This is a genomic window from Variovorax sp. GW822-FHT04E09 (assembly GCF_058800845.1).
This window is the reverse complement of the sequence record NZ_JBXAMR010000003.1, coordinates 1-107645: the sequence shown is the minus strand read 5'-3', so window position 1 is coordinate 107645 and position 107645 is coordinate 1. Positions and strand designations below refer to the sequence as shown.

Below are 107645 nucleotides of genomic sequence, written 5' to 3'. Positions count from 1 at the left end.
TGGAAAGGGCGGGTTCGATGTGCATCGGCGCGCAGCTTACCGGCACCGGTGTCAGGCGTGCCGGATCACGTGGAACCCTTCCTCGGCCGTGGGCGGCACGAAGTGGCGGGTGATCAGGTCGAACTGCGCGTCGGAGGTTTCGAAGGGGTGCTCGCCCGCCGCGTTGCGCGCCCGCAGCCGCGCCTTGCAGACCTCGTCCGGCACATCGAGAAAGTGCAGCTGGTGCGCCGCACCGGCCTGCTCGAAGAGGCCGCGCGCCCAAGCGCGGTGGCTCACCGTGTTGGCCGGAAAGTCGAGCACCACCGACACGCCGGCGCCCAGCAGCGCGCAGACGTGCTCGCCCATCGCCTGCTTGAGCCGGCCCGCGGCGCGCACGTAGTCGGGCAGTGCGTGGATTTCACCGGGGTAGAGCGCGGCGAGCCAGGTGTCCTCGCTGATGCACACGGTGGCGGGCGCCTGCGCCAGGCGCCGGGTCAGCGTGGACTTTCCGGCGCCGATCTTGCCGCAGACCATGTGCAGCACGGGCGGGGGAGATGTGGGGGGTGTCGATGTCATTCGGTCTCCTGCGGGTGGGGGGAACAGACCTCGGGAGACGGACAAGAAAAACCCGCCTCCTGGGGCGGGTTGCATGGCGTGGTTTCGAACCGTGCGCTAGCTCACCCGCTCTCGCGAGAGCGGGCGAATGATCGATGCGGTGCGAAGGCGGGCCATGGAGGGCGAGGTTAACCCGGCCCGGGGCGCGCGGGAAAGCGCCGGCGATCACGCGTTGCCGATGGCGCGCCGTTGACCGGGCCGCGAGGGGCGAACCAGGAACCACGGTTCGAAATGCGCAAGAAATACCTGTGGGGCGATTTGGGCTCATTTGTTAATCGGATTCGATATTTTTGTTATCTGTGTAATTATTTGTGTTTATTCCATTTTTTATATTCTTAGTCGATGTAATCAGTTCGAACTAATTTGAATTTCTTATTGCGGTCTGGCAAAAAATACGTGCTAAAGAAGCGAACCGGTTTTTTTCGAAGCCGACAGGCCACGGAAATCGCAGGGCCGCGAGGCTCCGGGCCCTCACTTCTGGAGCAGCTCATGGACGAATTCCTGATCGCCGTCGACGCCGAAGACCGGCCGCTGCACGCGGTCGAGAAGATGAGTGCCCACCGCGAGGGCATCCTGCACCGGGCGTTCTCGATCTTCCTGTTCGACACGCAAGGCCGGGTGCTGCTGCAGCAGCGCGCGCTGGGCAAGTACCACTCGCCCGGCCTGTGGAGCAACAGCTGCTGCGGGCATCCGCGCCCCGGCGAGGACACCGGCGCGGCCGCCGTGCGGCGGCTGCACGAAGAGCTGGGCCTGCGGTGCGCGCTGCAGCCGGTGACGGCCTTTCTCTACCGGGAGTCGGTGTCCGCGGAGCTGGTCGAGCACGAGTACGACCACGTGTTCGTCGGCATCGCGCACGACCTGCCGCAACCCGACCCCGGCGAGGTGCGCGAGTGGCGATGGCTGGCCTTGCCCGACCTGCACCGCGAACTGGCGCGGGCCCCGGCGCACTTCACCATCTGGCTGCACCGCATCGCCGAGCGCTTCGGGCCGGAAGGCCTGGGGGCCTGGCGGGAGCGCGCATTGGCGACGCATTGACGGCGCATTGGCGCGCGGCCCCGGCCAAGCCCGCAAGGCCCACCGATTTCCGTGGCTTTCGGTCGAATTGCACCTAACGCCAAAGTTCTATATCAAAAAATTTCTCTTTAACAGGAACTGCAATTGCACTAAATTCTCAATTCACTCCCGGCGATGCCTTACAAGCCTGGGAGTCGGTTAATTCAAGGATTTGATGAGAAGGAATCACCTCTGTTGAATTGGATTGGATCCGTGGTTTGCGTCCGTGGTCATGGGAATTCACGCAATTAGAATTCCCCGTTGCGTGGCCTTCTCGCCATTCGATGCGATTGAATTGCTTTGAAAGAAGGCAGACATGAAGCAGAAGAGCGAACAGGCCGCGGTGTACCCCTGCACGTCCACGACAGCCCCCGGCTGAAAGGGGCTGCGGTGTTGCGCATCACCTTCCGGCAACTGGAGGCCTTTCACTGGGCCGCGACATTGGGCTCCGTCAACGCGGCGGCCCGCCACCTCTTTGTCAGCCAACCGGCCATCACGGCCCGCGTGAGGGAGCTCGAAGGCATCCTTGGGCACGCGCTGTTCGCGCGCAGCCAGCAGGGCGTGCAGCTGACCGCGGCCGGCGACGAACTCTTCCAGCAGGTGCAGCAGCTGCTGAAGGCGGGCGAAGAGGTCGAGCGGCGCGGCGGGCGGCTGGTACCGCCGCTGGCCGCGGGGCTGCGGCTGGGCATCGACGAATCGCAGCACCTGTAGCGGCGGCCGCTGCCGCTGCTGCCGCCGCGCGCGGTCAGTCGTGCAGCGACGACAGGAACTGCTTCAGCTCCGGCGTTTGCGGCGCGCCGAACAGCTCCGCCGGCGGGCCCATCTCGTGCACGCGGCCCTGGTGCATGAAGATCACGCGGTCGCTGACCTTGCGCGCAAAGCTCATCTCGTGCGTGACCATCAAAAGCGTCATGCCTTCGTCGGCCAGCGACTCCACCACGCGCAGCACCTCGCCCACCAGCTCGGGGTCGAGCGCCGAGGTGATCTCGTCGCACAGCAGCACCGCCGGTTCCATCGCGAGCGCGCGCGCAATGGCCACGCGCTGCTGCTGGCCGCCCGACAGCTGCTCGGGCATCGCATCGAACTTCTCGGCCAGGCCCACGCGTTCGAGCAGCTTGCGCGCCTGTGAAGCGGCTTCCATCGACGATCGCTTCTTCACCAGCGTGGGCGCGAGCATCACGTTCTTGCCGACCGTGAGATGCGGGAACAGGTTGAAGCCCTGGAAGATCATGCCCACGCGCTGGCGCAGCGTGCGCATGGCCATCGCGCTCTCATGCAGGAGCGGCTTGCCGTCGACCGTGAGCGCACCTTCCTGGAACACCTCGAGCCCGTTGATGCAGCGCAGGAGCGTGCTCTTGCCCGAGCCGCTCTTGCCGATGATGGCGATCACCTCGCCGCGCTTCACGTCCAGGTCGATGCCCTTGAGCACCTCGTTCGTGCCGTAGGACTTGCGCAGCGCCGTGATGCGCACGATGGGCGCCGCGAACGGTGCGGCTTCGGGTTGTGTTTGGGGTTCAAGCGCGGCGGCCATGGGTCTTCCTCTCGAGGGTCTTGGCGTACAGGCTCACGGGGAAGCACAGCACGAAGTAAAGCAGGGCCACGCAGCTGAACACCACGAAGGGCTGGAAGGTGGCGTTCGAAATCATGCTGCCGGCCTTGGTGAGTTCGACAAAGCCGATCACAGACGCCAGCGCCGTGCCCTTGATCACCTGCACCAGGAAACCGACCGTCGGCGCGATGGCGATCTTCACGGCCTGCGGCAGGATCACATGGCGCATCTGCTCGCCGAAGCTCAGCGCCAGGCTGCCCGAGGCCTCCCACTGGCCCTTGGGGATCGAGGCCACGCAGCCGCGCCAGATCTCGGTGAGAAAGGCGCTGGTGTACAGCGTGAGCGCCACGCTCGCGGCGGTCCACGCCGACACGTCGATGCCGAACAGCGCGATGCCGAAGTAGGCGAGAAACAGCTGCATCAGCAGCGGCGTGCCCTGGAACAGCTGCACGTACAGGCCCACGGCCCGCTGTGCCGCCTTGCCGCCGCGCAGCCGCGCGAACAGCAGCAGCCCGCCCACGAACCCGCCGCCGACGAAGGCGATGAGCGAGAGCACGACGGTCCAGCGCAGCGCCATCAGCAGGTTGCGCAGGATGTCCCACAGAGAAAAATCGACCATGGTGAAAGGGCCTCGCGTTCAGCGGCCGAAGAAGAAGCGCGGCCCCGCCCACTGGAGCAGGCGGCGCAGCGCCACGGCCAGCGCCAGGTAGATGAGCGTGGCGACGATGAAGGATTCGAAGGCGCGGAAGTTGCGGCTCTGGATCAGGTTGGCCGCATAGCTCAGCTCCTCGGTCGAGATCTGCCCGCACACCGCCGAGCCCAGCATCACGATGACGATCTGGCTCACCATCGCGGGCCACACCTTCTTGAGCGCCGGCGGCAGCACCACGCGCAGGAACACCTGCGCCTTGCTGAGCGCCAGGCTCACGGCGGCCTCGATCTGCCCCTTGGGCGTGGCCTCGATGCCGGCGCGGATGATCTCGGTGGAGTACGCGCCCAGGTTCATCACCATCGCGATCACCGAGGCCACCTCCGGCGAGAGCTTCACGCCCGCGGCCGGCAGCCCGAAGAAGATGAAGAACAGCTGCACGATGAAGGGCGTGTTGCGGATCAGCTCCACGTACGCGCCCACGAGCGCGCGCAGCCACGCCGGCCCGCCCGAACGGGCCCACGCGCACAGCGTGCCCACGGCCAGCCCGAGCACGGTGCCCACGGCCGTGAGGCCCAGCGTCCACGCCACGCCGCGCAGCAGCAGTGGCCACTCGGCAAGCACCGCGCCGAAGTCGAATTCAATGCCCATGGCCGCGCCCTTCGATCAGACCGGCAGGTCGCCGGCCGCCTTGCCGAGCCACTTCTTGGACATCGCGTCGAGCGTGCCGTCCTTCTTGGCGGCGGCAATGATCTCGTTGACCCGCGTCTTCAATGCGGTCTCGCCCTTGGCGATGCCGATGAAGCAGGGGCTGTCTTTCAGCAGCAGCTTGTACTCGGCACTCACCTTCGGGTTCTTGGCGAGCATGTCGCCGGCCACCGCCGCGCTGGTGGCGAGGGTCTGCGTCTGGCCGGCCACGAAGGCGGCGATCGTCGCGTTGTTGTCCTCGAAGCGGCGGTAGTCGACGTTCGGCGGCGCCACCTTGTTCAGTTCCTGGTCTTCCATGGCGCCGCGCGTCACGGCGACGGTCTTGCCGGCCATGTCGGCAAAGCTCGTGAGCTTCATGCTCTTGGCCGCATACACGGCCTGGAAGAAGGGCGCGTAGGCCGCGCTGAAGTCGATCACCTTCTCGCGCTCGACGTTCTTGCCGAGCGTGGAGATCACGAGGTCGGCCTTGCGCGTCTGCAGGTAGGGAATGCGGTTGGCGCTGGTCACCGGCACCAGCTCGACCTTCACGCCGAGCTTGGCGGCGACGAGCTGCGCCATCTCCACGTCCAGGCCCTGCGGCTGCATGTTGCGGTCGACCGAGCCGTACGGCGGGTAGTCGGTGGGCACGGCGATCTTGATGGTCTTGGCCTTGAGCACGTTGTCGAGCGCGTTCTGCGCCTGGGCGGCGCCGGTGGCGGCCAGCAGGGCGATGCTGGCCAGCGCGAGGGCAAGACGGCGGGAGGCGAAAGAGGTCATAGCAGGGCTCCTAGGTAGGTCGATGAATCGGTGGCGTCGTCGGCGGGCGCGGCCTTGCGGCGGCGCTTCGGCGTGGGGGTGTTGTTCAGCGGTGCCAGCGCATCGCGCAGCTGCGCGAGCGGGTCGGCGGGCGCCTGCACGCGCAGCGCCGACTGCACCGTGCCGATGTGTTCGGCCATCAGCGCCTCGGCGGCGGCGTGGTCGCCGCGCTCCAGCGCCGCGACGATCTGCACGTGGTCTTCGCACGACTGCACGGCGTCGTGCGTGCTCTGGTAGAGCATGGCGATCAGCGTGGTGCGCGCGGTGAAGTCGCGCAGCGTGTCGGCCAGCAGCGTGTTGCCCAGGCACTCGGCCAGGCACACATGGAAGTCGCCCAGCAGGAAGCTGCGGTGGCCGACGTCGCTCTCTTTCAGTGCGGCCTTTTCACGCTGCAGGTGCGCCTTCAACTGGCGCAGGGCGGCCTTGTCGATCTTGTCGGTACTGCGGATGAGGCCGAGCTCGATCACGCGCCGCGCCTCGAAGGCCTCGCGCGCCTCGTCCTGCGAGGGCTCGATGACGAACCAGCCGCGCCGCGCGCTCACCGTGACGATGCCGCGCGCGGCCAGCCGCGTGAGCGCCTCGCGCACGATGGTGCGGCTGCAGTCGAACAGCATCGCCAGCGGCTGCTCGCCCAGGCGCGCGCCGGGCGCGAGCTTCTGCGCCATCACCGCTTCGACGATGCGTGCACTGATTTCGGATGCGGAGATGGCCATATGCCTGCATATCAGCAGCTTCCGTGCCAACTGGTATGCAAGCCGTGTGCACCGAAATGGGCCGGCCGCGGTGCGCCGGCGGTGCGCGCTACCGCTGGCCGAGCGCGCTGCGGGGCAGGGCCAGCAGCATGAGCAGCGCCGACAGCACCAGCGCGCCGCTCAGCACATACAGGCTGGCCGTGAAGCCGCCCGTGAGCGTCTTGAGCGCGCCCACCATCATCGGCGCCACCAGCCCCGCGCTGCCGCCGATGGTGCTGATGAGCGCAATGCCCGCCGCCGCCGCGCTCCTGGACATGAAGCTGCCGGGAATCGCCCACAGCACGGTGAAGGCGCTCGAGATGCCCATCGACGCCAGCGCCAGGCACAGCACGGCGGCCACGGGGCTGTGCATGAAGAGCGTGGTCAGCGCCAGCCCGGCCGCGCCCGCGAGCGCGCCCAGCGCGAAGTGCCAGCGGCGCTCCTGGTGCCGGTCGGAGTGGCGCCCCACGACGATGTTGGCCGCGATGCCGGCCACGGCGGGAATCACCGAATAGAAGCCGATCTGCAGCACGCTGAGCCCCATCGACTTCAGGATCGTCGGTTGCCAGAACGACAGCGCATAGATGCCCAGGATGATCAGGAAGGACATGAAGCCGATCAGCCACACGCGCCCGTCGCGCATCGCCGCGCCGAAGGTGTGGCGCCCGGCGGCGCCGTGCGCGGCCTGGTCCTCGGCCAGTAGGTGGGCCACGCGCTGCTTCTCGGTCGCCGAGAGCCACGGCGCCTGCGCCGGGCTGTTCGACAGCGCGCGAAAGGCGATGACGCCCAGCAGCACGCTCGGCAGCCCTTCGAGCAGGAAGAGCCACTGCCAGCCGCGCAGCGCCAGCACGCCGTCCAGGTAGGTCATCGTGAGCCCGGCGATCGGCCCCGCGACGATGGGCGCCGCGCCGAAGGCCATGAAGAAGAGCGCGGTGGCCTGCGCGCGGCGGCGCGAGGGGAACCACAGCGTCAGGTAGAACAGCACGCCCGGCGCGAAGCCGGCCTCGAACACGCCGATGAGAAAGCGCAGCACGTAGAACTGCGTGGGCGTGGTGGCGAACATCATCGCCGCCGAGGCCAGGCCCCACAGGCCCATGATGCGCAGCAGCGTGGCGCGCACGCCGATCTTCGCGAGCATCAGGTTGCTCGGGATCTCGAACACCGCGTAGCCGAGAAAGAAGATGCCGGCGCCCAGGCCGAACACCGCGTCGCTGAAGCCCAGCTGGTCCTTCATCTGCAGCTGCGCGTAGCCGACGTTGGTGCGGTCCAGGTAGTTCAGCACGTAGCAGGCGCACAGCAGCGGCATCAGGCGCCAGGTGATCTTGCGAAAGAGCGCGGCATCGTCGCGCGCATCGGCCGAGGCCGGTGCGTGCGCGCCGGCGGCGGCATCGAGGGTGGCGGTGTTCATCGGTGTGTCTCCTTCTCTTTCTTGCTGTTGTGCGCGTGTTCGCGGGTCAGGCCCGCACAAGCGCGCCGAAGCTGGTTTCGCCCCACAGGTGGCTCGTGGGCGCGCCCGGAAACAGCCAGTGCGGCGAGCACTCGGCCGACGGCACGACGTTGCTGAACCCATGCAGCGCCGAGGTGCCCGCGAGCGTCTTCTCGAGCACCATCGACAGGTACTGGTCGTTGCTGCTTTCCTGCGTGTTGCCGTTGAGGATCACCTCGGCGCCCGTGGCCTGCGCATAGCGGCGGATGCCGTTGTGGCGCGACTGCAGCGGCGCCCAGCTGTCGGCCGACACGCCGTTCTCGCTGCTCACGCGCAGGCCGTCGCCCGTGCGGTACACCAGCGAGTGGTTGCCTTCGGTGTGCCCGGGCGTGTGCACCAGCGCGACGCCGGGCCCGAGCTGCAGGCTGCCATCGAAGGCGACGATGCGCTCGGCCGGCACCCCGTCCAGGCCGTGCGGGCAGTACCACTCGGCCTGCACCGGCAGCAGGCCCTGCACGTTCGCGAGCTCCTGGCGGTGCACCAGCAGCGTCGCGTTTGGCAGCAGGCCCGGCGCACCCGCGTTGCCGAGCCAGCGGCGCACGTCCTGCGTGTGCAGGTGGTCGTAGGTGATGTGGTCGATCTGTTCGGGCGCCACGCCGCAGCCGGCGAGCGCCTGCAGCACGGTCTGGTAGACCGGCGCGATGGCCTTGTGCAGGAACTTGGGCGTCTGGTCGCTCAGGCGCTTGAAGTAGGGCGTCTCGTTGCCGGCTTCGAAGTCGGCCGGCGTGAAGAGCAGCGTGCGCAGCCGGCCTTCGAAGTCGTCGTACTGGACGAGCACGGTGCGCGCCAGCAGATGCACCATGTGCGGCTTGAGCAGCTGCTGCGAGTACACGCCGGTGAAGGCGAACCACGCGGGGTACGGAATGCGCAGCAGGTTGAAGCTGCGCGCGAAGTGCACGGGCGGTGCGTCGAGCAGCCGCTCGCGCAGGGCTTCGGCACCATGGCGGATGGCGCGCAGGCGGTCTTGCGGCATGGCAGCGTGGCGCGTGCCGTCGAGCTCGGTGATCTGCGCGAAGCCGGTGGGGTCGGGGTCTCGGGTCATGGGGTCTCCTGTGTCTGGATGCGTGGGCTGCCTGGTTCGTCGCTCAGTACATCGAGCGCCCTCCGGAGATATCGAACACCGCCCCGGTGCTGAACGAGCACTCGTCCGACGCCAGCCATGCCGCCATCGCCGCCACCTCGTCGACGTCGACAAAGCGCCCCATCGGCACGCGCGAGAGCAGGGCGGTGCGCAGCTGTTCGCGGTGCTCGGCGGGCACGTCCGCGAAGACGGCGGTGTCGGCCGCCGACGGCGTGATGCAGTTCACCAGCACGCCCGACGAGGCCAGCTCCTTGCCGAGCGACTTGGTCAGCGCGATGAGCCCGGCCTTCGAGGCCGAGTAGGCAGCGTTGAAGCCGTTGCCTTCCTTGCCCGCGACCGAGGCGATGTTGACGATGCGCCCGCGCCGCTGCGCCAGCATCAGCGGCGCGAGGGCGCGGCAGCACAGCCAGGCGCCCGTGAGGTTGATGTCGAGCACGTGACGCCATTGCGCAGGCGTGTGCTCCCATGCGGGCACCGTCGGCCCCAGCACGCCCGCGTTGTTGACGAGGATGTCGATGCGGCCGAAGCGCTCCTGCGACTGCGAAGTCGCGCGGGCGATCTGGTCTTCATCGCGCACGTCGACCAACGATGTGACCACGGTGCCCAGCGGCGCTAGTTGCGCCGCCGCCTCCGCCAGCGTTGCGGCCTCGACATCCCACAGCGCGACGCTCGCGCCGTTCGCGAGGCAGCGCCGCGCGATGGCCAGACCGATGCCGCGCGCGCCGCCGGTCACGATCGCGTGGCGCCCTTCGAGCGGCCGGGCGAGCGTGTCGGTCATGCCGTGGCAGCCTCAGGTTGCGGGGCGGTTTGGCCGAGCAGGCCGGCGACCAGCCCGCCCACCATCTCCGGGGGCACGCCCACGAGCAGCTGGCGCAGCATCGTCAGCGTGTCGAAGTACACGCGCTCGCACACCAGCCGGTCGCCCTCGAAGATGAAGAAGGCGTTCATGCGGCAGCGAAAGCTGTTGCCTGTCGGCGGCAGGCCCTTGAGCGGGCCGCGGTGCGTGCCGAGCAGCCAGAACTCCACGATCACCGAATCGTCGGCATGGCGCAGCTGGATGATCTCGTGGCGCTGGTCGGGGAAGGCGCGGCGCGTGTCGGTGTAGTACTGGCGCACGTCGGCGATGCCGTCGTGCACCTCGCCGCTGGGAATCAGTTCGTAGTGCGGGTGCGGGAAGGTGCCGAGCACCGCGTCGAAGTCCTGGCGGGTCTCGTCGGCGAAATGGTCGAGCACGAGGCGCTCGCGGCGGGCTTGCAGGTCGGTTAGTGTGGTCATCGGGGTGTGCTCCATGCGACAGGGGTGACAGGGGACATCGGGTTGCCGCGAATGCGTCGACCCGGGTGGCCTGCGTACTATCGACAGCCCCTCGAAGCCAGACTGTCCGGTGTTGGCAATCGAGGCCCCGGACAAACCCGCGATGCCACGCTCTTCCCCTTCTTCCAGCGCCAGCCCCGCTGAGCCGGACGCGCAGCCTTCGCCCGTGCACAACAGCGACATGCGGCTGGCCGACGACGTGCAGCAGCGCCTGCTCGCGGTGGCCCACCGGCGCACGCTGGTGCGCGGCGAATCGCTGTTCCACAAGGGTTCGTCGCCCGACGCGCTGTTCGGCGTGGTCAGCGGCTCGTTGCGCGTGAGCGTGGTCGCGCCGGGCGGGCGCGAGGCGGTGATCGCGATGCTCGAGCCGGGCCACTGGTTCGGCGAGGTCTCGCTGCTGGTGGGGCGCGAGCGCGTCTACGACACCTGCGCCGTCGACACCACCGAGATGGCCGTGGTCGCCGCGGCCGACTTCCACCGGCTGGTGGCCGACCATCCCGACGTGCACATGGCCTTCACCCGGCTCGTGTGCCTGCGGCTGCGCCAGGCGCTGGCCTGGATCGACGACGTGATCCTGATGCCGCTGCCCGTGCGGCTGGCGCACCGGCTGCTCACGCTGGATGCGCGCGCGGTGGCGCCGACGGAGGAAGGGGGCGGCACGCTGCTGGGCGTGTCGCAGGAAGACCTGTCGTTCATGCTCGGCGTGTCGCGCCAGAGCGTGAACCGCCAGCTCAAGCTCTGGGAGGAAGACGGCACGCTGCGCGTGCGCTACCGCAGCATCGAACTGCTCGACCGCGCGCAGCTGGAGCGGCACGCGGCCACGCCGCGCTGAACCTCGCCGGGGTTCAGTCCATCCGCGCGCCCGAGGCCTTCACCGCCTTGTCCCAGCGCGGCGTTTCCGTCGCGAGGAAGCGTGCGAAGTCCTCGCTGCCCAGGTAGGCCGGGTCCGCGCCCTGGCTCACCATGCGCTCGCGCACCTCGGGGCTGGTCAGCACCTGCCTGAACGCATCGCTGAGCTTGGCGACCACGTCCTTGGGCGTGTCCTTCGGTGCCAGGAAACCGTAGAAGCCCACCACCTCGAAGCCCTTGACGCCCGACTCGATGACGGTCGGCACGTCGGGCAGCGCGGGGTTGCGCTCGCGGCTGGTCACGGCCAGCGCGCGCACCTTGCCCTGCTTGTGATAGTTGGCGGCCTGCGGAATCGATTCGGCCATGAACTGCACCTGCCCGCCCATCAGGTCGGTGAAGGCCGGCGCGCTGCCGCGGTAGGGGATGTGCACCATGAAGAGGCCGGTCGCGGTCTTGAACATCTCGGGCACGAGGTGGCTGATGCCGCCGTTGCCTGCCGAGCCGTAGTTGACCTGGCCCGGCCGCGCCTTGGCGTAGTCGATGAACTGCTTGAGGTTCTGCACCGGCAGCTTGGGTGTGACCAGCAGCGCGAGTGGCTGCATCGCGGTGCGCGCGATCGGCACGAAGTCGCGCTGCGTGTTGTAGGGCAGCTTGCTGTAGAGCGCGCCGTTGATCACCGCCACCCCGGTGTTGGCCAGCACCAGCGTGTAGCCGTCGGCCGGGCTCTTGGCGACGAAGTCGGCACCGACCGAGCCGCCCGCGCCGGGCTTGTAGTCGACGATCAGCGGCTGGCCGAGCACGGCCTGCAGCTTGTCGGTCAAAAGGCGCGCGTGCTGGTCGAGCGGGCCGCCGGCCGGAAAGCCGATGACGACCTTGATCGGCTTGTCGGGGTAGGCGGCCAGGGCCGCCGTGGTGCCTAACGCGCCAAATGCGCCGAACGTGCCGAGCGCGAAAGAAAGGACCGCCGATGCGGTCCGGGTGGGCTTGCTCATGATCCGTCTCCTTTTTTGTGGAGACGATCATAAGCAGCGCGGTCAGCTCGCCAGCGTGGCCTTCAGCGTGATCTCGGGCACGCTCGCCAGCGCCTTCGACAGCGGGCAGCCGGCCTTCGCGGCGGCGGCGATTTCCTGGAACTTCGCTTCGTCGAGGTTCGGCACGGCCGCGTCCAGTTCGAGCTGGATGCGGTCGATCTTGAAGCCGGCGCCGTCCTTGGCCAGCCGCACGGCGGCCTTGGTGTCGATGCGCGTCGCGGTCAGGCCCGCCGCTTCCAGCGCGAAGGCGAAGGCCATCGTCAGGCAGGCCGCATGGGCTGCGCCGACGATTTCCTCGGGGTTGGTGCCGCGCCGGTCGTCTTCGAAGCGGCTGGCGAAGCCGTAGGGGTAGTCTTTCAGGGCGCCGGTCTCGGTGCTGACCAGGCCTTTGCCGGTCTTGCCGGCGCCTTCCCAGTGAACGCTTGCGTGCTTGTCTGCTGCCATGGACATTCCTTCAGTCAGGTGGAGGGTGGATCGGAGGGAGAACCGCAGGTATCGCTCCGAAATCCGCGCCTGTCTGTAGTCGCAGGGCGCATCGCATCGGGGGCCGACGTCAGCCGCCGTGCACGCCCCAGGTGCTGCGCTTGAGCTGGCCCCGGACTTCGCCGCCCGGCCAGGCCTGGGTCGACACGCTGACATACCAGAGGCCGGCCATCAGGTCGGCCATCTGCGCGGGCGTCAGCCGGCTCGTGCCGGTCCGCTCGTAGCCGGCGCCGGTGCCGTCGTTGCGCGGCTCCCCCTCGCTGAGCAGCGGCAGCTGGATCGCCAGCGGGCCGTTGCTGCCCTTGGCGGCGGGGCCGTAGAAGCCGACGACCGTCGCTGGCCCGCTCAGGCGCGCGGCGTTCACGCGCCATTCGAACACCCCGGTGGCCAGCGTCAGCGTGCCGGCCGCCGAGCCGCCGGCCTTGCCCTTGTGCGGCGGGACCACGTCCTCGGTCCCGAGCCAGCAGTCGGCCACGAACCATGTCGGCGGTTCCTTGGACGGCGAGTCCGTCGCGGGGGCCGACATGCCGAACCGGGGGACCCGCGAGCAGCCCGCCGCGGCCAGGGCGGCCAGTGCGGCACCGAAGAGGGCGATGCGTCGGCGCAAGGTGGGGCGGGCGGGATCGGGCATGGCAGGCAGGCACAGGTGAAGCGGAGCCCGCACGATAGCCGATGCGCTGTGCCTACCCGACGTACGAAGAATGGGCGTCGCCAAGGTGACGCCCCGGGGGCTTCCCCGATGGGAGCGGCGGCCGGGGCGGCTTAGGCTGGCGCATTGCGCCTTTGTCGCACCGCTTTCTTTCCCCTCACCTTCCTCCTCCGCCTGTTCACAGACCATGCAACCACGCCCGCATTACAAGTTCTGGCCCAAGCGCCTCCCGCATTCGATCACCGTCCCCGCGACCTCGCTGTGGCACAACCTGGCCACCTCGGCGGCGCGCTACCCCGACAAGGCCGCGCTGGTCTTCTTCGGCCGCGTGCTGAGCTACCGCGAAGTGGCCGACCAGGTCGAGCGGCTGGCCGGCACGCTGCATGCGCTGGGCGTGCAGCGCGGCGACCGCGTGGTGCTGAACATGCAGAACTGCCCGCAGCTGGTGATCGCGCATTTCGCCATCCTGCGCGCCAATGCCGTCGTGGTGCCGGTCAACCCGATGAACCGGGCCGAAGAGCTCAAGCACTACATCGTCGACCCCGACGCCAAGGTGGCGATCACCACCGGTGACCTCGCCGCCGAGCTGGCCAAGGCCAGCGACGCACTGCCGCCCGAGCAGCGCCTGTCGCACCTCATCGTGAGCCAGTTCACCGACGCCTTCGATGCGAACGTGACCGGCGACGACGCCCCCGCGCCGGCCTGGGCCGACTGGCTCGGCACGCGCCACCCGCTGCCCGCGCTGGCCGACGGCCAGGTCATGGCCTGGACCGACGCGCTCGCGGCCGGCCACCCGGCGCCCGCGCACGTGGTGGGCGCCAACGACATGGCGCTGCTGCCCTACACCAGCGGCACCACCGGCCTGCCCAAGGGTTGCGTGCACCACCATTCGAGCCTCATGCACAACGCCATGGCCGGCCAGCTCTGGGGCCAGGCCACGTCCGAGGCGGTGGTGCTGGCCGTGGTGCCGATGTTCCACATCACCGGCGTGGTGAGCATGATGCACACCTCGATCCTCGCGGCGGCCACGCTGGTCATCATGCCGCGCTGGGACCGTGACGTGGCGGGCCGGCTCATCTCGCGCTGGAAGGTCACGAGCTGGACCAACATCCCCACCATGGTCATCGACCTCATGGCCAGCCCCAACTTCGCGAGCTACGACCTCACGAGCATGACCCACATCGGCGGCGGCGGCGCCGCCATGCCGCAGGCCGTGGCGCAGCGCCTGTTCGAGCAGTACGGCCTGAAGTACCAGGAGGGCTACGGCCTCACCGAGACCGCCGCGCCCTCGCACACCAACCCCTCGGACCACCCCAAGCAGCAGTGCCTGGGCATTCCGTTCATGAGCACCGACGCGCGCGTGGTCGACCCGGACACATTGCAGGAGATGCCCATCGGCGAATCGGGCGAGATCATCATCCACGGCCCCGAGGTGTTCCAGGGCTACTGGAAGCGCCCCGACGCCACCAAGTCCGCCTTCGTCGAGTTCGAGGGCAAGCGCTTCTTCCGCTCGGGCGACATGGGCCGCATGGACGAGGAGGGCTACTTCTTCATCACCGACCGCCTCAAACGCATGATCAACGCGAGCGGCTTCAAGGTGTGGCCGGCCGAGGTCGAGCTGCTGATGTTCCGCCACCCCGCGATCCAGGAGGCCTGCGTCATCTCGACCAAGGACGACTACCGCGGCGAATCGGTCAAGGCCGTGGTGGTGCTGCGCGCCACGCACAAGGACACGACCGAGCAGCAGATCATCGACTGGTGCCGCGAGAACATGGCGGTCTACAAGATTCCGCGCAAGGTGGAGTTTGTGGATGCGCTGCCGAAGAGCGGGAGTGGGAAGGTGATGTGGCGCCTGCTGCAGGAGAAGGAAGGCACGGCGGCCTGATCTCCGTCTTTGTCTTTGCTAGGGCTGGCGCGCGTAGCGCCCCGGCGCCTGGCCCACATGGCGGCTGAACGCCGTGCTGAAGGTGCTGGCCGAGCTGTAGCCGACGCGCGCGGCCACCTCCGCCGGCGCGTAGCCGCCGCGGCGCAGCAGGTCCTTGGCGAGCGCCATGCGCCACGCCAGCAGGTATTCCATCGGCGGCACGCCCACGGCGCGCGAGAAGCGCTCGAAGAAGGCCGAGCGCGAGAGCGCGGCCTTGCCAGCGAGTTCTTCCACCGTCCATGAACGCGCGGGGTCCGCGTGCATGTGCCGCACGGCGGCGGCCAGCCGGCTGTCCGCCAGCGCGCGCAGCAGCCCCGGCGGCGCGCCTTCGCCGGGCGCCGAGCGCAGCGCCTCGATCAGCAGCACCTCGACCAGCCGCCGGAGCACGAGGTCGCGCCCCGGCCGCTGCGCCATGGACTCTTCGCGCACGAGCTGCACCAGCAGCGACAGCCGCGCGACGCCGCGCATGTGCAGCACCGAAGGCAGCAGCGACACCATCAGGGCGGCATCCGGCGAATCGAAGGCGAAGTAGCCGCCGAGCATGCGCACGTCGGGCGGGCCGTTCCGGTCGCCGTGGCGGACCTCGCCGTGTGCGTCCTCGCGCGCCGCCTGTTCATGCGAATCGAGGAACACCGGCGGTGCCGGCGTGCGCCCCGACAGCGTGAAGCCGGGCGTGGCCGGCATCAGCAGGAAGTCGCCGGCGGCCAGCGCCAGCGGCGGCTGGCCGTCGACCGCCAGGACGCACTCGCCCTCGAGCATGGTGCAGAAGCTGGGTTGGCCGAAGGCCGTGTAGCGCACGGCCCAGGCGCCGGCGCCCGCGATCACCTTGGAATACACGGCGCGCGGGTGAAGCAGCGCGATGACCTCGGCCAGGGGATCGGCCATGGCTGGACTCCTGCAAAAGAAATGGCGACGTTCGATGGTAGCAAGTCCGGTTGGTCGTCCCTATCGTTGGGGCTCTTCATCACCCACCACCAAGGAACCCCATTGAAAACCGCACTGATCACAGGCTGCTCCTCCGGCTACGGCCTGGCCACCGCGCGTCACTTCCACGCCCAGGGCTGGCGCGTCGTCGCCACCATGCGCACGCCGCGCGACGACCTCTTTCCCGACGCGCCGAACCTGCGCGTGCTGCCGCTCGACGTGACGCAGCCCGACAGCATCGCCGCCGCCATCGAGAACGCGGGCCCGATCGACGTGCTCGTGAACAACGCGGGCGTCGGTCTCTTCGGCGCCTTCGAGGCCACGCCCATGGCCACCGTGCGCGAGGTGTTCGAGGCCAACACCTTCGGCATGATGGCCATGGCGCAGGCCGTGCTGCCGCAGTTCCGGGCGCGGCGCTCGGGGGTGCTGGTCAACGTCACCTCGACCGTCACGCTCGCGCCGATGCCGCTGGTGGCCGCGTACACCGCGAGCAAGACCGCCATCGAGGGCTTCACCGCCTCGCTCGCCTTCGAGCTGGCGGCGTTCGACGTGCGCGTGAAGCTCGTCGAGCCGGGTTACGGGCCCGGCACGCGGTTCACCGAGAACGGGGCGCAGCGCATGCAGGGCCTGATCCCGCCGGACTACGCACCGCTGGCGCAGGGCGTCTTCGCGGCGCTGGGCAACCCCACGGCCGTGACCACGGCGGCCGACGTGGCCGAGGCCGTCTGGCGCGCCGCGAACGACTCGGATGCGACGCTGCGCTATCCGGCGGGCGCGGACGCGGTGGCGCTCGCGGCGGCCCGGCCGGCCTGAGCCACGCTGTCCGCAGTGCGGACAGGACGGGCAGGGCGGTACTGCGGCCTTTTTGCTTAAAATGAGAATAATTCTTATTTGTAGGCGGAACCCCCGCCGCCGTGCCGCCCGCCATGTCCGCTGCCGAAGCCGCCTTCCAGCAAGTCCACACCCTCTACAGCGACCACCACGGCTGGCTGCAGTCGTGGCTGCGCAAGAAGCTCGGCAATTCGTGTGACGCGGCCGACCTGGCGCAGGACACCTTCGCGCGGCTGCTGACGGCGCGCAACCCCGAGGTCATCGTGCAGCCGCGCGCCTACCTCACGAGCGTGGCCAAGAACATCCTCGTGAACTGGTACCAGCGCCAGGCGCTGGAGCGGGCCTACCTGGAGGCGCTGGCCGTCATGCCCGAGCCCGAGGCGCCGTCGCCCGAGCAGCGCCTGGTGATCCTGCAGACGCTGCACGAGATCGACGCCATGCTCGACGCCCTCAAGCCGCTCGCACGACGCGCCTTCCTGCTGTCGCAGCTCGACGGCATGAAGTACGAGGACATCGCGCGCGAGCTGGGCGTGTCGCTCGTCACGGTCAAGCGCTACATGCAGCAGGGCTTCCGGGGCTGCCTGGCGGTGATGGCATGAGCGCCGCGCCGGGCCGCCCCAAGCAAGCGCGCGCCGAAGTGCGAAGCACGAAGGCATTCTGATGAGCGCCATGAATTTCGAAACGTCAGCACTTGCCCCGCGCGTGCTCGACGAAGCCGCCGAATGGCTGATGCGGCTGCACGACAGCGCCGTCACCGACGAAGACCGCCGCGCCTGCGAGCACTGGCGCCAGAGCGATCCCGACCACGCACGCGCCTGGGCGCGCGCCGAGCAGCTGATGAACAAGCTCGGCGGCCTGCCACCGGCGCTGGCGATGTCCTCGCTTGCGCGGCCCGTGCGCGGCAACGCGAACAGCCGCCGCGCCACCCTCGGCCGGCTGGCCGTGCTGCTGGCGGCCGTGCCCGCCGGCTGGCTCGGCTGGCAGGCGGTCGAGATGGCGGACGAACGCGGCTGGATGGCCGGGCACCGCACCGCCACCGGCGAGCGCCGCGAGCTGCGGCTGGCCGACGGCAGCCGCCTCACGCTCAACACCGCCAGCGCGATCGATGTGCACTTCGACGGCACGCAGCGCCGCGTGGTGCTGCAGGCGGGCGAGATCTTCATCGCCACCGCGCCCGACCCCGCCGCCGCGCACCGCCCGTTCCGCGTGGCCAGCGCCGGCGGCACGCTGGAGGCCCTGGGCACGCGCTTCAGCGTGCGCAAGGAGGCGGGCGGCGTCACCCACATCGCCGTGCTCGAAGGCGCGGTGCGCATCACGCCCGAGCGCGCCGCCGCGCGCGTGCTGCCGGCGGGGCAGCAGGCCCGCTTCACGGCCGACGGCATCGACGACTTCCGCCCGGCGGACGCCTCGGTGCTGGCGTGGACCCAAGGCATGCTGCTGGCCGACGGCATGCGGCTGGCCGACTTCGCCGCCGAGCTGTCGCGCTACCGCCCCGGCCTGCTGCAGTGCGACGCGGCGGTGGCCGAGCTGCGCGTCTCGGGCGCTTTTCCGCTGGCCGACACCGACGGCGTGCTGCGCATGCTGGTGTCGACCTACCCGGTGGATGCGGCCACGCGCCTGCGCGGCTACTGGGTCACGCTCGTGCCGCGCGCGGCACCCGAAGAGCGCGCGACGGGCGCTTCGAAAAATATATCGATCCGGGGGTGAGACTTTTTTTCGTTTCGGCTGGCAAGGAGGGTGAAGAACCCACCGTTGCCCAACCGAAAGGCCCGTCTCCATGTCTGCACCCCGCCCGTCCGCCTTGCGCCCGTTCGCAGAGCGCCGCCTGAACACCGTCCTTCGCCATGCCCTGATGGCGCTTGCCCTCGGCGGCCTGGCCGGCGCAGGAGGGCCGGCCTTCGCGCAGGCGTCGTCGTCCTCGCTTGACGCCGCCGCGCCCCGCGCCTACGACATTCCCGCCGGCCCGCTGGGCCGCACGCTCGCCGCCTTCGCGGCCGGCAACGGCATCGCGCTGTCGTTCGACCCCGCGCTCACGCAGGGGCGCAGCAGCCCCGCGGTGGCCGGCCGCTACACCGCGCGCGAAGCCATCGAGCGCCTGCTCGCGGGCAGCGGCCTGCAGGTGGTGGCGCGCACCGACGGCAGCTACACGCTGCACCGCCGCGAGGCCGGCGCACCTGTTGCGGGGCAGGGCGGCATCGACACGCTCTCGCCCGTCACCGTCACGGCCGAGGCCGACCGCAGCGGCACCACCGAAGGAACCGGCAGCTACACCACGCGCGCCACGGCGGCGGCCACGGGGCTGGCGCTCTCGCCGCGCGAGACGCCGCAGTCGGTCACCGTCATCACGCGCCAGCAGATCGACGACCAGAACCTGCTGTCGCTCGGCCAGGCCATGCAGAGCGTGCCCGGCGTGTTCTCGGTGAGCTCCGACAGCGACCGCACCGACCTGTACGCGCGCGGCTTCTACATCGACAACTACCAGTACGACGGCGTGCCGACCACGGTCACCACCGACTTCTTCGGCGCCTCCACCAACGACCCGGTGCTGTACGACCGCATCGAGGTCGTGCGCGGCTCGACGGGGCTGCTCACCGGCGCGGGCAACCCCTCGGCCTCGGTGAACCTGGTGCGCAAGCACGCCGACAGCAAGGTGTTCGCCGGCAACGCGTCGCTCGCGCTGGGTTCGTGGAACCTGCGCCGCGGCACGGTCGACCTGCAGACGCCGGTGACGAAAGACGGCCGCGTGCGCGCCCGCCTCATCGGCATGACGGAAGACCGCGACTCCTTCATCGACATGTACCACGGCCGCAAGCACGTGCTGTACGGCGTGGTCGATGCCGACCTCACGCCCAGCACCACGCTGAGCGTGGGCATCGAGTCGCAGGCCACGCGGCCCACCTCGTCGACCTGGGGCGGCCTGCCGCTGACCTTCAGCGACGGCACAGCCACGCGCTGGGACCGCTCCAAGACCGTCGGCACACCGTGGACCCACTGGGACGCGACCACCACCACCGCCTTCGCGAACCTCACGCACCAGTTCGACAACGGCTGGAAGCTCAAGGCCAACGGCTCGCACCGGCAGAGCAAGCAGAACGCCAAGCTGCTGTACCTCTACGGCGACCTCGACCGCCTCACCGGCACCGGCCTGGGCTCGCTGCCCGGTTACTTCGAGCACCAGTTCCGCCAGAACAGCCTCGACCTGCAGGCCACCGGCCCGTTCACGTTGCTAGGGCGCACGCACGAACTCGTGGTGGGTGTCAGCAACAGCCAGTCGCGCTACGTGGAGGCGAGCCATCCGCGCACCAGCGCGTTGCCCGACACCGGCAACTTCTACGACTGGAACGCTGCGTCGTACCCCGAGCCGGGCTGGGACCCGCTGAAGGTCTCGGCCATCACCAAGACGCGCCAGACCGGCTACTACGGCGCCGCGCGCCTGTCGCTGGCCGATTCGCTCAAACTCATCGTGGGCGGGCGCCAGAACAGCTGGCGCTCCACGCGCCTGACCGCCGACGCACCGGCCACGCGCAAGCACGAGGTGTTCACGCCCTACGCGGGCCTGGTGTACGACCTGAGCGAGAACTACTCGGTGTACGCGAGCTACACCGACATCTTCCAGCCGCAGAGCTACCGCGACGCCGGCGGCGCGTACCTCGACCCGGTGACCGGCAAGAGCTACGAGATCGGCCTCAAGGGCGAGCACCTGAATGGCAAGCTCAACACCTCCATCGCCGTCTTTCGCGCCGAGCAGGAGAACGTGGCGCAGCGCGACGGCACCAAGCTCGTGCCCAACTCGAGCGAAGGCGCCTACTACGGCGCGCGCGGCGTGACCAGCAAGGGCATCGAGCTGCAGGTGTCGGGCGAGCTGGCCCCGGGCTGGCAGCTGAACGCGGGCATCGCGCGCACGCTGGGCCGCGAAGGCAACGGCAACCGCATCAACACCGCCATGCCGACCACGCAGGCCACGCTGTTCACCACCTACCGGTTGCCCGGCGCGTGGCACCGGCTCACGCTGGGCGGCGGCGTCAACTGGCAGAACCGCACCTCCTACGCGTACAGCGTGGGCGATGTCGACCTGCGCTACCAGCAGGGCTCGCGCGCGGTCGTGAGCCTGATGGCGCGCTACGCCTTCACGCCCAAGCTGGCGCTGCAGCTGAACATCGAGAACCTCTTCGACAAGAAGTACTACAGCAACATCGACGGGCAGGCCTACTTCGGCACGCCGCGCAATGCGGTGGCGACGCTGAGCTACGCGTTCTGACCGGGAAAGAGCGGGGGGCATGACCCTTTTTTCGTTCTCGTTTGTCATGTAGGGGAGGGGCGCATGTCCGCGCCCCGTTTTCCGGTCCCCGATGAACACCCGCACCTCCTCTTTTTCTCCCGCCCTGCGGCTGCTGTCCCGCGTCGCGGCCGCCGTGCTCGGCGGCTACGCGCTGGCCTCGGCCGCCGCTGTCTTTCTGGCCGCCGTGCTGCCGGCCGGCCCCGCCGAGGCCGCGCTCGGGGGCATGCAGTTCAGCTTCGCGGTCTACACCGTCGCCGTGATCTGGGCGTTCGCGCCCGTGTCGCTGTCGCGCGCCTGGGCCGGCCTGCTGCTGCCCGCCGTGGTGCTGGCCGGGCTCGGCCTGGCCTTGCGCGGCGCGGGAGGCGGGGCATGAGCACGAAGACAACCAAGGCGCCCTCGCAAGGGGGCTTTCGCCAAGCCCAGGCCTGGCTGCACACCTGGTGCGGCCTGTGGTTCTCGTGGCTGCTGTTCGCGGTGTTCCTCACCGGCACGCTGGCCGTGTTCGACGAGCCCATCACCCACTGGATGACGCCGGAGCACCACGCCGAGGAAGCCGCCGCTGCAGCCAAGAAGGAGAAGGGCGAGCCCACGGTCGACCGCGCGCAGCGCCTGGCCTGGGGCATGGCCTACATGGCCGAGCACCACCCGGGCGCCTCGATGTGGGAGCTGTGGCCTTCGGACGCGCAAGGCGGTGGCGAGCTGCGCGTGTTCTGGTTCGACGCCAACCGCCAGTACGCGGGCGTCGCGCTCGACCCCGCCACCGGCAAGCCGTTGAAGGAAGAGGGCGGCCACGCGGCGCGCGCCACGCTCGGCGGGCATCACTTCGTCGACTTCCACTACGAGCTGCACGCCGGCACCGTCGGCCTGTGGATCGTCGGCATCGCCGCGATGGCGATGCTGGTGGCGCTGGTGTCGGGCGTCATCACGCACAAGCGCATCTTCAAGGACTTCTTCACCTTCCGGCCGAAGAAAGGCCAGCGCAGCTGGCTCGATGCGCACAACGCCGTGGCGGTGCTGACCTTGCCCTTCCAGTTCATGATCGCCTACACCGGCCTCGTGATCTCGGGCACCAGCTTCATGCCGGCCCCCAAGGTCTTGCACTACGGCACCGGCCCGCAGGCGCAGGTGCGCTTCGTCTCCGAGCTGGGCGACAGCGACAAGCCCGCCGCCACCGGCCGCGCGATGCCCGTGCCCGTGCTCGAACCCTTCGCGGCGCGCGGCCAGGAGCGCATGGGCCAGCCGGTGCGCGCGGTCGTCATTGATCATCCGGGCGACGCGGCTGCGCGCATCGGCGTGTACGGCTGGAATGGCGACGACGAATCCGCGCGCCGGCTCAGCGCCACCACCGGCATGGTGCAGTTCTCGGCCGCCACCGGCGAGGTGCAGCGCGTGCGCCTGCCGGGCGCCGCGGACGGAGGGGCCGCCATGCTCGCGCAGTCGGCCATGGGCGGGCTGCACATGGTCACCTTCGGCGGCTGGCCGATGAAGTGGCTCTACTTCCTGTGCGGGCTCGCGGGCACCGCGATGATGGGTTCGGGCGCCGTGCTGTTCATCGTCAAGCGCCGCCAGAAGCACCTGGGCGAGTTCGGTGGCGCGACGGCGCGGGTCTACCGGCTGGTCGAAGCGCTGAACGTCGCGGCCATCGCCGGCCTCGCCATCGCCTGCGTGGGCTACCTGTGGGCCAACCGGCTGGTGCCGGTGGGCATCGGGCACCGCGCGGACCGCGAACTGCAGGTCTTCTTCGCGCTGTGGGCGCTGGCGCTGGTGCACGCCTTCGTGCGCCAGCCGGCGCGCGCGTGGCGCGAGCAGCTCGGTGCGCTGGCTGCGCTGTGTCTGCTGTTGCCGGTGCTCAACTTCGTGACCACGGGCGATCACTTGCTGGCGCAGTTTCTGCGCAGTGATTGGGAAAGCCTCGGCGTCGAACTGGGCGTCGTGGCCTTCGGGCTTGCGGCGCTGGGCGCGCTGCGCCATCTGCTGCGGAAGGTGGCGCGATGACGGCGGCATGGGCTTCGTTGCTTGGCCTTGCGCTGGCGTATGCAGGCATGTCGTGCCTGAGCTTTGCCATGGACCGGCACCACGAGCAGCTGACGCGCGGACGCGAAGTGCCCGCGCGCCGGCGCACGGGCTTGCGCGCGATCGGCATGGTGCTGCTGGCAGCGGCCATCGTGCCCTGCGTGATGGCGTGGGGCCCGACGGTCGGGACGGTCGCGTGGCTGGGCTTGCTTTCGGCGGGTGCGTTGCCGGTGGCCTTGCTGTTGCCGTACCGCCCACGCGCCGTGGCGTGGGGCGCCGGCGCTGCCGCCGTGGCCGGTGGTGCGGGGCTTGCGCCGGTGCTGGCGGCGCTGCTGCGCTGAGGTCAGTCCACCTTGATGGCTGCGGCCTTGACCACCTGCTGCGCCTTCGCGGTCTCGTCGGCGATGAACTTGTTGAACTGCGCGGAGGGCATGGTGAAAGGCTCGGCGCCGAGCTTCTCCAGCCGCTCCTTCAGTTCCGGCGACACCATGATCTTCGCGACCTCGGCCTGCAGCCGCTCCACCACGGGCTGCGGTGTCCTGGCGGGCGCGAACAGGCCGACCCAGAACAGGTAGGCCGAGCCCGGCACGCCGGCCTCCACGGTGGTGGGCGCATCGGGCAGGGCGGACGAGCGGCCGGCGGTGCCCACGGCCAGCGCCTTCAGCTTGCCGCTCTTGATCAGCGGCAGCGCCGACACCATCGGCGCGAAGAACCAGTCGACGCGCCCGGCCATCACCTCGGTCATGGCTTCGGGCGTGCCGCGAAAGGGCACGTGCTGCGCGTCGACGCCGGCCGCGAGGCGGAACACCTCGGCATTCATGTGCGTGGCCGAGCCGTTGCCCGCGGAGCCGTAGTTCAGCCCGCCGGGCTTGGCCTTCGCCTTGGCCACGAGGTCTTTCACATCGGTGAAGTGCGAAGGCGCGGTCACCAGCACGTTGGGCAGGCTGGCCATCGGCGTCACGCCCGTGAAGTCCTTCAGCGTGTCGTACGACAGGCCCTTGTAGATCCACGGGTTCACGAGGTGGCCGGCCGAATGCACCAGCAGCGTGTAGCCGTCGGCCGGCGCCTTGGCGGCGATGGCCGCGCCCAGCGTGCCGCCCGCGCCGGGGCGGTTGTCCACGATCACGCTGGTGCCCAGCGCGGGCCCGAGCTTTTCGGCGACCAGGCGCGCGACGATGTCGGTGCCGCTGCCCGCCGTGAAGGGCACGACCAGCTTGATGGGCTGCGTGCCCGGCCACGCGCCTTGTGCATGGGCGCTGCCGAGCGTGCAGGCCGCGAGTGCCGCGGCGACCGTGAGTGCCTGTCGGCGGCTCCAGGGGAATGTCTGCTTCATGCGTCTTGTCTCCGTTGATTTGTTGGTGCGAGCGATGAATGACTGACTGAGAAAGGGGCGCGTCAGGCGGGCGGTGCGTTAGCCATCACCAGCGCCACCAGCACCGGGCGGTTGCTGCGGTTCTCCAGCTGGCGCTTCTCGCCGGGCGCGAAGCGGCAGCTGTCGTAGGGCAGCAGCACGTCTTCCTGGTGCGCGCCGTCGAGTTCGCCGACGACGTGCAGCTCGCCCTCGAGCACGAGGTAGAGCTTTTCCATCGGCGAGCCGTCCAGCCCGGTGCGGCCGCCGGGCAGGATCTGGCTCATGCCCATCCACATCTGCGTCGAAGGGCCAGCCTCCTTGCCCTGCAGGCGCAGGCAGCGCATGTCGAAGTGGTTGGGCGCCTCGTAGTGCGGCGCCTCGCTGAAACGGGTCACATGCATGGTGGGTGTCCTCGAGGTTCAGGGGCGCAGCACGACGCGGTCGGTGCTGCCCGACAGCACCAGCCGGTAGGCGTCGATCGCTTCGTCGAGCGCGAAGTGGCGTGCCACGGGAAAGGGTTTCAGCGTGCCGCGCTCGAAGCCCTCGCGCATCGCGTCGAGCTGCGCGGTGGAGGCGACGCAGTCCATCGCCAGCGAGTCGATGCCCACGTAGGTGTGCATGCCGCGGTAGAACGCGAAGATGTCGAAGGGCACCGCGCGGTCGTGCGTGGCGATGAAGATCTGCGTGGCCCCCTTGGCCATCGCCTTGTTCGCGGCCTCGAAGTAGGCGCTGCCCACGGTGTTGTAGACGATGTGTGCGCCGCGTCCGTCGGTGAGTTCGCGCACCTGCGCGCCCACGTCGGCGTGGTGGCGTGCATCGACCACGTCGACCGGCGCGCTCGCGAACCCCGCGAAGGGCCCGGGCCCGCGCTGCACCGCGATCACGCGCGCGCCGGCCTGCGCGGCCAGCTGCACCGCCGCCTGCCCGACCTTGCCGTTGGCGCCCAGCACCAGCACCGTCTGGCCCGCTTGCGGCATGCCGCTGCGCCGAAAGCCCTCGTAGGCCGTGACGAAGGGCACGCCCACCGCGCCGGCCTCGTCCATCGAGATGCCCTTCGGCTTGGCGCGCAGCGCTGCTTCGGGCAGCACGAGGTAGCGCGCATGCGAGCCGTCGCGCGTGATGCCGACATCGCCGCCCGAGCCGTAGACCTCGCGGCCGACCCATTCCGAAGGGCCGTTCACCACGGTGCCCGCGAAGTCGCGGCCCGGCGTGCGCGGCCAGACGGCCTGCGGCATGAGGCCCAGCGCGGCCTTCACGTCGCTCGGGTTCACGGCGGCGGCCATCACGCGCACCACGGCATGGCCGGGCGGCGCCACGGGCTCGGGCTGCGGCGCGGCCTCCAGGTGCAGCGCCTCGAGGTTGGCGGCCTTGCCGTTCACGCGCAGGGCGCGGGGTTCATGAAGGATGGCGCTCATCGTGCGGCTCCCTGAACGGCGCGGGTGTCGGCCAGTCCCAGCATCGCGCGGGCCTCGCGCGGGTTGGCGACCTCGCCGCCCAGGCTGCGCAGGATGTCGCGCGCCTTCGCCACGAGCTGCGCGTTGCTTTCGGCCAGCACGCCTTTCTCGAGGTAGATGTTGTCTTCCATGCCCACGCGCACGTGGCCGCCCAGCAGCCACGACTGCGCGACGATCGGGAACTCCGTGCGGCCGATGCCGAAGGCGCTCCAGAAGGCGCCGCGCGGCAGCAGGTTGCGCGCATAGAGCAGCGTCTCGGGCGTGGGCGCGAAGCCGTACTTCACGCCGAGCACGAAGGTCCACATGGCGGGCCCGTCGAGCGTGCCGTCGGCGATCAGGTCCAGCGCCAGGTGGATGTCGCCCGAGTCGAAGATCTCCAGCTCGGGCTTCACGCCGGCCTCGCGCATCACCTTCGCCATGCGGCGCACGTTCTTCGGCGTGTTGATCACCACGTCGGGGCCGGAGTTCATGGTGTTGAGGTCGAGCGAGCACACGTCGGGCCGGATCAGCGCGATGTGTTCCACGCGCTTTTCGGGCGGCAGCAGCGTGGTGCCGGGCGCGGCGATCTTCGGATCGTCCTCGCTGGGAATGAAGCGCCCGCCCGGCCCGGTCGTGAGGTTCACGATCAGCTCGCGGTTCTCGCGGCGGATGCGGTCGACCACCTCGCGGTACAGCTCGACCTCCATCGAGGGCTTGCCCGTTTCCGGGTGGCGCACGTGGATGTGGACCTGCGCCGCGCCGGCTTCGGCCGCGGCCAGGCATTCGTCGGCGATCTGCACCGGCGTGATCGGCAGGTGCGGCGTCTGCTCTGGCTTCACGAGGTTGCCCGTGACGGCGCAGGTGATGAGCGTCTTGGCGTTTTTCACAGGTGGCGCCCTCCGTCGACCACGATGCGCGTGCCGGTGACGAAGCGCAGCGTCGTCGCCAGTGCCTCGACGGTGGCCGCCACGTCGTCGGGCTTGCCGATGCGCCCCAGCGGCGTGGTGCTGGCCATCTTGTCGGCGAACTCGGCGCCGCGCCCGGGCACGAAGCCCGACTCGACCGCGCCCGGCGACACCGACACCACGCGCACCGCCGGCGCCAGCGCCTTGGCCAGCGCGTCGCCCACCACGTCGAGCCCGGCCTTGGCCGCGACGTACGCGAGGTTGCTGCCCACGCCCGTGAAGCCGGCGATGGACGAGATGTTGACCACCAGCCCGTCGCCGGTCGCCTTGAGCATCGGCGCGAAGGCGCGGATGGTGGCGAACACGCCGCGGAAGTTGGCGCGCAGCAGGTCGTCGATGAGTTCGTCGGTCAGCGCATCGAGGTCGCCGGCCGGCACGGGCTGCGTGTGGCCCGCGCTGTTGACCAGGATGTCGCAGCGCCCGTGCGCGGCCTTCACCTCGGCGGCGGCGGCCTGCAGGCTCGGCGTGTCGACGATGTCGGCGCGGATCGCGCCGTGGCGCTGGCCGCTGTCCGAGGGCAGGGCGGCGGCGCGCGCGGCGGCGTTGTTGTTGTCGCCACCGCGGTGCAGCAGCACGCAGGTGGCGCCCAGCGCGGCCAGCCGCGTGGCGGTGGCATAGCCGATGGCGCCGAGGCCGCCGGTGATGACGGCGATCTTGCCGTGGAGTCGGGATTGGGGATCGAAGCTCATGGGATGAAGGGCAGTTGCGGAATCAGGGGATCGGTGGGCGGGGGAACTTCATCTCGCCGGGTTCGAGCTGGAAGTCGTACTGCAGCGTGGCGCTACCGCCGTCGGGCGCGAGCGCGAAGCGGCCGATGAGCTGGCGCGTCACGCCGAAGGTCGGGTCGCTCTCCAGGTTCTCGTCGTCGTCGGCGAACACCTGCGTGACCAGCACCTTGTGGCCCGGCTTGCTCAGCATGAAGTGCAGGTGCGCGGGCCGGTTCGGGTGGCGTTGCTGCGCGCGCAGCAGCACGCCGCACGGCCCGTCGGTGGGCACGGGGTAGCCGGCGGGGCGCACGCTGCGGAAACGGAAGCGGCCCTCGGCATCGGTGGTGAAGCGCCCGCGCAGGTTCATGTCGTCCTGTTCCGGGTCCTGGTTCTCGTAGAGCCCGACCGGCGAGGCTTGCCACACGTCGACCGTGACATCGGCCATCGGCTGCCCGCTCACGTCGCGCACCGTGCCCGTCACCTCCAGCGGCGTGCCGGGCGTGCCCGAGCGCGCGATGCTCTCGCCCGCCGCGCAGGCCGGCGAGTTGGCGCGCCAGAAGGGGCCCAGCAGGGCGGCCGGCGATTCGCCGTGCGGGTCCTGGTTGTTCTGCAGCGCCACCACGGTGGACACGCCCAGGATGTCGGCCGCCAGCACCACCTCGTTCTTGGTCTCGCCCGTGGCGTGGCCGATGGCGACGATGAATTCGAGCGCCTGCTCGAACTCCTCCTCGGTCAGCTTCACCTCCTGGACGAAGGCGTGCAGGTGGCGCGTGAGCGCGTCCATCACGGTGCGCAGGCGCGGGTCGGGGGTGCGTTGCATGGCGTCGAGCGCAAAGCCGAGCACCGAATCGGGGGAGGTGGCGATGTTCATCTGCAATCCTTGCAATCGTTTGCATGATATTAAGGCAGATTCCCAAAAAGTAAAATGGCGGGTATCCGGGATGTCAGAATGGGAATTCGCCGACCATGGCGTACCGGATGACCAACAATCGTTTGCACCAATGAGCACCCATCCCCCCTCCAGCCCCGTCACCATCCGCGACGTCGCCCGTGCCGCCGGGGTGCATGTGTCGACCGTGTCGCGCGCGCTCAGTCCCGAGAAGCGCTCGCTGATCAGCGACGAGGTGCTGCGCGTGGTCGAGGAGGCCGCGCAGCGCCTGGGCTACCGGCCCAACCGCGCGGCCTCGGCGCTGCGCACGGGGCGCACCCACACCATCGGCGTGCTGGTGCCCGACATCACGAACGCGGTGTTCCCTCCGATCCTGCAAGGCATCGAGGCCAGCGCGGCCGCGCGCGGTTACTTCGTGTTCGTCACCAACGTGGTCGATCCGGCGCTGGCGCGGCCGGTGCTCGAGCGCATGCTGGCGCAGCGCGTGGACGGCGTGATCCTGGCCACCGCCACGCGGGACGACCCGCTGGTCGACTTCGTCGCCAAGGCCGGCATGACGGCGGTGCTGGTCAACCGCGCCGACGAGACCGGTCGCCTGCCCGCCGTGGTGAGCGACGACCGGCTGGCGATGAAGCTCGCGGTCGACCACCTCGTGGGCCTGGGCCACAAACGTATCGCGCACCTGGCGGGGCCGCAGACCATCCCCACCGGCGTGGGCCGCCTGCTGGGCGTGGAGCAGGCGCTGCGCGACCACCGCATGAAGCCGGCGCGCATCGTCGAATGCACGAGTTACAGCCGCGAGGCGGGCGCGGCCGCGATGAAGCAGATGCTGGCGGCCGGCGCCGCGCCGCAGGCCGTGGTCTGCTGCAACGACCTCGTGGCGCTGGGCGCCTACGACGCGCTGCGCGAGGCCGGCCTGCGCGTGCCGCAGGACATCTCGGTCACCGGCCACAACGACATGCCGCTGGTCGACATGGTCGATCCGCCGCTCACCACCATCCGGCTGCCGCACCGCGAACTCGGCTGGCGCGCGGCCGAGATGCTGTTCGAGGAGATCGACGGACAGGCGCTGTCCGCGTCCACCGTGGTGCTGCGCCCGGAGCTGGTGGTGCGCAAGTCGACGGCCGCGCCGGCCGCACGCTGAGCGAAGACGAAAACAAATGCATCCGAAGGGCGGCGCGCACACTTCGCGCCGAGAATCGTCGGCCATTCTTGGCCCCGTGTTCCGCTTCCTTTCCGCATGCGCTTTCGTCCCGTCTTCCTGCTTCTTTCCCTCGGCCTTTCCCTCCCGCTGCTGACCCACGCCGCGTCGTCGCGCACCTGCCTCGTCGTGGGCGTGAGCGACGGCGACACGCTCACCGCGCGCTGCGGCCGCATCGGCGCTTACGAGCAGGTCAAGGTGCGCATCGCCGCCATCGACGCGCCCGAGAAAGCGCAGCCCTACGGCCAGCGCAGCCGCCAGGCGCTGAGTCGCCTGTGCTACGCCGAAAAGGCCGTCATCACCGAACGCGACACCGACCGCTACGGCCGCACCGTGGCCGACGTGCGCTGCAACGGCGAAGACGCCGGCCGCCGCCTGGTGGCCGAGGGCTGGGCCTGGGTGTACGACTACCACGGCATCGCGAAGAAGCGCGGCGGCGACCTGTTCCGCCTCGAGGCCGCGGCGCGCGCGCAGCACCTGGGCCTGTGGGCCGACACCGCGCCGACGCCGCCCTGGGACTGGCGGCGCGAACGGCGGGAGCAGCCGCGCAACAACAGCAACCACGGCGGCCCGCGGCCCTGGGGCGACGTGCGCTTCGAACCCCTGTCATGACGGCTTCATGGGGGCGCGGGAGCATCGCAGGTTCCCACGATTCCCACGGACCCCCAGGACATGGCCAAAGACTTCGCGCGCATGGAGGACTCGAACCCCTCCAGCAACCCCACCATCCACGACGTGTCCGATCCGCAGCGGCGGGTCTTCGTGCGCGGCGGCCTGGCGGCGGCCGTGGCGGGCCTGTTCGGGCCGCTGGCCGGCTGTGCCAGCACGGGCAGCGGCAGTAGCAATAGCGCAGTGAGCGGCCTGGGCCGCGCCATCGGTTTCAAGAGCGTGCCCATGGCGGCGGTCGACCAGGTGGTGGTGCCCGAGGGCTACCGCACGCAGGTGATCTACCGCTGGGGCGACCCCACCGGCATCGCGGGCCGCATGCCCGCCTTCAAGTCCGATGCTTCCGACTCCGCCGACGACCAGGCGCTGCAGGCCGGCATGCACCACGACGGCATGGCCTTCTTCCCGCTCGATGGATCGAACCGCGGCCTGCTGGTGCTGAACCACGAGTACGTGGACGATGGCCTGCTGCACACCGACGGCATGAAGACCTGGAGCGCCGCGAAGGTACGCAAGTCGATGCACGCGCACGGCGTGTCGGTGATCGAGCTGCAGCGCGACGGCGCGGCCTGGCAGCAGGTGCTGCCCTCGCGTTTCGCGCGCCGCATCACCGCGCTCACACCGATGACGCTCACCGGCCCCGCCGCCGGCCACCCGATGCTGCGCACCGCGGGCGACCCCTCGGGCACGCAGGTGCTCGGCACCTTCAACAACTGCGCCAACGGCCAGACGCCGTGGGGCACCTACCTGACCTGCGAGGAAAACTTCGCCGACTACTTCGAGGGCACCGCCACGCCCGACGCGCACCAGAAGCGCTGGGGCCTCAAGAAGGGCAACGGCGCCAAGTACCGCTGGCACGAGCACGAAGAACGATTCGACGTGGCCAAGCACCCGAACGAATCGAACCGCTACGGCTGGGTGGTCGAGATCGATCCGCAAGACCCGAACTCCACGCCGCGCAAGCGCACCGCGCTGGGCCGCGCCGCGCACGAAGGCGCCGCCGTGGCGCTCACCGACGACGGCCGTGCCGTGGTCTACATGGGCGAGGACTCGCGCTTCGAATACATCTACAAGTTCGTGAGCCGCGACAAGGTCCGCCCCGGCGGCGCCGCCGCCAACCGCGACCTGCTCGACCACGGCACGCTGTACGTGGGCCGCTTCGACGTCGATGGCACGGGCGAATGGCTGCCGCTGGTGCAGGGCAAGGGCGGGCTGGTGGCCGACAAGGGCTTCGCCACGCAGGGCGACGTGCTCATCAAGTCGCGCCAGGCCAGCGACATCCTCGGCGCGACGAAGATGGACCGCCCCGAGTGGACCACCGTCGATCCGCTGACGAAGGAGGTCTACTGCACGCTCACCAACAACAGCAACCGCGGCGCGCCGGGCCAGCCCTTCATGGACGCGGCAAACCCGCGTTCGAACAACACGATGGGCCAGATCATCCGCTGGAAGGAAAGCGGCGACCTCGACGCCACGAAGTTCGCGTGGAACCACCTCGTGCTCGCGGGCGACCCGAAGCAGACGCGCTACGAGGCGCAGGGCAACGTCAAGGGCGACGCCTTCGGCAGCCCCGACGGCCTGATGGTCGATGCGCGCGGCGTGCTGTGGATCCAGACCGACGTGTCGACCTCCACGCTGGGCAAGGGTGAGTACACGAACCTGCCCAACAACCAGATGCTGGCCTGCGACCCGACCAAGGGCGAGATCCGCCGCTTTTTGCTCGGCCCGGCCGGCTGCGAGATCACCGGCCTCACGGCCACGCCCGACCTGCGCACGCTGTTCATCAACATCCAGCACCCGGGCGAGCCGGCCAACGAGCGCAGCGACCCCGAGCGCCCGCTGGCCGTGTCGAAGTGGCCCGACGGCGCGGGCCGGCCGCGCTCGGCGACGGTGGTCATCACGAAGATCGACGGCGGGGTGATCGGCAGCTGACGCAGCCAAGGGGGCGCCTCGCGGGGCGCCCTCGGGGCTTCAGCAGTGGCCCGAGTACCAGCAGCGCATCTCGGGCATGAGCAGGCCCCAGACGAAGCTGATCGCGCACACGACCAGCATCAGCAGCGCGAACATGCGCAGGCCCTCGGCGCCCCAGCGTGGCGCGAAGATGCTCACGAGAAAGCCCGAGAGGAAGGTGCCTTCGAGCCAGGCCGCGCCGCCCCAGCGCAGGATCCAGAGCCAGAACAGCGCATCGAGCGCATGAAAGACGACCCACCAGAGCAACGTCATCGCGCGGCGTGGGGCGTGCTTACGACTCGCTGCGGCCCTGCACGTCGGCCACCACGCGCGCGTTGCGCTGGAAGCTCCAGTAGGCGCTGGCCCAGTCCCACATCACGACGACGCGGTTGCGGAAGCCGATGAGGAAGTACGCGTGCGCGAACAGCCAGAACAGCCACGCGGGCCGGCCGCTGAAGCGCAGCGGGCCGAAGGGCGTGCCCAGGTCGACCACCGCCGAGTTGCGGCCGATGGTGGCCAGGTTGCCGTAGTCGGCGTAGCGGAACGGCACGGTGGGTTGGCCCGCCAGGCGGCGCAGGATGTTCGCCGCCGCCGCGCGGCCGGCCTGCTTGGCGCCGGGCGACACGCCGGGCACCGGCTTGGGCGGCTTGCCGGGCGCGTGGCTCATGGCGGCGGCCAGGTCGCCCACCACGCTGATCTCGGGGTGGCCCGCCAGGCTCAGGTCGGGCTCGACCTTGATGCGGCCCGCGCGGTCGCACTCGACGCCCGTGGCATTGCCGAGCAGCCGGCCCAGCGGCGAGGCCGCGACACCGGCCGCCCACACCACGCAGCTGCTGGGAATGCGGTAGCTCTGCAGCGGCGCGCCGTCGGGGCCGCCGCCGGTCTGCACTTCGAGGCCGGCGTTGTCGATGGCGGTGACGCGCGCGTTCAGCCGCACCTCCACGCCGAGCCGTTCCAGTTGTTCGAGCGCCTTCTGGCTCAGGCTTTCGGGCATGGCCTGCAGCACGCGCGGGCCGCCCTCGACCAGCAACACCTGCGCGCTGCCGGGGTCGATGCGGCGGAACTCGCCCGCGAGCGTGTGCTTGGCGATCTCGGCCAGCGTGCCGGCCATCTCGACGCCGGTCGGGCCGGCGCCGATCACCACGAAGGTGAGCAGGGCGCGGCGGCGCTCGGGGTCGGCGGTGGTCTCGGCCGTCTCGAAGGACATCAGCACGCGGCGGCGGATCTCGAAGGCGTCGGCCAGCGTCTTCAGGCCCGGCGCGGCGGGCGCCCACTCGTCGTGCCCGAAATAGCTGTGCGTGGCGCCGGCCGCCACGATCAGGTGGTCGTAGGCCACCTGGCTGCCATCGGCCAGCTGCACCGTGCGCGCGGCCGGGTCGATGCCCGTCACCTCGGCCAGCAGCGTGGTCACGTTGGCCTGCTTGCGGAACAGGGCGCGCACCGGCGCCGCGATCGATGGCGCCGCGAGCCCGGCGGTCGCCACCTGGTACAGCAGGGGCTGGAACAGGTGGTGGTTGGTCTTGTCGATCACCGTCACATCGACGTCGGCCCGTTGCAGCTTGCGCGCTGCCTCGAGTCCGCCGAAACCGCAGCCGATGATGACAACGTGGGGCCTGGCCGAAGGAGAGGGGGTTTGCATCGCCCGGATCATACGCAGCGGGCCGGGGCGCCCAGGCGCAGGACGGGCTCCCGTGGCGGCGCGGCGGCGGCGTCTTGTCCTACGTGCCTTTGTCGCCGGTATGGGCTAAAACTTCCGGCTCACCCGACTGGAGACACCATGACGTTTTCCCGGCCGATCGCCCCCGTGGCGAGCGCCTTGCGCGAGCAATTCCGCACGGTGCGCGCCGCCAGCGTGGCGCTGGCCGCGCCGCTGTCCGCCGAGGACCAGTGCATCCAGTCGATGCCCGACGCCAGCCCGACGAAGTGGCACCTGGCGCACACGACGTGGTTCTTCGAGACCGTGCTGCTGCAGCCGCATGCGGCGGGGTACCGACCCTTCGATGCGCGTTTTCATTACCTCTTCAACTCCTACTACGAGGCGCTCGGCCCGCGCCACCCGCGGCCGCAGCGCGGCCTGCTCACGCGGCCCTCGCTCGACGAGGTGCAGGCCTACCGCCGCCATGTCGACGAGGCGGTGCTCGCGCTGCTGGCGGCGCCGGAGGCGCTCGACTGGGCGGCCATCGAGTCCATCGTCGCGCTCGGGCTGAACCACGAGCAGCAGCACCAGGAGCTGCTGCTCACCGACATCCTGCATGCGCTGTCGTGCAACCCGCTGCTGCCGGCGTACAAGCCCGCGAGCGGCCCCGCGCGGCGGCTGGCTGCCGTGCCGGCCGAGGTGCGCTGGTTGGAACAGCCGGGCGGCACGGTCGAGGTCGGGCATGCGGGCGAGGGCTTCAGCTTCGACAACGAGACGCCGCGCCACGCCGCCTTGCTGCGCCCCTATGTCATCGCCGACCGGCTCGTGAACTGCGGCGACTACGCGCAGTTCATCGCCGACGGCGGCTACCGCCGGCCCGAGCTGTGGCTGTCCGACGGCTGGGCCACGGTGCAGGCGCAGGGCTGGCGCCACCCCGCCTACTGGCTCGAAGCCGACGACCCGCGCATCGCCACCCTCGGCGCGGGCGGCGGTCCTGCCGCGCCCGGCGGCTGGCAGGTGTTCGGCCTGCACGGCGTGCGGCCGATGGAGGCCGACGCGCCCGTGTCCCAGCTGAGCTTCTACGAGGCTGCCGCGTACGCCGAATGGGCCGGCGCGCGCCTGCCCACCGAGTTCGAATGGGAGGCCGCCTTCGACGCGCCCGGCATCGCGCAGATGAGCGGCCACGTCTGGCAATGGACGCGTTCCTCGTACGACCCGTACCCGGGCTTTCGTCCGCTGCCCGGCATTGCGGCCGAATACAACGGCAAGTTCATGGTGGGCCAGCTGGTGCTGCGCGGCGGCAGCGTGGCCACGCCGGCCGGCCACACGCGGTCGAGCTACCGCAATTTCTTTCCGCCGGCGGCACGCTGGCAGTTCTCGGGGCTGCGGCTCGCGAAAGACCTTTGACCGACACCTCGATGGAGCCGAGCACCATGCGCAATCCTACCGCCCCGTTCGCCCTCGCCAGCCACCTGCAGCGACAGGAGGCAGCGACCCCGCCCGACACCGCCCCGTGGTCCGAGTTCGGCCGCGCCATGCAGGCCGGCCTGGCGCGCACGCCGCGCCACATCTCGCCCAAGTTCTTCTACGACGTGGCGGGCTCGCAGCTGTTCGACCGCATCTGCGAGCTGCCCGAGTACTACCCCACGCGCACCGAGCTGGGCATCCTTGGCGCCTGCGCCGGCGAGATCGCCGCGCAGATCGGGCCGAACGCCGAGATCGTCGAGTTCGGCGCCGGCTCGCTCACCAAGGTGCGGCTGCTGCTCGATGCGCTCGAATCACCCAAGCGCTATCTGCCGATCGACATCTCGGGCGAGCACCTCGAAGCCGCGGCGGCGCGCCTGAAGGCCGACTACCCGGCGCTCGCGGTGCAGCCCATCGCGGCCGACTACACCATGCCGCTCGTGCTGCCCGCGCCCATGGCCGGAGCGGGCCGGCGCGTGGGGTTCTTTCCGGGCTCGACCATCGGCAACTTCGAGCCCGACGAGGCGCTGGCGTTCCTGCAGCTCGCGGCGCGCATGCTGCGCGGCGGCGGCCTGCTGATCGGCGTCGACCTCGTGAAAGACCCCGACCGGCTGCACGCGGCCTACAACGACGCGCAGGGCGTGACGGCGGCGTTCAACCTCAACCTGCTGCGGCGTGCGAACGCGGAGCTGTCGGCCGATTTCGACCTCGACGGCTTCTCGCACGCGGCCTTCTACAACGCGCCGATGCGCCGCATCGAGATGCACCTCGTGAGCCGGCGCGCGCAGAGCGTGCAGCTGCGCGGCGAGCGCTTCTCGTTCGAGGAAGGCGAGACCCTGCACACCGAGTACTCGCACAAGTTCACCGTCGAAGGCCTGCAGGCCCTGGCGGTGCGCGCGGGCTTCCGCGTCGGGGCGGTGTGGACCGACCCCGAGCGGCTGTTCAGCGTGCACTGGCTGCTGAGCTGAGCCTCAGGACAGGTCCGCGCCGTTCACGAGCCGGACCGGCACGCTGGCCAGGTCCACGCCTTCCAGGCAGCGTGCATTGATGGCCCATCCCGTGAACGGCAGCTTGCCTTCGGCCGTCTCTTGCGCAGTCGGCACGCTGGGAATACGGAACGGCATGATTCCGCAGGTGGGGCAGAAGTAGTCCCGTGCGGTCCGTGTGTGCCATTCATAGACCGTGAGGTCTTCCAGCGGCGTGAGCAGGCGAAGCGCCGATGCAGGCACGCGGTGAATCAGCGCGCCGCGGCGCCGGCACACGGAGCAGTTGCAGCTGCGGACATGGTCGAGGTCCGTGTCGACTTCGAAGCGGCACGCGCCACAGTGGCAGGCGCCTTGGTACGTTGTCACGGGCAGCGCGTTTCTAGCTGTCCAGCCCCGCCAGGCACACGTACTTGATCTCGAGGAAGTCGTCGAGCCCGTACTTCGAGCCTTCGCGCCCCAGCCCCGATTGCTTGACGCCGCCGAACGGCGCCTCGGCCGTCGACACCAGCCCGGTGTTCACGCCCACGATGCCCGATTCGAGTGCCTCGGCCACGCGCATGATGCGGCCGATGTCGCGGCTGTAGAAGTACGCGGCCAAGCCGAACTCGGTGTCGTTGGCCGCGGCGATGGCCTCGGCCTCGGTGTCGAACGCGAAGATCGGCGCCAGCGGGCCGAAGGTTTCCTCGCGCGCGAACAGCATGTCGGGCGTGGCGCCGCCGATCACGGTCGGCTCGTAGAACAGGCCGCCCAGCGCATGGCGCTTGCCGCCCGCGAGCACGGTGCCGCCCTTGGCCACGGCGTCGGCCACGTGCTCCTCGATCTTCTCGACCGCCTTGGCGTCGATCAGCGGGCCCTGGTTGATGCCGGCCTCGGTGCCGTTGCCGACCTTCAGCGCGTTGACCTTGGCCACGAGCTTCTGCGTGAAGGCTTCCAGCACACCGCGCTGCACGTACAAGCGGTTGGCGCACACGCAGGTCTGGCCGGTGTTGCGGTACTTGGAGACCATCGCGCCTTCGACGGCGGCATCCACATCGGCATCGTCGAACACGATGAAGGGCGCGTTGCCGCCGAGTTCGAGCGACAGCTTCTTGATGGTGTCGGCCGACTGCTTCATGAGCGTGCGGCCCACCTCGGTCGAGCCGGTGAAGGTGAGCTTGCGCACGATGGGGCTGCGCGTCATCTCGCCGCCGATCTGGCTGGCCGAGCCCGTGAGCACCGACAGCAGGCCCTTGGGCACGCCCGCGCGTTCGGCGAGCACGGCAAAGGCCAGTGCCGAGAACGGCGTCTGCGTGGCCGGCTTCACGACCATCGCGCAGCCGGCCGCGAGCGCGGGCCCGGCCTTGCGCGTGAGCATGGCGGTGGGGAAGTTCCAGGGCGTGATGGCGGCGGTGACGCCCACGGGCTGCTTCAGCGCCAGGATGCGGCGGTCGGCCTGCGGCGCGGGAATGGTGTCGCCGTACACGCGGCGCGCTTCTTCGGCGAACCACTCGATGAACGAGGCGGCGTAGGCGATCTCGCCGCGGCTCTCGGCCAGGGGCTTGCCCTGCTCGGTGGTCATGATGAGCGCGAGGTCGTCCACGTTCGCCAGCATCAGGTCGTTGAGCTTGCGCAGGATGGCCGAGCGTTCCTTGGCGGGCACCTTGGCCCAGGCCTTCTGCGCCTTCTCGGCAGCGGCGATGGCGCGCACGGTTTCCTCGGTGCCGCACATCGGCACGGTGCCGATCTGCTCGCCGGTGGCGGGGTTGGTGACGGCGACGGTGGTGCCGTTGTCGGCATTCACCCAGGCGCCGGCGATGCAGGCCTGCTCGCGCAGCAGGGTCGGGTCTTGGAGCTTCAATGGCATGGAATGTTGTCTCAGGCTTGCAATGCGGCGGCGAGGATGTCGAGGCCTTCGCCGAGCACCGCGTCTTCGATGGTCAGGGGGAACAGGAAGCGGACCACATTGGCGTGCACGCCGCAAGTCAGCAGCAGCAAACCCGCGTCGCGCGCTCGGGTTTGCACCTGCTTCGTGAACTCGGGGCCGGGCGCGCCGTCGGCACCGGCGAACTCGACCGCCACCATCGCGCCCAGGCCGCGCACGTCCGCGATCTGCGGCACCTTGGCGCGCAGCGCTTCGAGGCGCGCCTTGAGCCGGTCGCCCAGTATCTGCGCGCGCTCGCACAGCCGTTCGTCCTCGATCACGTCGAGCACCGCATGCGCCGCCGCAATGGCCAACGCGTTGGCGGCGTAGGTGCCGCCGAGGCCGCCGGGGGCGGGCGCGTCCATGATCTCGGCGCGACCGCACACGGCCGACAGCGGCGTGCCGCCGGCCAGGCTCTTGGCCATCGTCATGAGGTCGGGCACCACGTCGTGATGGTCCATGGCAAACCACTTGCCGGTGCGCGCGAAGCCGGTCTGGATCTCGTCGGCGATCAGCAGGATGCCGTGGCGGTCGCAGATCTCGCGCAGCGCGCGCATGAAGGCGGGCGGCGCGGCGTAGAAGCCGCCTTCGCCCTGCACCGGCTCCAGGATGATGGCCGCCACCTGCTCGGGCTCGATGTCGGCCTTGAACAGCTTGTCGATGGCGCGCAGCGAATCGTCCACCGACACGCCGTGCAGCGCGATCGGCGCGGGCACGTGGAAGATGCTGCCGGGGAAGGGGCCGAAGCCGGTCTTGTACGGCACCACCTTGCCCGTGAGCGCCATGCCCATGAAGGTGCGGCCATGGAAGCCGCCGCCCAGCGCGATCACGCCGGGCCGGCGCGTGGCGGCGCGCGCGATCTTGATGGCGTTCTCGACCGCCTCGGCGCCGGTCGTGAAGAAGGCGGTCTTCTTGGCGTGCGTGCCGGGCGTGAGGCGGTTCAGGCGCTCGGCCAGCGACACCACGCTTTCGTACGGCACCACCTGGTAGGCCGTGTGGGTGAAGCGATTGAGCTGCGCGCGAATGGCCTCGACCACGCGCGGATGCCGGTGGCCGGTGTTGAGCACCGCGATGCCCGAGCCGAAGTCGATGTAGCGCCGACCTTCGACGTCCCACAGCTCGGCGTTGAGCGCGCGCTCTGCGTAGATCGGAAAGCCGATGCCGACGCCGCGCGGCGTGGCGGCGATGCGGCGCGCGTCGATGGCGGCGTTGGTCTTGGATGTCATGAGATTCCTTCGTTGCTTGTGTTGGGGTGTGAAGCTCAGTGGCTGCCCGGCGCCACCATGCGATGGCGGATCTGGTCGGCGACCACGGCCACGATCAGCAGGGCGCCCAGCACCACCATCTGCAGGTACGAGCCCACGCTGGCCAGGTTCATGCCGTTCTGCACCAGGCCGATGAAGATGGCGCCCATCACCACGTTGGGCACGCGGCCGATGCCGCCGCGCAGGCTCACGCCGGCGATCACGCAGGCCGCAATCGATTCGAGCGCCACGGTGCCGCCGAGGTTGGCCTCGCCGGTTTCCACGCGCGCTGTGAGCAGCAGGCCGCTCACGGCCGCCAGGCCCGCGCACAGCAGGTAGGCCATGAGCAGCACGCGGCGCGTGTCGATGCCCGACAGCGCCGCGGCCTTGGCGTTGCCGCCCACCGCGAGCAGGTGCGTGCCGGTCGGCAGGCGGCCCATGAGCACGCCCATGCCGGCCACGCACACGGCCGTCACGAGGATCGGCACCGGCACGCCGAGCACGGTGCCGAAGCCGAACAGTTCGCTGAACTGCGCCGGCATGCCCGACACCGGCACGCCGCCCGTGAGGAACAGCGCGAAGCCGAAGCCGATCGACTGCACGCCCAGCGTCACGATGAAGGGCGACACGCCGATCACCGCCACGCCGAAGCCGTTGACCAGGCCCACCACCAGCCCGGCGAGCATCCCGCAGGCGCAGCCCACGAGCACCACCATCCAGGCCGCGTCGGGAAAGGCCGCGCCGAGCGCCTGCATGGCGAGCGCCGAGACCACCGAGGTGATCGCCATCACGGTGCCCACCGAGAGGTCGAAGCCGCCGGTGACCAGCGCCAGCATCTGGCCCAGCGACACGAGGATGAGGTAGACCGACTGGCGCAGCAGGTTCACGAGGTTCTGCACCGTGAGGAACTGGTCGGACAGCGTGGCGAACACCACGCAGGCGATCACCAGCATGAAGGGCAGCACGCCCAGGCGCAGGAAGAGGCTGCGCAGCAGGCCGAGGGCGCGCCCGGCCAGGCCGGGCGTGGGAGCCGCCGGGGCGGCGGTGAGGGAAGGCGAAGTCATGAGGAGGGGTTCTCGCTGGGGCCGAAAAACAGGTTGAGCACGGCGGTTTCCTGGATGGCGTCGCCGTGCAGCTCGCCGGCGATCTCGCCGCGGCACATCACGTACACGCGGTGGCTCAGGTGCAGCACCTCGGGCAGGTCGGACGAGATCACGACCACCGCCGCGCCGCCTTCGCAGAGCTTGCGGATCACCTCGTACAGCGCGCTGCGCGTGCCGACGTCGACGCCGACCGTGGGCTCGTCGAACACGTAGAGCGCGGCGTCGCGCGTCATGCCCTTGCCGAACAGCACCTTCTGCTGGTTGCCGCCCGAGAGCAGGCCCACGGGCCGTTCGAGGTTGCGCGGCGCGAGCTCGACGCGCTCGGCGGCGGTCGTGGAAAGCCGGCGCCCGAGGCGCTTGCGCAGCCAGCCGCCGCGCCCGCGCAGCGGCCCGTGCACCAGCGGCAAGGTGATGTTGGCGCGCGAGGTGAAGCCGAGCACCAGCCCTTCGCCCTTGCGGTCGGGTGGCAGGTAGAAGAGGCCGTCGTCGAGCAGCTGGCGCACCGTCGCGCCCGTGCGCGGCTGGCCCTTGAACAGCACGCGGCCTTCGCTCACGGGGTCGAGCCCGTAGATCGCGCGGAACAGCTCCGACTTGCCGCAGCCCACGAGACCCGCGAGCCCGACCACTTCGCCGCGCCGCACCGTGAGGCTGGCATGGCGCACGCCGTTGGGCGAGGCCAGCCCCTCGACCTGCAGCACCACCTCGCCGGGGTGGGCCGTGATGCGCGGGTAGATGTTTTCGATGGCGCGCCCGCTCATCAGCTCGATGAGCCGGTCGGCGCTGGTCGCGTGGGCGTCCACCGTCGTGACCTTGCGGCCGTCGCGCAGCACCGTGATGCGGTCGGCGATCTGCGCGATCTCCTGCATGCGGTGCGAGATGTAGACGATGCCCACGCCGCGCGCCTTCAGCCGCGCCACCAGTTCGAACAGGCGTTGCGTCTCGGTGTCGGTGAGCGAGGCGGTGGGTTCGTCGAGGATCAGCACCGACACCTCGCCGCGCAGGCCCTTGGCGATCTCCACCATCTGCTGCTGCGCGCGCGTGAGGCCCGCCACGGGCGCGTCGACGTCGATCTCGAAGCCCAGGTCGGCCAGCATCGTGCGGGCGCGCTCGCGCACCGCCGCGCGGTCGAGCAGGCCGCCCTGGCACGGCTCCTCGCCCAGGCTCAGGTTCTGCGCCACCGACAGCGTGGGGATCAGCGAGAACTCCTGGAACACCGCGCTGATGCCGTGGCGCCGCGCGTCGTGCACGTTGGCGAACTTCACCGGCGCGCCGTGCATGCGGATCTCGCCCGCCGTCGGCACGTTGGCGCCGGCCAGCAGCGAGATCAGCGTCGACTTGCCGGCGCCGTTCTCGCCGAACAGCACATGCACCTCGCCGGCGCGCAGCTCGAAGTCCATCGCATCGAGCGCGAGCACGCCGGGGTAGCGTTTGCCCAGGCCGAGGGTCTGCAGCAGCACGGGAGCCATGGCCGGCTTACTTGACCTCGAACACCGGCTTGAAGCCGGTCGGCGGCAGGATGTCGGCCTGCTTCACGGTCTTGATGTTGCCGGCGTCGACCACGAAGATCTTCGGGCCGACGTGCTTCACCACGTCCTTGTTTTCCAGCAGGCGCACAGCCTGGTCGACCGCGATGCGGCCCTGGATCACCATCGAGTCGGCGGGCGCGGCCACGATGCGGCCTTTCTGGATGCCTTCGTACACGCCCGGCGTCATGTAGAACGAGAGCACCTGCACCTTCTTGTCGAGGTTGCGTGCGCGCAGGATGCCGGTGGCGGCCTCGGCGGTCACTGCCGTGCCGGCGACGTAGGCGAGGTCGGGGTTGCCCTGCAGCACGTCTTCGACCAGCTTGGCCTGCGCTTCCTTGCCGGTGTCGCCGTACTTCGGGTCGAGCACCGTCACGGCGCTGCCCTTGATCGCTTCCATGAAGCCCTTGTGCGCGGCCTCGACCCAGCCCGCGCCGGCCGGGCCCGGGAACCAGCCGACCTTCACCGGCGGCGAACCCGCGGGGTGCTTCTTCGCGAGGTACTCGCCGGTCGACTGGCCCATCGTGTAGAACGACACCAGCGACTTGGCCGACAGGTCGGGCGAGCTGATGCCGTTCACCAGGTCGATCACCGGCACCTTCTTCGCGGCCGTGGCCTTGATGACGTTGTTGAGGCCATCGCCCGAGATCGCGCCGATGACCACGGCGTTGGCGCCGCGCGCCACGCAGTCCTCGATCTGCGAGACCTGCTTGCTCAGGTTGGTGTAACCGCCCGCGTCGACCACCTGCAGCTTCACGCCCAGGCGGCGCGCCTCCTCGATCACGCCGTAGTCCACGCCGAGCCAGTAGGCGTCCTTCATGTGCGGGAACGACACGCAGATGTCCCACTTCTTCGACGCCTTGGCCAGCGGCGTGTAGTCGATGGGTTTCTTCGTGCCCTCGGCCGAGAAGGCGGGCTCGGTGGCCTCGGCCTTGTAGGGAAACCAGTCGGCGGCCGAGGCCGGGGCGTGCCACGCCAGGGCGGCGGCGAGCGAAGCGGCGATCAATGAAACGCGCAGGGGCGAGCTGTTCATGAAGAACTCCTTGGGTGACAGCGGTGAAGAAAAAGGGGAGGACGGGCGCGCGTCAGGCCGCGAGCGCGGCCCGCAGGCCGTCGAACCGTCGTCGGCGTTCGGCGCGGGCTTCGAGCGCCTGCGCCATGTCGACCTCGACGAAGCGCGCCTTGTGGTTGGGCTGCATCTGGGCGATGAGGTCCATGTCGGCGCTGATGACCGTGCCGACCATCGCGTAGCCGCCGCCCGACACCGCATCGCGGTGCAGGATGATCGGCTCGCGCCCGCCCGGCACCTGGATGGAGCCGTAGGGGTAGCCCGCATCGACGATGTTCGACGGGTCGTCGCCCGCGCCGAAGGGCGGCGTGCGGTCCTGGAACTTCAGCGGCGTGCCGTGCTTGTAGCGGTAGCCGATGCGGTCGGCCTCGGAGCCGACGGTCCAGGTGTCGGCGAAGAAGCTGTGCACCGACACCTCCTGCAGGCGGTGGAAGTAGATGCCCGGCAGCACGCGCAGGGCCACTTCCTTCTCGAGCACCGGCAGCAGCGCCGCATCGACCGTGCGGCCTGCGCGGGCGCTGGCCGAGGGCGTGCCCACGGGGAGCTTGTCGCCGGCCAGCAGCTTGCGGCCGTTGAAGCCGCCGAACGCGCCCAGGCCGTAGGTCGAGCGGCTGCCCAGCACCACGGGCACGTCGATGCCGCCGGCCACGGCGATGCACATGCGCGCGCCGAGCTTCATGAAATCGAAGCTCAGCTTGTCGCCGGCCTGCACCGTGAACGAGGTGTTGCGCGGCGCTTCGTTGCCGTTGAGCTTGATCTTCGCGTCGGCGCCGGTCACGGCCACCAGCGCGGGCGCGTCGAACTGCAGCTCGGGCCCGAGCAGCGTGCTTTCGATGACGGCCGCGCCTTCGTCGTTGCCCACCAGCAGGTTCGCGAGCACCAGGCTTTGCTGGTCGAGCGCGCCCGACAGCGGAATGCCCAGGTGGTAGTAGCCGGGGCGGCCGGCGTCCTGCACGCTGGTCGCGAGGCCGGGCTTGAGCACGTCAATCGCCATGGAGCACCTTCAGCAGTTGTTGGTTGTAGCCGTCGGGGTCGGCCAGGAACTCGTTGAGGGAGAACGACACCGGCGCGATGCGCAGCGCGTAGGTGCCGGCCTCGACCTGCGCGACCTGGCGGTCGTACTCGGCGCGGTCGATGGGCTTCCACTTGACGATGTCGCCGGGCTGGAAGAACACCATCAGGTCCTTGAGGTACGACAGCCGCTGGGCCGGGTCGAAGATCGGCGCGGGCGTGACGCCGAACATCTGGTAGCCGCCGGCGCCGCGCACCGAGTAGATGCAGCTGAAGCAGCCGCCGTGACCCAGCGTGAGCTTGGGCGTGTCGGTGCGCGGGCTCAGGTACTTGGGCACCTGGATCTGGCGCTGGCGCTCGACCATCTGGAACAGGAAGGGCAGGCCGGCCACGAAGCCGACCATCGACACGAACCACGGCGCCGACGAGTGCGCCTCGATGAAGGCCTCGACCGAGGCGTGGCCGTTGATGCGCGCGGCGTATTCGATGTCGGTGCTCGACGGGTCCTGGTGGCGCTCGCGAAAACGCATCAGCGTCTCGTGCGTCCACGGGTCGTTGTAGAGCACCGGGATCTCGACGATGCGCGTCTGCATCTGCAGATCGGCGTCGCCCAGGCCCGCTTCGATGTCCTTCAGCGTGGCCAGCAGCGCGTCGGGCGCGATCGCATCGGGGTCGAAGCGCACGAGATACGCGGCGTTGGCCGGGCAGATCTCGGTCACGCCGGGCAGCGCGCGGCGGCGCAGCTCGTTGCAGATGGCCATGCCCTTGAAGAAGGCGGGCAGCGACATCTCTTCGCTGATCTCGACGAACAGGTGCTCGTCGCCGCCGAAGCTGTAGCGGGCTTGCGGGGGGAGGGTGCTTGCAGCGGTCATGCGGCCACCTTCAACATGGGAGGCGCATCGGCGAGTGGATTCGCCGCGAGCCAGGTTTCGAGAAAACCGGTGTGGAACTCGGCCTTGGCGACATCCGCGTCCTCGCACAGCGCGCGGTGCAGCGGGATCGTCGTGTGGATGCCTTCCACCTGCAACTCGTCGAGCGCGCGCCGCATGCGGGCCAGGGCACTGGCGCGGTCGGTGTCGTGCACGATGAGCTTGCCGAGCAGCGAGTCGTAGTAGGCCGGCACGGTGTAGCCGGGAAACAGGAAGGTGTCGAAGCGCACGCCCGGGCCGCCCGGCACCACGAGCTGCGACACGAGGCCGGGGCTCGGCATGAAGTTCTTCGCCGCGTTCTCGGCGTTGATGCGCACCTCGATGGCCGCGCCGGTCAGGCGGATGTCGTCCTGCTGCAGGCGCAGCGGCTGGCCGAGCGCGATGCGCAGCATCTCCTTCACGAGGTCGACACCGGTGACCATCTCGGTGATCGGGTGCTCGACCTGGATGCGCGTGTTCATCTCGATGAAGAAGAACTCGCGCGTGTCGTCGTCGTACAGGTACTCGAGCGTGCCCGCGCCACGGTAGGCCACGGCGCGCGCGAGTCGCAGTGCCGATTCGCACAGCGCAGCGCGCGTGGCCTCGCTGATGGCGGCCGAGGGCGCTTCTTCCCACACCTTCTGGCGCCGGCGCTGCAGCGAGCATTCGCGCTCGAAACAGTGCACCACGCGCTGGCCGTCGCCAAGAATCTGCACCTCGATGTGGCGCGCCTGGCGGATGAAGCGTTCGAGGTACACCTCGCCGTTGCCGAAGGCCGCCTGCGCTTCGGCGGTGGCCGTGGCGAACTGCTGGCGCAGCTCGGCCTCGTCGTGCGCCACGCGGATGCCGCGCCCGCCGCCGCCGGCCGAGGCCTTGATCATGATCGGGTAGCCGATGTCCTTCGCCACTTCGACGGCGGTGTCGGGGTCGGTCACCACGCCCGCGCTGCCGGGCACGGTGGGCACGCCGGCGCGCAGGGCGGCGGCGCGCGCCGCGGCCTTGTCGCCCATGGTGCGGATCGCATGCGGCGTCGGGCCCACGAACACCAGGCCCGCGGCCTCGACGCGCTCGGCGAACGCGGCGTTCTCCGAAAGAAAGCCGTAGCCCGGATGCACCGCGCCGGCGCCGCTGTCGGCGGCGGCCTGCAGGATCGCGTCGATGCTCAGGTAGCTCTTGGTGGCGTGCGCCGGGCCGATGCGCACGGCCTTGTCAGCCATGCGCACGGCGAGGCTCTGCGCGTCGGCGTCGCTGTAGACGGCGACGGTCTTCAGCCCCAGCTCCTTGGCGGCGCGGATGATGCGCACCGCGATCTCGCCCCGGTTGGCGACCAGCAGTGTGTCGAATGCGGCGGTCATGGGCAGCTGCCTCAGGCCGTTTCGATGACGGCCAGCAGCTGGCCCGGATCGACCGGCTCGCCGTTCTCGACGGCGAAGCGGGCCAGGCGCCCCGCCGCGTCGGCCGTGACTTCGCTGAACTGCTTCATCACCTCGACCAGGCCGAGCACGTCGCCCACGGCCACGGTGTCGCCTTCGGCCTTGAACGGCGGCGCGTCGGGCGCCGAGCGGCGGTAGAAGGTGCCCGGCAGCGGGCTCAGGACTTCATGGGTAGCGGGCATCGGGGCACTCCTGGAACAGGTTCGGGTAACGAGGAAAAAACTCAGGCGGGCTTGGCCAGGCCTGCAACTTCGATGCCGTTGTCGGCAAGGGCGCGCCGCGTGGCCTGCACCAGCGCGAGCGCGCCGGGCGTGTCGCTGTGGATGCAGACCGAGTCGAAACCGATCGCCACGTCCTGGCCGTCGACCGTGCGCACCACACCCTCGGTGCAGGCGCGCAGCACCTTCGCGGCCAGGGCCTCGGGGTCGAGCGCGCCGACGCGACGCGTGAAGACGATGGAGCCGCTCAGGTCGTAGTCGCGGTCGGCATAGAACTCGCGCACCACCGGCTGACCCAGTTCGCGCGCCACCTGGAAGGTGACGGACGATTCCATGCAGAACAGGCGCAGCGTGGGTTCGATCTGCTGCAGCGCGGTGACGAGGGCGCGCGACAGCGCCTCGTCGCGCGCCGCATGCATGTACAGCGCGCCGTGCGGCTTGATGTGCTGCAGCGTCATGCCGGCCAGGCGTGCGAACTCGCGCAGCGCGCCGAGCTGGTAGACCATGTCGTTCACCAGCTCGTCGGCCGGCGCGGTGATGTGGCGGCGCCCGAAGCCCACGAGGTCGCGAAAGCCCGGGTGCGCGCCGATGCCCACGCCGTGTTCGCGGGCCAGCAGCACCATCCTGCGCATGATGTTCGGGTCGCCGGCATGGAAGCCGGTCGCGATGTTGGCCGAGCTGATCAGCGGCATGAGCTGCTCGTCCACGCCGTCGCCGATGGTCCAGGGGCCGAAGCCTTCGCCCATGTCGGAATTCAGATCGATCCGCGTTGTCTTCGTCACGTCGTCCCGCCTTTGTGTGGTGCGCATCGCCAAGGGGGCGATGCAGGTTGGCGCGAAGGTTAGCCAGCAGTCGAAAGGCCGAAAAGCATTGTTTTCAGGCGGTCCGATATCTGAAAAACAGATGCTGCAAGCGGCCGGATTGGGCGCTACGCTGGAGGGAAGCGATCGCGCGGTATCGGGTTTTCGCCCGAGGCAGGCAGCGCGTATCCGTAAATACCCTAGGAAGACGGCGCCATGTCCCTGACCCTTCGCCAGCTCAAGTACTTCTCGGCGGTGGCCGAGGTGGGGCGCATCTCGCACGCGGCGCTGCAGCTGAACATCTCGCAGTCGGCCGTCACCACCGCCATCCGCGAGCTCGAGGAGCTGATGGGGCAGCAGCTCTTCGAGCGGCACCCGCATGGCGTGGAACTCACCAAGGCCGGGCGCCGCTTCCTGAGCCACGCCTACGCGGTGCTGTCCGCGGCCGACGAGGCGGTGCGCATGCCGCACGAGGGCGAGAACGTCGAGGGCTCGCTCACCATCGCGGCCAGCTACACGGTGCTGGGCTACTTCCTGCCGCACCACCTGCAGCGCTTCGAGCAGCTGCATCCGCAGGTGACGGTGAAGGTGCACGAGGTGGCGCGCGAAGCCATCGAAGAGGGCCTGATCACGCAGCGCTACGACATCGGCGTGGTGCTCACCTCGAACGTGGTGCTGCGCGAGCTGTCGCTCGAAACTTTCTTCGGCTCGCAGCGCCGGCTGTGGGTGCCGGCCAAGCACCCGCTGCTGGACAAGGCCGAGGTGACGCTGGCCGACGTGGCGGCCGAGCCCTACATCATGCTCACGGTGGACGAGGCCGCGGCCACCGCGCTCAAGTACTGGAGCAAGACGCCGCACCAGCCGCAGATCCGGCTGCGCACGAGTTCGGTGGAGGCGGTGCGCAGCACGGTGGCCAACGGCCTGGGCGTGACGGTGCTATCGGACATGGTCTACCGCCCGTGGTCGCTGGAAGGCAAGCGCATCGAGACCATCAACCTGCGCGATGCGGTGCCGACCATGAACATCGGCCTGGGGTGGAAACAGGGCGTCGAGTTTTCGCCGGCGATGACCGCGTTCCGCAATTATTTCCGGCAGCTGTTTCTCGAGCCGGCCTCGGGGCGCACGGGGCGTGGCCGCGCCTGACGCCGCAGGGGAAACCCTGCCGGCATCGGGCCGGGATGACCCGGCGCAAGGAAAGCACGTCGCGCCAGCGTCACAATAGCCGCTGTCCCGAGCGCGCAATGCGGCATCGGCACCTTGCACCTCCCCGGAGATCGATCCCATGAAAGCAACCTGGAACGGCGTCACCATCGCCGAAAGCGACGACACCGTGCTCGTCGAAGGCAACCACTACTTCCCGATGAGTTCGCTCAACCGCGACGTGGTCACCTTCAGCAACCACAAGACCACCTGCCCGTGGAAGGGCTCGGCGAACTACTACTCGCTGCTGGTCAACGGCGAGCTGCACGCCGACGCCGCCTGGTACTACCCCGACCCGAAGCCCGAAGCCGAGGAAATCCGTGACCGCGTCGCGTTCTGGAAGGACGTGAAGGTCAGCGCCCAGTGAGCACCGCCGCCTTCGCTCCCCCGTTCACGCCGCCGGCCGAACTGGCCGGTGCGCTGCGCGAGCACGGCTATGCGGTGCTCAGCCCGCAGGGCGTGTGCGACTGGCTCGGCGTGCCGCTGGCGCAGCTCGAAGCGCTGCACGCCGACTGGAACGACCTGCCGCCCGACGAGTACCTGAAGGACGGCGGACGCTACCGCACGCGCCGCCACGCCTGCTTCACGGTCGAGGCCGACGCCACGCTGGCGCAGGTGCCGCACCGCGCGCACTGGCAGCCGGTCGAATACAACGCGCTGCACGGCGGCATGCAGCGCTGGTTCGCGCCGATGCTCGACGCCACGGTGGCGCAGCCCGTGTGGCAGCGGCTGATGCAGCAGCTGGGCCAGGTCAGCAGCGACATGCGCGGCGCACCGCAGCGCTGGTTCGTGGAAGCGCACCAGTTCCGCATCGACACCGCCGGCGGCATCGGCCGCCCCACGCCCGAAGGCGCGCACCGCGACGGTGTCGACCTAGTGGCGGTGGTGCTGATCGGGCGCCAGGGCATCAAGGGCGGCGAGACGCGCGTGTTCGAGGCCAACGGCCGGCGCGGCGAGCGCTTCACCATGACCGAGCCGTGGACGCTGCTGCTGCTGGACGACGCGCGCGTGATCCACGAATCGACGCCGATCCAGCCGCTGGAAGAGGGTGGCGATGGGTGGCGCGACACGCTCGTCGTCACCTGCCGGTCTGAGGGTTTCCAGGGGGATTGAGACGCCTGCGGGCTTCGCTGGTCGGAGTCCTACAGGGCGGGTTCTGCATAGCGGTTAAATTCGGGGCCCGACCCGGTGCGAACCGGGTCCGTCAGTCTGTCTGTCTGCGAACGCTAAGCGAGGTCCCGCCATGTTCAATCACATCCTGGTCCCCATCGACGGCTCCGAAACTTCCATGCTCGCGGTCAGCAAGGCCAGCGGTCTCGCCCTGGCCTTCGGCAGCCGCATCACGCTGATCCACGTGATCGACAACTACCCCTTCATCGGCGTGGGCGCGGACTACGCGCTCGGCCAGAACGAATACCTCGCGGCGGCCACCGCCAGCGCCAACGCGGCGCTCGCACGCGGCGTGGCCGCCCTGGCGGCCGAAGGCCTGCACAGCGACCAGCGCGTGATCGACGGCCACGTGGTGCACGAAGGCATCGTGGACACCGCCATCGCCATCGCGGCCGACCTGATCGTGATGGGCTCGCACGGGCGCAGCGGCATCGAGAAGCTGCTGCTGGGCAGCGTGACGCAGCGCGTGCTGCAGGACGCCACCATGCCGGTGCTCGTCGTCAAGGGCCGCTGAGCACGAAGCCCGCCGCACGTTCGAAGTGCAACGGCTCCCGCGTCGCGGGATGCACGAACCCCAACTCCCTGGCATGCAGCAGCAGGCGCGGCGCGCGTGCCTGCAGTGCCGCATCGCCGTACAGCGCATCGCCCAAAATCGGGTGCCCGATCGACAGCAGGTGAACGCGCAGCTGGTGTGAACGGCCGGTGAGCGGCTCCAGCAGCACGTGCGTGGCCGCCGGGCCGCTGGGCGGCGACACGCTGGCCAGCGCGCGCCAGCGCGTGAGGCTGGGCTTGCCGGCCGGGTCGATCTTCTGCAGCGGCCGGCGCGGCCAGTCGGCCATCAGCGGGGCGTCGATGAGCGACCAGTCATCGCGCTGCGGCATCACGCCGTCGACCACGGCTTCGTAGCGCTTGTGCACCTCGCGGTCGGCGAAGGCCGCGCTCAGGGTGCGCTGCATCTCCAGGCCGCGCGCCATCACCACGAGGCCGCTGGTGCCCATGTCGAGCCGGTGCACGATGAGCGCGTCGGGCCACTGGCGCTGGGCGCGTGCGCTCAGGCAGTCCTGCTTGTCCTCGCCGCGCCCGGGCACGCACAGCAGGCCGGCGGGCTTGTCGAGCACCAGCAGGTGGGCGTCTTCGTGAACGGGGAGCAGGTCGGGCGGCGAAACGGTCATGGGGACAGCGAGTGTAGAGAGGCTCAGAAAGCCGGAAGTAGGCTGGGCTATCCTCGACCGATATGCCCGGCGCCGCTTCTTCTCCCTTGTCTCCCACGTTCACCGACCTGAGGCGCGAGCGCCCCTTCATGCAGCTGTGGGTGGCACGCCTGTTCGGCACCGCCGCCTCGCAGATGATGCTCGTGGCCATCGGCTGGCACATGTACGAGCTGACGGGCAGCGCATGGGACCTGGGCCTGGTCGGGCTGTACCAGTTCGTGCCCGCGCTGCTGCTCGCGCTGTTGGCCGGCCACGTGGTGGACCGGCACCACCGCGCCCGCATCGTGGCGGTGTGCTTCGCGGTGCAGGGCACCGTGGCACTGGCGCTGCTGTTCGCGGTGCTGCACAAGAACGACACGCGCGGGCTGCTGCTCGGGCTGTCGCTGGTGCTGGGCGCGGTGCGCGCCTTCCAGATGCCGGCGCAGCAGGCGCTCACGCCGCTCCTGGTGCCGCCGCTGCTGCTGTCGCGTGCGATGGCGTTCAGCTCGGCCGGCATGCAGGGCGCGATCATCGGCGGCCCCGCGCTCGGCGGGCTGCTGTTCGTGGCGGGCATGGCGGTGGTGTACGGCGCGAGCGTGCTGTGCTTCGCGGTGGCCTGCGTGCTGGTGCTGCGGCTGCGCTACGACCATGCGCCGGCCGCGCGCGAGCCGGTCACGCTGGCCACGGTGTTCGCGGGCGTCAATTTCATCTGGCAGCGCAAGCCGGTGCTGGGCGCCGTGTCGCTCGACCTGTTCGCGGTGCTGCTGGGCGGCGCGGTGGCGCTGCTGCCGATCTATGCCAAGGACATCCTGCACACCGGTCCCTGGGGCCTGGGCCTGCTGCGCAGCGCACCGGCGGTGGGCGCGCTGGTGATGTCGATCGCGCTCACGCGCCGGCCGGTCGAGCGCAACGTGGGGCGCACGCTGCTGCTGGCCGTGGGGGCGTTCGGGCTTTGCATGGTGGTGTTCGGGCTGTCGAAGAGCTTTCTCGTCTCGCTCGTCGCGCTCGCGGTGTCGGGCGGGGCCGACATGGTCAACGTCGTGATCCGCCAGACGCTGGTGCAGCTGGAAACGCCCGACGCCATGCGCGGGCGGGTGAGCGCGGTCAACTCGATCTTCATCGGCGCGAGCAACCAGCTCGGCGAGTTCGAATCGGGCGCCACCGCGGCGCTGCTGGGGCCGGTCGGCTCGGTGGTGCTCGGCGGCGTGGGAACGATGCTGGTGGCGCTGACGTGGTTCCGCCTGTTCCCGTCGCTGGCGCAGCGCGACCGGCTGGTGGTGGCGGCACCGGCTTCGGCGCGGTCCTGATCGTCAGTCGAAGAGGGCGCGCGCCTGCGGCACGTCGAGCGTGAGGTCGCTCTGCGCCTCGGCCACGCAGGGAAGAATCCAGCCGTCGATCTTTTCGTCGAAGCTCAGGCCCGGCCATTCGATGAGGTGGCGGCTCTCGCCCGACAGGCGCTGGCAGATGCAGGTGCGGCAGGTGCCGTTGCGGCACGAACTGGGCAGCTCGATGCCGGCCGCCTCCGCCGCGTGCAGCAGCGTGACGCCCGCCTCGGCCTCGAATTCGAGGCCCGACGGTTCGAGACGGACCTTCATCGCGCGGGAGGTTCTTGCTGCTGTTGCTGCTGTTCGCGGCGTTGCTCGCGCAGCATGAAGAGGTACAGGCTCTCGACCTTGTCGCGCGCCCAGGGCGTCTTGCGCAGGAACTTGAGGCTGGAACCCACGCTGGGCTCGCTGATGAAGCAGCGGATCGGCACCAGGTGCCCCAGCTGCTCCCAGCCGTAATAGTCGGCCAGCGCAGTCACGATGGCCTCCAGCGTGAGGCCATGCAACGGGTTGCGCGGCTGCGCCGGCTTGGGGGCGGGCGCGGGGACGTCGGTCACTCGGTCACTTGTTCTTGAGCTTGCCGCGCGGAATCACCGCCGTGGTGACGGTGCGCACGGGCTCGATGCCGCCGGTGGGGGCCTTCGGCGGCGAGGTGTCCTTCTTCGGTTTCTTCGCTTCCTTGTTGGTGCGTTGCTGACCCTTGGCCATGTGCTTTCTCCAGTTGATACGTGCGGATGCCGGAGGAGTTTAGCGGTGCGGCGACAATAGCCGGTTCCACACGTTTTTCCGCTTTCATGTCCGATTACGAAGTTCGCCCCGCCACGATGCGCGACGCCAAGGCCGTCGCCGAAGTCCATGCCCTCTCTGCCAAGGCCGCCTACGAAGGCATCCTGTCCGAAGACGACCTGCGCGTGCTGGCTCCCGCCTCGCGCGAGGCCAAGTGGCGCGAGGCCATCGAATTCAGCGAACCCCAGGTCCATGTGGTGACGCACGGCAGCGAGATCGTCGGTTTCGTGGGCTTCGACCGCTCGCGCGACCCCAAGACGCCGCCCACCACGGGCGAGATCTGGGCCATCTACGTCAAGCCCGAGCACTGGGGCAAGGGCGCCGGCGTGGCCCTGTGGGACGCCGCCCGCGAAGGCCTGGCCGAAGAAGGCTGCACCACGGTCACCATCTGGGTGCCGCTGCGCAACGACCGCGCCATGCGCTTCCATGAACTCGCCGGCTTCAAGCGCGAGATGAAGACGGCCAAGACCACGGCGCTGGGCACCGTGCGCGTCGAAGAAATCCGCCTGAAGCGGGCGGTGGACTGATCCACCCCCGGATGCCGCGTACGGTCTTCACCGGCGCGGCCATCGGCTGCGGATAAGCTCGCCGCTTCTTCCACAGCCTGACTTTCGCCCATGGCCACCAGCCTGCTTCTGCTGCTCGACGACATCGCCACCGTGCTCGATGACGTCTCCGTCCTCACCAAAGTTGCTGCCAAGAAGACCGCCGGGGTGCTCGGCGACGACCTCGCGCTGAACGCGCAGCAGGTCACCGGCGTGCGCACCGAGCGCGAGCTGCCGGTGGTGTGGGCCGTGTGCAAGGGCTCCCTCGTCAACAAGGCCATTCTGGTGCCGGCCGCACTGGCCATCGGCACCTGGCTGCCCTGGCTGGTGACGCCGCTGCTCATGGTGGGCGGCGCGTTCCTGTGCTTCGAGGGCGCCGAGAAGCTGGTCCACAAGTTCCTGCACAAAAAGGAGCACGAGGCCGACACCGCGCGCCACCAGAAGGCCGTGGCCGACACCACGGTCGACGTGGTCGCGGTCGAGAAGGACAAGATCAAGGGCGCGGTGCGCACCGACTTCATCCTCTCCGCCGAAATCATCGCCATCACGCTGGGCACCGTGCAGGGCCAGCCGTTCACGACGCAGCTCAGCGTGCTGGTCGGCATCGCGCTGATCATGACGGTGGGCGTGTACGGCCTCGTGGCCGGCATCGTGAAGCTGGACGACGCGGGCCTGTACCTGAGCCAGCGCAGCAGCGCGGCGGCGCGCGCCCTGGGCCGCGGCATCCTGGCGGCGGCGCCGTGGCTCATGAAGGGCCTGTCGGTGGCCGGCACGGCCGCCATGTTCCTCGTGGGCGGCGGTATCCTGGTGCACGGCGTGCCGGCGTTCGGCCATGCGGTCGAAGACTGGGCCAAGGCCACGGGCGGCGTGTTCGGCACGCTGGGCTCGATGGGCGTCAATGCCGTCGTCGGCATTGTGGCCGGTGCCGTCGTGCTGGCCGTGGTGGAACTCGTCGGCAAGCTGCGCGGCAAGAAGGCGGCGGCGCACTGAGCGCCTGTTGACCTTGCGGCCGGGCCTCAGCGGTCCGGCTTGCCGCGCTGGAACAGGCCGACGCCGACCAGCGCCACCCCCAGCGCGAGCGCGAACCAGCCGACGAGGTACGCACCGGCCACCATCTCGAACCAGCGCGTGCCCTGCAGAAAGCGCGGCCCCAGCAGCACGGCGACGCCGATCAGGAGGCAGAGGATGCCGCGCTCGATGGTGCGCAGCTGTCGTTGGGGGCGTCGGGCCATGGGGGGTCTTTGCAAGGGAAAACGGAAGCGGCCATTGTCCCGCGCCGCGCGGGCAGGCCGGTGGCCACCGCAAAACGTCGCGTGCGCGCATCGCTCGGTGCGCAAAAATGCTTCCAAACGTTGCAGAATCGCAGGCCATGCCATACCGCCACCTGCCCACCGGTTCCGCCTTCTTCCTTCCGTTGCGACGCGCCTGCGTGGGCGCCTCGCTGGCCGTGATGGCCGCCACGGCCTTCGCGCAGCCGCAGCCCGACCCCGCCGGTTTTCCGATGGACTCGGTCGGCTACCTCAACGAGGAGCTGCCGCGCATGGAAGCGGCCATTGCCGCGAAGGACCGCAGCTTCTTCCTCGGCGCGATGACGCGCATGGTGCAGTTCTCCGAGCGCTGGGGCTTCAAGGCCAAGGCCAACCCCGAGCTGGCCGCCTACCCGATGTGCACGGCGGCCGTCATGGACTACGCGGTGGTCGGCATGTGCAGGCTGAACCCCGCCGACGACGCCTGCGAGCCGGGCCTGGCGCCGCGTTTCGATGCGAACGTGAAGCGCTGCCGCGAGCTGGCCGCGCAAAAATAGGCCTCCGGCCTTTCGTCCTTCCTCTCACCGAACGAAGTCCCCGCGCCATGGCCGTGCGTGCGGGGCGGAGACACACGCATGGACTACACCCGCTACCAGACCCTCGCCCTCACGCGCCGCGGCGCGAACGGCGCCGTGCTCGACATCCAGATGCGCGCTGCCAACGGCAAGCTGCCCACGGCAGGCCATGACGGCCATCGCGAGCTGGCCGAGATCTGGCGCGACGTGGCGGCCGACGACACGGTGCGCTGCGCCGTGCTGCGCGGCGAGGGCATGGGCTTCTCGGGCGGCGGCGACCTGGGCATGGTGCAGGACATGACCACCGACGACTCCGTGCGCCAGCGCGTGTGGAAGGAAGCGCGCGACCTGGTCTACAACATCATCAACTGCGACAAGCCCATCGTGAGCGCCATGCACGGCCCCGCCGTGGGCGCGGGGCTGGTGGCGGGGCTGCTGGCCGACATTTCCATTGCAAGCAAGAACGCGAAGATCGTCGATGGTCACACCCGCCTGGGCGTGGCGGCGGGCGACCATGCGGCCATCGTGTGGCCGCTGTTGTGCGGCATGGCCAAGGCCAAGTACCACCTGCTGCTGTGCGAGCCGGTGAGCGGCGAGGAGGCCGAGCGCATCGGCCTGGTGTCGCTGGCGGTGGACGAGGCCGACCTGCTGCCGCGCGCCTACGAGATCGCCGACCGCCTCGCGGCCGGCAGCCAGAGCGCGATCCGCTTCACCAAGTACGCGCTGAACAACTGGCTGCGCCAGGCGGGGCCGACCTTCGACGCCTCGCTGGCGCTGGAGTTCATGGGCTTCGCGGGCGCCGACGTGCGCGAAGGCGTGGCCTCGCTGCGCGAGAAGCGCGCGCCGAACTTCGGCTGAGCCGAAGTCCGCCGGATCAGGCCTTGCTCAGCCCCTGCAAGGTCTGCAGGAGCACGACGCGGGTCTGCCCCAGCACCATGCCCTTCCACTCGTCGTTGTCGCAGTAGAACGCGTCACGCAGGCGGCGGCGGATCTCGCGCTTCTGCGCTTCGGGCGCTTCGGGGTGGCGGCGCAGCCAGGTGTCGGCGCGCAGGCGGTCGAGCACTTCCAGGTCGGGCAGCGTGCCGAACTCCAGGCCCATGGGCGCGACGCGCGCGTTCGGGCATTCGTCGTAGGCGGTCGAGATCACCGGGCCCGACACGTCGGCCGAGGCCGAGTCGCCCGCGAAGGGCGCGAACACGTCGGCGCCCCACCAGGCGTGGGCCAGCGCGAGGTCTTCGGGCGTGTTGCGGCCCGGGTAGATCTTTTCGCCGTGGCCGTAGGGGCCCAGGCCCGTGTGCACGTCGATCCAGCCCAGGTGCGTGGCCGAGGCCGCGTAGCCGCGCAGGATGGCGCGGATGGTGCGGTTGCTCCACGACGGCGCGGTGCCGCCGTAGAAGAGGCCGTCGGGCGAGGTGTACTGCCCGCGCGTGACGGCCGCGCGGAAGGCGGTCATGCCGTGCGTGGCGATGTAGGCGGCCACCGCCGCGTCGTCGGCCGGCGTCGGCGGCCAGCTGGCGGGCAGCACCAGCGGCTCCACGTCGGCGTACTCGGCATTCACCGGCAGCGGCGCACTGAAGTCGATGTGGTTGCGGTTCAGGTCGATGTTGTCTTCGTTGGTGCGGTGCAGGTGCGAGAAACCGTGCGGGTTCACCGCGTGCACCAGCAGCAGCGCGACGCCCGCGCGTTCGAGGCGCGCGAGCAGGTCGGCGTCGTTCAGCGTGGCCACCTGCGCGCCCGAGCCGCAGAAGCCCTCGGGGCCGTGCGTGCCCGAGGTGACGAGCAGCACCTTCTTCGCGTCGGCCGCGCCGATCAGCGCGACATCGGTGGCGAGTTCTTCGCCGAGCGCGCCGCGGTGCGTGGGGTGCACGAACGACTCGACGGTTGCGCCGCGCGCCGCGGCGGCCTCGAGGAACTTGGCGCGGGCTTCGACGTACGTGCCCGAGAAATGGCGGGTGGCGGCGGTGGCAGGCTGGGACATGGCGGGAAGATTCCTGTGCATGAAGGCGGGAAGGAGGAAGACGGTATCAGGCCGGCGCGTGGGCGTTGGCGGCATCGATGTCGCGGCCCGTGTGGTCGCGCAGCCAGAGCAGGCCGAGCAGCGACACGAGCGTCATCGCCACGAGGTACCAGGCCGGTGCCAACTTGCTGCCGGTGGCGTTGACCAGCCAGGTGCTGATGAAGGGCGCGAAGCCGCCGAACAGCGCCACGCCGACGCTGTAGACCAGCGACATGCCGCTGGCGCGCACGCGCTTGGGAAACATCTCCGGCAGCATCGTGATGCCCGGCACCGTCTGCACCACCAGGCCGATGCTCAGCACGCCGAGCACGGTGAACAGCACCACGGGCGTGGGCGAGGCGTTGAGCCACAGAAAACCCGGGTAGATCAGGATCGCCATCACGATGCGGCTCCACAGGATGAGCGTCTTGCGGCCCACGATGTCCGACCACTTGCCCACGAACGGCGCGAGCGCGAACGACAGCAGGCCCGTGAGCGCCGCGCCGAACAGCGCCACCGAGGGCGTGAGGCCCAGTTCGCGCACGGCATACGTCGGCATGTAGAAGGTGACCACGTAGGCCGCCGTGGTGCCGCCCACCAGCGCGAGGATGGCCGCCAGCACCGTCTTGCCGTGCTGTGTGCAGACGATCTTCAGGCTGCTCTCGCGCGGCGCCTTCGCGTCTTCGGGCGTGATGTGCAGAGACTCTTCGAGGTGGCGGCGGATGTACATGCCCACCGGCGCGATCAGCATGCCGAGCACGAAGGGTACGCGCCAGCCCCAGCTCTGCATGGCCTCGGCGGACAGCGAGACGGTCAGCACGCCGACCACCACGGCACCCATCAGCACGCCCAGGCCCTGGCTCGCGAACTGCCAGCTCGCCATGTAGCCGCGGTTGGCCGGCGTGGCGTGCTCCACCAGCAGCGTGGTCGACGCGCCCACCTCCCCGCCGGCCGAGAAGCCCTGGATCAGGCGCGCCAGCACGATCACGATCGGCGCCGCGACGCCGATGCTCGCGTAGGTCGGCGTGAAGGCGATCAGCGCGCAGCCCAGCGCCATCAGGAAGATCGTGAGCGTCATGGCCTTCTTGCGGCCCGCGCGGTCGGCGTACGCGCCGATCACGATGCCGCCCAGCGGCCGCATGATGAAACCGACGCCGAAGCTCGCCACCGTCAGCAGCAGCTGGCCGTAGGAACTGAAGGTGGGGAAGAACAGCTTGCCGATCACCAGCGCGAGAAAGCCGTAGACCGTGAAGTCGAAGAATTCCAGGCCGTTGCCGATGGTGGTGGCCACGATGGTCTGGCGCCGGCGGGCCGGCGACGAGGGCGATGTGGGCGAGGGCTGGGAAGCGGGGGTGTTCATGTGTCTCCTGTGTGTATCGGGGGCGCAGGCCGCGTGGGCCCGAACCGCGGCGGATGCTAGAGACTCGCCGCTGTCATGAAAAGACAATAATTGGGCGTCAACGATAACTTTTGGTTGTCACTCCAAAGATGAAGCCCAATCAGTTGCATGCCTTCGTGGCCGTGGTCGAGCAGCTCAGCATCCGCGCCGCCGCGCGCGTGCTCGGCATTTCGCAGCCGGCCGTGACCAAGATCGTGCGCGAGCTGGAGCGCGAGGTCGGCGCGCCGTTGGTGGAGCGCAGTGTGAAAGGCGTGCGGCTCACGCAGTTCGGCCTGGCCTTCGCGCCGCGCGCGCGGCTGCTGCTGGCCGACATGGAACGCGCCCGCGACGAAATTGCGCAGATCCGCGACGGCGCCACCGGCTCCGTCTCGCTGGCCGTGAGCGCCTCGTTCGCGCTCACCGTGCTGCCCGCCGCCTTCAAGGACTTCCACACCCGCCTGCCGGCGGTCGACGTGCAGTTCAGCGAGGCCGTGCTGCCGTGGATGCTCGCGCGGCTGCGCGACGGGTATCTCGACTTCGCGGTGGCGCACATCGTGCCCGGCACGCTCGATCCGCAGTTCGAGGCGCTGGAGCTGTTTCCGGTGCAGTTGGTGGTCGGCCTGCGCGAGCGCCATCCGCTGCGCAATGCGCGTTCGCTGAACGACCTCTATGCCGCCGAATGGGTCCTGCCGGGCGACGACCATGGCGGGACCAACGCCGTGGCGCCGCTGTTCACCCCGCTCGGATTGCCGCCGCCCACGCGCGTGCTGCAGGGCCACTCGGTCACCGTGGCGCTGGCGCTGGTGGGGCACATGGATTTGATCGGCCTCTTCGTCGAGCCGCTGGCCGGGCTGAGCTTCAAGCGCCACGGCATCCGGCGCGTCGACGTGCACGAGACGCTGCCGGTGCTGAACGTGTGCGTGGTGCGCCGGCGCGGGCAGCCGTCGACGCCGGCGGCGCAGCATTTCATCGAGTGCATTCAGCGGGCGTCTGCGATGAGGGCGGCGTAGCGGCCCGCCGGGCCTTTGCTCAACGCGAGAACAGCACCAGCGCCACGAAAAGCAGTTTGACGCCGAAGGCCACGAGGGCGCTGGCGACCGCCATCAGCACCACGAAGGCGACGAAGTAGGCCACGCGTCGGCCCCAGTGCGGCACGCTCGGCACGGCATACCAGTAGAGCAGCGCGGCCGCGCCGAGGTTGATGGCCTGGACCGCATACATGGTGACGCGCGAGGCTTCGGGCGAGTCAAGGACCGACGGGCCCAGCCACATGCACAGAAGTCCCAGCAGCGGAACCACGGTGACCCAGGCGAGCACGCCGAGCGCCAGGCGTCCGGCCGTCTTCATCGCAGGGCGCCCCGTCTGGTCGATGTTTCACTGGCAGTCATGAATTCCTCCTTGATAGCGTTTCGACATCGAACGCTCTGGCGTCCGATCCTATCGGCAGGGTCCGGCAACTGTTGTTAAATGAGAACTACTCTCATTCATAATCCCTCCCGCTTCCGCACGCCGGAAGCGTCACCAGGCCGCCGGGAGGCGCGCCGCCAAGAACATCCAAGGGATTTGAATGAAGAGAGTTTGTGTGAGCCTTGCGCTTGCCGCCGTGCAGGCAGCGCAGGCGCAATCCGTGCCTGCGTCCGCTGCGTCCGACACGCGGGCGGGCGAACTGAGCACCGTCAACGTCGAGGCCTCGCGCGCCAACGGCTTCCTGGCCGAGACGGTCGAGGCGGGCACGTTCCGGGGCGCGTCCGTGATGGACGTGCCGGCCACGGTCAACACGGTGACGCGCGAGGTGATCGAGCTGCAGGGCGCCACCGGCGTGTACGACGTGCTGCGCAACACGGCCGGCGTGACGCGCCAGCAGAACGGCGGCGACACCTTCGACCAGCTCGTCATCCGTGGCATCGCCGTGGAGAACCGCACCAACTACCGCCTCAACGGCGCGCTCGCGATCCCCAACGTGTCCGAGATCCCGATGGAGAACAAGGAGCGCGTCGAGGTGCTCAAGGGCGCGTCGGCGCTGTACTACGGCTTCACCACGCCGGCGGGGGTGATCAACTTCGTCACCAAGCGCGCGGGGCGCACGCCCGTTACCTCGCTCGGGATGGGCTTCGACAACCAGGGCGGGCTGCAGGGGCAGGTCGACATCGGTCGCCAGTTCGGCGAGAACGACCAGTTCGGGTTGCGGCTGAACGCGGCGGGCGGCCAGCTGGGCTCGACCATCGACGGCGTGGACGGTGACCGCAAGTTCATCTCGGCCGCGCTCGACTGGCGCGTGAACCGGCGGCTCACGCTGAAGGCCGACATCGAGCACTATCGCAAGCGCATCACCGAGCAGGCCGGCATCGCGCGGCTTGCGGCCGTCAACGGCGTCATCGCGCTGCCGGCGCTGCCCGATCCGCACAAGCTGATCGCGCCGCCCTGGGCCGTGTTCGAGGCCGAGGTCACCAACACGCAGCTGCGTGCCGACTACGCCTTGAGCGACCACTGGGCGCTCAGCGTGGAAGCCGGCCATTCCGAGGCCGAGCGCGACCGGCGCCTGGCGCAGTTCGGCAACTACAACGTGCGCACCGGCCTGGGCCGTCTCACGGGCAACGTGCAGCACCTCGAGCAACGCTCCGACCTGCTGCGCGCCGAGTTGTTCGGCACCTTCGCCACCGGCGCGCTGCAGCATGAGCTGACGCTCGGCGTGGCACGCAGCGACAAGACGCAGGCGCCCGTGTTCCAGCGCAACTACGGCGGCGCGACCACGCTGCAGAACCTGTACAGCCCCGTGCCCATCGGCGCGCTGGCGCTGAGCGCGATGCCGTCGCGGCCCACCTCGGGCGCGCAGGACAGCGAGGAACTGGGGCTGTACGCGCTCGACCGCATCACCTTCTCGCCGCAGTGGCAGCTGGTGGCCGGCCTGCGCCACACGCGCTACCAGAGCTGGCAGGGCGCGAGCGCCACGCTGCCGGCCCTGGACTACAGCGTGCGCAAGACCACGCCGCTGGCGGCGCTGAGCTACAAGTTCACGCCCGACCTCATGGCCTACGTGTCGTACTCGCAGGGCGTGGAAGAGGGCGAGGTGGCGCCGGCCGGCACCGCCAACCAGAACACGCGCATGCCGCCGGGCGTGAGCCGGCAAAAGGAAATCGGCCTGCGCTGGCTGACCGGCGGCGGCACGCTGCTGTCGGGCGCGCTGTTCGACATCGAACGGCCCGGCGCCTACACCGACAGCGCCAACACCTTCGTGGCCAGCGGGCGCCAGCGTTACCGTGGCCTCGAGGTGTCGGCGCAGGGGCGGCTCACGCCCGCGCTGGCGTGGCAGCTCTCGGGCCAGTGGCTCGATGCCGAATTCCGCCGCGTCAACGCGCAGTACGACGGCAAGCGGCCCGAGAACACGGCGCGCACCACGGCGAGCGCCTTTCTCTCGTACGACATCGCGGCCGTGCCGGGGCTGTCGGTCAACGGCGGCGCGTACTTCACGGGGCGTCGTCCCGTCGATGACCTGAACCAGGGCTTCATCGGTGGCACCACCGTCTTTGGCCTGGGCGCGCGCTACGTGGCGCAGCTCATGGGCAGGCGCACCACCTTCCAGCTGAACGTCGACAACGTGGGCGACAAGCGCTACTGGTCGGCGGCCGGCACGCGGCTGGCGGTCGGCACGCCGCGTACGATCAAGGCCCTGGTCAAGATCGATCTTTGAACCCGCGCGCCCCGCCTTGGCGGGGCTTCCTGTTTCTCGTTTTCTTCTGTTTTTCATGGCTTTGCTGCGTCGCGTCTGGTTCCAGATCCATTGGTTCATCGGCATCACGGCGGGCAGCGTGCTGGTCGTCATCGGCCTGAGCGGGGCGACGCTGTCGTTCCGCGCCGAGATCACCGACCTCCTGAACCCGATCCCGGCGGCCTCGGCCGCGCCCGCATTGGCCCCGCCTGCGCTCGTTGCGCGCGTGCAGGCCGAGATGCCCGGGCGGCGCATCGCGACCGTCGCCGTGTCGACCGAGCCCGGGCGCCCCGCGCGCATCGGGTTCGCACCGCCGCCCGGTGAGCGGCGCGGCGAGACGCGCTTCGCCGATCCCGCCACCGGCGCGCTGCTGCCCGATCCGGTGGGCGAGCACTTCTTCGAGTTCGTCGAGGAGCTGCACCGCTGGCTGCTGCTGCCGCGCGACGACGGCAAGCCCGTCACCGGCTCGCTGGCCGGTCTGTTGCTGCTGCTCGCGCTCTCGGGCCTGTACCTGCGCTGGCCGCGCCGGCCTTTCGCGTGGCGCCAGTGGCTGCGCATCGACTTCGCGTTGCGTGGTCGCGCCTTCCTGTGGAACCTGCATGCGGTGGTCGGCACCGTTGCGCTGCTGGCCTACGTGGTGTCGACCACCACCGGCATGTACTGGGCCTTCGACGGCTTGCGCAAGGCGGTCGACGGCGCGGTCGGCGAAGGCCGCGTGGTGCGTGCCGAACGCGCGCCGGCCGATGCCCCGGTGACGCTCGACCTGGCGCGCGTCTGGCAAGCCTTCGTCGACACCACGGGGGGCGACTGGACCCAGGTGACGCTGCGGCTGCCCGCGCGCAACGGCACGCAGGTGGAGGCCGTCTACCTGCGCACGCATGCCGAGCACGAGCGCGCGCGCAACCGCCTGTACCTGCAGGCCGCGACCGGCGAGACGCTGCGCCACGAACGCTATGCCGACAAGCCGCCCATGGGCCGCTTCGTGAACAGCATCTACCCGCTGCACATGGGCACCTACTGGGGCCTGCCGGGGCGCATCGTGATGATGCTCACGAGCCTGGGGCTCGCGCTGTTCGCGATCAGCGGCTGGATGATGTACCTCGGCCGCCGCCGCACCGCGAAGGCCGTGCGCGCCGAGCGCGCGCGGCTCGATGCGGTCGCCGTGCCCGCTACGTCAGGCGATGCGGGCCAGGTGCTGGTCGCCTTCGCGAGCCAGACCGGCCATGCCGAGCGCCTCGCGCTGCAGACGGCCGGCGCGTTGCAGGCGGCCGGTGTCGCGGCGGTGGTGCGGCCCGTGTCGTCACTGAGCGCTGACGCGCTGCTGCATTTCCGGCAGGTGCTGTGGGTGGCGAGCAGCTTTGGCGAGGGCGACCCGCCCGACAGCGCGCGCGCCTTTGCCCGCGTGTTCGCGCGGCAGAGCGGCCCGGGCTTGCGCCACCTGCGCTATGGCCTGCTCGCGCTCGGCGACCGCCACTACGCGACCTTCTGCGGCTTCGGCCGCAAGCTCGACCACGACCTGCACAACCAGGGGGCGCAGCCGCTGTTCCCGATGATCGAGGTGGACGGCGAAGACCCGGCGGCGCTCGCGCGTTGGCACGATGCGCTGCGCGAGACCTTCGGGGTGCGCGATGCCGTGTGGCCTGTGTCGACCGCACCGGCCTTCGACGCCTGGCGGCTCGATGGCCGGCGCCTGCTCAATGCGGGCAGCCAGGGCGATCCGCTGTTCGAGATCGAGCTGCGCCGCGTCGATGGCGGCACGATGAACTGGACGCCCGGCGCACTGGTCGAGATCGTGCCGCGCCAGATGCACGACGACGGCGCCCCGGCGCCCGCGCCGCGCAGCTACTCGGTCGCGTCGATTCCTTCCGACGGCGCCGTCCAGCTGCTGGTGCGGCAGGCACGGCACGACAACGGGCTGGGCGTGGCCTCGGGCTGGCTCACGGTCGGCGCGCCCATGGGCACGGAACTCGCGCTGCGCCTCGTCGCCAACCCGGGCTTCGCGCTGCCCGACGATGCGCGGCCCTGCATCTTCATCGGCAACGGCTCGGGCTTTGCGGGCCTGCGCGCGCTGCTGCGCGAGCGTGCGCGCCGAGGGCACGGCCGCAACTGGCTGGTGTTCGGCGAACGGCAGGCGGCGCACGACGGCTTCGGCGCGGACGAGGTCGCGGCATGGCAGGCCGGCGGCCTCGTGGCGCGCGCCGATTTCGTCTACTCGCGTGACCAGGCGCAGCGCGTGTACGTGCAGGACTGCCTGCGAGAGGCCGCCGAAGCGTTGAAGCATTGGGTGGACGAAGAGGGCGCGATCGTCTTCGTGTGCGGCAGCCTCGAAGGCATGGCGCCGGGCGTGGATGCGGCGCTCACCGAGGTGCTGGGCGAGAGCGGCATGGACGCGCTCATCGCCGAGGGCCGCTACCGCCGCGACGTCTACTGATCAAACGGGCGGAAAGCTCACGCCCGGTTCGCCCGTCTGCCACGGCGCGTGCTTGGTCATGATGCGCGCGAACATGTCCGATGCGGTCCAGCCCGCGAGCCAGGCCAGCAGGCGCGGCCAGGGCTGGGCGTCGAACCAGGCCACGTCGACCATCGCGAACTGCCGCACGAAAGGCATCAGCGCCGCATCGGCCAGCGTGGCGTGCGCGCCGGCCAGCTGCGCCGACATCGCGAGCCGGTCTTCGAGCCCTTGCAGGAAGCGCGCGCCGTCGTCGCGCGCGGAGCCTTCCGATGCGGGGTAGCGCGCCGGGTACTTGTAGCGGTCGAGCAGCGGCTTGAAATCGTTGTCGCAGGCCGCCACCAGCGCGAGCAGGTCGTCGAGCGTGCCGCGCTCCGGCGTCAGCCAGCGCAGCGGGTCGTGGCGGCGCAGCGCCCACAGCATCACGTCCAGGCTTTGCTCCAGCACCACCGCGCCGCCGTCGAGCACCAGCACGGGGACAGTGCCCTTGGGCGAGGCCGTGAGCATCTCGGCGGGCTTTCGCTTCAGCTCGATCTCGCGCAGCGCGCAGCGCTGCTCGCTCGCCACCAGCGCGAGCCGGGCCCGCATCGCATAGGGGCAGCGGCGGAACGAATAGAGCACGGGGAGGGCGGAATCGGGCATGCGAACCAAAGGTGGACAGGGGGAGCTGGCCGATTGTCGGCCCGTGCCCGCCGGGTCGCGCGGCGGCGGGTTTTTCCTCACAATCGACCGCCATGGGCGAACGCCTTTTCCTCCGGCTTCACGACGACCCGCTGCACGGGCCGGAGTCGGGCGTGCCCGACGGCACGCTGCAGGTGCTGCCGATCGCGCCGGCCCTGCGGTCGCATGTCTCGCACCTGCTGATGTACCGCGAGACCTTCGCGCCCGGCCACGAGGTGCGCGAGCGCGTGCTGCCCGACGGCGCGATCCGGCTGGTCTTCAACTTCGGCGATGCGCCCTCGGCCGACGACGCACCGGGGCAGGCGGTCGAAGCCATCGGCGCCTTCGCCGCGCCCGCCGTGGTGCGGATGCGCGACACGGTGGAAGGCCTGTCGGTGGCGCTGCGTCCCGGCGCGGCGGTGGCGTTGCTGGGCGTGCCGGCCGGCGAGATCGCGGGCCGCGCGGTGCACCTGGACGAACTCTGGGGCGGCGAGGGCACGACGCTGCTCGCACGCATGGCCGAAGCGCGCGGCGATGCCGCACGCGCGCAGCTGCTGCAACAGGCCCTGGTGAAGCGCCTGCAGAAAGCCGGCGACGGCACGCCGTCGGCCGCCGCGATGCACGCCGCACGGCTCATCGCCGCCGCCGACGGGCGCCAGGCATTGCGCGAGGTGGCGCAGGCGGTCGGCGTGGGCGAGCGCCGGCTGCAGCAGCTCTTTCATGCACACGTCGGGCTGTCGCCGCGCGCCTGGGGCCGGCTGGCGCGGCTGCATGCCTGCCTGCGCGCACTGCGCCTGCACAGCGCGCCGGCCTGGGCCGACATGGCGCTGGACCACGGGTTCTACGACCAGTCGCACCTCGTCAACGAGTTCCGCGCCCTGTGCGGCGTGACGCCCACAGAGTTCCTCGGGCGCCGGGTTTCGGTTTCTTCCAAGACGGCGCGCTGAGGCCGGCCTATCGTGGCCGCTTGTCCTGCCCAAGGACCCTCACCGAACGAAGGAGCGACGACACATGACAGCAGCCCCCTCCACCCCCGACGCCGCGCACCGTCCGCTGGCGGGCCGCGTGGCCGTGGTGACCGGCGCCAGCCGCGGCGCGGGCCGTGGCATCGCGCAGGAACTGGGCGCGGCCGGCGCCACCGTGTACGTGACCGGGCGCAGCACCCGCGCGCGGCCGGCCGACAGCTACGGGCAGCTGCTCGCCCTGTCCGAACTGGCCGCCTTGCCCGGCACCATCGACGACACCGCCGACGAGGTCACGCAATTCGGCGGGCACGGCATTGCCGTGGCCTGCGACCACACGAAGGAAGACGAGGTGGCGGCGCTGTTCGCGCGCGTCGAGCGCGAGCAGGGCCGGCTCGACCTGCTCGTGAACAACGCCTGGGGCGGCCACGAAAGCTTCACGGGTGTCTTCGAGGCGCCGTTCTGGGAGCACCCGCTCGCCAACTGGGATTCGATGTTCGACCGCGGCGTGCGCAACCACCTCGTGGCCAGCCGCTGCGCCGCGCCGGGCATGGTGGCGCGCAAGCAGGGCCTGATCGTCACCACCACCTTCTGGGACCGCGGCCACTACCTGCGCGGCAACCTGTTCTACGACCTCGCCAAGGCATCGATGACGCGGCTGGCCTTCGGCATCGCGCAGGAACTGCAGCCGCACGGCGTGGCCTCGGTGGCGGTGTCGCCGGGCTGGATGCGCACCGAGTTCGTGCTCGCGGGCCACAAGACCGACGAGGCGCACTGGCAGGAGCGCCCCGCGCTGGCGCGCACCGAATCGCCGCGCTACCTGGGCCGCGCCGTGGCCGCGCTGGCGGCCGATGCGCAGGTGCTCGACAAGACCGGCCAGGTGCTGCGCGTGGCCGACCTCGCGCGTGCCTACGGCTTCACCGACATCGACGGGCGGCAGGTCGAGGCGTTCGAGATGTAGCGTCAGCCGAGTTCGCGCACGTCGATGCGAAAGCGCAGCTCGGGCGCGCCGCCGAGCCCGGGCTCGGTGATGAACTCCTCGACCAGCACGCCGCCGTTGGCGCGGATCACGCGCTGCGAGGCGAGGTTGTCGGGGCTGGTCGTGATCTCGACGTGGTTCAGGCCGATGGCGCGCGCATCGGGCAGCAGCGCGCGCAGCGCGGCGGTGGCATAGCCCCGGCCGCTTTTCCACGGCACCACGCCGTAGCCGATGTGGCCCAGGCAGTACGAAGGCAGGGCGTTGGTGCCCGGTTGCCAGCGCAGCTGGATGCTGCCGCAGAACTCGCCGTCCCACAGCCAGCGCCGGTAGCCCGGCAGCCGCGGCACGGTGCCGCCGGTGGGCAGCGCGATGGGCGGGCCCTTGGCCTCGCGGTCGACGAGGCCGGCGAGAAAGCCGTCGGGGTCGGCGCGGATCAGCGCCAGCTCTTCGCGGCTGGCTTCGGCGCGCAGGTTGTTGGGCGACCAGCCGCGTTCCAGGGCGGCGATGTAGCTGGGCAAATGTTCAGGCGACGGCCAGACGAACTGCAGTGCGGAAAGGGACATGGGAAACGGTCCTTGTTTTTTGATCAGTACGAGCGCAGGGCGATGCCCCAGCGTCCCTCGGCCTGCACGACGATCCAGAGGTTGGCGTGCGTGCTGAGCACCGCGCCGGCCGCATCGCGCCGCGTGTAGTGCACGACGAAGTGCACCTTGTCGTGGCTCACGAGCACCGGCTCCTTCTTTTCGTACTGCGTGCGCGCCCAGCCGCCGGCCTTGAGCGTGTCGAAGAAATCCACCGGGTGCCGGCCGGGCGTGGGCCAGTCGAGCCGCTGCGCGCCCGAGAGCATCGTGTGCGGAAAGTGCAGCTCGGCGTCCATGCCGCGTGTGTCCGAGGCGTTGAACGCGGCCGTGAAGCGGTCGAGGCAGGCCGACGCGGCGGCGACGATGGCAGCATGCGGCGCGTCGGAGGGCGGCGGGGCGACGAAGGCAGAGAAATCGGTCATGTGCCGGATGGTAGGCGAGCGTGCGCCTGTCGGCCACGCTTGCAAGAAATGCAACTGAGTTGCGTCAATCCCTATAATGCAATTCTGTTGCAACTACGGAGCCTGCCCTCATGGTCGATCGCCTTCCCGTCACCGTGCTGTCCGGCTTCCTGGGCGCCGGCAAGACCACGCTGCTCAACCACATCCTGCACAACCGCGAGGGCCGCCGCGTGGCGGTGATCGTCAACGACATGAGCGAGGTCAACATCGACGCGGCGCTGGTGCGCGAAGGCGGCGCCGCGCTGTCGCGCACCGACGAGAAGCTGGTCGAGATGAGCAACGGCTGCATCTGCTGCACGCTGCGCGAAGACCTGCTGATCGAGGTGAAGCGGCTCGCCAAGGAAGGGCGCTTCGACCAGCTCGTGATCGAGTCGACCGGCATTTCCGAGCCGCTGCCCGTGGCCGAGACCTTCACCTTCGCGGGCGAAGACGGACAGAGCCTGGCCGACGTGGCGCGGCTGGACACCATGGTCACGGTGGTCGATGCCTTCAACTTCCTTCGCGACTACGGCTCGCCCGACAGCCTGGGCCAGCGCGGCCAGTCGCTGGGCGACGAAGACACGCGCACGGTGGTCGACCTGCTGATCGAGCAGATCGAGTTCTGCGACGTGCTCGTGGTCAACAAGACCGACCTCGTGACGGCGCAGGAGCGCGAGGGGTTGATGGCCATCTTGCGCAGCCTCAACCCGCGTGCGCGCATCGAGGAATCGGAGTTCGGCCGCGTCGCGCTCGACCGCGTGCTCGACACGGGCCTGTTCGATTTCGAGCAGGCCGAGCAGGCGCCGGGCTGGCTGGCCGAGCTGCGCGGCGAGCATGTGCCCGAGAGCGAGGCCTACGGCATCCGCAGCTTCGTCTACCGCTCGCGCCTGCCGTTCCATCCGCAACGCTTCTGGGACCTGGTACAGAGCGAGTGGGAGGGCGTGGTGCGCTCCAAGGGCTTCTTCTGGCTCGCGAGCCGGCCGACCCGCGCGGGTGCGTGGTCGCAGGCCGGCGGTGCCTGCCGCTACGGCGTGGCGGGCCTGTGGTGGGCGGCCGTGCCGCGCGAGCACTGGCCGACCGACCCCGACGGGCTCGAACTCATCCGCAAAAACTGGGACGACGCCACCGGCGACGCGCGCCAGGAGCTGGTGCTGATCGGCATCGGCATGGACGAAGCCGCACTGCGCGCGCGGCTCGATGCCTGCCTGCTCACGCCCAACGAGATGCGCTTCGGCCCGTCGTGGTGGCAGAACCTGCCCGATCCGTTTCCGTCGTGGAACGTGTGAGCGCGCGGGCGGTTCAGTCGCCGGCGCTGCCGGGCTGCATCGCCTGCTGTACCAGCCGCGCCATGGCCGACGCGTTCTCGCTGCCGACGGCGGCCAGGCCCTGCACGGTGCCTTGACGGTCCTGCAGGGCTTCGTCCTGGCTGGCCTTGAGCTTGCCTTCGAGGCGGTCGATGGGGATCTCGATGCCCACCACAGCGCGCGCCAGCTTGCGGATGAAGGTCTCGGGCGCGTCCGTGGTCTGCCAGGGCACGGGTTGGCCGGCCTCGTTCGCCGCGGTCAGCCGCGCGAGCAGGTCGAGCAGCCAGGCTTCGTCGTCGATGGCGCGCGCGATGCCGTGCGCGTGTGCGACGGCGTAGTTCCAGGTCGGCACCACCTGGCCGTGCTCGGCCTTGCCGGGGTACCAGCCGGGCGTGATGTAGGCCTGCGGCCCCTGGAACATCACGACCGAAGGGGCCGCGGCATCGAGCTGGCGCCACACGGGATTGGCACGCGACACGTGGCCGAGCAGCGTGCCGAACGGGCCGCGCGAGCGGTCGAGCAGAAAGGGCAGGTGGTTGGCGACCAGCCCGTCGGCGCCCGGCACGACCCAGGCGCCCAGCGGATGCGCGTCGATCAGCGCGTGGCTCGCGCCGAGGTCGGGCTGGCGGTGGTGCCGGGAGACGTACATCGCGCAGCGCGATGACGCTAGCGGGCGCAGTCGCCGCACATGCCGTGCAGCGTGAGCGCCGTGTGCCGCGTGTCGATGCCCTGCTTGCGCAGCGCCTTGCCGAGGCGGCCCATCACCTTGGGCAGTTCGGGGTCGGAAGGCAGCGCCAGCACCTTGTGGCACTGGTCGCATTCGAATGTGTTGCCCGAGGCGGTGTCGACGTGCCGCGCGAAGCGGTTGACCCGGTCGGCGCCCACGCGGCGGTCGCACAGGCCGGCCTCGACCAGCCGGTCGAGCACGCGGTAGAGCGTGACGCGGTCGGGCGGCTCGCCCGTGGCGGCGGTGTAGGCGGCGGCCACTTCCTCGTGGGTCAGCGGCTGCGAGCCGTGTTCGAGCAGCTCGAGCACGGTCTGGGCGGCGCGCGTCACGCGCAGCCCGCTGCCGCGCAGCAGCGCCTCGCTGTCGAAGGCGGGGCCGGGCGACGAGGTCTTCGGGGACGGGTTCGGGGTGGTCTTCATGCGAAACGCCATTGTGTTGCATCCGGCGCTCCCTTGTGCCGTCAGGGGCGCCGGGGCGGCCCGAAGGCGCGGATGTTGCGAGGTGCAAGTCAGCCAACCGGCCGTTTCGCCGCGGCCCGGGTCGCCCGAATGCGCTAAGGTCCGGGCATTCGCATTCCTGAATACCTTCGTTGACCATGTCCCGTCCCCCCATCGAAATCGAAACCGCCCCGAACCCCACCGCCTCGGTGATCCTGATGCACGGCCTGGGTGCCGACGGCAACGACTTCGTGCCGATCGCCGGCGAACTCGACCTGTCGGCGGTGGGCCCGGTGCGCTTCGTGTTCCCCAACGCGCCCGTCATTCCCGTGACCATCAACGGCGGCTACGAGATGCCCGCCTGGTACGACATCGCGGTGGCCGATCTGGTGGCGCGCGAGGACGAGGCCGGCCTGCGCCGCTCGCAGGCGAGCATCGAGGCCCTCATCGCCAACGAAAAGGCCCGCGGCATCCCCGCCCATCGCATCGTGGTGGCCGGCTTCTCGCAAGGCTGCGCGATGGCGCTGATGACGGGGCTGCGCCATGGCGAGCGGCTGGCCGGCATCGTCGGCCTTTCGGGCTACCTGCCGATCGCCGCGACCACGGCGGCCGAGCGCCACGGCGCCAACCACGACACGCCCGTGTTCCTCGCGCACGGCCGGCAGGACCCGGTGGTGCCGCTGGCGCGCGCCGAACAGTCGCGCGACGCGCTGGTGGCGCTGGGCCACCCGGTCGAATGGCACGAATACGCCATGGCGCACTCGGTCTGCATGGAAGAGATCGCCGACCTCAACCACTTCCTGCTGCGCGTGTTCGGCTGAAGGCCCGCCACGCCGGGCCGCGCGCGCATCCATCCTGATCCTGTCACCCCGAAAGAACGCACAGAAGGAGACCCCCATGATCCTGGTCATCGGACACGCGCTGGCAAAGGCCGACACCCTGCAGGCGATGCTGGCCATCAGCGTGGAACACGTGCTGCGCTCGCGCGCCGAGCCCGGTTGCATCTCGCATGACGTCACGACCGACGTGCAAGACCCGCTGCAGCTCACCTTCGTGGAGCGCTGGAGCGACATGGCGGCGCTGCAGGCGCACTTTCGCGTCGATGCGTCGCGCGCTTTCGGCAAGGCGCTCGCGGCCATGGCCGACGGCGTGCCGTCGATCCATGTCTACCAGTCGGAAGAGATCGACCTGTCGGCGGGCCGCGCCAAGGCCTGAATTCCAAGTGCACTTCGGTGCCAGAACGCGCGTGGTGCGTGCGAGGGTAGCTATGAAAATGGTAGCGAAAAACAGCATAGCCGGATGCGGGATTCCCTGCTTCAGCAGTGCCTGTCCGCCCGTGCTACCTTCCAGCCCCACAGAAGATTGATGGGTCATAAGAACATGAGCAACAGATTGCAGGAGAGGCTGGGTGCACTCCCGGCCGCGCGATTGAAGGGAATGCGTCGCGGCATCGAGAAGGAAAGCCTGCGCGCGTTGCCTGACGGCAAGCTGGCCCTCACGCCGCATCCGCTGGCGCTGGGCTCGGCGCTTACGCATCCGCACATCACGACCGACTTCAGCGAGTCGCAGCTCGAACTCATCACGGGCGTGCACGCGGGCGTGGAGTCGGCGCTCGAAGAGCTCACGCGGGTGCACCAGTTCACCTACCGCGTGCTCGACCAGCTCGGTGACGAGCGCCTGTGGGTGTCGAGCATGCCCTGCGGCCTGCCGACCGACGAGACCATTCCGATCGGCCGCTACGGCTCGTCGAACGTGGGCCGCGCCAAGAGCGTGTACCGCATGGGCCTGAGCCACCGCTATGGCCGCCGCATGCAGACCATTTCGGGCATCCACTACAACTGGTCGCTGCCGGAGGTGTCGAGCGAAGAGTACTTTGCGCTGATCCGCAACTTCCGCCGCCAGGCCTTCCTGCTGCTGTACCTGTTCGGCGCCTCGCCGGCCCTGTGTTCGAGCTTTGTCGCGGGCCGCCCGCACGAGCTGCAGCCGCTGGGCGACGGCAGCATGTACATGCCGCACGGCACCTCGCTGCGCATGGGCCGCCTGGGCTACCAGAGCGAGGCGCAGGCCTCGCTGGCCGTGAGCTACAACAGCCTGGAGGGCTACGGCGCCTCTCTGCAGGACGCGCTCACGCGCCCGTGGCCGGCCTACGAGGCCATCGGCATCCGCAACCTGGGCGGCGACTACAACCAGCTGGGCACCAGCCTGCTGCAGATCGAGAACGAGTTCTACGGCACGATCCGCCCCAAGCGTGTCATCCACTCCGGCGAGCGCCCGCTGCATGCGCTGCGCGAGCGCGGCGTGGAGTATGTCGAGGTGCGCCTGATGGACCTCGACCCCTTCGAGACCGTCGGCATCAATGCGCAGACCATGCGCTTCATCGACGTGTTCCTGCTGCACTGCCTGCTGAACGACAGCCCCGACGACACGCCGCAAGAAATCGCCGACCTGGCGCAGAACCAGCACCTCACGGCCGCGCGCGGCCGCGAGCCGGGGCTGAAGCTGCGCCGCGACGGGCGCGAGGTCGCGCTCACCGACTGGGGCCTGGAGCTGGTCGAGCAGTGCCTGCCGATTGCCGCCGCGCTCGATGCGGCGCAGGGCGGCACGCAGCACGTCGATGCCGTGCGCGCCGCGAAGGCCGGCCTCGAGAACCCCGACAGCCTGCCCTCGGCCCGCGTGCTCGCAGCCATCGAGCAGCAGCACGGCAACTCCTTCGTCGGCTTCGTGCGCGCCCAGTCGGAGCAGACCCGCGCCGCGCTGCTGGCGCTGCCGTTCACGGCCGCGCAGCAGGCCGGGTTCGAGCAGATGACGGCCGAGTCGATCCAGGCGCAAAAGCGCATCGAGGCGGCCGACACCATGCCCTTCGAGATCTACCGCGAGCAGTACGTCTCGCCGGCGCGCCTGGGCATGGCCCCCGGCCGCCTGCCGGTCGCGGCCTGAGAAGGCCACCCCGGCGGCGCCGGCCGGCGCATGCCGACAGCGCCGCTGGCCGATGGCCTACAGCCATTGGCCTGTCCGGCTCACCGCGGCCCGGCGGCCATCCCGGAAGATGGTGCCATGCGCTGCCAATCTCCGGACCCGAGACACCCACCATGACGCTCCATGCCTACCTGGTCGAGGACAGTCCGGTGATCCGCGAGAACCTAGTCGACTTTCTCGAGGACGTGGTCGATGCGCACGTGATCGCCTCGGCCAGCACCGCCGACGAAGCGCTCGAATGGCTGCGCGATCACAAGAGCGATTGGGACCTGGCCATCGTCGACCTGTTCCTGCAGCGCGGCAACGGCCTGGCCGTGCTGAACGCCTGCCGCCAGCGCTCGCCGCACCAGAAGGTGGTGGTGCTCAGCAACTACGCCACCGCCGACATGCGCCTGCGCTCGCAGCAGCTGGGTGCCGATGCCTTCTTCGACAAATCGGCCGAACTCGACCAGCTGGTGGCGTACTGCGCCACGGTCCAGCCGTCGCATGGGTGACTCCCGCCGGGGGCGCCCGGCGGCGAACGGGGCGGGGAACTGAGGTAAAACGTTGGGTTGTTGTCAATTGGCAACCCTCACCAACACCGACCCACACCGTTCAGACAGCGAGCAGAGACCTCATGAGCAACAGCACCTCCATCGACTTCCAGGGCCGCGTGGCCATCGTGACCGGCGCGGGCGGCGGCCTGGGCCGCCAGCATGCGCTGGCCTTGGCGGCGCGCGGCGCCAAGGTGGTGGTCAACGACCTGGGCGGCGCGCGCGACGGCTCGGGCGGCTCGGTCAGCGCCGCGCAGGCGGTGGTCGACGAGATCAAGGCGGCCGGCGGCGAAGCCATGGCCAACGGCGCCTCGGTGACCGACTTCGAGGCCGTGCAGGCCATGGTCAAGCAGGCGGTCGACGCCTGGGGCCGCGTCGACATCCTGGTGAACAACGCCGGCATCCTGCGCGACAAGAGCTTCGCCAAGATGGAGCTGGACGATTTCAAGCTCGTGGTCGACGTGCACCTGATGGGCGCCGTGAACTGCACCAAGGCCGTCTGGGCGCTCATGAACGAGCAGAAGTACGGCCGCATCGTGATGACCACCTCGTCGTCGGGCCTGTACGGCAACTTCGGCCAGAGCAACTACGGCGCCGCCAAGCTGGCGCTGGTGGGCCTCATGCAAACGCTGAGCATCGAAGGCGCCAAGAACGACATCCGCGTGAACTGCCTGGCGCCCACCGCCGCCACGCGCATGACGGAAGACCTGTTCCCCAAGGACATGCTCGAGGCCTTCCGCCCCGAGGCCGTGGTGCCCGCGATGCTGGTGCTGGCCGCGCAGGACGCGCCCAACCGCACCATCCTCTGCGCCGGCGCCGGCACCTTCGAGGCCGCCCACATCACGCTCACGCAGGGCGCCTGGCTGGGCATTGCCGCCGACACGCCCGAGCAGCTGGCCGCGCGCCTGTCGGAAGTGACCGCGCGCGAGGGCGAGGCCGTGCCGCAGAGCGGCGCCGCCCAGGGCGCGAACGAAGTCGCCAAGGGCCAGGCGAACGCCGGCCGGGGCTGAACTTTCGTCACTCGGTGCATGGCGCTTGACTTCGAGCGCACTCGAGCATTTCCAATGAATTCACCGGATGTCCGGTGTCTTCATTCATCCAAGGAAATCACGCCATGCACACGATCGACAACAAGGCCCTGGTCCAGCGCATCCACGCGGAGCTGGACAAGGGCAACGGCCAGGCCTTCATCGACAGCCTGGCCGACGACGCCAGCTGGACGCTGGAAGGCAGCACGCCCTGGTCGCGCACCTACCAGGGCAAGCAGGCGATCCGCGAAGAGCTGATCAAGCCGCTGTTCGGGCAGTTCGCGGGGCCCTATGTGAGCAAGACCGAATGCATCATTGCGGAAGGCGACCGCGTGGTGGTGCTGTTCAGCGGCGACGTTCCCACCAAGGCCGGCAAGCGCTACAACAACCGCTATTGCTACGTCTACCGACTCGAAGGAGGCCAGGTGAAGGCATTGACCGAGTACTTCGACACCGCGCTGGTCGAGCGGGCGCTCGACGCGCCGACCGCCCATGCCGGCTGACCTCGCCGCTGCTGCCACGCCGTCGTTCCACATCGGCGAACTGGCCGCGCGCACGGGCCGCACGGTGCATGCCATCCGCTGGTACGAATCGCAGGGCCTGGTGCCCGGCGTGGCGCGCGATGCGGGCGGGCGGCGCGTGTACGGCGAGCTGCATGTGGGCTGGCTCGACCTGATGGACCGGCTGCGCCGCACCGGCATGTCGATTGCCGAGATGCGCGACTACACGGCGCTCGCATTGCAGGGCAAGGCCACGCTGCGCCAGCGGCGCGACCTGCTCGAGGCGCACCGCGCGCGCGTGCACCAGACGATCGCCGACTGGCAGCAGGCGCTGTCGCTGGTCGATCGCAAGATCGATTTCTACGACGCCTGGATGGCCGACGGGCGGCGCCCGCCGCTCATTCCGGTGGAAATGCCGCAGCGCCTGCCCGCGCCGAAGCGCAAGCCGGCGCGCTGAGCTTCGACTCGACTATTCGGCGACGAAGCCCTCGCCGTCGCGGCGGATCGAATCGCGGGCGCGGTGGTTGTTGAGGCGGCCCAGCGTGTTGTCGAGCAGGCGCTTGAGCTTGTCGGCCGCGCCGCGGAAGGCCTCGTCGAGGCTGGTGGCGTGCTGTGTCACCGCGAGCGGCTGGTGGTGCGCCAGGCGCGCTTCCATCACGCAGCACTTGTCGCCGCCGCCGGCCTTGTCGTGGTTCTCGTCGCTCAGGTGCACCTCGACGCGCGTCACGTCTTCGACGAAACGGCTCAGGTGCTGCTTGATCTCGGTGTCTGCCCAGCGCTCCAGCGTGTCCTTGTTGGTGATGCCATTGCTCGTGTTGACCTGGATCTGCATTGCGTATGTCCCTGCTGGATGGTGAACGAGCCTTCACTGTGCACCCGAAAGAGTGCCCCTGCGCGTAGGTGTGTTGCCCCTTTTTCCCGGGGGCATGGCAGCGTGCTCAGCTCTGGATGTAACTGGTCAGCTGGGTGATGGTCTGCTCGTGCTCGGAAATGATGTCGTCCATCAGGTCTTGAATCGAGATCATGCCGACCACCTTGTCGCCGTCGACCACGGGCAGGTGGCGGAACTTGCGCTGGCTCATGAGCGCCATGCAGGCGTGGGTCTGGGTCTGCGGGGTGACGGTCATCACGTCGGGCGTCATGATCTCGGAGACTTTCATCTCTTTCGAATTCTTGCCCTGCAGCGCCACCTTGCGGGTGTAGTCGCGCTCGGACAAAAAGCCCACGAGCTTCTCGCCGTCCATCACCATGAGCGCGCCCACTTCGAAATGCGCCAGCGTGGCCAGCGCGTCGAACACGCTGGTGTCGGGCGAGGTGCGCCAGGCGGCGGAATCGTGGCGCTTGAGCAGTTCGGAGACGGGTTTCATCGCAGGCACTCCATTCAGGGGTTTCGATCCGGCCGACGCACGTGGCGGCGCCGTGCTTCGGACAAATCATAGGGGCGGAATCGCCCTTCGCGATGCAAAACCCTCCCGGGTGTTGCGCGTGTCACGCCGCGCACACGAACCCGGGGATGATCAAGGGTGCTCAGGGCGCGGCGGCGAGCACGCGGCTCAGCGCCACGGCATTGCCCGCGACGTCCTTCACGAGGCCCTGCGCATCGAAGTTCACCTGGAACTCCGACCAGCTGTCGCGCCAGTAGCGCCACACCGGCGCGTCCAGGCTCGGGTTCTCGCTGGCCACCGGGTAGCCCAGTGCCATCAGCACCTGTTCGCGCGTCATGCCCGGCATCACCTTGCCCGCGAGGATGGCGGCGCCCATCGCGGGTGGAAAGCTTGCGATCTTGCGCTTGGGGTCTTCGGTGACCACGTAGCGCTTGGCGAAGTCGATCAGCGTGATGTTGCGGCTGTAGTCGTTCTTGATGCGCTGGGGCTTGCCCGCGAGATCGAGGTTGAAGAAGCGGAAGTCGTAGGCCGTGATGCGCGCCGGCGTGCCCACGGGGACGATGCTCGTGCCCTGCTCGTCGTAGTTGATGTCGCTGATCGAGTCGCCGTAGGTGCGCATGTTGCAGCACAGGAAACCGTCGGTCAGCGGACCGGGCGGGGGCGACGGGCGCTGGGCGTGCACCGCGGTGGCGGACAGGATGGTGGTGGCCGCGAGCAGGGCGGCGGCGGCAAGGCGCTGGACCATGAAAAGGATCTCCCTCGGTGTGACTTTTTGAAACGGCTGCAGGCGCAGCGCGCGGATTCTAGGGGTGATCTGGCGGCCAACAAGCCAGTGAATACGCCAGTTGGTGCTATCAAAAGCGCAGCAACGAGGAATCGGTCCGTTTCCCGGTTCACAATGCGCACCCGGCCTGCGAGGCCGGTCCCCTTCCAGACAGCGCGAAAGAAAGAGCATCCATCGATGGCGATCCAGTGGTTCCCCGGTCACATGTATTCGACCCAGAAGGCCATCACCGAACGGGTGAAGGACATCGACGTGGTGATCGAACTGCTCGACGCGCGCCTGCCCGGCTCCAGCGCCAACCCGATGCTGGCCGAGCTCACGGCCGGCCGGCCCACGCTGAAGGTGCTCAACAAGCAGGACCTGGCCGACCCCGTGCGCACCGAGGCCTGGCTGGCGCACTACAACGCGCTGCCCGACACCCGCGCCATCGCGCTCGATGCCAGCCTGACCATGCCCGCGCAGCGCATCGTGCGCGCCTGCCACGAGCTGTCGCCCAACCGCGGCGGCATGGCCAAGCCGATGCGCGTGCTGATCTGCGGCATTCCCAACGTGGGCAAGTCGACCCTCATCAACACGCTCACCGGCGGGCGCAAGGCCAAGACCGGCGACGAGGCCGGCATCACCAAGCTCGAGCAGCGCATCACGCTGGCCGACGACTTCTACCTGTGGGACACGCCCGGCATGCTGTGGCCGCGCATCATCGTGCCCAAGAGCGGCTACAACCTCGCGGCCAGCGGCGCGGTGGGGCGCAACGCCTTCGATGAAGAAGAAGTGGCGCTGGAGCTGCTCGACTACCTCAAGGCGAACTACGCCGAGGGCATCGTCGCGCGCTTCAAGCTCGTCGAGCTCGACGCCGCCACCCTGGCCGGCATGAAGGACGAAGACGTCCTCGACACCATCGGCCGCAAGCGCGGCGCGCTGCTGGGCAAGGGCAAGGTCAACCTGCAGAAGGCCGCCGAGATCGTGATGCACGAGTTCCGCGCCGGCAACCTGGGGCGCATCACGCTCGAGACGCCCGAGGAGTTCGCGCAGTGGCTGGCCGCCGGCCAGCGCGCCGATGCCGAGCGCGCCGCGAAGAAGGCGGCGCGCGGCAAGAAGGGCAAGGCCAAGCCCGAGGCGCCCGACGCAGACGGCGGCCCAACGGCCGACGCGTGAAGGTCTTGCGCGCGGCTCGCTGAAGGCTGCGCGGGCCGCCCCTATCATCGAGACATGCAACGTCTCACGCGCCAGCGCAACGCCGTTTTCTCCGCCTTCAGCGACGCCGGTCGCGTGCTGACCGCCCCCGAAATCCTCGAACACGCACGGGCCATCGTGCCCGAGATCAGCCTGTCGACGGTGTACCGCCAGGTCTCGCTGCTGCTGGCCGACGGCGAGATCGCCAAGGTCGAGCTGCCGGGCGAACCGGCGCGCTATGAAGTGGCCTGCAAGGCTGATCCACACGACCACCATTCGCACGGCGCCAGCGAAGGTGGCGATGCAGGGCACCACCACCATCACTACTTCCATTGCTCGCACTGCGGCCAGGTGTTCCTGCTGCACGCCTGCCCGGGGCCGATGCACGACCTGGCCCCCAAGGGCTTCCAGGTGACGCACCACGAGGTCACGCTGCATGGCCTGTGCGCGGCCTGTGTCGACGCCGGCGCGAAAGCGCCGAAGGCGCACCCGCCGCACTGAAGACGGCGGGCCCCGGGGTGCCGGGGAAAGGTCAACAAAGTTATTGAGAATGAATTCGCAATAACGTATATTCGCGTGTCCGAACGAACTCCCCGGCCACGTCCATGCAAGTCCTGTCCTCGCTCAAGGAAGCCAAGAAGCGTCACCGCGATTGCCAGGTGGTGACGCGGCGCGGCCGCACCTACGTCATCTGCAAGTCCAACCCGCGCTTCAAGGCGCGGCAAGGCGGCGCAAAGAACAAGAACAAGCGCTGACGCGCGGCGGCACCGCTGCCGCCTCCATTCCCCCTCGATGACCGCATCGGCGTGCCCACGCCGGGGCGTGCCTGCGCGCGTCTTTCCTTTCCTTCTTCCTTCCATCGGAATCCCTCCGCCATGCTCCGAGCCTCCGGCCTCACCAAACGCTACGGCGCGCACACCGCGCTCGATCGCCTCGACCTCGACATCCGCGGCGGCGACATCTACTGCCTGCTGGGTGCCAACGGCGCGGGCAAGACGACGACCATCAACCTGTTCCTGAACTTCATCGCGCCGACCGACGGCACGGTGCAGATCAACGGCACCGACGTCACGCGCCACCCGGTCGCGACCAAGCAGGACGTGGCGTACATCCCCGAGCAGGTCACGCTGTACGGCACGCTCTCGGGCCTGGAGAACCTGCGCTTCTTCGCCGGCCTGGCGCTGGGCCACGAACTGCCGCGCGAACGCCTGCTCGCGCTGATGACCGAGGTGGGGCTCGACCACGCCGCCGCCGACAAGCGCGTCAGCATGTATTCGAAGGGCATGCGCCAGAAGGTGTGGATCGCGGTGGCGCTGGCCAAAGAGGCCAAGGCGCTGCTGCTCGACGAGCCCACCTCGGGGCTCGACCCGCATGCCGCGGCCGAGTTCTCCGACCTGCTGCGCCGCGCGGCCGACCGCGGCGTGGCCGTGCTCACCACCACGCACGACCTGTTCCATGCGCAGCAGACCGCCACGCGCGTCGGGATCATGAAGCGCGGCCGGCTGGTCGAAAGCCTCGACGGCGCGCAGATCGGCCAGACCGACCTGCAGTCCCTCTACCTGCAACACATGAGGGCCTGACCCGATGACGATGCGCTGGATCGCCCGACGCGAATTCACCGAACGCCTGCGCGACGGCCGCCTGTACTGGGCCGGTGGGCTCGTGGCCGTGCTGCTCTTCACCGCGCTGGCCGTCGGCTGGGCGCACCAGCGCGGCGCACATGCCGAGCAGGTGGCCGCGCAGGCCATGGACTACCGCGACTGGCTGCACCAGGACAAGCGCCATCCGCACGACGCCGCGCACCAGGGCATGCACGCCTTCAAGCCCGAGCCGCCGCTGTCGATGGTCGACGCGGGCATCAACCCCTACATCGGCAGCACCGTGTGGCTGCAGGCGCACCGCCAGAGCGAGGTCAAGTTCAACGCCGCGCAGGACGCCACCGGCCTGCAGCGCTTCGGCAACCTGTCGGTCGGCTGGATCCTGCAGGTGCTCGGCCCGCTGCTGGTGATCGTGCTGGGCTTCAACGCCTTCGCGGGCGAGCGCGAGCAGGGCATCCTGCGCCAGACGTTGAGCCTGGGCGTGGCGCCGCTGCGGCTGCTGGCCGGCAAGGCGCTCGCGCTGTCGGCGCTGCTCGCGGTGCTGCTGGTGCCGGCGGCACTGGTCGCGGCCGTGGCCGTGGCGGTGGCGGTGGGCGCGGAGCCGGGCGGGCGTGTCGATGCGCTGCTGCGGTTGGGCGCGTGGTCGCTGGGCTACGCGGTCTACCTCGGCATCTTCGTGTGCCTGGTGCTGGGCGTGTCGGCGCTGTCGTCCACCTCGCGCATGGCGATCACCGTGCTGCTCGCGCTGTGGATCGGGCAGGCCGTGATGGCGCCGCGCGTGCTGTCCGAACTCTCGCGCACCTGGTTCCCGAGCCCGACGCGGCTGGCGTTCAACCAGGCGCTGGGCGCGGAACTCAAGGCCGTGTCGAACCAGGTCTGGCAGCAGAACTTCGGCACCACCGAGCGCTGGGGGCGCGACGTGCCGCTGAGCAAGTGGGGCATCGCACTGCGCCTGGACGACCAGGCCTCGTACCCCGTGTACGACCGCCACTACGGCCGCCTGTGGGACACCTGGGAGCAGCAGCAAAAGGTGCAGGAGTGGAGCGGCCTGCTGCTGCCGCTGCTCGCGGTGCGCAGCTTCTCGATGGGCATGGCGGGCACCGACTTCTCGCACCACCGGCGCTTCACCACGGCCGCCGAACTGCACCGCCGCAACATCCAGGACCTGATGAGCAAGGACCTCGTGGCGCATGCCGATCCGCTCGGCGACCGCCACTTTTCCTACCAGGCCACGCCCGAGCTCTGGGCCACCGTGCCGCCCTTCGACTACCACCCGCCGGGCGCAGGGTGGGCGCTGCGGCACCAGGCGCGCAGCTTCCTCGTGCTGTGCGCCGGCCTGCTGCTCGCGGCGGCGTTCGCGGCCTTCGCCACCTTGCGCCAGCGCGCGCTCTGAGAGGGGATGCCACCCATGTCCATTCATCCTCCCCAAGGCCGCCGCCTGCTGGCCGTGATGCGCCAGGAAGTTCGTTTGATGCTCGCCGAGCGCGGCCTCTGGGTCGTCGGCGCGCTGTTCCTCTTGCTCGTGGCCTATGCATTGGGCAACGGCCTGCTGCAGACCGCCCAGCGCGACCGCGCGCAGGCCGCGGTGGCGCAGGCCGACCGCGACACCCGCACCGCGCAGCGCACCTTGCTCGAAGCCATCTTCGCCGGTACCGCGCAGCCCACGCCCTTCGAGAATCCGGCTGATCCTTCGCGCATGGCCAGCGGCTACGGCGGCCAGCACGTGCTGCTGCCGACCGCGCCGCTGGGCCCGGTCGCGCTGGGGCAGAGCGACCTGTTCCCGAGCCAGTACCAGGTCACGAACCAGAGCCGCGTGGTGTTCATGAACCCCAGCGACATCGAGAACCCGTGGCACCTGCTGAGCGGGCATTTCGACCTGGCCTTCGTCATCGTCTACCTGCTGCCGCTGCTCATCTTTGCGCTCAGCTACAACCTGCTGTCGGCCGAGCGCGAGAACGGTACCTTGCGCCTGCTGCTGTCGCAACCGCTGCGGCTGCGCACGCTGCTCGCGGGCAAGCTCACGGTGCGCGCCGCGGTGCTGCTGGGGCCGGCTGTGCTGCTGCCGGTGGCGGTGCTGTGGATTGCGCGCCATGCGGGGCTCACCGCCGGCGGCGCGGGCAGCGCCACGCTGTGGTGGGCGCTGCTCGTGGGCGCCTACGCGCTGTTCTGGTTCGCGTTGGTGGTGGCGGTCAATGCCTTCGGCGCCTCGTCGGCGACGAACGCGATGGTGCTCGTCATCGCCTGGGTGCTGCTGGTGCTCGTGGCACCGGTGCTGCTCAACCTGGCCGTCACGCAGGCCAGCCCCGCGCCCTCACGCACCGAGCTGGCCACGCGCCAGCGCGTGGTCACGGCCGAGGCGATGAAGCGCTACCAGGACCTGCTGGGCACCGAGTACCAGCACGTGGGGCAGGGTGCCATCCTCGTGCCGCGCGACGGCAAGATCGAGATCGCCGGCCGCTCGCTGGCCAACTACCGCATCCAGCGCGAGGTCGACGAAGCGATCCGCCCCGCGCTCGCGCGCTTCGATGCGCAGCAGTCGGAACAGCAGGCGCTGGTGGGCCGCTTCGGCGCCGTGTCGCCGGCGGCCGTGGCCTACGAGGGCATGACCGCGCTGGCCGGCAACGGCGCACGGCGCCATGCGCGCTTCGACGCACAGACCGTGGCGCACCACGAAGCGTGGAAGGCCTTCTTCTTCCCGCGCATCGATGCGCGCGATGCGCTTGCCCCGGCCGACTTCGACCGCATGCCCACCTTCGCCTGGCACGAGGAGCCCGCCGAGCTCGTGCGCGGGCAGGCCGCGCTCGCTGTGCTGCAACTGCTGGTGCCGAGCCTGCTGCTGTTCGGGCTCGCGGCCTGGCGGCTGCGGCGCTTCTCGGTGGCCTGACGCTTTCTTCATTTCTTCCACGCACCGTTCCATGACCCCGTTCACCCGCACCACCGTCGCGCTGGCCGCCTTCACCGCCTTGCAAGTCGCCTCTGCACAAGACAGCAGCAACAACGCCGAACTCGGCACCGTCACCATTGAAGGCAGCCGCGACGCGAACAGCCTGCACCTCGACGACACGAGCGGCACGGCCTCGCGCCTGGGCCTGTCGGTGCGCGAGACGCCGGCCTCGGTCGAGATCCTGTCGCAGGACGCGATCCAGCAACGCGGCGCGCGCACTTTCAGCGAAGCATTGCGCGGCATGGCGGGCCTCTCGGGCGGCGGCCCGCCGTCGTCGCCGACCACGCTGTCGCTGCGCGGCTTCACGAGCCTCATGTACCTGTACGACGGCGTGCGCAGCTCGGGCGCAGGCGTCACCAACCGCGTGCAGGACACCTGGAACTACGAGCGCATCGAAGTGCTCAAGGGCCCGGCCTCGGTGCTCGACGGCGAAGGCGCCATCGGCGGCATCGTCAACTTCGTGACCAAGCGGCCCGACCGCAGCAACCCGCACAAGGAGGCGCTGCTCTCGTATGGCAGCTACGGCTCCACGCGCGCGGCCTTCGGCTTCGGCGGCGCGCTGGGCGAGGCCAGCGCCTACCGGCTCGACTACAGCCGCAACGACACGAAAGTGGGCACCATCGACCGCAACGGCGAGCGCATCGACCACTTCACGAGCGGCCTGCTGGTGGACCTGGGCGGCTCGGTGAAGCTCGACCTGTCGTTCGATTACCTGCGCGACGACAACGACGCCTACTGGGGCACGCCGCTCGTGCCGCGCAGCTTCGCCACGCAGCCGACGAACGTGGTCAGCACGCCCGATGGCCGCGTGATCGACCGGCGCATGGCGCGCACCAACTACAACGTGCGCGACGACGAGAACTCGTCCGAAACCTACTGGCTGCGCGCGCGCCTCACGGGGCAACTGGACGGCGGCTGGTCGTGGCGCAACGAGTTCTCGGCCAACCAGTCGAAGCGCATGTTCCGCAACTCCGAGAGCGCCACCTTCGTGCCGCCGGCCAGCATCGCGCGCGACCAGACGCTCATCACGCACGACCAGGACTTCTGGCTCGACCGCTTCGACGCCACGCACAAGGGAAAGATCGCGGGCCTGGACAACCGCTTCGTCGTCGGCGGCGAGTACAGCGAAACCCGCTTCGGCAGCCAGCGCCGCTTCTCCAACAGCAGCCCCACCACCGCCGCGCAACTGCGCGTGCCCGTGTTCGACCCGTACACCGGCTACTTCGACGACAACCCCGCGCTGACCACCGGCGCGGGCAACCGCGCCGACACCTTCTCGCGCGTAAAGGTCGCCTCGGTCTTCGTGGAAGACGCGCTCAAGCCGATGCGCGACCTCACGTTCGTCGGCGGCCTGCGCCACGACCGCACCGAGGTCGACCGCCGCATCTGGGACCTGAACGCGGGCAGCGTCACGCGCTTCGGCGCGAGCTACCGCGCCACCTCGGGGCGCATCGGCGCGGTGTACGACCTGTCGCCGCAGTCGAGCCTGTATGCGCAGTACACCAACGCCACGCTGCCGGTGGGATCGCTCTTCCTGCTGTCGGCCTCGAACGCCGCGTTTCCGATGTCGCGCGGCAAGCAGGCCGAGGTGGGCTTCAAGCAGAGCCTGCCCGCGGCGAACCTGGAGTGGACGGCCGCGCTGTACAAGATCGAGCTCGACAACGTGCTCTCGCGCGACCCGAACAACGCCGCGACCACCGTGAACAACGGGCGCCAGTCGTCGCGCGGCCTCGAGCTGTCGGCCGTGTGGAAGCCCACGCGCGAATGGACGCTGGCGGGCAACCTCGCGGCGCTCGATGCGCGCTTCGACACGCTGGTCGAAGCCGGCAACGTCTCGCGCGTGGGAAAGACCCCGCCGAACGTGCCCGAGCGCATGGCCAACGTCTTCGCCACCTACCGGCCCGACGGTTCGAAGTTCGAATACTTCGCGTCGCTGAATCACACGGGGCCGATGTACACCGACAACGCCAACCAGATCCGCATCAACGGCTTCACGACGGTCGATGCGGCCGTGAGCTACCGGTTGAAAAATGCCCTGTTGAGTTTTCGCGTGCGCAACCTGACGGACCGGCTCTACGCGACCTGGACCGGCCGCGCCGCGAGCCAGGTGCTGCTGGCGCCGCGGCGGACCTTCGAGGTGTCGGCGAAGTTCGACTTCTGAGCCCCGTGCGCTGGGGAGAACCGGCAGCGTGCCCCGTGCGCAGGACACTGGGTGCTTCCCGCAGCGAAATCAAGGAGGAGGCCGCAGGCCGGGGGACATTCGCGGAGGGAAGTACCCGGTGGCCTGTGCACACGCCCTGAACACACGCCCTCAGCGCATCTGCAGTCGCGCATCCTTCGGATACCCGATCGTGTAGTCCGCCGACACCCGTGCCGTCTGCCCCGCGTCCAGGTCGAAGCGCCACATCGCCAGCCCCGGCTGCTTGTTCCACGCCTGATCAGCGGGTTGCGGTGCAAAGCGTGTGGTCACGCGCACCTGCTCGTCGACCGACACCGGCGTGGCCTCCAGCACCTGCACCGCGATCGGCGTGCGGTGGCGGTTCTCGACCACGTAGGCGCGTTGCACCTGGCGCTCGGCGCGCGAGCCGACAAAACCGCCCGAGCCCTGGTTGTCGCGCTCGGGCTCGACCTGCACGCGCACCAGTTCGTCGCGGCCGAACGAGAGCGTGAGCTTCGCGTCGCTCGGCGCGTTCCAGCGGCCCTGGCCGACGAAGTTGCCGTCGCGGTACAGCTGCATCGGGCCGGCCGGCCACACGCCCGAGGGCTGCGCCATCTCGGCGACCAGGAAGGCGCTCGGGTCCACGCGCGGGCTGGTGCGTGCGGCGAGCTGCGCCGTGTCCTCATGCTGGCCCAGCGCCAGGGTCACGCGCTGGCCGTTGGAAGGCACGTCGATGCTCTGCGGCACGGCGAATTCGGTGGCGAAGCTGTTGTCGAACACGCTCACGTCGAACAGTGGCTCGCGTGCGCGCTCCATCGCCATCTTGCGGTCGGCGGCAATGGGCGAGGGGGCGGCGGCCATCGGCGCGGCCATGTACGCTGACTCGGCGTTCGCGCGCGGCGGCGGCTCGATGCCGATGCGCCACGCGCTCGGCGTGCGCCCCGTGGTCTCGCGGCGCGGCTGGCCGGTGGACAGCACCAGCTTCACGCCGCGCCAGTCCTCGCCCGTGGCCTGCGCCACCAGCGCCTGGCGCTCGATGCGCACCTTGCGCGTCGTGGTGTCGAGCAGCGCGCGGTAGCTGGGCGTCCAGCCCGGGCCGTTGACCTGGTAGCTGAGCTTCACGTCGGCGTCGGCACTGGCGGCGAGCGTGACGGTGACGGCCGTCACCTGCGCGCCCTGGCCCTGCGTGCGACCGCGCTCGGCCAGCAGTGGCTTGAGCTGGCGGTCGAGGTCGGTCTGCTGGCGCTGGATCTGGTGCTGCTTGAGCAGCGCGTCCTGGCCCGAGCGGCGCATCGCCTCGGTCATGGCCGCGAGGTTGCGCGCATCCATCGGCGCGCGCGCGCCGGGGCCCGACTCGCCGCCCGACAGCCCCTTGAGATAACCCGTGACCATGCCCAGCGCATCGGTCTCGGCCTGCAACGCGGCCTTGCGGTCTTCGAGTTCGCGGATGCGGCCGTCGAGCGCGCTGGTGGCGCAGTTGGCCGAGAGCTCGCGCGCCTCGCTCAGCACCGAGGTCTCGCCCACGCGCACGGCCGCGCCGGCCGACACCTGCAGGCTCTGCACGTCGAGCCCCGCCGGCAGGCAGGCAAAGGTGACCGAGCGGCTGCCCGCCGCGACGCGCGCCACGCGCTCCACCGTGGCGCTGCCGGGGTAGACCTTGACCTGCGTGATGCGCGAGGCATCGGCCTGCAGTTGCGCGTGAGCGCCGGCGCCCGCGGCCAGCCAGAGGGCGGCGAGGGCGGTGGCACGCAGGAGGGGACGGGCGGAGAACGGTGTGTGCATGGAAAGCCTTCCGGAAGAAAGTCGGTGACGAATCTCTGCTTCTACGGACGGGGCGGGCGAACGGGGTTAAGGCGTCGCAAAGTTTTTTTCATGACGCCGATGTGACGCGGGCGCGTTGCTGTCGCGCAGGCATCTGCCGGCGGCGAACCGGTCACCCAAGAGACGGTGCGCGGCGGCGCCGCTTCCTAGAGTGGGTCTCGCCTTCCCTCCATTGATTCACCCTGAAAGGACACCCCCCATGCTCGACACGATCCAGGCCATCAACCGTTCGGCCGCCTTCAACCGCTGGGCCGGCTTCGACGTCACACAGGCCGCCGACGGGCAGGCCGAACTGCGCATGAAATGGCGCGAGGAAGACATGGGCCAGTACACCGGCTTCCTGCACGCGGGGATGATCGCCGCGCTGCTCGACACCGTGAGCGGCTTCGCGGCCGCCACCGTGGCGGGCCGCGTGCTGGCCTCGCATTTCTCCATCAACTGCATCTCGCCCGCCATCGGCGAGGCCTTCGTGGCGCGCGGGCGCGTGGTGAAGGCGGGGCGCAAGCAGGTGTTCGTCGGGGCCGAGCTGTTCGCGCAGCCTGAAGGCCAGGGCGAAGACAAGCTCAAGCTCGTGGCGACGGCGAACGCCATCCTGGTGCCGGTGGACGAGGCGTCGACGACGCCGAAGCCGAAGCAGGCGGCGTAAGCACCGCCGCAGGCTCGGCCTCGGGCTTGCGCTTCAGCCCGAACAGCGGGCGCAGCCAGCCGATGCGGCGGATCAGCCCGTCGGTCAGCAGCCAGCAGCCGGCAATGGTCACGGCGACCAGCGCCACGGGCTCCCACACCGGGCCCAGCGCCAGCGGCACCAGCAGCGCCACGCCCGCGACGATCAGCGTCTGGTGCAGCATGTACCAGGGGTAGACCGACTCGTTGGCCCAGCGCAGCCACGGCCAGGGGCGGTTCAGGTGGCGGTGGCCATGGCCCAGGATCGTGGCGACCGCGAGCCACAGGTAGGCCGTGCGCAGCACGTCCATCAGCAGCCCTTTGGGCGGAACAAGGGCCCCGACGCGCAGCGCGATGAACGCGCCGATCACCGCCACCGCCAGCAGCAGCGACATGCGGCGCAGCCGTTCGAGTTCGCGCCAGATGCCCGTGTCCACGCCCATCCAGTAGCCGTAGAGGAAGACGGTGAAGTAGATGCTGTGCAGGTGGAAGTCCCACACCAGGTTGTGCGTGGCCGGAAAGTGCCGCGCCAGCAGCACCGTCCACGCCAGCAGCGGCAGCGCGGGCAGCATCAGCAGCTGCCAGCCGCGCAGCCCGTTGAAGCGCCGCCGCACCCACTGGCCGGCCGCCGAGCGCCACAGCGGCAGCGTCAACGCGACCAGTGCCGTGTAGAGAAACAGGTAGGGCAGGTACCAGAGGTGGTTCCAGGTGATGCCGAACTCCGCCCCCGCGAACGCGCCCTTGGGCCAGGGCGCGCCCATCGACAGGTAGCGCAGCAGGAAGGTGCCGAAGCCCGGCGCCACCAGCCCGCGCGCCACGCCTTCGGCATAGGCCTGGTAGGGCACGACCACCGCCATGCCGAAGGCCAGCGGCAGCATCAGCCGCAGGCCCCGGCTGCGCAGCAGGCCCCAGGTGCCCTGGCCCCGGCTCAGGAAGCCGAGCGACACGCCCGAGATCAGGAAGACCAAGTCCATGCGCCACAGGTTCAGCACCCGCATCGGCCACGGCAGCCACTCGGCCGCGTGCGGGCTCTTCAGGTGCCAGGGCCAGTCGGCCACGTAGTACATGCCCACGTGGTAGAGGATGACGAGCAGGAAGGCGAGGGCGCGCAGGGCGTCGATGTCGTGGCGGCGCTGCGGGGCGAGGGCTGAAACGGAATCGGTGGGCATGGCGGGCTCCTGGAACGAAGAAACGGCGGCCATCGTGGCCCCCGCGCCCGCCCCCGGGGCCACCGCCGGGACGGATCGCCCCGGATTTGTGACGAACGGTGGCCCCCGGGGATGAAATCCGGCCCCCGGTTCGCGAGAATCCCCGCATGAGCGAGCCGCGCAAGAACCTGTACGAGCGCTACGAACCGATCCGGCGGTACGTCGAAGTCGGCTTCTGGATCGTGCTGATGACGGTGCATGCCGCGATCAGCACCGTGGTCGCGCTCATCGACGCCCGCAGCCGCGCCGTGCCGCGCGCGAACTGGGAGGTCGTCACCTGGGAGGTGTCGAGCCACATCGCGCTGCTGGCCCTGGTGCCGGTGCTGGTGGCCGTGGAGCGCTGGCTGTCGCCGCTGGCGCGCGACCACTGGGTGCGCTTTCTCGCCGGGCATCTGGTGGCCAGCGTGCTCCTGAGCCTGGCGCACGTCGCGGCGATGTTCGGGTTGCGCGCCGCGGTGTACGCGGCGGCCGGCGAGCCCTACGACTTCGCCGGCGCCATGGGGCGATGGGGCTACGAGTACCTGAAGGACGTGCGGGTCTACGCCACGATGGTCTTCGGCGTGTGGGCCTACCGGCTCTTCATGCTGCGGCTGCAGGGCGAGGCGCGCGTGCTCGATCCGCCGGAAGAGGGCGTGGCGCCGATGCCCGAGGCGCTGGCGGAACCGGAGGGTTTCGAACCCTCCGTGCAGGAGACGCCCCCACCAGTAGCGCCGCCGCCGGCCCGCCCCGAACGCTTCCTCGTGCGCAAGCTGCGCCGCGAATTCCTCATCGCCGCCACCGACATCGACTGGTTGCAGGCCGAGGGCAACTACGTCGGCCTGCACGTCAACGGCCACGACTACCTGCTGCGCGCCACGCTCACCGACTTCCTGACCCAGCTCGATCCCGCCACCTTCGTGCGCGTGCACCGCAGCCACGCGGTGAACCTGGGCCGCATCAAGGAGATCGAGCCGCTCGACGGCGGCGATGCCCGGCTGCACATGCACGACGGCACGAGCGTGCCCTGCAGCCGGCGGTATCGCGACGCGCTGCGCGGCGGCTGAGCGCTCCGGCGGCGCGTTCCGATCCGGTGCGCGTCCTGCGAATTCGGCCCATTCTTGGGTCGTTCCGCACCATCAAAGAGCCTGCAGGCACCATTTTTGCTTTCTTGCGCCGGCGCCCCGAGCCGTTCGGGTGCGACGCACCAAATCAAACCAAAAACCTGCAAGAAGCTCTCATGGACGCACTCAAACAGGGCGCTGACGCGCTGTTCATCCTTCTCGGCGCCATCATGGTCCTGGCCATGCATGCCGGCTTTGCCTTCCTGGAACTGGGCACCGTGCGCAAGAAGAACCAGGTCAATGCGCTGGTCAAGATCCTGGTCGACTTCTCGGTGTCGACCATCGTGTACTTCCTGGTGGGCTACGGCGTGGCCTACGGCACGCATTTCTTCGTCAGCGCCACCGAACTGTCGGCAAGAAGCGGCTACGAGCTGGTGAAGTTCTTCTTTTTGCTGACCTTCGCGGCGGCCATTCCGGCCATCATCTCGGGCGGCATCGCCGAGCGCGCCAAGTTCTGGCCGCAACTGATCGCCACCGCGGTGATCGTCGGTTTCGTCTACCCGCTGTACGAGGGCATCGCCTGGAACAAGGCCTTCGGCATCCAGGGCTGGATCGCCTCGGTCACCGGCCACGAGTTCCACGACTTCGCCGGCTCGGTCGTCGTGCACGCCGTGGGCGGCTGGCTCGCGCTGCCGGCCGTGCTGCTGCTGGGCGCGCGCCGCAACCGCTACCGCGGCGACGGCTCGCTCAGCGCCCACCCGCCGTCGAACATCCCGTTCCTGGCGTTGGGCGCGTGGGTGCTGTGCGTGGGCTGGTTCGGTTTCAACGTGATGAGCGCGCAGAGCATCGACAAGATATCGGGCCTGGTCGCCGTCAACTCGCTGATGGCCATGGTCGGCGGCACGCTGGTGGCGCTGGCCATGGGCAAGAACGACCCCGGCTTCGTCTACAACGGCCCGCTCGCCGGCCTCGTGGCCGTGTGCGCCGGCTCCGACCTCATGCACCCGCTGGGCGCGCTCGTGGCGGGCGGCGTGGCCGGCGCCATCTTCGTCTTCATGTTCACGCGCACCCAGAACAAATGGAAGATCGATGACGTGCTCGGCGTGTGGCCGCTGCACGGCCTGTGCGGCACCTGGGGCGGCATCGCGGCCGGCATCTTCGGCACCCAGGCGCTGGGCGGCATCGGCGGCGTGAACCTGTGGGCGCAGCTGATCGGCACCTTGCTTGGCGTGGTCTGGGCGCTGATCGGCGGTGCCGTGGTGTACGGCGTGCTCAAGGCGACCATGGGGCTGCGGCTGTCGCAGGAGGAGGAGTACGACGGGGCGGATCTGTCGATCCACCACATTTCGGCGACGCCGGAGCGGGAAGTGAATTGGTGAGGGCGTTGCGGCTCAGGACATGAGCCGCAACGGGGGATTTGCGGCTCGCGGCACGAATTTGCCAGCTGTAGCAAACTTGCCGGCGGCCCCCGATCCCACCTGTTCACCACCCCATGACCCAATCTCCCCCCGCCCTCGAAGTCCTCCCCCGCGACCTGTCCGCCTACCGCGAGGGCAATGTCGGCATCGACTACGTGCACCGCTTCGAGTCCGGCAAGCCCGGCCCGCACGTGCTGATCAACGCGCTGACGCACGGCAACGAGATCTGCGGCATGACCGCCGCCACGCACCTGCTCGACACCGGCGTGCGCCCGAAGATCGGCACGCTCACCGTCAGCTTTGCCAACGTGGCGGCCTACGAGTCCTTCAACGAGGCGCTGCCTTTCGACAGCCGCCAGCTGGTGCACAACCTCAACCGCGTGTGGTCGCCCGAATGGCTCGACGGCAGCGAGGACAGCCCCGAGCTGCGCCGCGCCCGCGAGTTGCGCCCGGTGGTGAGCGCGGCCGACCACATCCTCGACATCCATTCCACGAGCCAGCCCGTGATCCCGTTCTGGGTGTACCCGGCCTTCGACCGCAACGCCGAGGCCGCCATGGCCATCGGCCGCCCGTCGGTGCACCTGGTGATGCCCGACGGCCTGGGCTCGGGCACGCCGCTGATCCAGCACGGCCAGCATGGCCGGGCCGACGGCAAGGGCGTGGCGCTGGTGGCCGAGTGCGGCCAGCATTTCCTGCGCTCGGCCTCCGAACTGGCCACCGCCATCTCGCTCGACTTCCTGGCGCACTTCGGCCTCATCGACAAGGACCCGGCCGTGCCCGCGCCCGGCGAGCAGCGTCGCTTCGAGCTGCTGCAGACGCACGTCATCAAGTCGGAAGACTTCGCCTTCGTGCGCCCGCTGATCGGCTTCGAGACCTTTGCCAAGGGCGAGCTGATCGCCACCAACGGCCCGGACGAAATCCGCGCGCCGTGCGACGACTGCACGATCTTCATGCCCGCGCAGCGCACGATCGTCGGGCGCGAGGCGGTGTACCTGACCAGGCCGCTCTGAGGCCGGCGTTCTTCTTCAGCAGATCAGCAGGTGCCGCGGTTTGTCCGCGGTGCTGTAGTCGGCATGCCAGTAGTGCGGGTCGTCGCAGAGGCTGAACGCGGCCTGCTTGCCGGCGTGCCGGGCCGTGAAGTGCCTTTGGAGCGTGACGTGCACCGAGCCCTCGTCGGGCCAGTCGATGCCGACGTCGACGACGCGGTTGCCCGCGGCGACCTCGGCGGCGACGATCCGCTGCAGGGCGGGGTGCAAGAGGGTGTTGAGGCGGGCGAGGGCTTCGCGGCGTTCGGTGGGGGCGAACGAGGAGGCGAGGCAGGCTTCGGTGAAGAGGGTCGGCGCTTTGTCACGCATGACGGCATTCCGGCGGGGTGCCTCAACCCGCAACGAACAACGCCGGGTCCACCATCGTCCGGTTCAGCATCACCCCCCAATGAAGATGCGGCCCGGTCACTCGCCCCGTCGCGCCCACGGCGGCCAGCGGCTCGCCGGCCTTGAGCACGTCGCCCACCTTCACGTCCCAGCGGCTCAGGTGGCAGTACATCGTCAGCAGGCCGCCGCCGTGGTCGACCCAGACGGTGCCGCCGTTGAAGAAGTAGTCGTCGGTGTCGATCACCTTGCCGGCCAGCGGCGCGCGCACGGGCGTGCCGGTGCCGGCTGCGATGTCCATGCCGCTGTGCGGATTGCGCGATTGGCCGTTGAACACGCGGCGCAGGCCGAACGAGCTGGAGCGGCGGCCCGGCACGGGCACGCGCATCTGCAGCGCGGCGTCGGGGCGCAGGTCGGAGAGCGTGGCCATCACGCCGGTCAGGTGATCGCGCTCCTTGGTGTAGCGAGCCTCGTCTTCCGGCGACAGGTCGACCGTGCGCGGCGCCACTGTCAGGCGTTGTTCGCGGTACTGCTTCGGGGCGATGGTGTAGGCGATCTGGCGCTCGGGCTTGTTGCCCTCGGCGCGCACGCTGATGCGGGCTTCGCCGGGTGGGGTGGCCAGCGGAATACCGACCAGCGCGGTCCATTCGATCGGATCGCCGAGCACCAGCAGCGGCACGTCGCCGGCGAAAGCCTTGGGGCGCGTGGCCGCGGGGCCGAGCGACAGGCGGGCAACGCCGCCCGGCACCAGCAAGGCGCGCGGCCAGACATCAGGCGCCTGCGGCTTGTTGTTTTTCTTGGCCGGGGCCGCGGCACCGGCAGGCAGCGCCAGCAGGCCGAGGGCGCCGAGCACGGCGCTGCGGCGGTTCAATGCGGCAGCAGGGAGATCGGAGAAAGGAAGGTTCATGTGCATGGACAGGATTCGAATGAGGAGTTGAGGGTGCGGCGGCTCAGCCGCCGCTTTGTTCCCGCCAGGTTCCGGGCGCGAGCCCGTCGAGCGTGTAAGGCCCGATGGCGGCGCGGATGAGGCGCAGCGTCGGCAGCCCCACGGCCGCCGTCATGCGCCGCACCTGGCGGTTGCGGCCTTCGCTGATCGCCAGCTCCAGCCACGCGGTGGGAATGAGCTTGCGCTCGCGGATGGGGGGCTCGCGGTTCCACACGTCGGGCGGCGGATCGAGCCGGCGCGCCCGTGCGGGGCGCGTGGGGCCGTCGTTGAGCTGCACGCCGTTGCGTAGCACCGCCAGCGCTTCGTCGGTCGGCACGCCCTCGACCTGCACCCAGTAGGTCTTCTCCATCTTGAAGCGCGGATCGGCGATGCGCGCCTGGAGCTTGCCGTCGTCGGTGAGCAGCAGCAGGCCCTCGCTGTCGGCATCGAGCCGTCCGGCGACGTAGACACCGGGCAGGTCGATGAAGTCCTTCAGCCCGCGCCAGCGGCCCTCGGGCGTGAACTGGCTGAGGACGCCGTAGGGTTTGTTGAAGCGGATGAGGCGGGAGCTGGTCGGCAGATTCATGGGCGGGTGGCATCGCGTGGCGCATCGGCCAGCTGCGGCAGATAGTCTCGCACCAGTTCTTCCACGGTGTCCGCTTGCAAGCTGTCGCGTCCAGACTTGAGTGGATCGCGATCGGGTCGCTGGGCCAGCCACCGCTTGAAGCGCACGAAGGCGAGTGGATGCACGGTGTTCATGCGCGCCATGTGCCCGGTGGTGCCGACCACGACGGCCGAGAAGCGCGGGGCGCTCACCAACTGTTCTGCGTTGTGGGCTTGCACGGCCCAGAAGTCGTCTTCATCGTCGCTGAGCTGTGCCGGGTGGGGGTCATGCTCTTGTGCTTCGCGACGCAGGATGTCGACCTCGAAGCCTTTGCTGTTGACCGCCGTGTAGCGCTGATCGGCGATCAAGGCGAAGGTCTTGTCGACCTTGCGCAGCAAGGCCAGCATGGACGAATCGAGCCGCTTGAGCTGCGTTGCCAGGCGAAAACGCTTGCGCGTGTCCCAGAGCAGGTCGACATCGCGCGTGGCCACGGCGGCACTCTGCAGGCGCACGCCCGCTGCTGCTTCGTAGGCGCAGAGCGCGTGCGTGCCCACCACGGTGAAGTGCTCTGCAATGTCCGCGCGCTGGAGCATGTCGAGGATGTCGATGACGATGGTCGGCACGCGGCCGACGAACAGCGCCCGGTTCATGCGCTGATGGCGGGCGAGTGCCTCGCCGAGATCCTTGACGCGTCCTTCGGCTTCTTCCTTTCTTTGGATGAAGCCTGCGTGGATGGCCTCGGTTTCAGGGCTCCGCGCCCCGAGGCTTTTTTGTGCGTTGCGGGTGCTGGTGCGCACGAGGTATTCGACGCCGTTTACCGTCTTCCAGTACATGCCACCGCGCACGCCCGCGGCTTGCACCTCCGCCGCTTCGAGGGCCTCGAACGTGGCTCTGGCATCGATGTACTGGCGCCGGGCGTCGTCGCCGATGTCCTGGAAGTCCATGATTTTCCGTATAAAAATCAAGAGTCTTAATTTATACGGAAAATTATTTCAAATCAATAACTTATGTCAACCGATGAGGGCATGAAAAAAGCCGGGGCCACAACGGCCCCGGCTTTGCGGGAGAACGCGACCAGCGGGCCTACTTGCCCCAGCTGTCCCGCATCCCCGCCGCGCGGTTGAACACCACCTGTCCGCCGGCGGCGGCGCCCTTCGTGTCGCGCACGAAGTAGCCATGCCGCTCGAACTGGATGCCCACACCCGGCTCGGCCTTCGCGAGCGACGGCTCGACGAACGCCGTGCACACCTCGAGGCTGTGCTTGTTCAGCTCGTCCAGCAGCTCGCCGCTGCCCGGGTTGGCTTCGGCGAATAGACGCTCGTACAGCCGCACCTCGGCCTGCACGGCATCGGCTGCGGCGACCCAGGTGATGTTGCCCTTGACCTTGATCGCGTCCGCGCCGGGCGTGCCGCTCTTGGTGTCGGGCACCAGCGTGGCCTGCACTTCGAGGAGCTTGCCGTCGGCGTCGCGCGTGGCGCCGGTGCATTCGATGACGTGGCCGTACTTCAGGCGCACCTTGTTGCCGGGGAAGAGGCGGAAGAAGCCCTTGGGCTGCACGTCTTCGTAGTCGGTGCGCTCGATCCAGACGTCGCGGCCGAGCTTGAATTCGCGCTTGCCCATCTCGGGGTGGTGCGGGTGCACGGGGGCGGAGCAGTCGTCGAGCGCGTCGTTGCTGCCCATCAGCTCCCCCCAGTTGGTGATGACGAGCTTCACCGGGTCGAGCACGGCCATGGCGCGCGGCGCGATGGGGTCGAGGGTGTCGCGCAGCGCGGCCTCCAGGCTGGCGTACTCGATCCAGCCGCCCGACTTGGTGGTGCCGCTGCGTTCGCAGAACAGCTGCAGCGCGGCAGGCGTGTAGCCGCGGCGGCGCAGGCCGGCGATGGTGGGCATGCGGGGGTCGTCCCAGCCGTCGACGTGCTTCTCTTCGACCAGTTGGCGCAGCTTGCGCTTGCTGGTCATCACGTGGGTGACGTTCAGGCGGGCGAACTCGTACTGGCGCGGGTGCGGGCTGGCGACGAGGCCGCCTTCGGCCAGGCGGTCGAGCAGCCAGTCGTAGAAGGGGCGCTGGTCTTCGAATTCGAGCGTGCAGATGGAGTGGGTGATCTGCTCCAGCGCGTCTTCGATCGGGTGCGCGTAGGTGTACATCGGGTAGATGCACCACTTGTCGCCCGTGTTGTGGTGGGTGGCCCGGCGGATGCGGTACAGCGCGGGGTCGCGCATGTTGATGTTGGGGCTCGCCATGTCGATCTTGGCGCGCAGGATGGCGGCGCCATCGGCGAGCTTGCCGTCGCGCATCTCGCGAAAGCGCGCCAGGTTCTCGTCGGGCGTGCGGCTGCGGAAGCGGCTGTCGGTGCCGGGCGTGTTGAAGTCGCCGCGGTTGGCGCGCATTTCTTCGGGCGTCTGCTCGTCGACATAGGCCAGGCCGGCGCCGATCAGGTACTCGGCGGCTTCGTACATGAAGTCGAAGTAGTTGCTGGCGAAGTACTCGTGCTCCTGAATCGTGCCGGGCGCGCTCGGGCGGTCGGCCAGGTAGGTTTCGTAGCCGAGCCACTTCACGGCGTCGCGGATGGAATCGACGTACTCCTGCTCTTCCTTCTCGGGGTTGGTGTCGTCGAAGCGCAGGTGGCACACGCCGCCGTATTCCTTGGCCAGCTCGAAATTCAGCCAGATGCTCTTGGCGTGGCCGATGTGCAGGTAGCCGTTGGGCTCGGGCGGAAAGCGCATGCGGACCTTGGCGGGGTCGGGCATGCCCTGGGCGTGGTGGGCGGCGTCGCCCGGGGAACCGCCCCAGGTGCGGCCTGCGTAGGCACCCTGTGCGAGGTCGTTCTCGATCACATGGCGCAGGAAATTGCTCGGTGCAGCGGTCGTTTTGGTGCCGCTTTTGTCGGTCGGGGAGGTCATCGCGTCATTCTAGAGGGGGGGCTGTCGGGGTTACTTTTGGCAACGCTCTTCACAATGCAGCGTCCACCCGCTTTGCAATTGCAGCGTTCAATACGGACATGGGGCGCACAACGCCCCCCAACAAGGAGTCCCACATCATGAGCGTCACACGTTCTACCCTCTTCAAATGGGCCGCCGCCGGTGCGGTGGCCTTCGGTGCGCTGTTTGCCGCCACCTCGGCCAGCGCCCGCGGCGACGTGAGCTGGTCGATCGGCGTCGGCGTGCCCGGCGTGGCGGTCGGCGTGGGCGGTCCCGCCTACTACCCGGCCCCGGTCTATGCGCCGCCGGCCCCGGTGTACTACGCACCGCCGCCCCCGGTCTACTACCGCCCGCCGCCGCCGGTGTACTACCGCCCGGCACCGGTGTACTACGCACCGCCGCCGGCCTATTACGGCCCGCGCTACTACGGTCGTGGTTATCACCGCGGTCATGGCCACGGACACGGCCACTGGCGCTGATTTACAACGCCATTCGTGACTGAATGAAAAAAGCCGGCCCCGAAAAGGCCGGCTTTTTGCTGCGTGCGGGGCGCGCAGATTTCACATGGCGCGAAACAGGTGGGCGTAGAGCCGACTGACCGGGATCTTCTCGGCCCGCCCGCGCAGCGCGAGGTGCAGCTTGCCGGCCTCGTCGCGGTGCACCGCCTCGATGGCCGCGCTGCGCACCACCACCGCCCGGTGCACCTGCCAGAAGGTGTCGGCATCGAGCTGGGGCAGCAGCTGCTTCAGGGGCGTGCGGATCAGGTACTCCTGCGTGGCGGTGAGCACGCGCAGGTATTTGTCGGCGGCCTCGAAATACAGCACCTCGTCGATCGGCACCATGCGCACGGTGGCGCCGCCGGCATCGCTGGCGGCGATCATGCGCAGCGTCGCTGATGGCGACGCCGATGCCGACGGGGCCCCGCCGGCGGCGCCCAGCACCTGGCGCCACTGGGCGAGGGTGCGCTCCAGCGCCTCGTCGGCCGGGATGGGCGGCCTCATCGACGGCGCGGCCGCCGCCAGCGCCTGCCGCAGCCGCGCCACGGTCTTGCGCAGGCGCTCGGGCTGCACGGGCTTGAGCACGTAGTCGATGGCCTCGGCCTCGAAGGCGCGCGCGGCGTACTCGTCGTAGGCGGTCACGAACACCAGCTGCGGCATCGGCGCTTCGTCGGTGGGCCAGCTGTCGGCCAGTTCGGCGGCGGCGCCCAAGCCGTCCAGGCCGGGCATGCGGATGTCGAAGAACAGCACCTGCGGCAGCAGCCGCAGCGCCTCGCGCACGGCGCTGCGGCCGTCGCGGGCGGTGGCGACCACGCGCAGCTCGGGCCAGGCGGCGGCCAGTTCGGCCTGCAGGGCCTGGGCCAGCAGGGGTTCGTCTTCGGCGATGAGGGCGGTGAGGGGCATCGTCTTCTTGTCGTCGTGGGGGCCTGTTCAGGCGGGCAGGGGAAGGTTCAGGGTGACGCGCGTCCCGCCGCCCGTGGGCGCGGGGGCCAGGCTCAGGCGGCCTTGCTCACCGTACACGGTGGCCAGCCGCTCGCGCACCTGTTCGAGCCCGAAGCCGCCACCTTCCGACGGCTGCGGTGCCGCATCGAGCCCGACGCCGGTGTCGCTCACCTCGATCACCAGTTCGCCCGCCTCGCGGCGCGCGCGCACGGCGATCTCGCCGCCTTCGACCTGGGGCTCGAGGCCGTGGCGGATGCTGTTCTCGACCAGCGGCTGCAGCAGCAGCGGCGGCACGGGCGTGTCGCGCAGGTCGTCGGGCAGGTCGAGCGTGTAGCGCAGGCGCTCGCCCATGCGCACCGACATCAGCTCGAGGTAGTCGCCCAGCCGGTCGAACTCGGCCGACAGCGGATGCGACAGCGCGCGCGAGCCGCTGAGCGTCATGCGCAGATAACTGTTGAGCCGGTCGAGCATGGCCACGGCGCGCGGCGGGTCGACGGTGATCAGCACGCGCAGGTTGGCCAGCGTGTTGAACAGCATGTGCGGCTCGAGCTGGGTTTCGAGCAGCTTGAGGCGGGCGTCCGTGGCGTCTCGTTGCGCCAGGTCGAGCTGGCGCTGCATGTGCTTGCTGCGCCCGAGGCTGTAGAAGAAGTAGCACATGCCGATGGTGGCTGCCAGCGTGATGACGATGGTGGAGACCATCCGGTGCCGGGCGAAGCCCGTGAAGTCGAACAGCGGCCGGCCGACCCAGGCGTCCCCGATGGCGCCGCCGCCGAGGAAGCCCAGCGTGACGCCGAAGGCCACCAGCACGAAGCCCCAGGGCCCGTGCGGCCAGAGCACGTTCTGGTGGCCGCTGATGAACAGGCGCCCGGTGTCGATGACCAGCCAGCTGATCGTTCCGATCGACAGCGAATACACCATCTGCGAACTCCAGCTGCCCATGCCCGAGACGGTCAGCGCCGCGGCGATGACGCAGCAGAAGGCGGCCGTGATCAGGCCGTGCCGCAGGATGTCTCGCAGGTTCTCGGCGCGAAAGCGCGACGGGCGTGGCGTGTCGTCCGCCGTGGCCGTCACCGGCGGTCCCCGCCACCTAGCGCGCGGCGCTCACGTTCCAGCAGCTGGTCGTACAGGCCGCCGCCGGGCGCGATGAGCCAGACCACGGCGCCGTGGATCAGCAGGCCCAGGCCCCATCCCATGAGCGGGTACACGGCCCAGTTGTGGCCGCGCGAGGCGGCAAGCGCAACCAGCCCGACATTGACGACCACATAGACGAAGGCATGGATGAACCAGCCCATCTTGGCGCCGGCGCGGCGGCGGGCGCGCCGCTCGATGTCGGCGGACGAAGAAGAGGAGGAGGAAGAAGAGGACGGGGACATGGGGGTCATGACAGCTCCTTGAGAGAGACAGGTGAAAGGGGAACGAAGTCGCTGGCGGCCGATGCCGGCATCGACGGTGAAGGTGGCAGTGCCGCGCGCTGGCGCAGCTCCTCGGTGGTCTCGCCCGGCCCGTCCGCCCGCCAGCCCGGCGGCTTCACGAGGTAGCCGACGAAGGCGCGCAGCGAGCGCGCCGAGCGCAGGTCGCGCCACAGGTCGCGCCATTGGCTGAACTCGATCTCGAACAGGTTGTACGAGGTGATCGGCTTCACCAGTCCGTAGCGGCAGGGCAGGTCGGCACGCTCGGGGATGTAGGTGCCGAACAGGCGGTCGAACACGATCAGCACGCCGCCGTAGTTGCCGTCCAGGTACTCCAGGTTCGAGGCGTGGTGCACGCGGTGGGCCGAGGGCGTGTTCAGCACCCATTCGAGCGGGCCGAGCTTCGGAATCCAGGTCGCGTGAATCCAGAACTGGTAGAGCAGGTTCAGCGTGAGCATCAGCAAGATGATCCGCGGCGGCATGCCCAGGAGCGGCGCCAGAAGGAAGAAGGCGAGCGTGCCGGTGAGCCGGCCGGTCCAGCCGAAGCGGTAGGCGGCCGACAGGTTCAGCTGGTTCGGCGAGTGGTGCACGGCGTGGGTGCACCAGAACCAGCGCACGCGGTGCGCGGCGCGGTGGTACCAGTAGTAGCAGAACTCCTGGCCGATGAAGCAGGCGAGCCAGCCGGTCCAGTGGTCCATCGGCAGCGCGAAGAGCCGGTGGGCGTAGAGCCAGTCCATGGCGCCGACCCAGAAGGCCAGCGGCAGCAGCCAGCGCAGCGGGTATTCGCGCACCAGGAAGTCGAACACCGAGATGCCCGCCGCCTTCCAGTCGTAGCTGCGCCAGCCGTTGCGCCACGACAGCACCAGCGCTTCGGCCAGCGAGGCAAGCAGCACCACCGAGATGGAAATCTTGAGGATCAACACGAGCACGGTCATGGCGGTTCCTGGCGGCGAAGGGCGGGCGGGGCGTCGGAATCTTAGGCCGCGCGGGCGCTGCTGACCATCGCGCCCGACGCGGCGGCCAGGCGCCACAGGCGTGCGGTGCGGGCCGCGAAGACACCGCTGAAGGCGCCGTACAGCGCCGGCACGCCCAGGGCGAAGGCGGCCTGGTGGCGCAGCTCGGGATGCAGGGCCAGCGACACGCCCACCACGTACTTGGTGAGGAAGATGCCCATCATGAGCATCAGCGGCACGGCGGTGCCCGCCACCTCGAACTGGCGCGCCGCCGCGTCGTAGCGCGTGGTCGCCGGCAGCGGGCGGCGCAGCACCAGCACCATGAGCAGCAGCGCGGCCACGGCCCAGCCGATCAGGGCGCCGGCCGACTCGCCGGACACCGACACCACGCCCCAGAACGACAGGCCGGCCATGGCGACCGGCATCACCAGCACGCGGTTCAGGCCGATGCGGTTGGCCACGAGCTGCCGGCCGCCGAGCCAGGCCAGCAGGACGAACACGGCGAACACCCACTTCGGGGTGTGAAGAAGGATCTGCATCAGCATGAGAGGCTCCGGTGGATGGAAGGAAATGAGGGCGGGGAGGGAATCGATGGAGCGGACTGTGCCGATGCCGCCCGGCCGCCGCCACGGCCATGCGACGAAATGCGGGTGGGCGGCGTGAAGTGCGGGTCGCGGGCGCGAACGGCGGCCCCGGCGATGGTGGGGTGCCACGCAAACGGAAGCTTTACCGTCGCTTTACGGCACGGAAAACTGCGGGAGTGATATTTCGCGCTGTACTCTAGGCCGCCTCCCTTCAGGCCGCCTTTTCGCACCCCTTCGCACGCACCGCCCATGGATTCCCAAACGCCTCCCGAGCCCCTGCCACCCGTCGTGTCGCCGACCCATCCTCCGGCGCGCCGGCGCCGCTGGGTCGGGAGCCTGCTGGCCCTGCTGCTGCTCGTGGCGCTCGGGGGCGGTGCCTGGTACCTGGTGCAGCGTTCCAAGTCGCCGGCACCGGGCGCGGGCGGGCCGGGTGCAGGCGCAGGCCGCCCCGGCGGCGGTGGCCCGGGCGGCCGGGCGGGCGGCGGGGGCCCGGCCTCCAGCACCGTCGGCACCGCCGTCGCGCGGCAGGCCGACATCCCGGTGCAACTCGAAGCGCTGGGCACGGTCACGCCGCTGGCCAACGTGACGGTGCAGCCGCAGGTGTCGGGCGTGCTCACGGCCGTGCTGTTCAAGGAAGGCCAGATGGTCAAGAAGGGCGACGTGCTCGCCACCATCGACCCGCAGCCCTTCGAGAACGCGTTGGCGCAGGCCGCCGGCGCCCGCCAGCGCGACGAGGCGCAGCTGGCCGCGGCGCGCGTCACGCTGCAGCGCTACCAGACGCTGCTCGGCCAGGACTCCATCGCCCGCCAGGACGTCGACACCCAGGCCGCATTGGTCAAGCAGCTCGAAGGCACCGTGGCCATCGACCGCGCCAACGAGAACACCGCCAAGCTCAACCTGGCCTGGAGCCGCATCACGGCGCCGGTGAGCGGGCGCATCGGCCTGCGGCCGGTGGACGCGGGCAACTACATCTCGACCGGCAGCACCGGCGGCGTGGCCACCATCACGCAGATCGCGCCCATCGACGTCGAGTTCGCCATTCCGCAAGACCGCGTGCCCGAGGTGCAGGAGCGGCTGGGCCAGGGCGCCACGCTCGCCACCACCGCCTTCGACCGCACGCGCACGCGCCGGCTGGCCGACGGCAGCTTCTCCACGCTCGACAACATGGTCGACACGCAGACCGGCACCGTGAAGGCCAAGGCGCGCTTCACCAACGCCGACGGCGCGCTGTTCCCGAACCAGTTCGTCAACCTGCGGCTGCTGCTGCGTACCGTGAGCAGTGCGGTGGTGGTGCCGGTCACGGCGCTGCGCCACGGCCCCAACGGCGACTATGTGTACGTGGTGACGGCCGAGAACACGGCCTCGCAGCGGCCGGTGACGCGCGGCGAATCGAGCGTCGATTTCGCCTCGATCACCAAGGGCCTGCAGCCCGGTGAAACCGTGGTGACCGAAGGCGGCGACCGCCTGAAGGACGGCGCGCGCGTGCAGACCACGGTCGACCGGCCGGCCGGTGCGGCCTCCGGGGCGGCAGCGCCGGGCGGACGGCGTGGAGGACGTCGGCAGGAAGGTGGCGGTGGTGCCGGTGGTGCGCAAGGCGGCGGTGCCCGTCCGGCCGAAGCGGCGGCGCCGGCTTCGCCCTCGCAGGCCCCGGCCGCACCCGCTGCTGGAGCGGCTTCGCCGGCTGCAGCGCCCGCGGCAGCAACGCCTGCACCTGCAGCCACGCCCGCCAAGCTCCCTACCGCCGAGCAGCGCCAGCGCATGCTCGACGCGGCCAAGGACGACCCCGAACAACTCGAACGCCGCAAGCGTTTCCTCGAAGCCCTCGACCGCGGCGAGCCGGCCGCGCTGGAACGCTGGCAGCGCATGGCCGAGCGCGGCGGCGCCGGCGGCGGCGAACGCGGCGGTGAGGGACGGCGCAGCCCATGAGCCCCTCGCGCCCGTTCATCCTGCGGCCGGTCGCCACCTCGCTTCTGATGCTGGCCATCGTGCTGGCCGGCCTGGTGGCGTTCCGCTTCCTGCCGCTGGCGGCGCTGCCGCAGGTCGACTACCCGACCATCCAGGTCCAGACGCTCTACCCCGGGGCCAGCCCCGAGGTCATGAGCAACACCGTCACTGCGCCGCTGGAGCGCCAGTTCGGCCAGATGTCGGGCCTGGACCGCATGAGCTCGACCAGCGCCGCGGGCGTGTCGATCATCACGCTGCAGTTCTCGCTGGGCCAGACGCTGGACGTCGCCGAGCAGGAAGTGCAGGCCGCCATCAACGCCGGCGGCTCGCTGCTGCCGGCCGACCTGCCCGCGCCGCCGGTGTACGCCAAGGTCAACCCGGCCGATGCGCCGGTGCTCACGCTGGCCATCACCTCCGACACGCTGCCGCTCACCGAGGTGCAGAACCTCGTGAACACCCGGCTCGCGCAGAAGATCAGCCAGGTCTCGGGCGTGGGCCTCGTTTCGCTCAGCGGCGGGCAGCGCCCAGCCGTGCGCATCCAGGCCAACACGCAGGCGCTCGCGGCCAACGGCATCGGGCTGGATTCGCTGCGCACCGCGATCAGCGCGGCCAACTCCAACGGCGCCAAGGGCAGTTTCGACGGCCCCAAGCGCGCCTACACCATCAACTCGAACGACCAGCTGCTCACGGTCGACGACTACAAGAACCTCATCGTCAGCTACAAGAACGGCGCGCCGATCCGCATGGTCGACGTGGCGCGCGTGGTCAACAGCGCCGAGAACACGCAGCTCGGTGCCTGGGCTGGGCGCAAGGTCGACGGGCAGGTGCAGCTCACGCCGGCCATCATCCTGAACGTGCAGCGCCAGCCCGGCGCCAACGTGATCGCCACCGTCAACGCCATCAAGAAGCAGCTGCCCGAGCTGCAGGCCGGCATGCCCGCGGGCCTGCAGGTCGAGGTGCTGAGCGACCGCACCGCCGGCATCCGCTCGTCGGTGCAGCACGTCGAGATGGAACTGGTGCTGGCCGTGGTGCTCGTGGTGCTGGTGATCTTCGCCTTCCTGGGCAGCCTGCGCGCCACCGTCATCGCCAGCATTGCCGTGCCGATCTCGCTGATCGGCAGCTTCGGCCTGATGTACCTGCTGGGCTACAGCCTGAACAACCTGAGCCTGATGGCGCTGACCATCGCCACCGGCTTCGTGGTGGACGACGCGATCGTCATGATCGAGAACATCGCGCGCTACATCGAGGAGGGCGAGAAGCCCCTGCAGGCCGCGTTCAAGGGCGCCGCGCAGATCGGCTTCACCATCATCTCGCTGACTGTGTCGCTCATCGCGGTGCTCATTCCGCTGCTGTTCATGGGCGACGTGGTGGGCCGCCTGTTCCGCGAGTTCGCGGTGACGCTGGCGATCACCATCCTGATCTCGGGCGTGGTTTCGCTCACGCTGGTGCCGATGATGTCGGCGCGCTGGCTCAAGCACGAGCCGAAGAAAGACGCATCGGGCACCGGCTTCGGCGCGCGCGCCCAGCGCTTCTTCGACGGCGTGATGGTGCGCTACGACCGCTCGCTGCACTGGGTGATCGCGCACCAGCCGCTCACGCTGCTGGTGGCGCTGCTCACGCTGGTGCTGACCGTGCTGCTGTACCTCACGATCCCCAAGGGTCTGTTCCCCACGCAGGACACCGGCCAGCTTCAGGCCCGCGTGCAGGCCGCGCAAGACGTGTCCTTCGAGCGCATGGCGCAGCTGCAGCAGCAGGCCGCGCGCGCCATCCTTGAAGATCATGACGTCGAGAACCTCAGCTCCTTCGTCGGCGTGGACGCGGCCAACAACACGATGCTGCACACCGGCAGCATGCTCATCAACCTGACCCGCAGCCACGACAACCAGCAGGAGGTGATGGAGCGCCTGCGCGAGCGCGTGCGGCAGGTGGCCGGCCTCACGCTGTACCTGCAGCCCACGCAGGACCTGACCATCGACGCCGAGACCGGGCCGACCGAGTACCGCGTGTCGCTCGAAGGCGTGAACAGTGCGCTGGTCACCGAGTGGATGCAGAAGCTGGTGGCGAAGCTGCAGGAGTCGGACAAGGTGCGCAACGTGAGCAGCGATGCCGGTGCGCAGGGGTTGGCGGCGTATGTGAACGTGAACCGCGACACGGCGTCGCGGCTGTCGATCACCGCGAGTTCGGTGGACGACGCGCTGTACAGCGCCTTCGGGCAGCGCATCGTGTCGACGATCTTCACGGAGACGAACCAGTACCGCGTGATTCTGGAAGCGCAGCCTGGCATGGTGAATACGCCGCAGACGCTGGGGCAGTTGAACCTCATTGCGGGGTCGGGCACGGCGACGCCGTTGTCTGCGTTTGCGGAGATCAGCGAGCAGCAGGCTCCGCTGCAGATCACGCACGTGGCGCAGTACCCGGCGAGTACGTTGAACTTCGATACGGCGCCGGGGGTTTCGCTCGGTGGATCGGTTGCCGCGATTCGCGCGGCTGCTAAAGAGATCGGGCTGCCGAGCAGTGTGACGATGACTTTCCTGGGGGCTTCAGGGGCTTATGAGAAGTCGTTGTCGAATCAGCTGTGGTTGATTCTGGCGGCGGTGGTTTGTGTGTACATCGTGCTGGGGGTGCTGTACGAGAGCTATGTGCATCCGTTGACGATCTTGTCTACGTTGCCTTCTGCTGGGGTCGGGGCTTTGTTGGCCTTGATGCTGACTGGCAATGACCTGGGGGTGATCGGGATCATCGGGATCATTCTGCTGATCGGCATCGTGAAGAAGAACGCGATCATGATGATCGACTTTGCTATTGATGCGGAGCGGACGCAGGGGAAGTCGGCTCGTGAGGCGATTCATCAGGCAGCTTTGCTGCGGTTTCGTCCGATCTTGATGACTACTTTGGCTGCGCTGTTTGCTGCTGTGCCGCTGATGTTCAGTTTTGGGGATGGGGCGGAGTTGCGGCGTCCTCTCGGGCTTGCGATCTTTGGCGGGTTGATCGTTAGTCAGTTGCTGACTTTGTTTACTACGCCGGTTATTTATCTGGCGTTTGATCGGTTGGGTGGGGGGAGTGCTCGGGCTTCTTCTTCGGAGCTTGAGGAGGAGGCGGCTTGATCTGTCTGTACTCCTGCTGCTTGTTTGCTTCCCGGGGCCGGGAGTTCCGCCCGGCGGCGGACTCACTTTCTTTTGCTTCGCCAAAAGAAAGTAAGCAAAGAAAAGGCG

At 69.6% G+C, this 107645-nt stretch carries 114 protein-coding genes (1 of these 114 running past the window's edge); 52 read left to right on the top strand and 62 right to left on the bottom strand.

The window, feature by feature from the left end; translation table 11 throughout:
- Positions 1–25, bottom strand: partial view of a GNAT family N-acetyltransferase gene (locus AC1RL8_RS12650; RefSeq protein WP_492684449.1) — the beginning only. The gene continues 464 nt to the left of window position 1, outside the view; only the first 25 of its 489 coding nucleotides appear in the window; it begins with the start codon at positions 23–25; its stop codon lies beyond the left edge, outside the window.
- A 26-nt stretch (positions 26–51) separates the two neighbouring features.
- Positions 52–555, bottom strand: coding sequence for a P-loop nucleotide/nucleoside kinase family protein (locus AC1RL8_RS12645; protein WP_492684448.1), 504 nt, complete (start codon positions 553–555; stop codon positions 52–54).
- A gap of 528 nt (positions 556–1083) precedes the next feature.
- Between AC1RL8_RS12645 and idi the strand changes: the two genes are divergently transcribed.
- Together idi and AC1RL8_RS12635 are read left to right on the top strand one after the other, a co-directional pair.
- Positions 1084–1629 (top strand): isopentenyl-diphosphate Delta-isomerase, encoded by a 546-nt coding sequence (gene idi / locus AC1RL8_RS12640; protein ID WP_492684447.1) that lies wholly within the window; start codon positions 1084–1086, stop codon positions 1627–1629.
- A gap of 408 nt (positions 1630–2037) precedes the next feature.
- Entirely contained in the window at positions 2038–2358 is a 321-nt protein-coding gene (locus tag AC1RL8_RS12635; protein WP_159275929.1) for a LysR family transcriptional regulator, read from the top strand.
- A gap of 34 nt (positions 2359–2392) precedes the next feature.
- Here the strand turns inward: AC1RL8_RS12635 and AC1RL8_RS12630 are convergent, their stop codons facing one another.
- The 9 genes from AC1RL8_RS12630 to AC1RL8_RS12590 form a co-directional block, all read right to left on the bottom strand.
- Entirely contained in the window at positions 2393–3178 is a 786-nt protein-coding gene (locus AC1RL8_RS12630; RefSeq protein WP_492684446.1) for an amino acid ABC transporter ATP-binding protein, read from the bottom strand.
- Positions 3162–3815, bottom strand: a complete 654-nt coding sequence (locus tag AC1RL8_RS12625; protein WP_492684445.1) for an amino acid ABC transporter permease — start codon at positions 3813–3815, stop codon at positions 3162–3164. Before AC1RL8_RS12625 ends, AC1RL8_RS12630 begins: the two co-directional genes overlap by 17 nt.
- A gap of 18 nt (positions 3816–3833) precedes the next feature.
- Entirely contained in the window at positions 3834–4496 is a 663-nt protein-coding gene (locus tag AC1RL8_RS12620; RefSeq protein ID WP_062475944.1) for an amino acid ABC transporter permease, read from the bottom strand.
- A 15-nt stretch (positions 4497–4511) separates the two neighbouring features.
- Complete coding sequence (locus AC1RL8_RS12615; RefSeq protein ID WP_492684444.1) at positions 4512–5309, bottom strand: transporter substrate-binding domain-containing protein; 798 nt, start codon at positions 5307–5309, stop codon at positions 4512–4514.
- Positions 5306–6061, bottom strand: coding sequence for a GntR family transcriptional regulator (locus tag AC1RL8_RS12610; RefSeq protein ID WP_447746209.1), 756 nt, complete (start codon positions 6059–6061; stop codon positions 5306–5308). The genes AC1RL8_RS12615 and AC1RL8_RS12610 overlap by 4 nt, the downstream gene beginning before the upstream one ends.
- Positions 6062–6149: 88 nt before the next feature.
- Positions 6150–7487 (bottom strand): MFS transporter, encoded by a 1338-nt coding sequence (locus tag AC1RL8_RS12605; RefSeq protein WP_492684443.1) that lies wholly within the window; start codon positions 7485–7487, stop codon positions 6150–6152.
- 46 nt (positions 7488–7533) lie between these two features.
- On the bottom strand, positions 7534–8607 hold the full coding sequence (locus tag AC1RL8_RS12600) for an MBL fold metallo-hydrolase (protein WP_492684442.1): 1074 nt from the start codon (positions 8605–8607) through the stop codon (positions 7534–7536).
- A 43-nt stretch (positions 8608–8650) separates the two neighbouring features.
- Complete coding sequence (locus AC1RL8_RS12595) at positions 8651–9424, bottom strand: SDR family NAD(P)-dependent oxidoreductase (protein WP_492684441.1); 774 nt, start codon at positions 9422–9424, stop codon at positions 8651–8653.
- The gene (locus tag AC1RL8_RS12590; RefSeq protein ID WP_492684440.1) at positions 9421–9921 is read right to left on the bottom strand and encodes an ester cyclase; all 501 of its coding nucleotides are present in this window, start codon (positions 9919–9921) and stop codon (positions 9421–9423) included. The genes AC1RL8_RS12595 and AC1RL8_RS12590 overlap by 4 nt, the downstream gene beginning before the upstream one ends.
- 142 nt (positions 9922–10063) lie before the next feature.
- Here AC1RL8_RS12590 and AC1RL8_RS12585 point away from each other — a divergent pair, with 142 nt between their 5' ends.
- Entirely contained in the window at positions 10064–10792 is a 729-nt protein-coding gene (locus AC1RL8_RS12585) for a Crp/Fnr family transcriptional regulator (protein WP_307696097.1), read from the top strand.
- Positions 10793–10805: 13 nt separating this feature from the next.
- Here AC1RL8_RS12585 and AC1RL8_RS12580 read toward each other — a convergent pair whose 3' ends face one another.
- The 3 genes from AC1RL8_RS12580 to AC1RL8_RS12570 all read right to left on the bottom strand — a co-directional run bounded on the left by AC1RL8_RS12580 (position 10806) and on the right by AC1RL8_RS12570 (position 12954).
- The gene (locus AC1RL8_RS12580; RefSeq protein ID WP_307696098.1) at positions 10806–11801 is read right to left on the bottom strand and encodes a Bug family tripartite tricarboxylate transporter substrate binding protein; all 996 of its coding nucleotides are present in this window, start codon (positions 11799–11801) and stop codon (positions 10806–10808) included.
- A 42-nt stretch (positions 11802–11843) separates the two neighbouring features.
- Entirely contained in the window at positions 11844–12284 is a 441-nt protein-coding gene (locus AC1RL8_RS12575) for an OsmC family protein (RefSeq protein WP_062475918.1), read from the bottom strand.
- Positions 12285–12393: 109 nt separating this feature from the next.
- Positions 12394–12954: a CHRD domain-containing protein gene (locus AC1RL8_RS12570; RefSeq protein WP_492684439.1), complete on the bottom strand. Its 561-nt coding sequence runs from the start codon at positions 12952–12954 to the stop codon at positions 12394–12396.
- Between the two features lie 205 nt (positions 12955–13159).
- On the opposite strand from AC1RL8_RS12570, the gene AC1RL8_RS12565 reads away from it, so the two are divergent.
- The gene (locus tag AC1RL8_RS12565) at positions 13160–14857 is read left to right on the top strand and encodes a long-chain fatty acid--CoA ligase (protein WP_492684438.1); all 1698 of its coding nucleotides are present in this window, start codon (positions 13160–13162) and stop codon (positions 14855–14857) included.
- Between the two features lie 18 nt (positions 14858–14875).
- Here the strand turns inward: AC1RL8_RS12565 and AC1RL8_RS12560 are convergent, their stop codons facing one another.
- Positions 14876–15781: an AraC family transcriptional regulator gene (locus tag AC1RL8_RS12560; RefSeq protein ID WP_492684437.1), complete on the bottom strand. Its 906-nt coding sequence runs from the start codon at positions 15779–15781 to the stop codon at positions 14876–14878.
- Positions 15782–15883: 102 nt separating this feature from the next.
- Between AC1RL8_RS12560 and AC1RL8_RS12555 the strand changes: the two genes are divergently transcribed.
- From AC1RL8_RS12555 to AC1RL8_RS12525, 7 genes are all read left to right on the top strand, one after another.
- Complete coding sequence (locus AC1RL8_RS12555; protein ID WP_492684436.1) at positions 15884–16633, top strand: SDR family oxidoreductase; 750 nt, start codon at positions 15884–15886, stop codon at positions 16631–16633.
- A gap of 113 nt (positions 16634–16746) precedes the next feature.
- Positions 16747–17250 (top strand): sigma-70 family RNA polymerase sigma factor, encoded by a 504-nt coding sequence (locus tag AC1RL8_RS12550; RefSeq protein ID WP_070062515.1) that lies wholly within the window; start codon positions 16747–16749, stop codon positions 17248–17250.
- Between the two features lie 61 nt (positions 17251–17311).
- Positions 17312–18358 (top strand): FecR domain-containing protein, encoded by a 1047-nt coding sequence (locus AC1RL8_RS12545; RefSeq protein ID WP_492684435.1) that lies wholly within the window; start codon positions 17312–17314, stop codon positions 18356–18358.
- Positions 18359–18428: 70 nt separating this feature from the next.
- A complete protein-coding gene (gene fhuE, locus AC1RL8_RS12540) occupies positions 18429–20909 on the top strand; it encodes a ferric-rhodotorulic acid/ferric-coprogen receptor FhuE (protein WP_492684434.1) in 2481 nt (826 codons plus the stop codon).
- 91 nt (positions 20910–21000) lie between these two features.
- On the top strand, positions 21001–21303 hold the full coding sequence (locus AC1RL8_RS12535) for a DUF3649 domain-containing protein (protein WP_492684433.1): 303 nt from the start codon (positions 21001–21003) through the stop codon (positions 21301–21303).
- Positions 21300–22925, top strand: coding sequence for a PepSY-associated TM helix domain-containing protein (locus AC1RL8_RS12530; protein ID WP_492684432.1), 1626 nt, complete (start codon positions 21300–21302; stop codon positions 22923–22925). Before AC1RL8_RS12535 ends, AC1RL8_RS12530 begins: the two co-directional genes overlap by 4 nt.
- Positions 22922–23284: a DUF3325 domain-containing protein gene (locus AC1RL8_RS12525; RefSeq protein WP_492684431.1), complete on the top strand. Its 363-nt coding sequence runs from the start codon at positions 22922–22924 to the stop codon at positions 23282–23284. The genes AC1RL8_RS12530 and AC1RL8_RS12525 overlap by 4 nt, the downstream gene beginning before the upstream one ends.
- Before the next feature lie 2 nt (positions 23285–23286).
- Here the strand turns inward: AC1RL8_RS12525 and AC1RL8_RS12520 are convergent, their stop codons facing one another.
- From AC1RL8_RS12520 to AC1RL8_RS12495, 6 genes are all read right to left on the bottom strand, one after another.
- Positions 23287–24276 (bottom strand): Bug family tripartite tricarboxylate transporter substrate binding protein, encoded by a 990-nt coding sequence (locus tag AC1RL8_RS12520; protein ID WP_492684430.1) that lies wholly within the window; start codon positions 24274–24276, stop codon positions 23287–23289.
- A gap of 62 nt (positions 24277–24338) precedes the next feature.
- Positions 24339–24695, bottom strand: coding sequence for a cupin domain-containing protein (locus AC1RL8_RS12515; RefSeq protein WP_070062522.1), 357 nt, complete (start codon positions 24693–24695; stop codon positions 24339–24341).
- An 18-nt stretch (positions 24696–24713) separates the two neighbouring features.
- Positions 24714–25709, bottom strand: a complete 996-nt coding sequence (locus AC1RL8_RS12510; protein WP_492684429.1) for a quinone oxidoreductase family protein — start codon at positions 25707–25709, stop codon at positions 24714–24716.
- Positions 25706–26614: a beta-keto acid cleavage family enzyme gene (locus AC1RL8_RS12505; protein WP_492684428.1), complete on the bottom strand. Its 909-nt coding sequence runs from the start codon at positions 26612–26614 to the stop codon at positions 25706–25708. Before AC1RL8_RS12505 ends, AC1RL8_RS12510 begins: the two co-directional genes overlap by 4 nt.
- The gene (locus tag AC1RL8_RS12500; RefSeq protein ID WP_159270886.1) at positions 26611–27381 is read right to left on the bottom strand and encodes an SDR family NAD(P)-dependent oxidoreductase; all 771 of its coding nucleotides are present in this window, start codon (positions 27379–27381) and stop codon (positions 26611–26613) included. Before AC1RL8_RS12500 ends, AC1RL8_RS12505 begins: the two co-directional genes overlap by 4 nt.
- 22 nt (positions 27382–27403) lie before the next feature.
- A complete protein-coding gene (locus AC1RL8_RS12495) occupies positions 27404–28270 on the bottom strand; it encodes a dioxygenase family protein (protein WP_492684427.1) in 867 nt (288 codons plus the stop codon).
- A 130-nt stretch (positions 28271–28400) separates the two neighbouring features.
- Between AC1RL8_RS12495 and AC1RL8_RS12490 the strand changes: the two genes are divergently transcribed.
- The 3 genes from AC1RL8_RS12490 (at position 28401) to AC1RL8_RS12480 (ending at position 32087) form a co-directional block, all read left to right on the top strand.
- Complete coding sequence (locus AC1RL8_RS12490) at positions 28401–29432, top strand: LacI family DNA-binding transcriptional regulator (RefSeq protein ID WP_492684426.1); 1032 nt, start codon at positions 28401–28403, stop codon at positions 29430–29432.
- Between the two features lie 96 nt (positions 29433–29528).
- Positions 29529–30101 (top strand): thermonuclease family protein, encoded by a 573-nt coding sequence (locus AC1RL8_RS12485; RefSeq protein WP_492684425.1) that lies wholly within the window; start codon positions 29529–29531, stop codon positions 30099–30101.
- A gap of 60 nt (positions 30102–30161) precedes the next feature.
- Positions 30162–32087: a PhoX family protein gene (locus AC1RL8_RS12480; protein ID WP_492684424.1), complete on the top strand. Its 1926-nt coding sequence runs from the start codon at positions 30162–30164 to the stop codon at positions 32085–32087.
- Between the two features lie 39 nt (positions 32088–32126).
- On the opposite strand, the gene AC1RL8_RS12475 is transcribed toward AC1RL8_RS12480, so the two are convergent.
- Both AC1RL8_RS12475 and AC1RL8_RS12470 read right to left on the bottom strand, forming a co-directional pair.
- Complete coding sequence (locus AC1RL8_RS12475; RefSeq protein ID WP_070062528.1) at positions 32127–32378, bottom strand: hypothetical protein; 252 nt, start codon at positions 32376–32378, stop codon at positions 32127–32129.
- A 19-nt stretch (positions 32379–32397) separates the two neighbouring features.
- Positions 32398–33744 (bottom strand): NAD(P)/FAD-dependent oxidoreductase, encoded by a 1347-nt coding sequence (locus tag AC1RL8_RS12470; protein ID WP_062477668.1) that lies wholly within the window; start codon positions 33742–33744, stop codon positions 32398–32400.
- 138 nt (positions 33745–33882) lie between these two features.
- Here AC1RL8_RS12470 and egtB point away from each other — a divergent pair, with 138 nt between their 5' ends.
- Complete coding sequence (gene egtB, locus AC1RL8_RS12465) at positions 33883–35148, top strand: ergothioneine biosynthesis protein EgtB (RefSeq protein ID WP_492684423.1); 1266 nt, start codon at positions 33883–33885, stop codon at positions 35146–35148.
- A gap of 26 nt (positions 35149–35174) precedes the next feature.
- Complete coding sequence (gene egtD / locus AC1RL8_RS12460; RefSeq protein WP_139705681.1) at positions 35175–36173, top strand: L-histidine N(alpha)-methyltransferase; 999 nt, start codon at positions 35175–35177, stop codon at positions 36171–36173.
- Between the two features lie 3 nt (positions 36174–36176).
- Here egtD and AC1RL8_RS12455 read toward each other — a convergent pair whose 3' ends face one another.
- The 11 genes from AC1RL8_RS12455 to AC1RL8_RS12405 are packed head-to-tail and all read right to left on the bottom strand — an operon-like array spanning position 36177 to position 47382.
- A complete protein-coding gene (locus AC1RL8_RS12455) occupies positions 36177–36557 on the bottom strand; it encodes a GFA family protein (protein WP_492684422.1) in 381 nt (126 codons plus the stop codon).
- A 13-nt stretch (positions 36558–36570) separates the two neighbouring features.
- Entirely contained in the window at positions 36571–38034 is a 1464-nt protein-coding gene (locus AC1RL8_RS12450; protein WP_492684421.1) for an NAD-dependent succinate-semialdehyde dehydrogenase, read from the bottom strand.
- A gap of 11 nt (positions 38035–38045) precedes the next feature.
- Positions 38046–39317: a 4-aminobutyrate--2-oxoglutarate transaminase gene (gene gabT / locus AC1RL8_RS12445; RefSeq protein ID WP_492684420.1), complete on the bottom strand. Its 1272-nt coding sequence runs from the start codon at positions 39315–39317 to the stop codon at positions 38046–38048.
- 35 nt (positions 39318–39352) lie between these two features.
- Entirely contained in the window at positions 39353–40399 is a 1047-nt protein-coding gene (locus AC1RL8_RS12440) for an ABC transporter permease (RefSeq protein WP_070062533.1), read from the bottom strand.
- A complete protein-coding gene (locus AC1RL8_RS12435) occupies positions 40396–41904 on the bottom strand; it encodes a sugar ABC transporter ATP-binding protein (protein WP_492684419.1) in 1509 nt (502 codons plus the stop codon). Before AC1RL8_RS12435 ends, AC1RL8_RS12440 begins: the two co-directional genes overlap by 4 nt.
- A 7-nt stretch (positions 41905–41911) precedes the next feature.
- Positions 41912–42994, bottom strand: coding sequence for a TMAO reductase system periplasmic protein TorT (torT, locus tag AC1RL8_RS12430; protein WP_095948962.1), 1083 nt, complete (start codon positions 42992–42994; stop codon positions 41912–41914).
- Between the two features lie 52 nt (positions 42995–43046).
- The gene (locus AC1RL8_RS12425; RefSeq protein WP_492684418.1) at positions 43047–44024 is read right to left on the bottom strand and encodes a 5-oxoprolinase subunit C family protein; all 978 of its coding nucleotides are present in this window, start codon (positions 44022–44024) and stop codon (positions 43047–43049) included.
- Entirely contained in the window at positions 44014–44913 is a 900-nt protein-coding gene (locus tag AC1RL8_RS12420) for a 5-oxoprolinase subunit B family protein (RefSeq protein WP_492684417.1), read from the bottom strand. The genes AC1RL8_RS12425 and AC1RL8_RS12420 overlap by 11 nt, the downstream gene beginning before the upstream one ends.
- On the bottom strand, positions 44910–46304 hold the full coding sequence (locus AC1RL8_RS12415) for an acetyl-CoA carboxylase biotin carboxylase subunit (RefSeq protein ID WP_492684416.1): 1395 nt from the start codon (positions 46302–46304) through the stop codon (positions 44910–44912). The genes AC1RL8_RS12420 and AC1RL8_RS12415 overlap by 4 nt, the downstream gene beginning before the upstream one ends.
- A gap of 11 nt (positions 46305–46315) precedes the next feature.
- A complete protein-coding gene (locus tag AC1RL8_RS12410; protein WP_095746198.1) occupies positions 46316–46564 on the bottom strand; it encodes an acetyl-CoA carboxylase in 249 nt (82 codons plus the stop codon).
- 41 nt (positions 46565–46605) lie between these two features.
- On the bottom strand, positions 46606–47382 hold the full coding sequence (locus AC1RL8_RS12405) for a 5-oxoprolinase subunit PxpA (protein WP_492684415.1): 777 nt from the start codon (positions 47380–47382) through the stop codon (positions 46606–46608).
- Positions 47383–47616: 234 nt separating this feature from the next.
- Here AC1RL8_RS12405 and AC1RL8_RS12400 point away from each other — a divergent pair, with 234 nt between their 5' ends.
- From AC1RL8_RS12400 to AC1RL8_RS12385, 4 genes are all read left to right on the top strand, one after another.
- Complete coding sequence (locus AC1RL8_RS12400) at positions 47617–48543, top strand: LysR family transcriptional regulator (RefSeq protein WP_062477611.1); 927 nt, start codon at positions 47617–47619, stop codon at positions 48541–48543.
- Between the two features lie 139 nt (positions 48544–48682).
- Positions 48683–48967 carry a DUF427 domain-containing protein gene (locus AC1RL8_RS12395; protein ID WP_056579293.1) on the top strand — a complete coding sequence of 95 codons (285 nt, stop codon included), beginning with the start codon at positions 48683–48685 and terminating at the stop codon, positions 48965–48967.
- Positions 48964–49713, top strand: coding sequence for a 2OG-Fe dioxygenase family protein (locus AC1RL8_RS12390; protein ID WP_070062542.1), 750 nt, complete (start codon positions 48964–48966; stop codon positions 49711–49713). The genes AC1RL8_RS12395 and AC1RL8_RS12390 overlap by 4 nt, the downstream gene beginning before the upstream one ends.
- 130 nt (positions 49714–49843) lie before the next feature.
- The gene (locus tag AC1RL8_RS12385; protein WP_056579296.1) at positions 49844–50284 is read left to right on the top strand and encodes a universal stress protein; all 441 of its coding nucleotides are present in this window, start codon (positions 49844–49846) and stop codon (positions 50282–50284) included.
- On the opposite strand, the gene AC1RL8_RS12380 is transcribed toward AC1RL8_RS12385, so the two are convergent.
- Positions 50271–50942, bottom strand: a complete 672-nt coding sequence (locus AC1RL8_RS12380; RefSeq protein ID WP_159275964.1) for an RluA family pseudouridine synthase — start codon at positions 50940–50942, stop codon at positions 50271–50273. The two genes, AC1RL8_RS12385 and AC1RL8_RS12380, sit on opposite strands and share 14 nt — an antisense overlap.
- Positions 50943–51070: 128 nt before the next feature.
- Here AC1RL8_RS12380 and AC1RL8_RS12375 point away from each other — a divergent pair, with 128 nt between their 5' ends.
- Positions 51071–52267 carry an MFS transporter gene (locus tag AC1RL8_RS12375; RefSeq protein ID WP_492684868.1) on the top strand — a complete coding sequence of 399 codons (1197 nt, stop codon included), beginning with the start codon at positions 51071–51073 and terminating at the stop codon, positions 52265–52267.
- Between the two features lie 3 nt (positions 52268–52270).
- Here AC1RL8_RS12375 and AC1RL8_RS12370 read toward each other — a convergent pair whose 3' ends face one another.
- The 3 genes from AC1RL8_RS12370 to AC1RL8_RS12360 are packed head-to-tail and all read right to left on the bottom strand — an operon-like array spanning position 52271 to position 52993.
- Complete coding sequence (locus tag AC1RL8_RS12370; RefSeq protein ID WP_369646309.1) at positions 52271–52555, bottom strand: 2Fe-2S iron-sulfur cluster-binding protein; 285 nt, start codon at positions 52553–52555, stop codon at positions 52271–52273.
- Positions 52552–52842 (bottom strand): VF530 family protein, encoded by a 291-nt coding sequence (locus AC1RL8_RS12365; protein WP_062477599.1) that lies wholly within the window; start codon positions 52840–52842, stop codon positions 52552–52554. The genes AC1RL8_RS12370 and AC1RL8_RS12365 overlap by 4 nt, the downstream gene beginning before the upstream one ends.
- A 4-nt stretch (positions 52843–52846) precedes the next feature.
- Positions 52847–52993: a hypothetical protein gene (locus AC1RL8_RS12360; RefSeq protein ID WP_167395057.1), complete on the bottom strand. Its 147-nt coding sequence runs from the start codon at positions 52991–52993 to the stop codon at positions 52847–52849.
- Positions 52994–53079: 86 nt separating this feature from the next.
- Here AC1RL8_RS12360 and AC1RL8_RS12355 point away from each other — a divergent pair, with 86 nt between their 5' ends.
- Positions 53080–53598: a GNAT family N-acetyltransferase gene (locus AC1RL8_RS12355; RefSeq protein ID WP_062477596.1), complete on the top strand. Its 519-nt coding sequence runs from the start codon at positions 53080–53082 to the stop codon at positions 53596–53598.
- Positions 53599–53688: 90 nt separating this feature from the next.
- Positions 53689–54606 carry a DUF808 domain-containing protein gene (locus AC1RL8_RS12350; RefSeq protein ID WP_095746193.1) on the top strand — a complete coding sequence of 306 codons (918 nt, stop codon included), beginning with the start codon at positions 53689–53691 and terminating at the stop codon, positions 54604–54606.
- 26 nt (positions 54607–54632) lie between these two features.
- On the opposite strand, the gene AC1RL8_RS12345 is transcribed toward AC1RL8_RS12350, so the two are convergent.
- The gene (locus AC1RL8_RS12345; RefSeq protein WP_062477590.1) at positions 54633–54848 is read right to left on the bottom strand and encodes a hypothetical protein; all 216 of its coding nucleotides are present in this window, start codon (positions 54846–54848) and stop codon (positions 54633–54635) included.
- Positions 54849–54985: 137 nt separating this feature from the next.
- On the opposite strand from AC1RL8_RS12345, the gene AC1RL8_RS12340 reads away from it, so the two are divergent.
- Together AC1RL8_RS12340 and AC1RL8_RS12335 are read left to right on the top strand one after the other, a co-directional pair.
- The gene (locus AC1RL8_RS12340) at positions 54986–55420 is read left to right on the top strand and encodes a hypothetical protein (protein WP_235926431.1); all 435 of its coding nucleotides are present in this window, start codon (positions 54986–54988) and stop codon (positions 55418–55420) included.
- A gap of 78 nt (positions 55421–55498) precedes the next feature.
- Positions 55499–56296 carry an enoyl-CoA hydratase/isomerase family protein gene (locus AC1RL8_RS12335; protein WP_492684414.1) on the top strand — a complete coding sequence of 266 codons (798 nt, stop codon included), beginning with the start codon at positions 55499–55501 and terminating at the stop codon, positions 56294–56296.
- Between the two features lie 16 nt (positions 56297–56312).
- On the opposite strand, the gene AC1RL8_RS12330 is transcribed toward AC1RL8_RS12335, so the two are convergent.
- Positions 56313–57416: a M14 family metallopeptidase gene (locus AC1RL8_RS12330; protein WP_492684413.1), complete on the bottom strand. Its 1104-nt coding sequence runs from the start codon at positions 57414–57416 to the stop codon at positions 56313–56315.
- Between the two features lie 46 nt (positions 57417–57462).
- Positions 57463–58794: an MFS transporter gene (locus AC1RL8_RS12325; protein WP_492684412.1), complete on the bottom strand. Its 1332-nt coding sequence runs from the start codon at positions 58792–58794 to the stop codon at positions 57463–57465.
- Positions 58795–58922: 128 nt separating this feature from the next.
- On the opposite strand from AC1RL8_RS12325, the gene AC1RL8_RS12320 reads away from it, so the two are divergent.
- Positions 58923–59822, top strand: a complete 900-nt coding sequence (locus AC1RL8_RS12320; RefSeq protein WP_492684411.1) for a LysR substrate-binding domain-containing protein — start codon at positions 58923–58925, stop codon at positions 59820–59822.
- Positions 59823–59841: 19 nt separating this feature from the next.
- Here AC1RL8_RS12320 and AC1RL8_RS12315 read toward each other — a convergent pair whose 3' ends face one another.
- Positions 59842–60159 (bottom strand): hypothetical protein, encoded by a 318-nt coding sequence (locus AC1RL8_RS12315; protein WP_492684410.1) that lies wholly within the window; start codon positions 60157–60159, stop codon positions 59842–59844.
- Between the two features lie 220 nt (positions 60160–60379).
- On the opposite strand from AC1RL8_RS12315, the gene AC1RL8_RS12310 reads away from it, so the two are divergent.
- The gene (locus tag AC1RL8_RS12310) at positions 60380–62500 is read left to right on the top strand and encodes a TonB-dependent siderophore receptor (protein ID WP_492684409.1); all 2121 of its coding nucleotides are present in this window, start codon (positions 60380–60382) and stop codon (positions 62498–62500) included.
- Between the two features lie 55 nt (positions 62501–62555).
- The gene (locus AC1RL8_RS12305; RefSeq protein ID WP_492684408.1) at positions 62556–64949 is read left to right on the top strand and encodes a PepSY domain-containing protein; all 2394 of its coding nucleotides are present in this window, start codon (positions 62556–62558) and stop codon (positions 64947–64949) included.
- Here AC1RL8_RS12305 and AC1RL8_RS12300 read toward each other — a convergent pair whose 3' ends face one another.
- Positions 64950–65609 carry a glutathione S-transferase gene (locus AC1RL8_RS12300; RefSeq protein ID WP_492684407.1) on the bottom strand — a complete coding sequence of 220 codons (660 nt, stop codon included), beginning with the start codon at positions 65607–65609 and terminating at the stop codon, positions 64950–64952.
- Between the two features lie 92 nt (positions 65610–65701).
- Between AC1RL8_RS12300 and AC1RL8_RS12295 the strand changes: the two genes are divergently transcribed.
- Together AC1RL8_RS12295 and AC1RL8_RS12290 are read left to right on the top strand one after the other, a co-directional pair.
- Entirely contained in the window at positions 65702–66574 is an 873-nt protein-coding gene (locus tag AC1RL8_RS12295; RefSeq protein WP_492684406.1) for a helix-turn-helix transcriptional regulator, read from the top strand.
- Positions 66575–66638: 64 nt separating this feature from the next.
- On the top strand, positions 66639–67550 hold the full coding sequence (locus AC1RL8_RS12290; protein ID WP_492684405.1) for an SDR family oxidoreductase: 912 nt from the start codon (positions 66639–66641) through the stop codon (positions 67548–67550).
- A gap of 2 nt (positions 67551–67552) precedes the next feature.
- Here the strand turns inward: AC1RL8_RS12290 and AC1RL8_RS12285 are convergent, their stop codons facing one another.
- Positions 67553–68131 carry a GNAT family N-acetyltransferase gene (locus AC1RL8_RS12285; protein ID WP_492684404.1) on the bottom strand — a complete coding sequence of 193 codons (579 nt, stop codon included), beginning with the start codon at positions 68129–68131 and terminating at the stop codon, positions 67553–67555.
- Between the two features lie 23 nt (positions 68132–68154).
- Complete coding sequence (locus AC1RL8_RS12280) at positions 68155–68571, bottom strand: hypothetical protein (RefSeq protein WP_492684403.1); 417 nt, start codon at positions 68569–68571, stop codon at positions 68155–68157.
- Positions 68572–68681: 110 nt separating this feature from the next.
- On the opposite strand from AC1RL8_RS12280, the gene zigA reads away from it, so the two are divergent.
- Entirely contained in the window at positions 68682–69875 is a 1194-nt protein-coding gene (gene zigA / locus AC1RL8_RS12275) for a zinc metallochaperone GTPase ZigA (RefSeq protein WP_492684402.1), read from the top strand.
- A 13-nt stretch (positions 69876–69888) separates the two neighbouring features.
- Here the strand turns inward: zigA and AC1RL8_RS12270 are convergent, their stop codons facing one another.
- Together AC1RL8_RS12270 and AC1RL8_RS12265 are read right to left on the bottom strand one after the other, a co-directional pair.
- Complete coding sequence (locus AC1RL8_RS12270) at positions 69889–70542, bottom strand: FMN-binding negative transcriptional regulator (protein WP_492684401.1); 654 nt, start codon at positions 70540–70542, stop codon at positions 69889–69891.
- Positions 70543–70559: 17 nt separating this feature from the next.
- On the bottom strand, positions 70560–71039 hold the full coding sequence (locus AC1RL8_RS12265; RefSeq protein ID WP_062477006.1) for a Fur family transcriptional regulator: 480 nt from the start codon (positions 71037–71039) through the stop codon (positions 70560–70562).
- A gap of 176 nt (positions 71040–71215) precedes the next feature.
- On the opposite strand from AC1RL8_RS12265, the gene AC1RL8_RS12260 reads away from it, so the two are divergent.
- The 7 genes from AC1RL8_RS12260 to AC1RL8_RS12230 all read left to right on the top strand — a co-directional run bounded on the left by AC1RL8_RS12260 (position 71216) and on the right by AC1RL8_RS12230 (position 76551).
- On the top strand, positions 71216–71878 hold the full coding sequence (locus tag AC1RL8_RS12260) for an alpha/beta hydrolase (protein ID WP_492684400.1): 663 nt from the start codon (positions 71216–71218) through the stop codon (positions 71876–71878).
- Between the two features lie 76 nt (positions 71879–71954).
- Entirely contained in the window at positions 71955–72272 is a 318-nt protein-coding gene (locus tag AC1RL8_RS12255; protein ID WP_159270917.1) for a putative quinol monooxygenase, read from the top strand.
- Positions 72273–72437: 165 nt separating this feature from the next.
- Positions 72438–73994 carry a glutamate--cysteine ligase gene (gene gshA / locus AC1RL8_RS12250; protein ID WP_139706532.1) on the top strand — a complete coding sequence of 519 codons (1557 nt, stop codon included), beginning with the start codon at positions 72438–72440 and terminating at the stop codon, positions 73992–73994.
- 152 nt (positions 73995–74146) lie between these two features.
- Positions 74147–74527 (top strand): response regulator transcription factor, encoded by a 381-nt coding sequence (locus tag AC1RL8_RS12245; RefSeq protein WP_307696152.1) that lies wholly within the window; start codon positions 74147–74149, stop codon positions 74525–74527.
- 122 nt (positions 74528–74649) lie between these two features.
- Complete coding sequence (locus AC1RL8_RS12240; RefSeq protein ID WP_492684399.1) at positions 74650–75576, top strand: SDR family NAD(P)-dependent oxidoreductase; 927 nt, start codon at positions 74650–74652, stop codon at positions 75574–75576.
- 104 nt (positions 75577–75680) lie between these two features.
- The gene (locus AC1RL8_RS12235; protein ID WP_070062565.1) at positions 75681–76097 is read left to right on the top strand and encodes a nuclear transport factor 2 family protein; all 417 of its coding nucleotides are present in this window, start codon (positions 75681–75683) and stop codon (positions 76095–76097) included.
- On the top strand, positions 76087–76551 hold the full coding sequence (locus AC1RL8_RS12230) for a MerR family transcriptional regulator (protein WP_492684398.1): 465 nt from the start codon (positions 76087–76089) through the stop codon (positions 76549–76551). Before AC1RL8_RS12235 ends, AC1RL8_RS12230 begins: the two co-directional genes overlap by 11 nt.
- Before the next feature lie 12 nt (positions 76552–76563).
- Here the strand turns inward: AC1RL8_RS12230 and AC1RL8_RS12225 are convergent, their stop codons facing one another.
- From AC1RL8_RS12225 to bamE, 3 genes are all read right to left on the bottom strand, one after another.
- Positions 76564–76926, bottom strand: coding sequence for an HPF/RaiA family ribosome-associated protein (locus AC1RL8_RS12225; RefSeq protein ID WP_062476985.1), 363 nt, complete (start codon positions 76924–76926; stop codon positions 76564–76566).
- Positions 76927–77032: 106 nt separating this feature from the next.
- Positions 77033–77461 carry a CBS domain-containing protein gene (locus AC1RL8_RS12220; RefSeq protein ID WP_307587549.1) on the bottom strand — a complete coding sequence of 143 codons (429 nt, stop codon included), beginning with the start codon at positions 77459–77461 and terminating at the stop codon, positions 77033–77035.
- A 160-nt stretch (positions 77462–77621) separates the two neighbouring features.
- Entirely contained in the window at positions 77622–78224 is a 603-nt protein-coding gene (gene bamE / locus AC1RL8_RS12215; protein ID WP_492684397.1) for an outer membrane protein assembly factor BamE domain-containing protein, read from the bottom strand.
- Positions 78225–78440: 216 nt separating this feature from the next.
- On the opposite strand from bamE, the gene ylqF reads away from it, so the two are divergent.
- The 7 genes from ylqF to AC1RL8_RS12180 all read left to right on the top strand — a co-directional run bounded on the left by ylqF (position 78441) and on the right by AC1RL8_RS12180 (position 86139).
- Positions 78441–79418 (top strand): ribosome biogenesis GTPase YlqF, encoded by a 978-nt coding sequence (gene ylqF / locus AC1RL8_RS12210; RefSeq protein WP_492684396.1) that lies wholly within the window; start codon positions 78441–78443, stop codon positions 79416–79418.
- A gap of 54 nt (positions 79419–79472) precedes the next feature.
- Positions 79473–79937: a Fur family transcriptional regulator gene (locus AC1RL8_RS12205; protein WP_307587555.1), complete on the top strand. Its 465-nt coding sequence runs from the start codon at positions 79473–79475 to the stop codon at positions 79935–79937.
- A 104-nt stretch (positions 79938–80041) separates the two neighbouring features.
- A complete protein-coding gene (gene ykgO / locus AC1RL8_RS12200; RefSeq protein ID WP_013542562.1) occupies positions 80042–80191 on the top strand; it encodes a type B 50S ribosomal protein L36 in 150 nt (49 codons plus the stop codon).
- A 120-nt stretch (positions 80192–80311) separates the two neighbouring features.
- Positions 80312–81016: an ABC transporter ATP-binding protein gene (locus AC1RL8_RS12195; RefSeq protein ID WP_062476970.1), complete on the top strand. Its 705-nt coding sequence runs from the start codon at positions 80312–80314 to the stop codon at positions 81014–81016.
- A gap of 4 nt (positions 81017–81020) precedes the next feature.
- Positions 81021–82427: an ABC transporter permease subunit gene (locus tag AC1RL8_RS12190; protein WP_492684395.1), complete on the top strand. Its 1407-nt coding sequence runs from the start codon at positions 81021–81023 to the stop codon at positions 82425–82427.
- 15 nt (positions 82428–82442) lie between these two features.
- Positions 82443–83918 carry an ABC transporter permease subunit gene (locus AC1RL8_RS12185; RefSeq protein ID WP_492684394.1) on the top strand — a complete coding sequence of 492 codons (1476 nt, stop codon included), beginning with the start codon at positions 82443–82445 and terminating at the stop codon, positions 83916–83918.
- Positions 83919–83949: 31 nt separating this feature from the next.
- Positions 83950–86139: a TonB-dependent receptor gene (locus tag AC1RL8_RS12180; RefSeq protein WP_492684393.1), complete on the top strand. Its 2190-nt coding sequence runs from the start codon at positions 83950–83952 to the stop codon at positions 86137–86139.
- Between the two features lie 150 nt (positions 86140–86289).
- On the opposite strand, the gene AC1RL8_RS12175 is transcribed toward AC1RL8_RS12180, so the two are convergent.
- Positions 86290–87918 (bottom strand): DUF4139 domain-containing protein, encoded by a 1629-nt coding sequence (locus AC1RL8_RS12175; protein WP_492684392.1) that lies wholly within the window; start codon positions 87916–87918, stop codon positions 86290–86292.
- A 238-nt stretch (positions 87919–88156) separates the two neighbouring features.
- On the opposite strand from AC1RL8_RS12175, the gene AC1RL8_RS12170 reads away from it, so the two are divergent.
- A complete protein-coding gene (locus tag AC1RL8_RS12170; RefSeq protein WP_062476955.1) occupies positions 88157–88603 on the top strand; it encodes a PaaI family thioesterase in 447 nt (148 codons plus the stop codon).
- Here the strand turns inward: AC1RL8_RS12170 and AC1RL8_RS12165 are convergent.
- Positions 88521–89789 (bottom strand): acyltransferase family protein, encoded by a 1269-nt coding sequence (locus AC1RL8_RS12165; RefSeq protein WP_492684391.1) that lies wholly within the window; start codon positions 89787–89789, stop codon positions 88521–88523. The two genes, AC1RL8_RS12170 and AC1RL8_RS12165, sit on opposite strands and share 83 nt — an antisense overlap.
- Positions 89790–89935: 146 nt before the next feature.
- On the opposite strand from AC1RL8_RS12165, the gene AC1RL8_RS12160 reads away from it, so the two are divergent.
- The 3 genes from AC1RL8_RS12160 to AC1RL8_RS12150 all read left to right on the top strand — a co-directional run bounded on the left by AC1RL8_RS12160 (position 89936) and on the right by AC1RL8_RS12150 (position 93296).
- Entirely contained in the window at positions 89936–90871 is a 936-nt protein-coding gene (locus AC1RL8_RS12160) for a LytTR family DNA-binding domain-containing protein (RefSeq protein ID WP_492684390.1), read from the top strand.
- A gap of 173 nt (positions 90872–91044) precedes the next feature.
- Positions 91045–92247 (top strand): ammonium transporter, encoded by a 1203-nt coding sequence (locus AC1RL8_RS12155; protein ID WP_062476947.1) that lies wholly within the window; start codon positions 91045–91047, stop codon positions 92245–92247.
- A 113-nt stretch (positions 92248–92360) separates the two neighbouring features.
- Entirely contained in the window at positions 92361–93296 is a 936-nt protein-coding gene (locus AC1RL8_RS12150; protein ID WP_095948925.1) for a M14 family metallopeptidase, read from the top strand.
- Between the two features lie 15 nt (positions 93297–93311).
- Here AC1RL8_RS12150 and AC1RL8_RS12145 read toward each other — a convergent pair whose 3' ends face one another.
- The 5 genes from AC1RL8_RS12145 to AC1RL8_RS12125 all read right to left on the bottom strand — a co-directional run bounded on the left by AC1RL8_RS12145 (position 93312) and on the right by AC1RL8_RS12125 (position 98086).
- Positions 93312–93641, bottom strand: coding sequence for a hypothetical protein (locus tag AC1RL8_RS12145; protein ID WP_083259292.1), 330 nt, complete (start codon positions 93639–93641; stop codon positions 93312–93314).
- Positions 93642–93663: 22 nt separating this feature from the next.
- Positions 93664–94563 (bottom strand): peptidoglycan DD-metalloendopeptidase family protein, encoded by a 900-nt coding sequence (locus AC1RL8_RS12140; RefSeq protein ID WP_492684867.1) that lies wholly within the window; start codon positions 94561–94563, stop codon positions 93664–93666.
- Positions 94564–94606: 43 nt separating this feature from the next.
- Positions 94607–95167, bottom strand: coding sequence for a pseudouridine synthase (locus AC1RL8_RS12135; RefSeq protein WP_492684389.1), 561 nt, complete (start codon positions 95165–95167; stop codon positions 94607–94609).
- Positions 95164–96129, bottom strand: a complete 966-nt coding sequence (locus AC1RL8_RS12130; RefSeq protein WP_492684388.1) for a GSU2403 family nucleotidyltransferase fold protein — start codon at positions 96127–96129, stop codon at positions 95164–95166. Before AC1RL8_RS12130 ends, AC1RL8_RS12135 begins: the two co-directional genes overlap by 4 nt.
- Before the next feature lie 139 nt (positions 96130–96268).
- Positions 96269–98086 carry a glutamine--tRNA ligase/YqeY domain fusion protein gene (locus tag AC1RL8_RS12125; RefSeq protein WP_492684387.1) on the bottom strand — a complete coding sequence of 606 codons (1818 nt, stop codon included), beginning with the start codon at positions 98084–98086 and terminating at the stop codon, positions 96269–96271.
- 137 nt (positions 98087–98223) lie between these two features.
- Between AC1RL8_RS12125 and AC1RL8_RS12120 the strand changes: the two genes are divergently transcribed.
- Positions 98224–98583 (top strand): hypothetical protein, encoded by a 360-nt coding sequence (locus tag AC1RL8_RS12120; protein WP_070062581.1) that lies wholly within the window; start codon positions 98224–98226, stop codon positions 98581–98583.
- A gap of 81 nt (positions 98584–98664) precedes the next feature.
- Here the strand turns inward: AC1RL8_RS12120 and AC1RL8_RS12115 are convergent, their stop codons facing one another.
- The 5 genes from AC1RL8_RS12115 to AC1RL8_RS12095 are packed head-to-tail and all read right to left on the bottom strand — an operon-like array spanning position 98665 to position 102450.
- A complete protein-coding gene (locus AC1RL8_RS12115) occupies positions 98665–99504 on the bottom strand; it encodes a LytR/AlgR family response regulator transcription factor (RefSeq protein ID WP_492684386.1) in 840 nt (279 codons plus the stop codon).
- A 27-nt stretch (positions 99505–99531) separates the two neighbouring features.
- The gene (locus AC1RL8_RS12110) at positions 99532–100614 is read right to left on the bottom strand and encodes a sensor histidine kinase (protein WP_492684385.1); all 1083 of its coding nucleotides are present in this window, start codon (positions 100612–100614) and stop codon (positions 99532–99534) included.
- Entirely contained in the window at positions 100611–100925 is a 315-nt protein-coding gene (locus AC1RL8_RS12105; RefSeq protein ID WP_370870079.1) for a 2TM domain-containing protein, read from the bottom strand. The genes AC1RL8_RS12110 and AC1RL8_RS12105 overlap by 4 nt, the downstream gene beginning before the upstream one ends.
- Positions 100922–101887 (bottom strand): sterol desaturase family protein, encoded by a 966-nt coding sequence (locus AC1RL8_RS12100; RefSeq protein WP_492684384.1) that lies wholly within the window; start codon positions 101885–101887, stop codon positions 100922–100924. The genes AC1RL8_RS12105 and AC1RL8_RS12100 overlap by 4 nt, the downstream gene beginning before the upstream one ends.
- A gap of 41 nt (positions 101888–101928) precedes the next feature.
- Positions 101929–102450: a DUF6622 family protein gene (locus tag AC1RL8_RS12095; protein WP_492684383.1), complete on the bottom strand. Its 522-nt coding sequence runs from the start codon at positions 102448–102450 to the stop codon at positions 101929–101931.
- A 288-nt stretch (positions 102451–102738) separates the two neighbouring features.
- Between AC1RL8_RS12095 and AC1RL8_RS12090 the strand changes: the two genes are divergently transcribed.
- Together AC1RL8_RS12090 and AC1RL8_RS12085 are read left to right on the top strand one after the other, a co-directional pair.
- Positions 102739–104415 (top strand): efflux RND transporter periplasmic adaptor subunit, encoded by a 1677-nt coding sequence (locus AC1RL8_RS12090; RefSeq protein WP_492684382.1) that lies wholly within the window; start codon positions 102739–102741, stop codon positions 104413–104415.
- A complete protein-coding gene (locus AC1RL8_RS12085) occupies positions 104412–107537 on the top strand; it encodes an efflux RND transporter permease subunit (protein WP_492684381.1) in 3126 nt (1041 codons plus the stop codon). Before AC1RL8_RS12090 ends, AC1RL8_RS12085 begins: the two co-directional genes overlap by 4 nt.
- Positions 107538–107645: the final 108 nt, after the last annotated feature.

Coding starts and splice junctions, on each gene's coding strand:
- AC1RL8_RS12645 (WP_492684448.1), bottom strand. CDS start 555: ATGACATCGACACCCCCCACATCTCCCCCGCCCGTGCTGCACATGGTC.
- idi (WP_492684447.1), top strand. CDS start 1,084: ATGGACGAATTCCTGATCGCCGTCGACGCCGAAGACCGGCCGCTGCAC.
- AC1RL8_RS12630 (WP_492684446.1), bottom strand. CDS start 3,178: ATGGCCGCCGCGCTTGAACCCCAAACACAACCCGAAGCCGCACCGTTC.
- AC1RL8_RS12625 (WP_492684445.1), bottom strand. CDS start 3,815: ATGGTCGATTTTTCTCTGTGGGACATCCTGCGCAACCTGCTGATGGCG.
- AC1RL8_RS12620 (WP_062475944.1), bottom strand. CDS start 4,496: ATGGGCATTGAATTCGACTTCGGCGCGGTGCTTGCCGAGTGGCCACTG.
- AC1RL8_RS12615 (WP_492684444.1), bottom strand. CDS start 5,309: ATGACCTCTTTCGCCTCCCGCCGTCTTGCCCTCGCGCTGGCCAGCATC.
- AC1RL8_RS12610 (WP_447746209.1), bottom strand. CDS start 6,061: ATGGCCATCTCCGCATCCGAAATCAGTGCACGCATCGTCGAAGCGGTG.
- AC1RL8_RS12605 (WP_492684443.1), bottom strand. CDS start 7,487: ATGAACACCGCCACCCTCGATGCCGCCGCCGGCGCGCACGCACCGGCC.
- AC1RL8_RS12600 (WP_492684442.1), bottom strand. CDS start 8,607: ATGACCCGAGACCCCGACCCCACCGGCTTCGCGCAGATCACCGAGCTC.
- AC1RL8_RS12595 (WP_492684441.1), bottom strand. CDS start 9,424: ATGACCGACACGCTCGCCCGGCCGCTCGAAGGGCGCCACGCGATCGTG.
- AC1RL8_RS12590 (WP_492684440.1), bottom strand. CDS start 9,921: ATGACCACACTAACCGACCTGCAAGCCCGCCGCGAGCGCCTCGTGCTC.
- AC1RL8_RS12585 (WP_307696097.1), top strand. CDS start 10,064: ATGCCACGCTCTTCCCCTTCTTCCAGCGCCAGCCCCGCTGAGCCGGAC.
- AC1RL8_RS12580 (WP_307696098.1), bottom strand. CDS start 11,801: ATGAGCAAGCCCACCCGGACCGCATCGGCGGTCCTTTCTTTCGCGCTC.
- AC1RL8_RS12575 (WP_062475918.1), bottom strand. CDS start 12,284: ATGGCAGCAGACAAGCACGCAAGCGTTCACTGGGAAGGCGCCGGCAAG.
- AC1RL8_RS12570 (WP_492684439.1), bottom strand. CDS start 12,954: ATGCCCGATCCCGCCCGCCCCACCTTGCGCCGACGCATCGCCCTCTTC.
- AC1RL8_RS12565 (WP_492684438.1), top strand. CDS start 13,160: ATGCAACCACGCCCGCATTACAAGTTCTGGCCCAAGCGCCTCCCGCAT.
- AC1RL8_RS12560 (WP_492684437.1), bottom strand. CDS start 15,781: ATGGCCGATCCCCTGGCCGAGGTCATCGCGCTGCTTCACCCGCGCGCC.
- AC1RL8_RS12550 (WP_070062515.1), top strand. CDS start 16,747: ATGTCCGCTGCCGAAGCCGCCTTCCAGCAAGTCCACACCCTCTACAGC.
- AC1RL8_RS12545 (WP_492684435.1), top strand. CDS start 17,312: ATGAGCGCCATGAATTTCGAAACGTCAGCACTTGCCCCGCGCGTGCTC.
- fhuE (WP_492684434.1), top strand. CDS start 18,429: ATGTCTGCACCCCGCCCGTCCGCCTTGCGCCCGTTCGCAGAGCGCCGC.
- AC1RL8_RS12535 (WP_492684433.1), top strand. CDS start 21,001: ATGAACACCCGCACCTCCTCTTTTTCTCCCGCCCTGCGGCTGCTGTCC.
- AC1RL8_RS12530 (WP_492684432.1), top strand. CDS start 21,300: ATGAGCACGAAGACAACCAAGGCGCCCTCGCAAGGGGGCTTTCGCCAA.
- AC1RL8_RS12525 (WP_492684431.1), top strand. CDS start 22,922: ATGACGGCGGCATGGGCTTCGTTGCTTGGCCTTGCGCTGGCGTATGCA.
- AC1RL8_RS12520 (WP_492684430.1), bottom strand. CDS start 24,276: ATGAAGCAGACATTCCCCTGGAGCCGCCGACAGGCACTCACGGTCGCC.
- AC1RL8_RS12515 (WP_070062522.1), bottom strand. CDS start 24,695: ATGCATGTGACCCGTTTCAGCGAGGCGCCGCACTACGAGGCGCCCAAC.
- AC1RL8_RS12510 (WP_492684429.1), bottom strand. CDS start 25,709: ATGAGCGCCATCCTTCATGAACCCCGCGCCCTGCGCGTGAACGGCAAG.
- AC1RL8_RS12500 (WP_159270886.1), bottom strand. CDS start 27,381: ATGAGCTTCGATCCCCAATCCCGACTCCACGGCAAGATCGCCGTCATC.
- AC1RL8_RS12495 (WP_492684427.1), bottom strand. CDS start 28,270: ATGAACATCGCCACCTCCCCCGATTCGGTGCTCGGCTTTGCGCTCGAC.
- AC1RL8_RS12490 (WP_492684426.1), top strand. CDS start 28,401: ATGAGCACCCATCCCCCCTCCAGCCCCGTCACCATCCGCGACGTCGCC.
- AC1RL8_RS12485 (WP_492684425.1), top strand. CDS start 29,529: ATGCGCTTTCGTCCCGTCTTCCTGCTTCTTTCCCTCGGCCTTTCCCTC.
- AC1RL8_RS12480 (WP_492684424.1), top strand. CDS start 30,162: ATGGCCAAAGACTTCGCGCGCATGGAGGACTCGAACCCCTCCAGCAAC.
- AC1RL8_RS12475 (WP_070062528.1), bottom strand. CDS start 32,378: ATGACGTTGCTCTGGTGGGTCGTCTTTCATGCGCTCGATGCGCTGTTC.
- AC1RL8_RS12470 (WP_062477668.1), bottom strand. CDS start 33,744: ATGCAAACCCCCTCTCCTTCGGCCAGGCCCCACGTTGTCATCATCGGC.
- egtB (WP_492684423.1), top strand. CDS start 33,883: ATGACGTTTTCCCGGCCGATCGCCCCCGTGGCGAGCGCCTTGCGCGAG.
- egtD (WP_139705681.1), top strand. CDS start 35,175: ATGCGCAATCCTACCGCCCCGTTCGCCCTCGCCAGCCACCTGCAGCGA.
- AC1RL8_RS12450 (WP_492684421.1), bottom strand. CDS start 38,034: ATGCCATTGAAGCTCCAAGACCCGACCCTGCTGCGCGAGCAGGCCTGC.
- gabT (WP_492684420.1), bottom strand. CDS start 39,317: ATGACATCCAAGACCAACGCCGCCATCGACGCGCGCCGCATCGCCGCC.
- AC1RL8_RS12440 (WP_070062533.1), bottom strand. CDS start 40,399: ATGACTTCGCCTTCCCTCACCGCCGCCCCGGCGGCTCCCACGCCCGGC.
- AC1RL8_RS12435 (WP_492684419.1), bottom strand. CDS start 41,904: ATGGCTCCCGTGCTGCTGCAGACCCTCGGCCTGGGCAAACGCTACCCC.
- torT (WP_095948962.1), bottom strand. CDS start 42,994: ATGAACAGCTCGCCCCTGCGCGTTTCATTGATCGCCGCTTCGCTCGCC.
- AC1RL8_RS12425 (WP_492684418.1), bottom strand. CDS start 44,024: ATGGCGATTGACGTGCTCAAGCCCGGCCTCGCGACCAGCGTGCAGGAC.
- AC1RL8_RS12420 (WP_492684417.1), bottom strand. CDS start 44,913: ATGACCGCTGCAAGCACCCTCCCCCCGCAAGCCCGCTACAGCTTCGGC.
- AC1RL8_RS12415 (WP_492684416.1), bottom strand. CDS start 46,304: ATGACCGCCGCATTCGACACACTGCTGGTCGCCAACCGGGGCGAGATC.
- AC1RL8_RS12410 (WP_095746198.1), bottom strand. CDS start 46,564: ATGCCCGCTACCCATGAAGTCCTGAGCCCGCTGCCGGGCACCTTCTAC.
- AC1RL8_RS12400 (WP_062477611.1), top strand. CDS start 47,617: ATGTCCCTGACCCTTCGCCAGCTCAAGTACTTCTCGGCGGTGGCCGAG.
- AC1RL8_RS12395 (WP_056579293.1), top strand. CDS start 48,683: ATGAAAGCAACCTGGAACGGCGTCACCATCGCCGAAAGCGACGACACC.
- AC1RL8_RS12385 (WP_056579296.1), top strand. CDS start 49,844: ATGTTCAATCACATCCTGGTCCCCATCGACGGCTCCGAAACTTCCATG.
- AC1RL8_RS12380 (WP_159275964.1), bottom strand. CDS start 50,942: ATGACCGTTTCGCCGCCCGACCTGCTCCCCGTTCACGAAGACGCCCAC.
- AC1RL8_RS12375 (WP_492684868.1), top strand. CDS start 51,071: ATGCAGCTGTGGGTGGCACGCCTGTTCGGCACCGCCGCCTCGCAGATG.
- AC1RL8_RS12370 (WP_369646309.1), bottom strand. CDS start 52,555: ATGAAGGTCCGTCTCGAACCGTCGGGCCTCGAATTCGAGGCCGAGGCG.
- AC1RL8_RS12360 (WP_167395057.1), bottom strand. CDS start 52,993: ATGGCCAAGGGTCAGCAACGCACCAACAAGGAAGCGAAGAAACCGAAG.
- AC1RL8_RS12355 (WP_062477596.1), top strand. CDS start 53,080: ATGTCCGATTACGAAGTTCGCCCCGCCACGATGCGCGACGCCAAGGCC.
- AC1RL8_RS12350 (WP_095746193.1), top strand. CDS start 53,689: ATGGCCACCAGCCTGCTTCTGCTGCTCGACGACATCGCCACCGTGCTC.
- AC1RL8_RS12345 (WP_062477590.1), bottom strand. CDS start 54,848: ATGGCCCGACGCCCCCAACGACAGCTGCGCACCATCGAGCGCGGCATC.
- AC1RL8_RS12340 (WP_235926431.1), top strand. CDS start 54,986: ATGCCATACCGCCACCTGCCCACCGGTTCCGCCTTCTTCCTTCCGTTG.
- AC1RL8_RS12335 (WP_492684414.1), top strand. CDS start 55,499: ATGGACTACACCCGCTACCAGACCCTCGCCCTCACGCGCCGCGGCGCG.
- AC1RL8_RS12330 (WP_492684413.1), bottom strand. CDS start 57,416: ATGTCCCAGCCTGCCACCGCCGCCACCCGCCATTTCTCGGGCACGTAC.
- AC1RL8_RS12325 (WP_492684412.1), bottom strand. CDS start 58,794: ATGAACACCCCCGCTTCCCAGCCCTCGCCCACATCGCCCTCGTCGCCG.
- AC1RL8_RS12320 (WP_492684411.1), top strand. CDS start 58,923: ATGAAGCCCAATCAGTTGCATGCCTTCGTGGCCGTGGTCGAGCAGCTC.
- AC1RL8_RS12315 (WP_492684410.1), bottom strand. CDS start 60,159: ATGAAGACGGCCGGACGCCTGGCGCTCGGCGTGCTCGCCTGGGTCACC.
- AC1RL8_RS12310 (WP_492684409.1), top strand. CDS start 60,380: ATGAAGAGAGTTTGTGTGAGCCTTGCGCTTGCCGCCGTGCAGGCAGCG.
- AC1RL8_RS12305 (WP_492684408.1), top strand. CDS start 62,556: ATGGCTTTGCTGCGTCGCGTCTGGTTCCAGATCCATTGGTTCATCGGC.
- AC1RL8_RS12300 (WP_492684407.1), bottom strand. CDS start 65,609: ATGCCCGATTCCGCCCTCCCCGTGCTCTATTCGTTCCGCCGCTGCCCC.
- AC1RL8_RS12295 (WP_492684406.1), top strand. CDS start 65,702: ATGGGCGAACGCCTTTTCCTCCGGCTTCACGACGACCCGCTGCACGGG.
- AC1RL8_RS12290 (WP_492684405.1), top strand. CDS start 66,639: ATGACAGCAGCCCCCTCCACCCCCGACGCCGCGCACCGTCCGCTGGCG.
- AC1RL8_RS12285 (WP_492684404.1), bottom strand. CDS start 68,131: ATGTCCCTTTCCGCACTGCAGTTCGTCTGGCCGTCGCCTGAACATTTG.
- AC1RL8_RS12280 (WP_492684403.1), bottom strand. CDS start 68,571: ATGACCGATTTCTCTGCCTTCGTCGCCCCGCCGCCCTCCGACGCGCCG.
- zigA (WP_492684402.1), top strand. CDS start 68,682: ATGGTCGATCGCCTTCCCGTCACCGTGCTGTCCGGCTTCCTGGGCGCC.
- AC1RL8_RS12270 (WP_492684401.1), bottom strand. CDS start 70,542: ATGTACGTCTCCCGGCACCACCGCCAGCCCGACCTCGGCGCGAGCCAC.
- AC1RL8_RS12265 (WP_062477006.1), bottom strand. CDS start 71,039: ATGAAGACCACCCCGAACCCGTCCCCGAAGACCTCGTCGCCCGGCCCC.
- AC1RL8_RS12260 (WP_492684400.1), top strand. CDS start 71,216: ATGTCCCGTCCCCCCATCGAAATCGAAACCGCCCCGAACCCCACCGCC.
- AC1RL8_RS12255 (WP_159270917.1), top strand. CDS start 71,955: ATGATCCTGGTCATCGGACACGCGCTGGCAAAGGCCGACACCCTGCAG.
- gshA (WP_139706532.1), top strand. CDS start 72,438: ATGAGCAACAGATTGCAGGAGAGGCTGGGTGCACTCCCGGCCGCGCGA.
- AC1RL8_RS12245 (WP_307696152.1), top strand. CDS start 74,147: ATGACGCTCCATGCCTACCTGGTCGAGGACAGTCCGGTGATCCGCGAG.
- AC1RL8_RS12240 (WP_492684399.1), top strand. CDS start 74,650: ATGAGCAACAGCACCTCCATCGACTTCCAGGGCCGCGTGGCCATCGTG.
- AC1RL8_RS12235 (WP_070062565.1), top strand. CDS start 75,681: ATGCACACGATCGACAACAAGGCCCTGGTCCAGCGCATCCACGCGGAG.
- AC1RL8_RS12230 (WP_492684398.1), top strand. CDS start 76,087: ATGCCGGCTGACCTCGCCGCTGCTGCCACGCCGTCGTTCCACATCGGC.
- AC1RL8_RS12225 (WP_062476985.1), bottom strand. CDS start 76,926: ATGCAGATCCAGGTCAACACGAGCAATGGCATCACCAACAAGGACACG.
- AC1RL8_RS12220 (WP_307587549.1), bottom strand. CDS start 77,461: ATGAAACCCGTCTCCGAACTGCTCAAGCGCCACGATTCCGCCGCCTGG.
- bamE (WP_492684397.1), bottom strand. CDS start 78,224: ATGGTCCAGCGCCTTGCCGCCGCCGCCCTGCTCGCGGCCACCACCATC.
- ylqF (WP_492684396.1), top strand. CDS start 78,441: ATGGCGATCCAGTGGTTCCCCGGTCACATGTATTCGACCCAGAAGGCC.
- AC1RL8_RS12205 (WP_307587555.1), top strand. CDS start 79,473: ATGCAACGTCTCACGCGCCAGCGCAACGCCGTTTTCTCCGCCTTCAGC.
- ykgO (WP_013542562.1), top strand. CDS start 80,042: ATGCAAGTCCTGTCCTCGCTCAAGGAAGCCAAGAAGCGTCACCGCGAT.
- AC1RL8_RS12195 (WP_062476970.1), top strand. CDS start 80,312: ATGCTCCGAGCCTCCGGCCTCACCAAACGCTACGGCGCGCACACCGCG.
- AC1RL8_RS12190 (WP_492684395.1), top strand. CDS start 81,021: ATGACGATGCGCTGGATCGCCCGACGCGAATTCACCGAACGCCTGCGC.
- AC1RL8_RS12185 (WP_492684394.1), top strand. CDS start 82,443: ATGTCCATTCATCCTCCCCAAGGCCGCCGCCTGCTGGCCGTGATGCGC.
- AC1RL8_RS12180 (WP_492684393.1), top strand. CDS start 83,950: ATGACCCCGTTCACCCGCACCACCGTCGCGCTGGCCGCCTTCACCGCC.
- AC1RL8_RS12175 (WP_492684392.1), bottom strand. CDS start 87,918: ATGCACACACCGTTCTCCGCCCGTCCCCTCCTGCGTGCCACCGCCCTC.
- AC1RL8_RS12170 (WP_062476955.1), top strand. CDS start 88,157: ATGCTCGACACGATCCAGGCCATCAACCGTTCGGCCGCCTTCAACCGC.
- AC1RL8_RS12165 (WP_492684391.1), bottom strand. CDS start 89,789: ATGCCCACCGATTCCGTTTCAGCCCTCGCCCCGCAGCGCCGCCACGAC.
- AC1RL8_RS12160 (WP_492684390.1), top strand. CDS start 89,936: ATGAGCGAGCCGCGCAAGAACCTGTACGAGCGCTACGAACCGATCCGG.
- AC1RL8_RS12155 (WP_062476947.1), top strand. CDS start 91,045: ATGGACGCACTCAAACAGGGCGCTGACGCGCTGTTCATCCTTCTCGGC.
- AC1RL8_RS12150 (WP_095948925.1), top strand. CDS start 92,361: ATGACCCAATCTCCCCCCGCCCTCGAAGTCCTCCCCCGCGACCTGTCC.
- AC1RL8_RS12145 (WP_083259292.1), bottom strand. CDS start 93,641: ATGCGTGACAAAGCGCCGACCCTCTTCACCGAAGCCTGCCTCGCCTCC.
- AC1RL8_RS12140 (WP_492684867.1), bottom strand. CDS start 94,563: ATGAACCTTCCTTTCTCCGATCTCCCTGCTGCCGCATTGAACCGCCGC.
- AC1RL8_RS12135 (WP_492684389.1), bottom strand. CDS start 95,167: ATGAATCTGCCGACCAGCTCCCGCCTCATCCGCTTCAACAAACCCTAC.
- AC1RL8_RS12130 (WP_492684388.1), bottom strand. CDS start 96,129: ATGGACTTCCAGGACATCGGCGACGACGCCCGGCGCCAGTACATCGAT.
- AC1RL8_RS12125 (WP_492684387.1), bottom strand. CDS start 98,086: ATGACCTCCCCGACCGACAAAAGCGGCACCAAAACGACCGCTGCACCG.
- AC1RL8_RS12120 (WP_070062581.1), top strand. CDS start 98,224: ATGAGCGTCACACGTTCTACCCTCTTCAAATGGGCCGCCGCCGGTGCG.
- AC1RL8_RS12115 (WP_492684386.1), bottom strand. CDS start 99,504: ATGCCCCTCACCGCCCTCATCGCCGAAGACGAACCCCTGCTGGCCCAG.
- AC1RL8_RS12105 (WP_370870079.1), bottom strand. CDS start 100,925: ATGACCCCCATGTCCCCGTCCTCTTCTTCCTCCTCCTCTTCTTCGTCC.
- AC1RL8_RS12100 (WP_492684384.1), bottom strand. CDS start 101,887: ATGACCGTGCTCGTGTTGATCCTCAAGATTTCCATCTCGGTGGTGCTG.
- AC1RL8_RS12095 (WP_492684383.1), bottom strand. CDS start 102,450: ATGCTGATGCAGATCCTTCTTCACACCCCGAAGTGGGTGTTCGCCGTG.
- AC1RL8_RS12090 (WP_492684382.1), top strand. CDS start 102,739: ATGGATTCCCAAACGCCTCCCGAGCCCCTGCCACCCGTCGTGTCGCCG.
- AC1RL8_RS12085 (WP_492684381.1), top strand. CDS start 104,412: ATGAGCCCCTCGCGCCCGTTCATCCTGCGGCCGGTCGCCACCTCGCTT.